Origin of the sequence: Algibacillus agarilyticus, from assembly GCF_003286125.1 — a bacterium.
Taxonomy (GTDB): Bacteria; Pseudomonadota; Gammaproteobacteria; order Enterobacterales; family Alteromonadaceae; genus Algibacillus; species Algibacillus agarilyticus.
In genome coordinates, this window is the sequence record NZ_QMED01000005.1 from 57672 (window position 1) to 173014 (window position 115343).

The 115343-nt window shown below is 37.5% G+C and carries 55 protein-coding genes and 1 pseudogene (2 of these 56 cut by a window edge); 35 read left to right on the forward strand and 21 right to left on the reverse strand.

The features are described from left to right. Nucleotides 1-54, reverse strand: partial view of a discoidin domain-containing protein gene (locus tag DPX34_RS21975; RefSeq protein ID WP_232824674.1) — the beginning only. Its footprint begins 1542 nt before the window's first position; only the first 54 of its 1596 coding nucleotides appear in the window; the start codon lies at nt 52-54; its stop codon lies off the left edge, out of view. A gap of 730 nt (nt 55-784) precedes the next feature. Here DPX34_RS21975 and DPX34_RS06130 point away from each other — a divergent pair. The 7 genes from DPX34_RS06130 (at nt 785) to DPX34_RS06160 (ending at nt 12135) form a co-directional block, all read left to right on the forward strand. Next, nucleotides 785-3748, forward strand: coding sequence for a DUF3857 domain-containing protein (locus DPX34_RS06130; RefSeq protein ID WP_198673643.1), 2964 nt, complete (start codon nt 785-787; stop codon nt 3746-3748). 350 nt (nt 3749-4098) lie between these two features. After that, nucleotides 4099-6075, forward strand: coding sequence for an alpha/beta hydrolase family protein (locus DPX34_RS06135; protein WP_111977533.1), 1977 nt, complete (start codon nt 4099-4101; stop codon nt 6073-6075). A 44-nt stretch (nt 6076-6119) separates the two neighbouring features. Then, nucleotides 6120-6257 carry a helix-turn-helix domain-containing protein gene (locus DPX34_RS06140; RefSeq protein ID WP_232824680.1) on the forward strand — a complete coding sequence of 46 codons (138 nt, stop codon included), beginning with the start codon at nt 6120-6122 and terminating at the stop codon, nt 6255-6257. Nucleotides 6258-6739: 482 nt separating this feature from the next. Continuing rightward, a complete protein-coding gene (locus tag DPX34_RS06145; protein ID WP_111977535.1) occupies nt 6740-8473 on the forward strand; it encodes a polysaccharide lyase family 7 protein in 1734 nt (577 codons plus the stop codon). A 723-nt stretch (nt 8474-9196) separates the two neighbouring features. Beyond that, nucleotides 9197-10117: a helix-turn-helix domain-containing protein gene (locus DPX34_RS06150; protein ID WP_111977536.1), complete on the forward strand. Its 921-nt coding sequence runs from the start codon at nt 9197-9199 to the stop codon at nt 10115-10117. Nucleotides 10118-10714: 597 nt separating this feature from the next. Continuing rightward, nucleotides 10715-11083: a hypothetical protein gene (locus DPX34_RS06155; RefSeq protein WP_111977537.1), complete on the forward strand. Its 369-nt coding sequence runs from the start codon at nt 10715-10717 to the stop codon at nt 11081-11083. 14 nt (nt 11084-11097) lie between these two features. Continuing rightward, nucleotides 11098-12135 (forward strand): hypothetical protein, encoded by a 1038-nt coding sequence (locus DPX34_RS06160; RefSeq protein WP_111977538.1) that lies wholly within the window; start codon nt 11098-11100, stop codon nt 12133-12135. A gap of 554 nt (nt 12136-12689) precedes the next feature. Here DPX34_RS06160 and pckA read toward each other — a convergent pair. From pckA to DPX34_RS21875, 5 genes are all read right to left on the reverse strand, one after another. Further along, a complete protein-coding gene (gene pckA, locus DPX34_RS06165) occupies nt 12690-14294 on the reverse strand; it encodes a phosphoenolpyruvate carboxykinase (ATP) (RefSeq protein ID WP_111977539.1) in 1605 nt (534 codons plus the stop codon). Between the two features lie 525 nt (nt 14295-14819). Beyond that, nucleotides 14820-15002: a hypothetical protein gene (locus DPX34_RS21700; RefSeq protein WP_157964632.1), complete on the reverse strand. Its 183-nt coding sequence runs from the start codon at nt 15000-15002 to the stop codon at nt 14820-14822. A 524-nt stretch (nt 15003-15526) separates the two neighbouring features. Then, nucleotides 15527-16615, reverse strand: coding sequence for a ParB/RepB/Spo0J family partition protein (locus tag DPX34_RS06175; protein ID WP_111977541.1), 1089 nt, complete (start codon nt 16613-16615; stop codon nt 15527-15529). Beyond that, nucleotides 16602-17348 (reverse strand): ParA family protein, encoded by a 747-nt coding sequence (locus DPX34_RS06180; protein ID WP_111977542.1) that lies wholly within the window; start codon nt 17346-17348, stop codon nt 16602-16604. The genes DPX34_RS06175 and DPX34_RS06180 overlap by 14 nt, the downstream gene beginning before the upstream one ends. Nucleotides 17349-19868: 2520 nt before the next feature. Beyond that, on the reverse strand, nt 19869-20006 hold the full coding sequence (locus tag DPX34_RS21875) for a hypothetical protein (RefSeq protein ID WP_198673644.1): 138 nt from the start codon (nt 20004-20006) through the stop codon (nt 19869-19871). Nucleotides 20007-21510: 1504 nt separating this feature from the next. On the opposite strand from DPX34_RS21875, the gene DPX34_RS06185 reads away from it, so the two are divergent. The 4 genes and pseudogenes from DPX34_RS06185 (at nt 21511) to DPX34_RS06200 (ending at nt 26786) form a co-directional block, all read left to right on the forward strand. Beyond that, nucleotides 21511-23001: a replication initiation protein gene (locus DPX34_RS06185; RefSeq protein ID WP_111977543.1), complete on the forward strand. Its 1491-nt coding sequence runs from the start codon at nt 21511-21513 to the stop codon at nt 22999-23001. 1327 nt (nt 23002-24328) lie between these two features. After that, nucleotides 24329-25395: pseudogene (locus tag DPX34_RS06190) on the forward strand (IS3 family transposase). 143 nt (nt 25396-25538) lie between these two features. Further along, on the forward strand, nt 25539-26471 hold the full coding sequence (locus DPX34_RS06195; protein WP_111977544.1) for a DNA replication terminus site-binding protein: 933 nt from the start codon (nt 25539-25541) through the stop codon (nt 26469-26471). Nucleotides 26472-26582: 111 nt separating this feature from the next. Continuing rightward, a complete protein-coding gene (locus DPX34_RS06200; protein ID WP_111977545.1) occupies nt 26583-26786 on the forward strand; it encodes a hypothetical protein in 204 nt (67 codons plus the stop codon). A gap of 269 nt (nt 26787-27055) precedes the next feature. Here the strand turns inward: DPX34_RS06200 and DPX34_RS06210 are convergent, their stop codons facing one another. Together DPX34_RS06210 and DPX34_RS06215 are read right to left on the reverse strand one after the other, a co-directional pair. Next, the gene (locus DPX34_RS06210; RefSeq protein WP_111977547.1) at nt 27056-30208 is read right to left on the reverse strand and encodes an efflux RND transporter permease subunit; all 3153 of its coding nucleotides are present in this window, start codon (nt 30206-30208) and stop codon (nt 27056-27058) included. Nucleotides 30209-30211: 3 nt separating this feature from the next. Further along, entirely contained in the window at nt 30212-31309 is a 1098-nt protein-coding gene (locus DPX34_RS06215; RefSeq protein ID WP_111977548.1) for an efflux RND transporter periplasmic adaptor subunit, read from the reverse strand. A 530-nt stretch (nt 31310-31839) separates the two neighbouring features. Between DPX34_RS06215 and DPX34_RS06220 the strand changes: the two genes are divergently transcribed. The 20 genes from DPX34_RS06220 to DPX34_RS06315 all read left to right on the forward strand — a co-directional run bounded on the left by DPX34_RS06220 (nt 31840) and on the right by DPX34_RS06315 (nt 86952). Further along, on the forward strand, nt 31840-37431 hold the full coding sequence (locus DPX34_RS06220) for a type I polyketide synthase (RefSeq protein ID WP_157964633.1): 5592 nt from the start codon (nt 31840-31842) through the stop codon (nt 37429-37431). Then, a complete protein-coding gene (locus DPX34_RS06225) occupies nt 37431-44183 on the forward strand; it encodes an SDR family NAD(P)-dependent oxidoreductase (RefSeq protein WP_111977550.1) in 6753 nt (2250 codons plus the stop codon). The genes DPX34_RS06220 and DPX34_RS06225 overlap by 1 nt, the downstream gene beginning before the upstream one ends. Continuing rightward, nucleotides 44176-48339, forward strand: coding sequence for a type I polyketide synthase (locus DPX34_RS06230; RefSeq protein ID WP_111977551.1), 4164 nt, complete (start codon nt 44176-44178; stop codon nt 48337-48339). The genes DPX34_RS06225 and DPX34_RS06230 overlap by 8 nt, the downstream gene beginning before the upstream one ends. An 18-nt stretch (nt 48340-48357) precedes the next feature. Continuing rightward, entirely contained in the window at nt 48358-49215 is an 858-nt protein-coding gene (locus DPX34_RS06235) for a 3-hydroxyacyl-CoA dehydrogenase family protein (protein WP_111977552.1), read from the forward strand. Nucleotides 49216-49234: 19 nt separating this feature from the next. After that, nucleotides 49235-49492 (forward strand): acyl carrier protein, encoded by a 258-nt coding sequence (locus DPX34_RS06240; RefSeq protein ID WP_111977553.1) that lies wholly within the window; start codon nt 49235-49237, stop codon nt 49490-49492. An 8-nt stretch (nt 49493-49500) separates the two neighbouring features. Further along, the gene (locus DPX34_RS06245) at nt 49501-50682 is read left to right on the forward strand and encodes an acyl-CoA dehydrogenase family protein (RefSeq protein WP_111977554.1); all 1182 of its coding nucleotides are present in this window, start codon (nt 49501-49503) and stop codon (nt 50680-50682) included. Beyond that, entirely contained in the window at nt 50682-51752 is a 1071-nt protein-coding gene (locus DPX34_RS06250; RefSeq protein WP_111977555.1) for an HAD-IIIC family phosphatase, read from the forward strand. The genes DPX34_RS06245 and DPX34_RS06250 overlap by 1 nt, the downstream gene beginning before the upstream one ends. 1 nt (nt 51753) lies before the next feature. Beyond that, nucleotides 51754-52950 (forward strand): hypothetical protein, encoded by a 1197-nt coding sequence (locus DPX34_RS06255; protein ID WP_111977556.1) that lies wholly within the window; start codon nt 51754-51756, stop codon nt 52948-52950. A gap of 37 nt (nt 52951-52987) precedes the next feature. Then, on the forward strand, nt 52988-58279 hold the full coding sequence (locus DPX34_RS06260; RefSeq protein ID WP_111977557.1) for a non-ribosomal peptide synthetase: 5292 nt from the start codon (nt 52988-52990) through the stop codon (nt 58277-58279). Next, nucleotides 58272-62801 carry a type I polyketide synthase gene (locus DPX34_RS06265; protein ID WP_111977558.1) on the forward strand — a complete coding sequence of 1510 codons (4530 nt, stop codon included), beginning with the start codon at nt 58272-58274 and terminating at the stop codon, nt 62799-62801. Before DPX34_RS06260 ends, DPX34_RS06265 begins: the two co-directional genes overlap by 8 nt. Before the next feature lie 116 nt (nt 62802-62917). Further along, entirely contained in the window at nt 62918-71341 is an 8424-nt protein-coding gene (locus DPX34_RS06270; RefSeq protein WP_111977559.1) for a non-ribosomal peptide synthetase, read from the forward strand. Nucleotides 71342-71409: 68 nt separating this feature from the next. Beyond that, nucleotides 71410-72384 (forward strand): DUF4350 domain-containing protein, encoded by a 975-nt coding sequence (locus DPX34_RS06275; RefSeq protein WP_111977560.1) that lies wholly within the window; start codon nt 71410-71412, stop codon nt 72382-72384. An 86-nt stretch (nt 72385-72470) separates the two neighbouring features. Continuing rightward, on the forward strand, nt 72471-73229 hold the full coding sequence (locus DPX34_RS06280; RefSeq protein ID WP_111977561.1) for a thioesterase II family protein: 759 nt from the start codon (nt 72471-72473) through the stop codon (nt 73227-73229). 268 nt (nt 73230-73497) lie between these two features. Next, nucleotides 73498-80907 carry a type I polyketide synthase gene (locus DPX34_RS06285; RefSeq protein WP_111977562.1) on the forward strand — a complete coding sequence of 2470 codons (7410 nt, stop codon included), beginning with the start codon at nt 73498-73500 and terminating at the stop codon, nt 80905-80907. A 229-nt stretch (nt 80908-81136) separates the two neighbouring features. Further along, the gene (locus tag DPX34_RS06290; protein WP_111977563.1) at nt 81137-81736 is read left to right on the forward strand and encodes a YcjF family protein; all 600 of its coding nucleotides are present in this window, start codon (nt 81137-81139) and stop codon (nt 81734-81736) included. Nucleotides 81737-81858: 122 nt separating this feature from the next. Then, nucleotides 81859-83529, forward strand: a complete 1671-nt coding sequence (locus DPX34_RS06295) for a cyclic peptide export ABC transporter (protein WP_111977564.1) — start codon at nt 81859-81861, stop codon at nt 83527-83529. A gap of 38 nt (nt 83530-83567) precedes the next feature. Then, the gene (locus DPX34_RS06300) at nt 83568-84458 is read left to right on the forward strand and encodes a substrate-binding periplasmic protein (RefSeq protein ID WP_111977565.1); all 891 of its coding nucleotides are present in this window, start codon (nt 83568-83570) and stop codon (nt 84456-84458) included. Nucleotides 84459-84502: 44 nt separating this feature from the next. Further along, a complete protein-coding gene (locus tag DPX34_RS06305; RefSeq protein ID WP_111977566.1) occupies nt 84503-85336 on the forward strand; it encodes a prohibitin family protein in 834 nt (277 codons plus the stop codon). An 89-nt stretch (nt 85337-85425) separates the two neighbouring features. Beyond that, nucleotides 85426-86745 (forward strand): type 1 periplasmic-binding domain-containing protein, encoded by a 1320-nt coding sequence (locus DPX34_RS06310; RefSeq protein WP_157964634.1) that lies wholly within the window; start codon nt 85426-85428, stop codon nt 86743-86745. A gap of 24 nt (nt 86746-86769) precedes the next feature. Continuing rightward, entirely contained in the window at nt 86770-86952 is a 183-nt protein-coding gene (locus DPX34_RS06315; protein WP_111977568.1) for a hypothetical protein, read from the forward strand. 158 nt (nt 86953-87110) lie between these two features. On the opposite strand, the gene DPX34_RS06320 is transcribed toward DPX34_RS06315, so the two are convergent. The 6 genes from DPX34_RS06320 to DPX34_RS06345 all read right to left on the reverse strand — a co-directional run bounded on the left by DPX34_RS06320 (nt 87111) and on the right by DPX34_RS06345 (nt 97932). Beyond that, a complete protein-coding gene (locus DPX34_RS06320) occupies nt 87111-89135 on the reverse strand; it encodes an adenylate/guanylate cyclase domain-containing protein (protein WP_111977569.1) in 2025 nt (674 codons plus the stop codon). 69 nt (nt 89136-89204) lie between these two features. Then, nucleotides 89205-91658 (reverse strand): MFS transporter, encoded by a 2454-nt coding sequence (locus tag DPX34_RS06325; protein ID WP_111977570.1) that lies wholly within the window; start codon nt 91656-91658, stop codon nt 89205-89207. After that, entirely contained in the window at nt 91655-92824 is a 1170-nt protein-coding gene (locus tag DPX34_RS06330; RefSeq protein WP_157964636.1) for an ABC transporter substrate-binding protein, read from the reverse strand. The genes DPX34_RS06325 and DPX34_RS06330 overlap by 4 nt, the downstream gene beginning before the upstream one ends. Nucleotides 92825-93090: 266 nt before the next feature. Next, nucleotides 93091-94014 carry a porin gene (locus DPX34_RS06335; protein ID WP_111977572.1) on the reverse strand — a complete coding sequence of 308 codons (924 nt, stop codon included), beginning with the start codon at nt 94012-94014 and terminating at the stop codon, nt 93091-93093. A gap of 954 nt (nt 94015-94968) precedes the next feature. Next, a complete protein-coding gene (locus tag DPX34_RS06340) occupies nt 94969-96438 on the reverse strand; it encodes a sulfatase family protein (RefSeq protein ID WP_111977573.1) in 1470 nt (489 codons plus the stop codon). 69 nt (nt 96439-96507) lie between these two features. Further along, nucleotides 96508-97932 (reverse strand): sulfatase-like hydrolase/transferase, encoded by a 1425-nt coding sequence (locus DPX34_RS06345; protein ID WP_111977574.1) that lies wholly within the window; start codon nt 97930-97932, stop codon nt 96508-96510. A 389-nt stretch (nt 97933-98321) separates the two neighbouring features. Here DPX34_RS06345 and DPX34_RS06350 point away from each other — a divergent pair, with 389 nt between their 5' ends. Beyond that, nucleotides 98322-99779 (forward strand): helix-turn-helix transcriptional regulator, encoded by a 1458-nt coding sequence (locus tag DPX34_RS06350; RefSeq protein WP_111977575.1) that lies wholly within the window; start codon nt 98322-98324, stop codon nt 99777-99779. Between the two features lie 75 nt (nt 99780-99854). Here the strand turns inward: DPX34_RS06350 and DPX34_RS06355 are convergent, their stop codons facing one another. Both DPX34_RS06355 and DPX34_RS06360 read right to left on the reverse strand, forming a co-directional pair. Beyond that, nucleotides 99855-101243 carry a BNR repeat-containing protein gene (locus tag DPX34_RS06355; protein WP_111977576.1) on the reverse strand — a complete coding sequence of 463 codons (1389 nt, stop codon included), beginning with the start codon at nt 101241-101243 and terminating at the stop codon, nt 99855-99857. An 86-nt stretch (nt 101244-101329) separates the two neighbouring features. After that, nucleotides 101330-104467: a TonB-dependent receptor gene (locus tag DPX34_RS06360; RefSeq protein WP_111977577.1), complete on the reverse strand. Its 3138-nt coding sequence runs from the start codon at nt 104465-104467 to the stop codon at nt 101330-101332. A 981-nt stretch (nt 104468-105448) separates the two neighbouring features. Here DPX34_RS06360 and DPX34_RS06365 point away from each other — a divergent pair. Next, complete coding sequence (locus DPX34_RS06365; protein WP_232824675.1) at nt 105449-106231, forward strand: sugar phosphate isomerase/epimerase family protein; 783 nt, start codon at nt 105449-105451, stop codon at nt 106229-106231. 403 nt (nt 106232-106634) lie between these two features. On the opposite strand, the gene DPX34_RS06370 is transcribed toward DPX34_RS06365, so the two are convergent. The 5 genes from DPX34_RS06370 to DPX34_RS06390 all read right to left on the reverse strand — a co-directional run bounded on the left by DPX34_RS06370 (nt 106635) and on the right by DPX34_RS06390 (nt 114131). Beyond that, on the reverse strand, nt 106635-107885 hold the full coding sequence (locus tag DPX34_RS06370; protein ID WP_111977579.1) for a glycoside hydrolase family 88 protein: 1251 nt from the start codon (nt 107883-107885) through the stop codon (nt 106635-106637). Between the two features lie 84 nt (nt 107886-107969). Then, the gene (locus DPX34_RS06375) at nt 107970-109700 is read right to left on the reverse strand and encodes a GMC oxidoreductase (protein WP_111977580.1); all 1731 of its coding nucleotides are present in this window, start codon (nt 109698-109700) and stop codon (nt 107970-107972) included. Beyond that, entirely contained in the window at nt 109697-110266 is a 570-nt protein-coding gene (locus DPX34_RS06380; protein ID WP_111977619.1) for a gluconate 2-dehydrogenase subunit 3 family protein, read from the reverse strand. Before DPX34_RS06380 ends, DPX34_RS06375 begins: the two co-directional genes overlap by 4 nt. Nucleotides 110267-110706: 440 nt before the next feature. Then, nucleotides 110707-112422, reverse strand: coding sequence for a GMC oxidoreductase (locus DPX34_RS06385; RefSeq protein WP_111977581.1), 1716 nt, complete (start codon nt 112420-112422; stop codon nt 110707-110709). 851 nt (nt 112423-113273) lie between these two features. Then, nucleotides 113274-114131 (reverse strand): heparin lyase I family protein, encoded by an 858-nt coding sequence (locus tag DPX34_RS06390; RefSeq protein WP_157964637.1) that lies wholly within the window; start codon nt 114129-114131, stop codon nt 113274-113276. 426 nt (nt 114132-114557) lie between these two features. On the opposite strand from DPX34_RS06390, the gene DPX34_RS06395 reads away from it, so the two are divergent. After that, nucleotides 114558-115148: a sigma-70 family RNA polymerase sigma factor gene (locus DPX34_RS06395; RefSeq protein ID WP_232824676.1), complete on the forward strand. Its 591-nt coding sequence runs from the start codon at nt 114558-114560 to the stop codon at nt 115146-115148. After that, nucleotides 115135-115343 carry the 5' end (the start) of a LamG-like jellyroll fold domain-containing protein gene (locus DPX34_RS06400; RefSeq protein WP_111977584.1) on the forward strand. 1471 nt of this gene lie beyond the right edge of the window, so only the first 209 of its 1680 coding nucleotides appear in the window; its start codon is at nt 115135-115137; its stop codon lies beyond the right edge, outside the window. The genes DPX34_RS06395 and DPX34_RS06400 overlap by 14 nt, the downstream gene beginning before the upstream one ends.

The following is a 115343-nucleotide window of genomic DNA, read 5'->3' on the forward strand; positions in this document are numbered from 1 at the left end:
ATAATTTGTGGTTAATGCTAATGCAGCGAAACCAAGTGCTTTAGTTATTCTCATTTACAGCTACCAATAATATTGTTTGTGTTATATGTCAGTGCAACTTTTATTAACCACTTTTTAGCATGGTTTTATTTAAACAGAGCTGCGAACTAGCAAAACCCACTTACAAGGTGGTAATACCAAAAAAAAACCAACCTATAAGTCAAAAGTTAACATACCCATAACAACCGTACAATCTGTAATTTGATCTTTTATTAACCTAATTAACAAAACAAACCTTTAAAGTCTCGTAAAAACAAATAGATGCAATTGATAAATCTATATTAAATAATCTGTAAAAATAATTTAAAAATTAACAAACCCAATTTTAGTATTACCAATATATAACAAAAACACGTTGTGCGTTAATTAGTGTTAACATTAAAATATAAACCCACTAAAAAAACCTGGAATTGGTCAACCAGTTATACAAATATGAGAGTGGCTATAAAATTTTAATGCGGAGTTTCAATACCGAGTTTTAATAAAGATAAAGAGCCGACTTGATTTAGTTAATCACGTTGAGGTATGACATAATCAGCCAGAGCTTTAGATTACGGCTTTCTTACTAGGGGCGATTTACCCTTATATGGTCCAAAGAGTTCTGGCTAACCCGTAGCTTTAACGCCAAGTAACCTAAAACCGCAGGTAACGCCTTAATACGAAACTTGATGTTGTCTTGGGTGTCAAAACCGCTCGCTAATCAAAAAATAAATAATAGGAAGAAACAATGAACAGGAGTCAATTTTTGATACTACGTCTATTTTCGATGATCCTTATCAGTATAATGAGTGCAGTCACTGCAGCAGAACCATTCGATAATATCAAACCCAAACCCACTTGGGCGAAAACGATATCGGCCCCTGCTCTCTATTCTATACCACAAGATTACATTAAAGATGGTGCTTATTATTTACTACTCGATAGGCAAGTCAAAGCGAGTGATGAACAAGTTGAATCTTATTATCAATACGTAATTGAGATAGTCAATCAGCAAGGTATAGATGAGTTTTCGCAGATAAATATAAGCTTCGACCCTTATTATCAATCGCTGCAACTACATAAACTAGAAATAGAACGAGAGGGAAAAAAGCAGGATCGAATATCAACGTCTACCCTATCGGTGATCCAACGAGAAAAAGAATTAGAAGAACAAATCTACAATGGCCGCAAAAGTTTAAATATATTAATAGATGACATTCGCGTAGGCGACAAACTGACATACAGCTATACCCGAACGGGACAAAATCCGGTTTATCATGGTTTATTTGCCAGAAATTATAATCTGAATTGGTCAATCCCCGTTGCTTCGTTAAATATTCGTGTTTTATGGCAAAAACAGCAACCATTACACTATCAGGTTTACCAAGACCACGCAGAATTAGTTAAAACCCAATCAACCCCGGCGGGTACCGAATACACGATAAATAAGCAACAAATAAAACCAATCAGCGGCGAAAGTAACCGTCCGGATTGGGCTGATCCGTGGGCACATATTCAGTTTAGTGAAACCAAAAACTGGCAAGCCATAGCAAAATGGGGCCATTCACTTTATCAAGATCGCTATACGCGCAATGATGAGCTTATCTTAATAGCTAACAACATAAAAAAATCAACGCCAAATAAGCATCAACAAATTTCGCAAGCATTGCGTTTTGTACAAGATGAAGTGCGCTATTTAGGGATTGAATTTGGTCAAAATTCACATGCTCCATCACCTGCGACCGAAACGCTCACACGCCGATTTGGTGATTGCAAAGACAAAACCGTTTTATTTATCGCTTTGTTAAAAGAGCTAGGGATAAGTGCACGACCTGCAATGGTTGATACTGACAATGAACATGTTATCAACGATGAGCTACCAGCGATTAATGCGTTTAATCATGTGATAACACAAGTAAAATTAGACGATAAAACCTATTGGCTGGATCCAACTCGAAGCTATCAACATGGCAATATCGATTCAATTTATCAGCCTAACTATGGCTATGCTCTGCTTGTTGATGAAACTCAAAATACATTAACCAAAATGGTTATTAATGATGATTTCAGTGGCATTAATGTTAAAGAAGTTTTAACCATACCTGAAGATGTTAGCGCGCCAGTATCACTAGTAGTTGAATCGCATTACAAAGGTTGGAAAGCCGCTAGTTTACGTGATGATTTTGAAGCCGAAGGGTTAGCGCAGTCGAGTAAAGATTATCTTGACTATTACCAAGACGAATTTGGTGACACCGAACTCCTGACAGCACTGCGCATTGAAAATGATGAAGAAAATAATATTTTCTCAACATTCGAACACTATAACCTTAACGCTTTTTGGGATGAAAGCGATAAAAAATATACCGGTAATATTAATACTAATATAGCGGCAAGCTATTTAGATAAACCCGATACACTCAAACGGACACAAGCTTACCACTTAACCTACCCGATAAAATTAGAACATACCATTGAACTCAATTTTGAACGAAAAGATTGGTCATTCAAGAATAATGAAAAAAGTGAAGAAAACGATTTTTTTACCTACCACTACACCGCTAATTGGGACAAAAAAGCGCAAAAATTGACCCTCAGCTATTTTTATCAATCACATCAAGATCATGTGCCAGCCGATCGATTTGATGAATATTATCAAGCTATTTTACGGGCTCGAGATTATCGATATTACAATATCTATACCTACAAAAATAAAACCGCTCATACCGGAAAAAATGAAAACTTAGCCGATAATGATACATTCTATTATTGGTTAATTTTTGGAGGTTCATTAGGCGGTTTTATATTATTAACATTAATTTGGCGTTTAGAAAAAGCGAACGAATCCATTGCCCCCGAGACTCAATTATACCCGGTAAGTGTCACCAAATTTATTTACATGAGTGTTTTTACAATGGGTATTTATCATGCCTATTGGTTTTATAAAAATTTTGCTTACCTCAAAACACAACAACAAGATAATAGTTACCCTGTTTGGCGGGGTATATTTAACCTAGTTTGGTACTACCCTCTCGCCCAAGGTATTAATAAAACATTACCCGATGTAAATAACAACAACCGATTGTCTCAGCCTATTTTGATATTAATGGCGGTTGGCTTTTTTATCGCGAGCGTAACCGAAAATACAATCGAATCATTTTGGGGTTTGATCGCCGGTTTTATATCATTAGCTTTTGTTATCCCCCTAGTATTAAGCGTATTAAACGGTAATAAACACAACCCCGATGGCATTGCATATAATTCTCGCATGCACGGTAGACACTTTTCACTCCCGCTTTTTTACCTACCTTTTATGGCCTTAATGTATAGTGGTGAATTGTATTTAATGCCTTCAAACCAGGTTATAACGGGTGACAAACTCTGGCAACATGATGTTAAAACGATGACCCGCCAACGTATCATTAAACCCAATGAAGAGCTCAGCCATTTTTATAGTTCGGCTTATTTATTTTGGAGTGCAGACGGCAATGGCATTACGGATAAAAGTGTCTTTTCTTATTGGCGTGAATCGCAAGCATTACAGCTAGAAAAAGCAACATACGATGAAATAAGTAATATAGAAACGAAGTGGGGTGAAGATGATGAAGAAACCCTTATCACGATCACCCGAAAAGATGGCAGTGATTTCTTCTTATATGTGTCGTCAATAGCCGATAAAGATCATGAATTTGATCAACAACTGCGTCAAAACTGGCAAGTACATTTAAACTAAACGTACCTTATATTCAAATACAAACTCAATGTAGTAACCAATTATGCACTGAGTTTGTTTAATATAAAAAATAGATTGATCATACCGAGTTAAGTCATCTTATTACTCAAACCTTTAATGTGAGGGGTAAATATAACAGCAAAGTTCAGAATGAAGTGTTTTAAAACAATGATCAAAAGGATAAGTGAGCACACACATACTAAGTTAATTACTAAACGTATTAAATAATTTGTACCATTCAAAACAATAAAATCACGCGTAATAAAAGCGGTTACCCAGTTTCATTAATATACCAATTGCTATTCTTTTTGACTTTATGCACACTAGCGTAAAATAACAAGGATGTATCAATGAAAATACGTTTACAAATAACACGGTTTATTCTGCTCTTTTTACCACTTATGACTATTAGTCACTTTTCGTCAGCCGCTAAAATACCTATTTCGGCCTATGGTTATTTACCAGAAGTCAGCATGATGACTATTTCACCTACGGGTAAATATATCGCCTTTAGAAAAAACAATGTTGACAAAGACACCTACGCGGTTGTTTCACTAAAAAATGCTAAAACGATTGCTGCCATTGATATTGGCGATGCTAACCCGACCCAAGCCTATTTTGTATCAGACGAAAAAATCATTTTAAAAGCCGGTAAGCATCAATTATTGTTGAGTGATTTTGGTCACTCAAAACGAGAAGTAACGACCGCATTTGGTTTTAATATTCCTGAAAATAAGATACACCCTTTACTGATCCCTGGTGAAGGTATTTATCGTCATCAATTTGGTATTGGTAACGTAAAAGGCGTTTCTGAAGATCATGAATTTGCGTATATCCCCGCTTATATTGGAGGGGTTGCTTACGGAGAATGGCAAGGCACTGAGTTAGCCTTAATGCGAGCTCGCATTAGTCACCAACGTAAACCTAAAATATACGCCAGAGGCACCGAACACACTTTTAACTATGTCATGGGTCAGCAAGGTAATGTATTAGCTCGAGAAGATTATGATCATAATACCAATCAATATAAAATTGCAGTGCCAGTTGAAGATAATTGGCAACCTATTTACGAAGTAGAGTCAATCGGCAGACCAACTGGTGTATTAGGTGTAACGCCGGATTATAAGCAGCTTGTTATTATAAAAACCTCGAGTAAATATGGCCGACAATTATATTCTATTAATGTCAAAACGGGTGAAGTATCAGATCAGCCATTATTTAAAAAGGCAAAACATGAAGTCGAAAACGTAATAACAGACATTAACAATGTTATTTATGGTGTTAGGTACGCAGGTTTTACCCCGAGCTATGCCTTTTTTGATGATAAAATAACTCAGCGCATCCAAGGTATTCAAGACTCGCTCGCTAACACCAGTGTTTACATTAAAGACTGGAGTACTGATTGGCAAAAAATTGTGGTTTATATTGAAGGTCAAGAATCATCAGGCGAATATATGATTTCGACTCCTGATGACCAAGTTGAAATTGTGGCTCATGCCAGACCGCAAATTCCGTATACCGCCGTGCACCCCATGAGCCAATTTAAAACCAAAACGCGAGATGGTTTAAAAATACCCACTTTAATTACCTACCCCAACACTTGGAATGGCAAAACAAAATTACCTACGATTATGTTGCCTCATGGCGGTCCTCATAGCCATGACCGAATTGGTTTTAATTGGATGGCACAATATTTTGCCGAAAGTGGCTATTTGGTGGTGCAACCGCAGTTTAGAGGGTCAACAGGCTTTGGTTATGAATTAAGGCGTGCAGGTCAAGGCGAATGGGGTAAAGCCATGCAAACCGATTTAGATGATGCATTAGCAAAGTTAATAAAACAAGGTATGGCAGACCCAGATAGAACCTGTATTGTAGGCGGTAGTTATGGTGGTTACGCGGCGCTAACAGCGAGTACGATCACACCTAATAAATACCGCTGCGTTGTTTCATATAATGGCGTGAGCGACTTAGCTGAAATGGCTAATAGTGAACGTAAAAAACACGGTGAAACACATTCATCAACTGATTATTGGAATAACGTAGCAGGCATTAAACTTGACACTGAAAACGATAAAAGTAAGTCGTTGGATAAAAAATCGCCTATCAATAACACCGAGAAATTTAACGCCCCTATATTGTTAATTCATGGTGAAAAAGATGAAAGAGTGCCGTTATCACAATCTGAAGCCATGTATTCAGCACTCAAAAAACAAGGTAAGAACGTTAAGCTAATTGCGCTTGAACAAGAAGATCACTACTTACGTCAAAACGAAACCAGAATGAAAACCTTAGAAGCAATCGCAGCCTTTATTAAACAACATATTTAACCCATATTAGAATAAATAAAGCAAAAGGGATTTTGTTATCGAAGTTGGTTGTCGAGTTGTTTACCGAAACCGCTTTCGAGGTTGGCTTTAACAATTCAGCCTATTTTTCAACAGCGTTTAAAAAGAATGTCGGGGTCAGCCCCAAGCAATTTCAACAAATGGCAAAATCGTCTAATAATTAATACATAAGCAAGCGTAAAATGATTTTTGGGGTTTTAGTTTGTGCTAACGCCCCTCCCCCATTAGACCTGAAAAAAGAATACCGATCTTAAATAATTTAATAATCCCCCTCCTACTGAAGCCGATAAAATTTTAGAACACTTATGTGATCAGGTCGTCTTTATACTTAAATTGGTATAACCAATAACATAAAACACTTATTTATTAAAAAACAACCCACCCTAAAAAACGATAAAAATTAACAACAAAACAAGATTAAATAAAATAAATATCGCTATTAGCAATGTTTAAGCGCTTGATTAACAAAGATTTTACAATTGGTATAACCAATATGCAACTACTTACATGTAAAAAACGCTTGATCTGCGTTACAAGATTGTTATATCTTTGCTGGCAATTCGTTACCAGAGATAACGATATAAAGGTGAGTCGCTGAACCCGGATCGTTTCAGCAACACCTACAAACAATTAAACGGGGATTACAATGAGCAAATTAAACAAACCTACTTTGAAATATTGCGCCGCTAGCGTTTTATTCGCTTTAGCCGCACCATTAAGTGCTGCAACGGTTTCAATTGAAAATGCAGGTTTTGAATCTAGTTGGGATGGTTGGAAAGATAACGACCCTTCGGCTATTTCAGGCGACTCTAACTCAGGTAGCAAATCAGCTAAAATTTCAGGTTCAGGCGGTCGTATCGGTCAAACGGTTCAGCTTACACAAGATACGAATTATGAATTAACAGCCTATGTTAAAGGTAGCGGTCAAGTCGGTATAAACCTTGATGGTTCGGTAAAATATAAAAATACGGAATCGTCAGATTGGACTCAAGTTACCGTTTCATTCAATTCAGGCTCATCGACATCAGGTGAAATTCTAGCTAAATATTATAATGATGAAGGTCGTTTTGATGATTTCGCCCTTGTATCTGTCGATGGAGGTACTGATCCAGAAGAACCAGAACAGCCAGAAGAACCTACCGACCCAACAACCGTTAACTGTAGTGGCAGCGCCGAACTAGACATTGTAAATGCATCAGACAATGGCACTAACGATGGTCATGGTCCTTTAAATACAATCGATAATGATTTATCAGATGATTCACGTTGGTCTTCAAAAGGCAGCGGAAAAACGATCACTTACGATTTAGGTGAATTGGCAAAAGTTAAAGATTTAAACGTTGTTTGGTTTAAAGGCAACAGCCGTAGTTCATATTTTGATGTTGATACATCAACAAACAACAGTGATTGGACGTCAGTATTAGTGAGCGGCCAATCAAGCGGTTCATCTTCAAGCTTTGAAACACATGGCTTATCAGATACAGATGCACGTTATGTGCGTATAACCGGTCATGGTAACTCGTCGAACACATGGAACAGTATTATAGAAGCTAAAATCTTAGGTTGTACCGATGGCGTAACAGAGCCAGAGCAACCAGAAGAGCCTGAAGAACCTCAAGAACCAGAGCAACCACCAACAGGTGATGCTGAGTATCCTTCTGATTTAATGAGTAATTTTGATCAGTGGAAAATCACTTACCCAGACGGGGAAGAAGTTAAACAGCTTTATCAAGAAAGTAATGAATACTTTTATGTGAACGATGAAGGTAACGGCATTGTTTTTTATGCGCCTGTACGCTCAAACAATGGCACAACACCAAACTCAAGCTACATTCGTTCAGAGCTTAGAGAGCGAACTGAAGACGGTAGCGCAGATGTCTATTGGACAACAAGCGGTACACATGTTGTTTATGCTAAGCAAGCAATCACACATTTACCCATTGTTAAAAATCACTTAGTTGCAACTCAAATCCACGGTGATAAAGAAGAAGGTATTGATGATTCATTGGTGCTTAGACTTGAAGGCTCGCATTTATTCTTGAGCTTTAACGGTGGCAAATTAAGAGACAATGTAACCATTAAATCTGATTATGAATTAGGCACATTACACGAAGTTATGTTTGAAGTGATTGATGACAAACATTACGTTTACTACAGTGAAGATGGTAAGTTAGCGCAAGCTTACGCAGCTGGTAACGCAAGCCAATACCTAGTTAAAGATGGCTCTAGCGATTACTTAATGGACCTTAGCTATGGTAAATCTTACTTCAAGATTGGTAACTACACGCAAAGTAATTCAGAAAAAGAAGGCGATGAAACAGATAATCCAGAAAATTACGGCGAAGTTGTTGTTTATGACTTCTGGGTAAATCACGAGTAAACCAGCCCTATTATCACGTAACATTAACTTAAAAACGAAGCCGCATACTTTGTAAAATATGCGGCTTTTTTCGTCGTTTGAATTCCAGTCATAAATACGTCAAAAAGCTAAAAATATCGAAATGGCTAACAACATGAACTCATGGGATACCACAAACATATAAATAAGCTGAACAACCTAATATTAGGGAGTTGTCTACCGATATTGAGGTGAATATCAAAAAATTAAAGATTACGTTTATCAGCACGATAACCCTTATACCCAAGTGACTTCAAGATGCGAGTTCAGAGCCCCTGAGCGATTTTAATTCTAGGCGTATTAATGCAGGTACGGCATTCCCTTTCAAGTTAATACAACACCGAAGTAAAAGCGCTCAGGAGCTCCGTTCCGGTGGGTTTTAAATTGATTTATGCTGTGTTAAACAGGTTTAATTTAACCCGTTAAACTTGCATCTGTTTGCCTAGCCTACAGGACGCAGGTGCTTAGCGTGAGCAGGATGCGGAAGCTGTGCCTAAATCAATTTAAATTCCCACTGAATCCAGTATCTTGAAGTGACTTGGGTATATATATACTGCGTTATCTGATGATGGCAATGCTTAAATAGAATATCCAGGTGATATTTATAGCTATTTGATATATTATGCATCAGCAATGCTAATTTTGACAGTTCATCAGAAGTGAGGTCAATTTAACCACATTAAATGACTATGATAAAAAATTCCTATGCGTAAAATATTAATCAACCTAAAACAACGCCCTCTGGCAGATTTTTTACCTTTTATCCTTATTATTGTATTTTTTATAATGACCTCGGTCATTCGAGCTCAAGAATTAGGTATAAATAGCTTTTTTAACGTTGATAATAGCGTTGTGATTGATCAAAGCGATAAACAAAAAAAACCTCATATTGCTAAACTCGTCATATTGCCTGCAACACTCGCTATTTTAAATTTTTACTACATCTTTATCGCATTTCAATATTTCAAAAAAAACCAGAAACGATTTTTAACTTACCTCAGTTTATGTCTCATTCAATGGACTACCATTACTTGGCATATGTCTGCCTTTATGGCAAAAGGCATACATCCACCTATTATTGATAAATGGCCATTAACCTTGGGTTTTCTAATATCGACATCAAGTTTGGCTATCTTTTTATCTTTACATATTACCCGCTTAAAAAAAGAAAACATGGCCGCAAATAAATTAATGGTTGAACAAAAGCAAGCACATCAACTTAAAATTGAAACCCTATCAACAGAATTAAATAAAACAAATGAGCAAGCCGCAGATTCAACCCACAAAAATCAAGATTTGACCGCGAAAATAGAAGAGAATAAACACAACAAATTTGTGAATGAATTAACACAGGCCATTGACGAATTAATCCACAAACCCGAACTTGATTGCAAATTATTAGCATCTCAACTTTGCATGAGCGAAAAAACGTTACAGCGTAAAATTGTTAATTCACTTGAGATGACACCCGGTTTATTTATCAAAAAATCACGCATGCAAAAAGCAGAAAAATTGATGTCTGAACAAGGAATAACCTCTCGCAAACAATTGGCGTTTGAGGTAGGTTTTAAAAACGTCTCTTATTTTTCAAAAGTTTTTGATCAACACCTCGAAAAATCATCATAAATTAGCCTCGACATGAGGTTTAAAGTAACGTCAATTCATTCACTATTAAAGCGCTTACCTTAGTTCTTTTTCACGTATCAACCTATCAGATAAAACCGTTAAAAAACGTTATTCTCAAATCACCTTTCTGTCGTTAACGCACCTAATTATTATCAATGGCGAAGTAATATCTCCTGGATCTATTTTGAACCGACGATTAATCCGGGTTACTTTTTGCGTTGTGCCCAAAACTTAGCCCTACTGATCCCCCCTCACTTACTTTGAATATTTCAAACGAACAATTGAAGATAATTTAATGACTCAATTTTCACATTGCCTAGCCGCATCGCGTTTCATCTACACATAAAAGTCAGAAACCCAGCTTTGCTCGTGTTTCTAACTTAAAATTTTAGTCACTTATCGATACAAAACGGTCAATCCTGCATTCTACCTATGATCTAGCCTTCAGACATATTATTTTTAAGCGAAACATAAAGTGCATTTTAAAGATGAGTTAATTTGCTTTTTCACTCTGTTTTTAGAAAAAGTACAAAATTTTATTCACTAAATTGCTTAATACATTAATCCCAATTTTTATTTATAAAAAGGAACATAAAAATGTTTAAAAAAATATCCACTTTTTTGATTGCGTCTTCAGCATTAATGTCAGTTTCAACGATGGCGGCTGCCGATTATTGTAAAACGACATTTTGTCATGGTAATGATTTAATCCAGTACGTGAAATCAACGACCAGTGGCAATGCGCATATCAGATTAACCAATTCATATCGCAACGTATTAACTTGCGATATTGATCAACAAAATACCTCACTAAAAGGTGTTTTGTATTTACCGGCTGACTCACTCAATTTTGATCAGGTTTACGCCACGATCATGACCTCAATATCAACAGGTAAAGACTTGAGATTTTATGCAAAAACAATCGATGAAAAATGTACTTTAACCTCAGTCTATTTATACAATTAAGCCCATGGTGACGTATGAAAAATAAAATAACAACCGGGCTCATTGCCGCGGCGGTTGGTAGTTTCATGTCACCCGCATTTGCTTATGATCATCTACTTTATAACGTAGCTGAGCAGGGTATTGGCGCTGGCGAAATTTATTTTGTCGGTCAACCCTCGCCTTACACAACAAGTGAATTCCGTGATTTATTGGCGGATAGTGGCTTAGAGCTTGTACAAAACTCGGTGTTAAAACCAGGGCAATGTACAATTATGTACAGTGAAACCGACAGTGCTAATAACACGGCAGGTTTTGGTATGCTCGCTTGTTCTAGGGAGTTAACCGAAGGTGTTACCCTTTCTGTGCAAGCTGTTTATGGTGAATGTGGTGGCGCAAGTAATGGCGCAGGTGGTAGTTGTGCTGTCGGGGTATTCTCGACTGAGCTAGAACTCGACTATGGCCCCGTCTCACAAGCATTTTCAGTTTCGGTTGCTGAAGCTGAAGTCTGTGGCTCTCTTTCACCTGAAAAGCTCTGTATGGGAGCTGAAGCTAACTTAGTTGAAGCCACAACCTCAGTTACCGATCCGTTTGGTAATGAGTTAGGAGTGGGGGTTTCAGTTGGTGTAGGCGCGGGTGCAAATGGCAGTGTTGAAGGTGGTGTTATTTCAGCTGATATTGCACTGGGTATTGGTTTAGGTGCCGAGATGAGTTTCTCGGTTGATTATGCCACAACCGGAAAAGCGATTTTTAGTGCCGGTAAAAATGGTTATTTAGCCGCTACTAACTCTCAAGGCGGCAGAGTCATCATTGGTGCAGGTGCTGACTTTGGTGAAGCGCTAAGATTGAGTGATAGCAGCATGGCGTTATATGACATGGGTAAATATGTTGTTGCCGTCGATGCATTCAGTAGCACGCGAAATACGCTAGTTGATGCCGCTAATATATCGGCGGATGGTATTCAAGAAGTTGACTCATTTTTTAATAATGAAGTAAAAGATGCCGTTGGCAACGCGATTAACACGGTGGGTAATACCGCTAATAACATACGCAAAAAATTAAAGAAGCTTTTTTAAATTCACTTTAAATTTTAGCACTATTAAGTCGCATACGAATAAGTAAAGTATGCGACTTTTTTATGCCTGTCATTCAATTAAATATCGCTAAGGCTACTAGCAAAAAAGTACATCAGTAAATAACTACGCCCAAAGGACGTGGTTTAAATTCTGACAAATAAGCCTTTGATTTTATATCATATTATCGAGAGCACTTATCGTAACTTACCCCAAATAAAAACTCAAAAGTAAAAACGCTAAGAGTGCGGTTCACGAGAGTATATTAAAGATCGCCGTAAAGCCCTAACCAACCATACAAATAAGGATGGCCAGGCCTCCGGCACAGATCCGCACGTGCAGTACTAACCCATACGACTCCACACTGTGTATAACGAGGATCGTTGGCTCAGATAGGGATGACAATTGGGGCATGTGGAATGAAGTAAATAACCCGCCTTTTCATGAGCATTTTTGGCTTCGTCTTTTTAATGGCTTTAACCAGTAACGACAAACCTCCGTTACCCGGCTGCTGAAAAAAAGATGTACAGCTAACAAGCAATACATCTTTTTGATCGTTATATATGAGGTCCGGCTTTGACTAAGTCTGCACCATCTTCAATATGGGTATATTGCACAAAGTTATTAATGAAGCGCTGAGCTAAATCAGTTGCTTTGTTATGCCATTCTTCTGGATCATCATACGTGTCACGTGGATCAAGTATAGAACGATCGGTATTCGGTAACTCGGTTGGTATCGTTAAGTTAAATATAGGCAACGTTGTAGTTGGCGCGTGTTCAATTGAACCATTTAAAATGGCATGGATAATTGCACGCGTATCTTTAATTGATATGCGTTTTCCGCTGCCGTTCCAGCCGGTATTAACTAAATAGGCTTCGGCACCCACTGCGTCCATTTTAGCGACGAGTTCTTCAGCATATTTTACGGGATGTAATGTTAAAAACGCTTTACCGAAACAGGCTGAAAAGGTGGGTACGGGTTCTGATATTCCACGCTCTGTACCGGCCAACTTAGCGGTAAAACCCGATAAAAAATGGTATTTGGTTTGATCATGACTGAGCTTAGACACCGGCGGTAGAACACCAAATGCATCCGCAGTTAAAAAGATGACTTTTTGGGCATGACCTGCACGCGAAGGTAAAATAATATTGTCGATGTGCTCAATGGGGTAAGACACTCGGGTGTTTTCGGTAATGCTATGATCAAAGTAATCAATCACGCCATTTTTATCAACGGTTACATTCTCAAGTAAAGCATTACGGCGAATGGCGTTAAAAATATCCGGCTCGCTGTTTTTGTCTAAATCAATTGTTTTGGCGTAACAGCCACCCTCAAAGTTAAAGATGCCATCATCATCCCAACCGTGTTCATCATCACCAATGAGTTTACGTTCATGATCGGTTGATAATGTGGTCTTTCCGGTACCAGATAAGCCAAAAAAGATCGCAACATCGCCTTGCTCGCCTACATTGGCACTACAATGCATTGATGCCATATGATCAAGGGGTAAGTAGTAATTCATCATGGCGAACATCCCTTTTTTCATTTCGCCGCCGTACCACGTTCCGCCGATCACTTGCATTTTTTCTGTCATGTTAAATACGGTAAATACGTCGGAGTTAAGACCTTGTTTTTGCCAGTTAACATTGCTCGTTTTAGAGCCGTTCATCACAACAAAATCTGGCTCACCAAAATCAACCATTTCTTGTTCTGTAGGGCGTATAAACATATTTTTTACAAAGTGCGCTTGCCAAGCCACTTCAACAATAAAGCGGACTTTCATTCTGACTTTGTCGTTGGCACCGCAAAAGGTGTCGACGACATATAATCGCTTATCGGATAATTGAGCCGCGACTTGTGCTTTGAGATCTTGCCAAACTTCAGGTGAAATAGGTTTGTTGTCGTTTGGTGCTTTGTCGCTATTCCACCAAATATGTTCCTTGCTTACCTCATCCAACACGATGTATTTATCTTTTGGGGAGCGTCCAGTAAATATACCGGTGCTTACGTTTACGGCGCCCGATTCGGTCACGGTACCTTTTTCATATCCCGTTAAATTAGGATCTGTCTCATCAATAAACAGTTGTTCATATGAAGGGTTATGAACAATCTCTTTAACATTATTAATTCCGTATTGCGATAAATCTAGTTGTTGGCTCATTTAGTGCTCCCAGCGAAAAATAAATTACCTTACCTTTTGAGTATTGCACAATATTAGAAATAATGAAGCTTATTAACTTGAGATAAATCAACCGATTAAAGTTCAAAAAACGATTAAGCACGGTTATGTTAAGGGGTGTTATTTTTGTGTTTAATGTGTGTAAAGCTGAGATAAAATTATTGAAATAAACGTTAAATCAGACTGCTGTATTTTAGAGAGAGGAACGCCCGCGGTATTGAGTCGGTGCCTCTCCATCAAGACACTCTGTGCGGTCGTTTTTCGAGTTGTTTAATACGATAAGTAAGTTGCTGGTTGATACCTGAGAACAGCCATACCGGACAGGTATTAATATATCGTTGATATATATAACATTTACAATCAAGGCTTTAATATCCAATTATATTAATCGCGTAAACTGGATAATGCATAACGCAATAACAATTACTGGTTTAACAACATAAAAATGAGATCGACTGACTATCGATCTCATTTTATCGAGGGCGTATTTCACTTAATAAAGAATCTCTAACGCTTCATTAAACCAATCATTTCGATCTCAATGCCATGCCATTTATTGCGTTGGCTACTGCGGTATTGGCTGGCATCAAACGGTATTTGAAAACCTTGTAATTTAGTTAAATCGCCAAAATCAGCGGTGGTATGGGGGTATTCAGCCTGCATAAACACGGGGTTTAACATTAACGGCATGCGATTGGCTTAACTGATTAATGTTGCTGCCTGCGTTTATACCTTGCAGATAGAATTGTGAATACAAGTCGGCTAAGCTTAAGCTCAATTTATTTTCAGCGACAAACAATTGCGCGACGGTGCGTTTTAAGCTGCTGGGTAAGTTCGTTTCTGCGGTTTTAATTACATCGGGACACACTTCAAGTCGCTATTTCCCTGGGTTAACTTGGTCTACAAAGTAAGCAACCCGAGCCTTGGTATTGTAACAGCTTAGAGTTCCCTCCCCTCTGCAATGGCCGTAATATTTTCGGCCGGTTTTAAGATGTAGCTGGCACTATTATTCAATAGACTTGTAAAGATGCTTATAACCAACAATGGAAAGATGATTATAAACGTTACCCTGCACTATAGAGGTTAATTTAGAGGTTTTTATTCAAGCTTGAATAAAAACCTTTTCAATTTTAGCGAAGAACTAGCACTACACGTAGCTATTTTTATCTGTAAACCCTTACCCTGTTTACATTACCTTTTACGTTAAACACAGGCTATAAACCTTCACGAATAATGCGAATAATATCTTCGTCCGATAAATTTTTAATATTCTTTTTCAACAATAGGCTTTTTTTACCCGCTTTTTGTAAAATTTCGTGTGTATTATGAGTTTCTAATACACTAAATGTCGTTTTTTGTTCAGGTTTTGGCTTATCAAGCATCAAATCAATAATTTTTATCAATTCGGCGATCGTGGCGCGCTCAGCTGAATTAAATCGATTAATGAGGTCGGCTTCTAATTCTGCTTCTCTAATTGCTTTAATATCTTTTGCCAGCGCTATCGCTTTTTTCTTAGAAAAGTTCGCTTTATCTTCATCTGAAATGAGATCGAGTATTGGTAAAGGGATTCGGCTAACCAACAACATTTGATTAACCCAAGGCCTAGCTAAACCTAACATTGAAGCAAGTTCAACTTGATCTTTACAAGCCGGATTTTCACCTTTTAATAAAGCGGCATAACTCGCGGCGACCCTAAACGCATCAGGGTCATCTCGATCTTCATTTTCGAGGACAGTGAGTTGTTGCGCGTTATAATCTGACAAATTATGAATATATAACGCAGTAAGCGGTTTAAGGGCTTCAATACAAGCTTGACGACGGCGGCTTCCTGTAATGGCTTCAAAAACACCCTGCTCGTTTTTTCTAACTTTAATCGGTTCTACGTTAGTCCCTGACGATTTTATACTACCTCGCAGGCTATCAACGTTAGCATTAACACCAAAACGGGGATTACCTTTCCAAACAATACACGTAGAGGGATCTTCAATCAGGATAATTTCACAATTTGATTCAATACCTGATGGTAATCGTATCGTGCTGTAACCGACTTTTTCGGTTGTCTGTGACGGTAACGGATTAACCGGAACCTCAGCAGTTGAATTTAAATTGGTTGAGTTTACAAATGTTGAATCAGCGGGTAAAAGATCGGTTGGATCAAGATCGGGTATATCAGCTTGTAAAGCTAGGTGTCGTCGGTTATTCCGAGTCGTATTAGGATTAACTTTCGCTTTTTGGATGCTTTGCTCGCCAGCATCTGCGAGCGCAGCTAAACTTGCTTTTGGTCTGCGTTTAATTGATGCCATCGAGTGCAACTCCCTCTTTAATAGCTCGCGGCTTTCTAACGCCAATAACTTCGTCTAGCAATAATTGAGGTTTACTTCTTAGCTGATCGCCATAATCAGTAACCGTTAAGCCCTGCCCTGTTTTAGTAAATGCTTTTTTGGTTGTAAATTCAACATTGCACAATGATGCATATTTACCGTATTTAGCAATAATAATATCACGTAACTCTTTATTAGCGGCGATGCTTGATGGATGTAATTGATTAAGCAAAATTCTCAAATCAATACGATTATTACCGTCGGGATCTAGCTGCATTAAATTTTCTTCCGCTTTTTCAATGGCATTAAATACACGGGGTAATTGCTCAAACTCTTTAGCACTATCAGAACATGGCGATAAAATGGTATCGGCAATCATAGCAACAACAACAAAGTCGTAATCGTTACCGCCAACTAGATCCACGAATATAAAATCATAATCTTTACTTAATTGCAGTAGCGTTTTGCGCACATCTTTTTCTGCAGGGTTACGATTTAAATTCATAATCGTAGGAACAGGATCATCTGTATTTTCATTGAATTCATTTCTACGAGCAACAAAACGGGAACCAGAACCTTGTGGGTCCATATCAAAGATAGCGACTTTTTTCCCTCGATAGGCAGATTCAACAGCCAGTAACTCAACAATTGTCGTTTTACCCACACCGCCTTTTAATCCACCAACAGCGATGATCCTTTGCTCTAACTCAGTCATGCAACCTATGCTCCAAATTTATTACATCAATTAAAAACGTCTATTTTTCAATTTTAAACGACATATCACCAACTAACAAGCGTTAATTTAATAAATTATTTATTATTTTATATTAATTTATTTATATTTTGCTAAATACGTAAAGTGTAAACTAGGTTAACAGCTAAATAGGTTTTATCTATTAGCTTGAATGTTAACCTGGTTTACAGCTAGTAAGTTATATCTATTAGTTAGAGTGTTAACCTGGGTTACAGCTCAATGGTTATATAAATAAGGTTGAGTATTAACCTGCTTTACAGCTAGTAAGTTATATCTATTAGCTAGAGTGTTAACCTAGTTTACAGCTAGTAGATTATATTTATTAGCTTGAGTGTTAACCTAGTTTACAGCTTAGTAAATTATAAAAATAAGCTTGAGTGTTAACCTAGTTTACAGCTCAGTAGGTTATAAAATAAGGTTGAGTGTTAACCTGGTTTACAGCTCAGTAGGGGGTATCTATTAGCTTGAGTGTTAATCTAGTTTATAGGTCAATAGGGGGTATCTATTAGCTTGAGTGTTAATCTAGTTTATAGGTCAATAGGGGGTATCTATTAGCTTGAGTGTTAATCTAATTTACAGTTCAGTAGGTTATATCTATTCGCTAGGGTGTTAACCTGGTTTACAGCTCAGTAGGGGATATATATAAGGTGGAGAGTTAACCTGGTTTGCAGTAGGTTAGGCTATATATGCGTTTAAATGTCAACAACGTTTATAGCCTTCTTTTTTTGTATATTAAGTTCATTAATAAGCTTTAATAAAAATGATGGCATAAACAAACTTAAGCTAAAAATAGGGCAGGGCTATTACATAAGCTAGAAAGTTAAACAAATTGAGTTCCCTTTCAATGTTAGGTGATTTGCTGATAATTAGTCATATATATGATTTTGGTTTTATCTGTTTCAACTAACTGGAAATATATTTAAGATAGAAGTAAAGAAAGGGTTTAGGTAGATACCTTAAATATATAAGATAAAGTGTTAACTAGGTATACAGTTATAAAACTATATATAAGCCAACCGTATTTTTAGGAACACAACTTTCAAAGTTAATATAATTAACTTTAATAGCAATGTATAAACTTCACTAAGTCACAATTAACACTCCATTACTATAATTAGTTAAGGATCTAAAGAATTACACTAAGATAATACATATGATAACGTTAAAAATAATTAAAAAATTAGTCCAAGTTCAATCTCTAAATCCCCATAGTGAAAGTCAAAATATCATTGTGTTAACCTAGTTAACAAGTCACTCTTTTATAAACCATTAAATATTAAGATTAATAAAAACATTTGCTCAAATAATAGATTAATAATAAAGCACGAATATATATAAATTTGTTAATACAAATAACGATTTGTTTAAAAATGTCTAAACATCAGTGTTAACCTGGTTAACTATTAAATAAACAAATTGGACAAAAGGTTATTTAAATAATTGATTACATTGAGATCATAAATGTTTACCTGGTTAACACCTACAATGTAAATTTCATTAAACAAAAAAAGTTTTATCTGAATTTAATATTTACAAATAAACATAAAAAACAAATACACATAATAAAATAGGGGAGGGGACCAACTGATAAATATAATGAAGAAAATATTAATTGTTTAACTGTATATTAGCAAAATCTAAAACTTTATCTTAAATAAAAGTGTTAACCAAGTTAACTGTACTATTAAAATTATATTAGCGTTTTATATAAAAGAGTAAGAGGCTTAGCTTTAAATGAGATATATAAATAACTTAGCTACCTTGATAAAAAGTAAACTCAACAAAGCAGAATAAAGTGAGGTAACGAATAAAAATACAAAATTATTAAGTAGAAAAAGTTGTAACTATTACTTAATAATTAAAGTAATTAGGCAGAGCGTATTTAGGTAATAGTTCAACATACTACTATATAGTTTAATATGGGCATAAATTTAAGTAGCAAGTCATAATAAGCGATTAATAAATAATAGTACAAAATCATCCAAGAATTAAAATCTTTCAATTTACACACGTAAAAATGACAAAAATAGATATTGATAAATATCAGTTAAGCTTACTTCACAAAAAAATGGCTAATCTAGTAACAAAGTTGTTATGCCTAAGTTTTTATAAATTATATATTTGGGCTTCCTTACTCAGCAAGCTAGACTTCATTACAACAGACACCAACAATGAAAATCAATGTCATACTCCCTATGAATTAATAAATAACATTAAGATTAAGTAAAAAGGATTAATAATAAGGGGGGGAAATTTACTGATGTAAAACATAGTGAAAATCGTTTACTTACCTATACCAATCCCTCAAAAGCGGATCTGCTTATTAGAAATATCATATTTCCTTGTAGAAAAAATAGACTAAAAGGTCGAAAAGCTTACCTATCTTAATAACAATTTAGTGAATTAATTACTGAAAAAAACAGCCTGATCGTGCAGGCCGGTAAACTAGTGTTGGTATCTGGTTTCAGAATGAATCTCGATTTAGCCAACAAATACCGCAATTCGGTTATGAACACCTAAAGCTAAAGGCACACAGACTAAATCAGTAAAGCCATCAAGCTTCGAGACGCCATGAGCATATGCTCTACTATGTGATTGTGGGCGAGTAAGCGCTGACAATGAACCCTAAAACCTGAGTGAGAAGACTATATTAGTGCTGATTGTCCAGCTGGTAACAAACCAGAAGCGCTGAGCTCACCTATTATCAATAGTGCTTGATGTACCAACACTTAAAACAAATGTACGGCAATACAGAATTTAGCCAATCCGCAGTGTGTTAATGGATGGAGGAGGGTGGGAACAAGAAGTTATTGTAAAGTATGTACTTTTTCTTGGAACACTTTGCTTAAAGAAACAAAAATTTGATTCAATATGCATGAGAACCCGGACAAAAGTAAGCAGAGCTTAAAGTGGATGAGTATAAATTGTAAGCATATTCAAATAAACCAATACCTAAGTTATAACAAGAAAACGTTATTTTAAGTAGATCAAAAATAAAATTTTGGGCTTTTTAAAATGAATAATCAGGATGACTTTTATTGACTATTTAAAGAAACCTCTAGGTTAATAAAAAACTTATTATAAGGAGTTTGTAATAAGTCAATTTACGGTGAATTGGTTATTAGAAGATAGCTCTAATTTACTTTGGGGTATACAAGGTGTACTAAAATACTAATTAGATGTAAAAAGCGACAAAAATACTAGAAATTACTAACTAGTAATATGAACTGTAACATTTTTCTTACAAGAAAAACAATTACTTAAACCCGAAATTGAAAAAGGTCAGAAAATTAGTATATATGTACACCATTAGGGCAGTATCGATTAAAAAACAAGCACTATTAATGGAAAATAATTATATCGTGTACCTTTATACGAGAATTAAGAGGTTGTAAGAAAATTATGCGTATAAAAAATGTGCAAAGGTGTATTTTTTTACTAATTTAAAAGCTGTATTAAAAGCAAGGTGTACAGAAATACTAGAAAAATGGTAAAAAAGTCATAAAACTTAGTATATAAGTACACTTTTCAAAAATATCTTAGTAAAAAAGTACACTGTAGTAAGAAATAAGCTAGTTTCTAGTAAATAAGGACACTATTGAAACCTTAAACGGGTATGTAATATATAAAAAACTATTAAAATTTAGTTTTTTAAGATCAGATCTATTAATAGATATAAAAAATATCTGATCAGATCGATCTAAAAGTTGTAATAATAAATCTTTAAAAAACAATGACTTAATATTTAGTAGTGTACTCATTTAAGCAAAGGTGACTCTATTTATAGGCTTAAAGTGTACTGATTTATAATAACAGTGTATTTATTTACGCTTTATGGTGACTGTATTTACTCACTATAGTGTCTTTGTTTACGGTATATAGGTGTACTTATTTACGAATAGATATCGTAAATGAGAACACTTTAATACGTATATAGGGGCATGATGAGTGAAACAGCTACGTAAACCAGTACACTGTAGACAGAGATAATTCAATGAAATGGGCAAACTGAATTATTTACTGATAAATTTATATAAAAATCAATGGTGGACAAAAATACTAGATATTGACAATGTAAAAGATGCGTGTAGGATGCAGATAAACTTGTTAACACTTTTATAAAATGAATTCAAATAACGCTAATTCCATAATCATCCCAGATACTGAACAACTTGCCTTACTACCCGAAGATGAACGGAATTTAAGCCAGTTTTATAAAAGTGATGGTGTTGCTGCATTTAGTACTCGAGGTGGAAAATTAACTGCAACGACACAAAAATGTATGAATGCGGTTATCATTAGCTTACAAACTCACGCATTAGAGCGCTTCGATTCTGTCGAACAATTTAATGAAGCCATAGGTGAAAATGTATATGAACTAAAAGTTCCATTTTCTAGGTTTGTTGATTATATTGGCTATGACCGTTCAAATAAATCTAAAGCTGTTCAAGTAATTGATAAACTGAAAGAGTTGCAAGTTGATTGGAATATTCTTGAAGCTTGGGACGAATCTGGTAAGCAAATTCAAGATGAACGTATAGGTTTTATTAATTTAATTTCAGAAGCTGAAATTAACAAAAGCAAGGATGAAATTTCGATATCAATTGTGCCTAAAGTTCGACGGGAATTGTTGAATCAAGAAACTATTAATGTTTTTGATATGAGAATTTGTAACCATTTATGGTCTGATAAATATACCCCTCGATTTTATGACATTTGTCGTGTGTATATGCGTAAAGGTTATGCAAATTTTGAATGGACCGTTGTTCAATTTAGAGAGCTAATGAATGTTAGTTACACTGAGAAAGCGGGAGTAAAAGTTTGGGGTTACCCACAGTTTAAAGATTTAAAGCGAAAAGTGTTGCAACCCGCTGTTGATAATATTAATGAAAGTAATCTTATTCCATTTAGAATTGAATGTGAGACTCCTGGAAATCCAGTAAAAATAATTAAGTTTAAAATAACGCGTAAAGAAAAGTTATTAACCCAACAAGATGTTGTCGCTGCTGATGTTGAATTAAAGCTTGAAGTTATAAAATTAATAGAACTATATCGTTTCAATTCAGTTGTGATTTCTTATTTTGGTTATCAAACAAATGAACTGATGCATGAATTAGATTTAAAAGCGATCCATTATTTAAAATATGCTTTAGATAAATTTGATCAATATTCTAAAAATACACAAGTAAAAAGTCCTTCAGGTTATTTTAAAGCCATCTTAGAAAATACAAATAATCATAATGAGTTTATTCCTATTTACGCAAAGATTGAAAAGTCGAGAGAAGTTTCACGGCGAGAAAAAGAACTCCAAAGAACAGATGCTTTTGAACGAATATCTACAGAAGAAACTCGAAAATATAGACAAGCGGTAATTAATCAATTTTGGAGTAAATTATCAGAAGATGAGCAGGGGAGTATTATTGCTGCTTGTAAAAAATATCATGGACAAGGTAATTTAATTACAAAAAATACTGAAAGCGAGGCTTTCAAGAGATTACTAAATACTTATATAACAGACGTTCATGATCCAACGCTTATAAATAGGAAAGAGCTTGAGCGTAAGATCAAACAAAAACAAAAAGCGTTTGATGCTACCAACCAAGGTATATTTTAACTAGTATATTTGTACAATATAAAAAGCTGAGAGATAAGAAATTCTTAGCTTTATTTAAAAAAATATTCATAAGAAAATAAATACACAGCTCTGTTTGATAAGAATAAAAGAAATTTATGTATAAAATTTGGTACCCAACATGCATAAAGAGTTTAAATAAAACAGGTTTCTTATTGAGCTTTGGGTTTATTTGATTTTTTAAATACAAAAACATGTTGGCTACTAAGCATGAACCATGTCAGTTAAAATTATGAAGTAGTTACTTTATGATTATAAAAATAAAGGTCTTACTTTTATCTTTCTAAAAGAAAAGGTAGATAAATGCTTTAAAGAATTAATGGAAGGGATCTCTATTATTTATCAATATGTCTATTTATATGTTGGTTTGTTTTTCTTTGAGTGATGTTGGTATTTGTTTAGCTAGGTTTTATTGCCGCTTTTCGTCATGATTTAGAATCTTTTCTGATTATAAAACAACTATATCGACATTATATTCTTCTGGCTAAAATAAAAATTGGTTAAAGTTTTATATGTAGTGCGCATATATTTAGCTCAAGATAATCTGATATCGATTGTTTCTGCAAAAGTTTAACAAATAAATTTATATTACTTGTTTGCATCTACAACTTTTAAAATTTCTCCGGTCATAAATGTTATGAACTATTTTTTATTCGCATAAGATGGAATTAGTAATGCTGAAAACATGAGATGATTTATTAAATGGAGTTATGCTAATTGTTTAAAGTTTCTTGGCTAATGACCTTTTAAGCTTACCCAGAAAAGTAGTGTAAGAATTTAACGCAGTGTATCTAATTATTTTATAAACCAATCACATTTGGCATGTTGGGTACTTTAGTTAATTTGAAAGATGTTTTTTTGCAATTGTTAATAGATGAACTTGTTGATGAATAAACAAAGTTAATATTATTGAATAATAACTAAAATATATGAAATAAGCCAAATATGGTCATCACGTTAAATGTAAATAATGGATAACAAAAGTAATCAGTAGAATGAAAGACAATGACTACATGTAAACCTTTGCATTGCTTATGTCGAATACGAAAATTTACGAAAGGAACACACAACGGCTAAAAAAAATTTACACATATCATAAGCTGCTATTTTGCTACTGGGAACCGGTTAGACTAAACAACAAGTTGTAAAGGCATTACTAATCGAAATCGTAACGTTAATAACGAAGGTGAAACAATCCAACTCTGAGAACCTGAGTGGGTTATTATAAATCATAAATTACATGGACTACTTTGTTGTTGAATTAACGGACACTTTAATAAAGGATTATAATCCCATTATTGAGGTGAATATGATTAAAAAAACAAATAAACACTATACCGTAGAATTTAAACAAGAAGCGGTTGCTTTAGTGATTGAGCAAGACTATTCAATTGCTCAGGCAGCTTCTGCGCTAGGTATTACTGATAAAATACTTTACAACTGGGTTGCCAAGCATAAAAAACAAGCTGAGGGCACGACATTATCAACAGATGAGCGGGCTGAATTAATACAACTCAGGAAGGATAATAAACGCTTACAAATGGAACGTGAAATCTTAAAAAAGGCTTCAGCCTATTACGCTTGGTTAAAGAAGCCAGGTGAACTGATTAGCGCTGAAACGTTAAGATTATACCGATGTGCCAAAAAACTATTCAAGGTCAGTCGAAATAGTCTAGGGAGTCGAGAGCTGGCTAAAGCGTTACACAAAAAAGGCTTTGATATATCACGTTATAAAACAAATAAGTTAATGAGCCAATTAAAACTTGTTGTAACTAAACGGGTTGCCTACAAGGTAACGACAAAACGAAAACACAGTGATGCCGTCGATCATAACTTGTGAACATGAATTTTAATCCCGTAGCCCCAAATCAGGTATGGGCAGGCGATGTGACGTATTTGAAAACAGGCGAAGGTTGGTTGTATCTCGCGATTGTTATGGATTTGTATTCCCGTCGTATTATTGGCTGGCACATATCTAAGCGTATGACACGAGATTTAGTTGAAAAAGCGTTAAATAAAGCGCATAACTTACGTAAACCGCCAAAAGGCGTGGTATTTCACAATGATCTCGGATCACAATATACGAGCACATGGTTTAGGCATGTACTAACAAAATTAGGCTGCCGAGCGAGCATGGAAGATTTTTGAGGCATGCTGGGATAATGCAGTCGTAGAGTGGTTCTTTGGTTGCTTAAACATGATTGGCTATTTAAAATACTCCAAGCAACCCGTTTGCATATGAAAGAAGATGTGCAAGGTACATGAAATATTATTATGTTGAGCAGATAGCATTCTGCTAATGATGATCAGTCGTCAATTGATTATGAACATTCCTTTAGAAAATGTGTTCAGTTACGCTTGACCAGAACAGTATAAACAATTAGTGACCCTAAGCGGCACTCTTTATTTAGCTAAAGATTATTTTTAGATATCTCTGTATTCAATTTATCACCATGGTATCTATTTAAAAAAATTTGTGTTTATATAGATACCTAAGGCATGTTGGGTACTTTAATGTTATGAATTCACACCTAGATTTAAAATTACTAATAAACGAGCTGGATACAGAATTAGATAAGTTAACCAGTTTGATAACGGTCAATAAAGCAAAAATAAACTGTGAGTTATATAAATTAGGACAAATAGATCCCAATTTAAACCGTTCTACATTAATTAACTATGCAGGCGTAGATGGAATAAAAGAAGCTTGCCATGCATTTAAACATTACACATTGAAAACAGGAGAAGATACAAAAACAGTATATCGATACCCTGGCCTGCTTCTTATAAAAGAACAAAGCTTATTCAATCAGATACATGTACAAGTCGATAAAATAAATAAGCAAAAACAAATAATTGTTAGTTACATTGAAAAAAATAATTATCCTATAACACTCAAAACAGCAAACGGCGAACTTTATAAAAAAAATGGATTGTTATACCAAGCGATACCAATGGCAAACCATGCTATGTTAACAAGGAAATTATCAATAGAATGCACACAAATTCAAACAATCAGTTTTAGTTGGAATCACGATATAATAACTAAGAAGTTTGACGATAGAGACGACTATATAAATAGAGTAGAACGTTTATATCATGAGCCACCAATACAAATAGATAAAGATATTTGGCAACAACAACTTCGTAAATTAGTTAATGAAATACATCAAATCTCTGATAATAAAGATGGCCTATTTTTAAAGTGGGTAAGGCGTAAATCACCAGAACCACAAGCTAAATATAGAGTAATTGGACAAACAGGCAGGTTAACGCCACATAAATTAAAATTGCCCCTGATCGCAATATCGTTAGATAATAATAAAAAGATCAAAAAGGCCCTACCACAACCGCCATCAAAGCGAGGGGAGATGACAACTGGCCGAGGTATAACCTACAGAAAACTACACCCTAATTTTGATTTTTATGAATGTACACCGATAAAATCATAGTTATACATACTTACCGTCAATATAATCTTCAGAAGCGATCAACCTGGTTATAAGGGTTAATATAAGCACATTTAGTCTAAGAAATTGTTTAAGTGATTTTTAGTCCTATAAATGTTAGACAGCCTTTTTCTATTAATGGGGTTTATTTTTTTAGTTTTCTCATCTTCAGATACTGAAATAAATTATGAAGTACCACAGAAAATTGGCGGTATATTGGTCGTTGAAGGGGTTGAAACTGATTACTATGAAGCCTGTAATTATAATATTAAAATTTTATACAAAACGAGTAAAGCAGAATTTGAAATAGGTTATTAAACAGACAATACAAGAGATATAAATGTATGTGAAAAATGGGGAATTACATTTCAACCAATCTTTATTCAGATTTACAGGTCATAAAAAAACAGATAACCAATATCAAATGGCATTTTATATGATGGCGAAAACCCGCCTCAAATATTTAAATCAGAAGATTTACAAATATGGATATCAAAAAAAAATTACATATTTTAATAATTAAATTAACGAAATAACATAAATAGCACTGCATTATCATACAGTGCTATTTTATATTAAATTTATTTTTAATCTTTTAGCGATGTCATATCATTATTCTTTTCTTGTGAAGATACCGGCGGGTTAAATTTTTCTTTCATTGTTTGCATGATGACAAACAAAGAAGGAATAAATAATGTGCCAACAAAAGTCGCTAGCAACATACCAACTAAGACAACCCAGCCTATAACCATGCGACTAGAAGCCCCAGCGCCAGAAGCAAAAGCTAAAGGCAATACACCTAATATGAAAGACAGAGCTGTCATCATAACCGCTCTAAAACGTAATTTAGCAGCCGTATGAGCAGCATCTAAAATTGACATACCATTATCACGTTGTTCTTTAGCAAACTCCACAATTAATATCGCACTTTTACTCGCTAAGCCAATCAACATAACAATACCGACTTGGGCATAAAGATCATTACTAACAAAAGGTAATAACATAATCGGAATTAATGCACCAAATATAGCAATAACAACTGAAAGAACGACGGCAACAGGTGCTGTCCAACTTTCATATTGTGCCACTAGAAATAAATAAGCAAAAATAAATGCTAAAGAGAAAATTAAGAGCACATAGCTACCGGCTTCTTGTTCTTGAACCGCAGTGCCAGTCCATTCAATCGCGTAACCATCGGGTAATGCTTTTTTAGCAACCTCTTCAAAAGCGATTAACGCATCACCTGAGCTTAACCCTGCACCTGGGTTACCTTGTACTGTAGCCGATTTTCTCATGTTATAACGGCTTATCATTTGCGGACCTAACACAGGAGACACTTCAACCAAGGCCGTTAATGGCACCATATCATTATTCTTATTACGAACATGAAGCCGACTTAAGTCAGTTATTGATTGACGATATTCGGCTTCAGCTTGGATCATAACCCGGTATACTTTTCCATATAAATTAAAGTCATTAATATAGGAAGAGCCAAAATTAGTTTGTAATGTTGAAAAAATTTCTTTAACACTGATACCTAACGTTTCTGCTTTATCACGATCGATATCAATAAAATATTGAGGCACATTAGCAGAATACGTACTATAAACTCGGCTCAAGCGTGGGTCTTGATTAGCAGCATAAACTAAACTACCAATAGCTTGTGCCAGTTCAGCGGGTGTACCGCCAACTAAATCTAATACTTGGGCTTCAAATCCACCACCAGTACCTAACCCCATGATAGCAGGCATAGGAAATACAAAGCCCTGAGCAGCGGGAATGGTAGCAACTTGCTGATTTAATCGACCCAAAATATTATACCATTGCACAGACGCATCAGTCCGTTCCTCCCAAGGCGTTAAAATGGGAATAACGAGTGCAGCATTAGAGGCCGCACCAGAGATAATCGATATACCTGAGATAGCAATAACATCTGAAACACCTTCAGTAGTCAACATCATTTCCGTGATATCAGCAACGACTTCTTCCGTACGATTAAGTGATGCCCCATCGGGTAATTGAATATGAGACATAAAAAAGCCATTGTCTTCTAAAGGCAGAAAACCCGTAGGTGCCATTTTAAATAACCCAACGGTACCCGCAATAAAAGCAGCCATGATGATAACAGTTACCATAAGGTGTCTATTTAGCTTATCAACAATAACCATGTATTTATTACGAGTGCCATCAACTAAACGGCTAAACAATAACAAAAAACCTTTCGCTTTGCCTGTGTCTTTATTAAGCAACAAACCAGATAAAGCGGGTGCTAAAGTCAATGCATTGATAGACGATATTGCAACGGCCACACTAATTGTTATCGCAAATTGCTTATAGAGCTCACCTGTTATACCGGGCATGAACGCCACAGGGACAAAAACAGCCATTAATACTAAAGTTGTTGCTATTATTGGGCTGATAACTTCTTTCATCGCGAGGGCGGTTGCTTCTTTGGGCGTACAATTTTTCTCAGTTAAATGACGCTGTACATTTTCTACAACAACAATACAATCATCAACAACAATACCGATTGCTAATATTATGGCAAAAAGCGAGATTGTATTAGCGGTAAAGCCCACTGCAAATAATACCGCAAACGTACCAATTAAAGAGACAGGAATTGCAATAGCCGGAATTAAGGTTGAGCGCCAATCACCTAAAAACAAATAAGTAACCAACACAACAAGGAAAAAAGTAATCATCAATGTATTCAGGACTTCTTTGATTGATGAACGTACAAATTTAGTTGTATCGTAAAGGACTTTATATTCCAGTGAATCAGGAAAACGTTCAGATAACTTATCCAATGCTTTATACACATCATCAGCAACAGTTAAGGCATTAGCACCAGGCGCTTGATATACAGCAACAGCCGCAGATGGTTGACCATTTAGCGTGCTGGTTGCAGCATATGATTGAGAGCCAATTTCTAGACGAGCTACATCTTTAAGCCTTAAAAAAGAACCATCTTCGTTAGCTCTGATCGTTATATTTTCAAATTCTTCAAGTGTTGTTAAACGGCCTTTGGCCTGGAGTGTATATTGAAATTGTTGCTCACTTTTAAAAGGAGGGGAGCCAATTTGACCTGCTGATGCTTGGATATTTTGGCTACGTATCGCATTAGCAACATCAGTTGCTGTTAAATTAAGGGCGGTTAATCTCTCAGGTGATAACCAAACTCGCATACCATAATCTTTAGCACCGAATTGACTAACATTACCAACACCATTGATACGAGATAAAGCATCCTGAATATAAATCGATGTATAGTTACTTAAATATACATCATCATGGTTTTTATCCGATGAAATGATATTAATAACCATTAACATGCTTGAAGATTGCTTTTTAGTCACAACACCTTGTTGCGTGACTTCAGCTGGTAATTTGGCAGTGGCCTGCACAACTCTATTTTGCACATTAACGGCTGCAATATCAGGGTCAGTTCCCACTGCAAATGTAATAGTCAGTGAGTAACTACCGTCGTTACCACTACTAGAAGACATGTATAACATGTTTTCAACACCATTAATTTGGGCTTCAATGATCGTTGCAACAGATTGCTCAACAACATCTGCACTGGCACCAGGATAGGCCGTTGTAACGAGTATTTGCGGCGGGGTGATATCAGGAAATTGATTAACCGGTATTGCTTTAATAGCTAACGCACCCGCAATCATAATCACAATGGCAATAACAAAAGCAAATTTAGGTCGATTTATAAAAAATAATGAAAACACCGTTTAGCCCTCCACTGGATTAACAATACCGCCTGAACCCACTTTTTGAAGGCCTTCGATAATCACTTGTTCGCCAACCGTTAACCCTGATAAAACTTGCCACTGCCCATCAATTTGTTTACCAACAGTAATCCGTTTAACATTAACTTTATTTTCTTTATCAACGCCCAATACAAAATAACCTTGCGAATCTTTTTGTACGGCGGATTGTTTAATTACAATACCCATTACCTTTTGTTTATCGGTGATGATAACTTGGACTAATTCGCCAGGTAGAAGCACACCTTTAGGGTTAGGAAACTGTGCACGAATTAATATTGTATCGGTTGATGTATTGACTTCGGTATCAAAATAATCGAAATGCCCAGCTTGATCATATAAAGACCCATCAGATAACTTCATCGTAGGCGCAACAGGTGGATTTTTTAAATCAATACCTTTTCGTCTTGCGCCTAGCATTGATTTTTCACTAATTGATAATGTTACGTTAACAGGGTCAGTGCTTGTTACTGTTGTTAATACTTCAGCATCACTGTTTAAATAATTACCCACGCTATAATTTTCACGCGCGATACGTCCTGTAATAGGTGAATAAATTTTGGTAAAACCTAAGTTTAGTTCTGATTTTTTTAATTCTACTTTAGCTGTAAGTACGTTTGCTTCTGCCACTAATTGCTCAGCTTGGGCTTTATCAAAATCTGATTGAGATACGGCACCTTTGTGGCTTAAATTTTTCAAACGTTTAAACGCTGCCGTCGCTTGCGAAAGATTGGCTTTTGCACTGGCTAACTCTGCTTCATTTTGTTTAACTTGTAATTGGTATATATCAGGTTCTATCTCAAATAATAATTGCCCTGCAGTAACCTTTGCTCCTTCTTCGAATGCTCGGTTAGTTAAAAAACCATTTACACGCGCTCTAATATCGACTTTATGTTGCGCTTCAATTCGTCCAACAAATTGAAAACTTGGTGTAACATCTTTCATTTTAACGGTTTGAACAACAACACTGGGCGCGGGTGCATTTTGTGCGTACAAGGAAGGGCTTATAAAAATTAAAACAAAGATTCCTACTAATGAGAAAAAAGCTATTAACCTACTCATAACGTGCTGTCCTTAAAGTATAAATCATAAATAATTGGCTTAAGCATATACCATGTGGCTGGTTATACACATTTTTTATTAAGTGGTAACAGATTTAAATAATGAAGGTTTCAAATACAATGAATTATTTTGATTAGTCTCAATTACATTTGAATGACAAATAATGCAGCACAACAATATATTTGTGGATTCAATAACGTCAAAAATTTCTGTACGCGTTTTTTAAGTCATTAATATAATGTTAAAGACATGGTGAAATATTGAATAATCAAAAATTAATACACTTCATTTATTCTAGAAATAAAGGCATTAATACCTTAGTGGTCTAATAAGCTGATCTATATATGTTTTTTAATTATATAACTGTTAACTAGGTCTCTAATAAATCCATTGCAATAATGATATAGGCTGTGTACGATATTTTCATTCAAAGTTAGGGGTATTAACTTTAACAATTGACTTACAAATAAAGCGACTCGGTAATTCATATAATTATCCTTATCACCGAGCATTCTTTGGGGAAGAAAGAATTGAAGTCAGCTACACCAGATTATCGCACGTTAATGGCGAAAGCTTTGCAGGAAATAAAAACGCTAAAAAATCAAATAAAGCGTTACGAAGCCGCAGAAAATGAACCTATAGCTATTATAAGCATGGCCTGTCGATTTCCTGGGGGTGCTAATGACCCAGAAAAATATTGGTCATTATTAAGTAATGGTCAAGACGCTATTACGGATGTACCCAAAGCCCGTTGGGACTTAGACCAATTTTATGATTTAGACCGCGACGCTTTTGGCAAAATGTATACACGATCTGGTGGTTTTATTGATGATATCGCCGGTTTCGACGCTAGCTTTTTTGGTATCTCACCAAAAGAAGCCGAAAGCATGGATCCACATCAACGTATCCTGCTTGAAGTCTGTTGGGAATCTTTAGAATACGCTAACTTAGTGCCTTCCTCTCTCTCTGGGACTAATACCGGTGTCTTTATCGGCGTTAGTAGTTTAGATCAAATCACGAATCAAATAGGCGAATCTCAAATAACAGATGTCGGTCCATATCATGGATCAGGTTGTGCAATGGCCCCAATTGCAGGTCGTGTTTCCTATAATTTTGGTTTTAATGGGCCTAGCTTAGTTGTTGATACCGCGTGTTCTTCATCTTTACTTTCATTACATTTAGCCGCTGAAAGTTTAAGACGCAAAGAATGTGATATGGCTCTTGCAGGTGGGGCTCATTTAATCTTTCATCCGGGTTATTCAGTAGCGTTTTGTAAAGCTAATATGTTAGCAGAAGATGGCCACTGTAAAACATTTGATGAACAAGCAAACGGCTACGTTCGAGGAGAAGGCTGTGGTGTTGTCGCCTTAAAACGTTTATCGGATGCAGAGCGCGATGGCGATACAATCTTAGCTCTATTTCGGGGCTCAGCGGTAAATCAAGATGGCGCGAGTGGCGGTTTAACGGTGCCGAATGGCCCAGCACAAGAACAAGTTATAAATAAAGCACTGACTCGAGCAGGTATAGATGCTGCATATGTCGATTATATAGAGGCACATGGAACAGGGACTCCTTTAGGAGATCCTATCGAGATTGGAGCGCTGGGTAATGTATTCAAACAACCTTTAATGGTAGGTTCAGTAAAAACGAATATTGGTCACCTAGAAGCCAGTGCGGGCATAGCGGCGACAATGAAAGTTATTATGGCGTTGCAACACAAGAAGATACCGCCGCACTTACATTTTAATAAACCTAATCCTCTGATCCCTTGGTCTGAAACACAAATTAAAATCCCAACTGAACTTACACCTTGGCAGAAAAACGATGGCGAAGAACGAGTTGCGGGTATTAGTGCCTTTGGCTTTAGTGGCACCAATGTTCATGCTGTTTTATCAGACCATTTGCAACTTGAGACAAAGCTAGAGACAGAGCTAGAAACAATAAACGAATACCAAAATAAAGAACAACTTCTAGTTTTATCTGCCCGTAATATTGAAGCACTAAAAGCTCTCGCTAAAAAATGGATCGATGGACCGTTAGCACAACCCAAAGCCGATTTTGCAACACTTTGTGCGGGTGCTGCGCATTACCGAACAGAATTTAAAACTCGTTTAGCGTTAGTGGCTCACAATACAGAAGAAGCATCTGCCGCCTTAACTGATTTTATTAATAATAAACCAACTGAAAAAATTCAATATTCAGATACTCCCGAAAATATACCTGAAATCGCTTTTTTATTTACAGGTCAAGGCTCGCAATACAAAGGAATGGGTCAAACATTGTATGATAATGAACCCGTGTTTCGACATGCTATTGACGAGTGTGCTTCTTTATTAAAATCCTCTCTAGACCTCGTTGAATTACTTTATCCTGCATCAAATAATGAAAATGCCAACACACTCAACGAAACCGACAATACACAGCCCGCACTATTTGCATTCGAATATGCATTAGCCTGTTTATGGCAATCAAAAGGCATAATGCCATCAGCGTTAATAGGACACAGTGTAGGGGAGTATGTAGCTGCGTGTTTAGCTGGTGTGTTTTCATTAGAAGAAGGTTTAAAATTAATAACCGCACGCGGTAAACTCATGCAAGCACTGCCCGCAGGTGGGGGGATGTTGGCCGTATTAGCGGCAGCAGAACAAGTAGAAACGCTCTTAACAAATTCAAGTGACATAACTAAACTTGTTATTGCCGCTTATAATGGGCCACGCAATACTGTTGTTTCTGGCGATATCAATGCAATCGAAAACTTAAAACGCCAATTAGATCAACATGAGATCCAATATAAACCTTTAGTCGTTTCACATGCATTTCATTCACCGTTAATGCAACCTATGCTAGCTGAATTTCGTAAAGTAGCAGAACAAATTAATTACCAAACCCCCATTTTGCCACTCATCTCTAATGTTAGCGGTTTGTTTGCAGGGAAGGAAGTCGCAAGTGCCGAATATTGGTGCCAACATATACTGGCGCCAGTTCGTTTTACCGATGGTTTAAAACAACTTCTCACAGAAAAATATCACTTTTTGTTAGAAATAGGACCAACTGCTACATTAGTCGGAATGGCTAAACAAAGTGCTTTAGATAATAGTGCTTTGGATAATATAATATTAGCCCCTAGCATCATTAAAAAAGAAGTTCCGCGTTATACAATGCTAAAAGCATTAGGGGCATATTGGTTACAAGGCGGAAAAGTTGATTGGGCAAAACAAAGTATGCAACCTCAACGCAGTTTGCAATTACCTAAATACCCATTCCAACATAAAAATTATACACAGCAAGTTAAAATAGGCGCATCAAAAAGTGAGTTACACGGCGTAACAACACTATCTGAGCCCTTACTACAACGATCTTTTCAATCCCCCTTGTTAGAGCAAACCTTATTTGAGACTACGTTTTCTAAGAAAAACCAACCCTTTATAGAAGACCATCGCGTATTTGATCAGTTAATTATCGCTGGAGCCTCACATTTATCGATGGTGTTATCAGCTATAATGTTAGCCGGTTTATCTAATAAAGACATTTGTACGCTTTCACAAATAATATTTCCAACTGCGCTTATTGTCCCAGAGCAAGGTGAAATAACCACCCAACTTTCGCTTACCCCACGAAATAATGAACCTAGTGAGTTTAGGTTAATCAGTTTAAGTGAAAATGAAGAACCAAAGTTACACGCTAAAGGTCTTATTTTACAAAAAGAACAAACCTTTACCATACCTGAATTAGCCTCTATATATTATCGTTGTACTGAATCGGTTCCGCCTGACAGCGTATATGAAATACAACGAAAACGGCATATTGTTGTAGGCACTAGTTATCACTGGTTATCAGAGTTAAATAGAGGCAAATCAGAGGTCATAGGTCGCTTAACGCTACCGGGTATTTTAACTAAATCAATCGAACGATATAGCTTACACCCCGGACTAATTGATTCATGTTTTGGTGCGATGGTGATGGCACAACCAATCGACATAGAAGATAGCTTTATTCCTTTTTCAATAAACACGTTGCATTTCAATTCAGCAAAACAAGACTTCCTAAATCATACAACGTTTATTGTACATGCCCTTGTTCATCACCATGATGAAACAAAAATGGTAGGTGACATTAACGTATATACAGAATCAGGTGAACTTATTGTCGCGTTTGAAGGGCTTGAAGGACGTAGAGCAACAAGTACGGCGTTGTTGTCAAATAATGAAAATCCTGAACCAGGACAATATCAAATCAATTGGGAAAAACAGCAACAGCTATCGAACACGGCAAACAGTAATACCTTAACAAAACAACATTATGTTGTATTTAACAATAACGATGGCGTTAACGATGACTTTGTTATAGCCCTTCAAAACAAAGGCATTGATGTAACCATTGTTCTACCCAGTGATAAAACTCAACAGCTTCAAGAAACCGAAACAAATAAATATTTAATATCACCTACATCAGCTAAACAATTTAATGAACTAATAAACCAATGTCCTACAGCTGATTGTATTATCTATTTATGGGGATTAAATACATCACCCGATTATTTTGACCCCGACCAAAAAGCCTGTGCAGGTGCTTTACATCTAATACAAGCTTTAGGTAGATATAATAACCAAAAGAACATAACACAGACTAAAAAATTAATTTTAACGACACAAAACGCTCAACCTGTGCTTCAACACGAACAGCTTCAATCGCCACAACAAGCTCTACTCTGGGGGTTAGGCAATGTGGCAAGTTCTGAACATAGCGAGTGGGCAACCATTTGTTTAGACTTAGATAAACAAACACCCCCTGAACAGTTTTTGAATAATGTACTGATTACATGCCAGACTACTCATAACGATAACCGCGTAGCATGGCGCAATAAAACCCCTTATACAGCGCGGTTAGTGAAATCTGCAGAAACACAACATGAAGCCCAACATGAAGCAACTAATCAAATAATATCGACAGATATAGAAACAGATAAAACGTATTTGATTACCGGAGCTCAAGGTGCAATCGGACGCGAACTGATTAATTGGTTACTAAAACAAGGCGTTAAACACTTTGCTTTAATCGGCCGAAGCCCTGTTGATGAACATTTAATTAGCCATTTACAAACACAAAATGCTAAACCGTTCTATTACCAAGTTGATGTAGCTGACGAATCCGCATTAGCAAACGTCATTGCCAAAATAGAACATCAGCAACCCGCATTGACAGGCGTATTACATTTAGCTGGACTACTTGATGATGGCTTATTAATAAACCAAAATTGGTCACGATGGCAAGAGGTGCTTGCTCCCAAAGTTCAAGGCGCTTGGAACCTACATAAATTAACCCAAAATAAAATCTTATCAATGTTTGTTAATTTTTCTTCTTTAACATCGTTGTTAGCACCTGCAGGCCAGAGTAGTTATGCTGCCGCTAACGCATTTTTAGATTCACTGGCAAATTATCGACACTCTCTTGGATTAAAAGGCTTAAGTATTAATTGGGGGCCTTGGGCTCAAATAGGCATGGCAGCCAAACTTGATATTGAGCAACAAGCTAGAATAGAAAAATTAGGGATAACTCAAATCCAGACTCGACATGCTTTAGCTAATTTAAGTGAATTAATTAAAACAAGCAAAACACAGGTAGGTGTATTATCAATTGATTGGCAACGTTTTTGTGAAACAAATCCGCAACCATTTTTACATCATTTAGGAGCCATAAAAAGTGGAGGTTCCATTAGAGATCAATTACAAAATGCGACAAACGACGAACGTCTAGTTCAACTAAGCTTGGTCATCACAAATGTTGTAGCAGAAGTTTTATCTCTATCGCAGAATGAAATTACGTCTCGTGAACGGTTATTTGATTTGGGTATTGATTCGTTAACGGCTCTCGATATGAAAAATCGATTACAAACCTTGCTAGATTGTCAGTTAAGCTCAACTTTATTATTTGACTACCCGACAGTTGAAACATTAACCCAGTATTTTATCAATAAACTATATGCACCTTTAACCTCACAAACCGAAGAAAAAGTGGTTATTAATAGTTCGTTACAACAAAATGAAGATATAGATGCAATGTCTGAAGCAGAAGCAGAAGCATTATTATTAGCTCAGCTTGGACAAATGGAGAATGAATTTTAATGAGTATTGACAATATTTCAGCCGAACAATCGCCCACTAAACGGGCGCTGCAAGCTATACAAAAACTACAAAAAAAATTAGATACGTTAGAGCAAGCTCAGGTTGAACCTATTGCAATAGTCGGCATGTCTTGTCGTTTTCCAGGTGATGTAAACACTCCTGAAGCCTATTGGCAATTACTCTGCGACGGTAAAGATGCAACAACAGAAGTGCCGTCTACTCGATGGGATGTTAATGAATTTTATGATCCAAATCCAGATGCCCCCGGAAAAACCTATGCGTATAAAGGTGGCTTTGTTAATAATATAGACCAATTTGACCCTGTTATGTTTGGTATTTCACCTCGCGAAGCGGCAAGTATAGACCCACAGCATCGGATGCTCCTTGAACTCGCTTGGCAAGCACTCGAGAATGCGAATATTCCAACTGAAGATGTCTATAACCAAGATACAGGTGTGTTTGTCGGGATGACAAGCACTGAATATTGTGCCCACCTTTTATGGTCAGGCGATACCAGCCGAATAAATGCGTATGCAGGTACAGGTGGGTCATTAGGCGTTGCGGCAGGGCGTTTATCTTATACGCTGGGTTTAAAAGGTCCTAGCCTTGTGGTTGATACCGCATGTTCATCTTCATTAGTCACAACCCATTTGGCGTGCCAAAGTTTAAGGGCTGGCGAATGTAATGTCGCGATATCGGCAGGTATTAACCTTATGTTAGGCCCTGAAACATTTGTTAACTTCTCTAAAGCTAAAATGCTAGCCCCTGATGGTCGTTGTAAAACTTTTGATGCATCAGCAGACGGTTATGCTCGTGGTGAAGGTGGCGGGGTCATTGTTTTAAAACGATTAAGTGATGCTGAACAAAATGGTGATAACATTTTAGCCGTTATTCGAGGATCAGCCGTTAATCAAGATGGTCCAAGTGGTGGTTTAACCGTACCCAATGGACCAGCACAAGTTAATGTGATAAAAAAGGCACTCAAATCAAGCAAAATCAATCCTGAACAAGTCGGTTATGTAGAAGCTCATGGTACGGGTACAGCATTAGGTGATCCAATAGAAATGAGCGCTTTAAATAGCGCATATGGAGAACAAAGACCCAATGCATTATGGGTTGGCTCAGTAAAAACTAATTTTGGCCACTTAGAATCTGCTGCGGGAATAGCGGGATTAATAAAATCAGTATTAATGTTAAAACATGGCCAAATACCACCACATCTACATTTTAACGAACCAAGCCCGCACATCCCTTGGCAAGAATTAGCGGTTAAAATTCCGACAAAACTTCAGTCATGGGACCAAAAAACGCGTTATACCGGTGTTAGCTCTTTTAGCTTTAGCGGAACTAATGCGCATATAATACTTGGAACCCGACCTGAAATATCTAAAGCCCCCGTCAGCAACCCCTTGCAAAATTGGAGAATATTACCAATAAGTGCAAAAGATGAAAGATCACTAAATGGGTTAAAAATAGCTTGGCAAAATAAACTCAAAACATCACCTTCATTAAACCAAGAAGAATGGGCAGAATTAGCACGAACATCAGTATCAGGCCGAACTCAGTTACCTTATCGGACAGCACTAATTGGAAACAGTACGGATGCGATTCTACAACGATTAAAATTAGATAATTTGCCAACGGGTCGTGTCTCAAATTCAGGTAAAGAAAAAATAGCCTTCATTTTTACCGGCCAAGGTAGTCAGTTCCGAAGTATGGGTCAAGAGCTCTATCGTGAATCTACTGTTTTTAAAGAGGCACTTGACGCCTGTGATGGTTTGTTAAAACCAATATTGGGACATTCGTTGATCTCCTTGCTCTATGCTGAAGAAGAAAAATTCGAATCATTACTTAATATAACCGCTTTCACCCAACCCATACTTTTTTCAATTGAGTATGCACTCACTCAATTGTGGCAATCATGGGGAATAAAACCAGATGCAGTATTGGGCCACAGTGTAGGTGAATATGCAGCAGCATGCTGTGCAGGTGTATTTTCATTAGAAGATGCGATATCGCTTATTTCAGAACGTGGACGCTTAATGCAAGAGCGATGTGAACCGGGAGCGATGGTTTCTGTGCCTTTAAGCGAACAGGTTGTACTTGAACTCATTAAACCGTGGGGGGGGGAGTTATCCATCGCATCAATAAATGGGCCTAATAATGTTGTCGTATCATGTGAACCCATCGCGGCTGCCGCATTTGCCGATGCCTTAAAGGCTTCAAGTGTGGAGCCTCAACTTTTAAAAGTTTCTCATGCTTTTCATTCAAACATGATGGGGCCAATGTTATCCCCATTTTCAAATATCGCCAACAGTATCCGTTATAATCAACCATCTATCGATGTTTACTCAACCCTAACCGGTGAAAAAATAGATCTGGCCATATCAAAACCGAATTATTGGGTTGAGCATGTTGAATCGCCAGTTCGCTTTTCACAGGGAATACAAGCATTAATAAATGATGGTTATACAACCTTTGTTGAAGTTGGCCCTAAACCCACTTTGTGTTCACTAGGAAAGCAAATTTGTGACACACTTGATGATGATACAGCCAAAAACTGTGTCTGGTTACCCAGTTTAAGAGCATCTCATTCGCCCTGGGCAACAATATTACAAAGCTTAGGGCATTTATGGACCCTAGGTTTAAACATAAAATGGTCTGAATTAAATGGCACCGGCCCGGCTCAAGCTCGCTTACCTAACTACGCTTTTCAACGAAGCCGGTATTGGATAGATTGGGAAATTGGCGAACAAAGCAAGCTAAAGCAAAATAAATCAGCACATATTTTATTAGGTGAGCGTTTAAATTCACCGGCATTCACTAAAAACACAATTGTTTTTAACGCAGAGTTAGATCCTGCAACTATCGATTTACTGGCTCATCATAAAATTTTTAATCAAATAGTTTTACCGGCTGCAGCCCATTTAGAAATTGTTCTAGCGGCCGCTGCTCAATTGTGGTCTAACGGTGAAAAAGATAAATTTGCTATAACCGTTATGGATGTAGCCATTGAACAAGCCTTAATTTTATCTGAAGAAAAGCCCACTTCTGTTCAACTCGTCTTAAACCCGGCTAATCAGTCGAAAGATGATATTTCTTATCTCGATTTTAATATTTATAGCTTGCAAATAGATGGCAACTGGCAAAGCCATACTAGTGGTAAATTGCAAGTAACAAACAAAGAAACAGCCGTTATACAAAAAACAGACGTGATTGATTTACACAATTTACAAACACTCTGTGATGAGCAATTATCAGTTGATGAATATTATAAAAAAACCCATGAAGTAGGCATTGAGCACGGTACAAAATTTCAAGCGCTAAACGAATTATGGCAAGGTAAAGGGATGGTACTGGCTAAATTGGCATTGCCAGAGACCGTCTCTAAGAGTGTTAATGATTTTTTGCTACACCCTGTTATTTTAGACGCTGCTTTTCAAATGGTGGGCGTGCCTTTATTAGCAAAAGATAGCGAAACGCCTTATTTACCTGTCGGAATGGCGGCTTTACATCGATACCAAGCCACAGGTAAGGTCGCTTGGTGTATTGTAAAACCACAAGGTGAAGCGAATTCGACTTATAGTGCTGATATTGAATTAATCGATGAATCAGGCAACATTTTAGTAAAAGTGGATGAATTAAGATATCAACGTGTTAGCAAACACGCATTAGTCGCTAAAAATTCAGACCGCTACACTGATTGGCTCTACCAAACTAATTGGGTACAGCGAGTTGGTTATCAAGCTGATGCCGCCTGGTTGCCGCCAATAGAATCGTTAGCAAATAAGCTTGATAAAACAATGAAGCACGTTGCTGAACAAGTTGATTGGTACGGTGATTTATTTGTAGCTTTAGATGATTTAGTAGCCGTTTATGCGTACGAGGCGTTTCAACAATTAGGACTAAACTGGGTAATAGGTAAGGCATTAACACTAAACAAAATAATCAATGAACTGGCTATTATCCCTGATTATCATAAATTATTAGGTCGTTTATTAACGATTATGACGGAACAAGGTCAGTTAGAGAAATCAATGGATAACTGGCTGATATTAACTTGCCCGCCAAGAAACAGTGAAGAGTTAGTCGATGATATCGTTGATCAATTCCCTCATGCACAACATGAAATAGCGCTGGTTAGACAGTGTGGTAAATCATTAGCACAAGCATTAACTGGCCAAATAGAAGGGTTGCAATTGCTATTTCCAAATGGCAATGCTGATCTTGTTACTCGCTTTTATACCGAATCGCCAGGCCCACAAGAAATAAATAAATTACTGCAACAAACATTGCACCACGCAATTAAACAATTACCAGAAGGGCAAGGCGTCCGTATTCTTGAAATTGGTGGAGGCACAGGTAGTAGCACACAACATTTATTATCACTTTTACCTAAAGATCGATGCCAATATGTATTTACCGATGTATCAGCGGTATTTATCACTAAAGCTCAAGAAAAATTTAGTCATTTCGATTTTATTGAATACAAAGTATTAGATATTGAACAAAGTCCAATTAATCAAGGTATCGACATCGCTAGCTTTGATATTATCATTGCAGCCAATGTATTACATGCAACTAAAGATCTAAATCAGACATTAACACATGTGAACCAGCTTTTAGTACCCGGAGGTCAATTACTATTATTAGAAGGTACGTCTCCTCAACCTTGGTTAGATATCACGTTTGGATTAACTGAGGGATGGTGGCGCTTTAGTGATGAAAAACGTCGAAATCATTATCCTTTAATTAATATAGAAAATTGGCAAAAAGTATTAGCTGAATGCTCATTTGAAAAAATGATCGAGATCAGTCCAGATAAAGTCGCAAACAAGGATTTATGCCGTCAAGCCGTTATTGTCGCCAATAAAGCAATCATTAATACGAATGAAAATTGGTTAATTATTGCAGATAAAACCGGATTAGGATCTTCACTAGCCAATAGAATAACCGCAAGTGGTGGCAATAGTTATTTATTAGCGGATGATAAAACTGTCAATAACGACAATTTACGCCATTGTTTAAATGGGTGCGATAAACTCGATTTCATTGTGCATACTCGAAGTTTAGGTGCTAAAAACACAGACGAACTTGATGCTGAAACCTTAATAGAAGCGCAAGAGTTAGGCTGCAAATCTGTACTCGACTTGCTCAATACTCTTGAGGCTTTGCAACTATCAAAGCCGCCTCGTTTAGTCTTACTGAGTAATATGGCGGTTAATGTTGATATTGAACATAATCAGACTCTATTAAACCTGAGCCAATCATCTTTATGGGCAATGGGGCAAGTGATTAAAAAAGAGTATCCAGAATTAAAATGCCGCCAGATTGATCTTGGATGTAAATCAAATGAATTTAATAATTGTATTAATACTATATGGCAAGAAATCGCTGCCCAAACAACAGAGAATGTAGCTCTTCGAAAGGTTAATGATCAATTTTATCGTTATGTGCCTAGATTAGCGTCATTATCAATTGAAAAACCAACACAAGCAGAAATCATTATACGTGATAACGCTACATACTTAATCACCGGTGGTTTGGGTGATTTAGGTTTATTAACAGCACATTGGTTAGTTAAAAACAAAGGTGTTAAACATATTGTTTTAGCCGGCCGTAAAGCGGCAACACTAGCCGTTGAAAAGCAAGTTGCAACGTTAGAATCATTGGGTGCTAACGTGCAAATGATTTCTGCGGATATCACAGATAGTCATCAAGTAAATGCAATGATTGAATCAATTACCCAAAAAAGAAAATTAGCGGGTGTTATTCATGCGGCAGGCACGATGGATGATGGGGTATTGGCCTCAATGACATGGCCACGATTTAAAAGTGTATTGGCGCCAAAAACGGTAGGTGCATGGAATTTACATCAAGCTTGTATTAACCAACCTCTTGATTTCTTTATTATGTATTCATCCGCGGCATCACTGCTAGGGCCGACAGCACAGGCAAATTACGCCGCCGCAAATGGCTTTTTAGATCAATTAGCTTCATTCCGTCAAAATCAAAACTTACCCGCAATGACAATTAACTGGGGGGCTTGGTCATCAATAGGTTTAGCCGCGCAAGTCGTTGAAGAAAGCGAATTAGATGCAAGAGGAATGGCCAGTATTAAACCAGAAGAAGGTTTGTCTATACTAGAGATTTTAATCAACAAACCTCAAACTCAAGTGTTGGTCGCCGATATTGATTGGCCTAAAATGCTAATGAAAAACCCACAGATTGATTTTTTTGAACATTTTGAAAATTTTGAAAATTTTCATGATACGGTTGATATCGCTATTGAAACGAGCTTATTTCAACAATTACAAAATATGCCAGCGAGTGAGCAAAATGCATTGGTAACCGATCTTGTTAAACAGCAACTTGTGAGAGTATTAGCATTAGAATCGATTGATTTAATTGACGAAGAGCTTGGCTTTTTTGAAATGGGGATGGATTCGTTAACGGCAGTTGAATTACGTAATGCATTACAAAACATAGTAAAACAAAATTTACCAACCACTTTATTATTTAAATACCCAACGGTTAGCGTTTTAGTCCTCTTTTTAATTCAAGATGTGCTTGAGTTAACAGATACAGAAACTAAGAGTGACGAATTCCCCCTAACTACCGTAGAATCAGATGAACCAACGATGGAAGCGACGAATACAGCCGCAAAAGAAATTAGTGATATGTCTGACGACGAGTTAGCCGCTATGATTGATGCAGAGCTGGGCGATCTAGGAGAGTTCGACCATGAGTGAAACAAAATCCGCAGAAACCTTAAATGAATTATCGCCATTACAAAAAGCCGCGTTAGCAATAAAAAAGCTAAAGGGTCAAATAGCCGAGGCTGAATACGCAAAACGTGAACCTATTGCGATAATGGGGATGGGCTGTCGATTTCCTGCTGCAGATGGTTTAACAGAATATTGGGATTTGTTATCACAAGGCAAAGATGCCATTAGAGAAGTACCAAAAGATCGTTGGGATCTCTCACATTTTTACGATCCGAACCCTAATGCACCCGGTAAAATAAATACACGCTATGGCGGCTTTGTTGAAAACGTTGACGCTTTTGATGCCGAGTTTTTTGGTATTTCTCCCTATGAAGCAGAGCGAATCGATCCGCAACAACGAATATTACTTGAAGTCGCATGGCATGCCCTAGAAGATGCCGGTATACCACCTAATGAATTACGCAGCTCTCGCACAGGTGTTTTTGTGGGTATAACACAAATGGATTATGGTGTGATGCAGCTCGGTGGTCAACTCAACGATATTGATGGTTACACTGGCACAGGCAACGGATTTTGTTTTGCTGCCGGCCGACTTTCCTATTTATTAGGTTTACATGGCCCCGCATTTTCAGTTGACACCGCATGTTCATCTTCTATGGTTGCACTGCATCAAGCCAGCCAAGCACTACGCAATGGAGAATGTGACGTTGCATTAGTGGCTGGAGCACAATTGAATTTAACGCCATCTATGCAAGTCTTTTTATCTAAAACACAATCATTTGCCCCTGATGGCAGATGTAGAACATTTGATGAAGCGGCAAATGGCTTTGTTTTAGGTGAAGGTGTGGGTGTACTAGTATTACGACGTCTGTCTGATGCTCAAAAAGATAATGCCAATATACGAACAGTAATTCGTGGCAGTGGGGTTAATCATGATGGGCCCGCTAGTGGTTTAACGGTACCGAATGAAATAGCGCAAATAAATTTAATTAGAGAAGTATACCAACGAGCAGGCTTGGTACCTGATGATATCGATTATGTTGAAGCTCACGGTACAGCAACAGAGTTAGGCGATCCGATTGAAGTAGGGGCTCTACGCTCTGTTTTTGGTCAACGTACAGCAAAAAATGATTTATGGCTAGGGTCAGTCAAAACCAATTTTGGTCATTTAAATGCAGCAGCCGGTATTGCAGGGCTAATTAAAGTAGCGCTCATGCTAGAGCATGAAAAAATTGCACCTAATTTACATTTTAAACAGGGTAGTTCAAAAATACCTTGGGATAAGTTTTCAGTAAAAGTACCAACCGAACTTGAACCTTGGCCAACACAACCAAATGAATATAGAAAAGCCGCAATCAGTTCGTTTGGCTTATCTGGAACCAATACACATGTGGTTTTAGAAGAAAAACCTCATGTAGAGTTAAAAACGCAAAATAATGCAGAGGTAATTGAAAGACCATCTCATATTTTGTGTTTATCAGCACGCAATCAAACTAGCTTAAAGCAAACAGCACAAAATTTACTTTCATGTAAAGCCATGTCAGATGAAACACCCATCGCCGATATTTGCTATAGCGCGAACACAGGTCGAGATCATTTTAATGAACGTTTAGCATTTATCGCAACGGATAAAGAAACGCTACGCCAACAATTACTCGATTTTACAGAAGCAAAACATGCAAATAATGTAGCTACAAGTCAAATCAAGAAGGGGTTGAATAGTCGTCTAGCCATTGTTATTACTGACGATATACCCGTTAATGCGATTTACCATTTAGCCAAAACACAACCCAATTTAAATAGCAGTTTAAAACGTTGCCAACACATTGCAGATCAAATAAAACCTGGATTACTTGTTGAAGGTGAGTACAGTCAAAGCTCATTATTCAGTGCGCAATTTGCGTTAGCCGAATTTTGGTTGGGGCTAGGCTTAAAGCCAACAGCCATTTCTGGGGCTGGAGTTGGTGAGCTTACCGCTCTTTATATTGCGGGAGTTATTGATTTAGAGCAAGCATTTAAAATGCTTGCTGGGCAAGCCGTTAACACACGCGCAGCATCAATACCTGTATTTTCAGCAGTCGATGGACAGAAGCAACCTTATAGTGCTTTAGATAATTATGAGTTTACTCTTAGTGATAAATCGAGTAATAACACTGCTGTTGAAGCACTTGAAAAGGCGAGGTTTAATAATTTATTAGCCATTGGCTCTAATAAGAATAATGTAACAACCCCGTGTATTGGGCTATTCCCTCAAGATGAAGATTTATGGTTTGCATTATCAAGTTCAATAACAGAATTACATCTGAAGGGTATAAAAATCGATTGGCGCGCTTATGACGAACCTTATAATCGTAATCGAGTACGTTTACCCGGTTATGCATTTCAACGTCAACGTTATTGGAGAGGCCCAACAAGCCAAGAAGACGCTAATACAAAATCAAATAACCAAGAAGCGTCAATTACCAAAATACAGAAACAAGTCGCTGAACCTAATAACCTCAATAAGACTCATGAGACTAATATCAAAGCGTTTGAAAACGCTGAAACCGCCAAAAACGATTTAAATATTAAATTGGATGTTGAAACAAAAACAACACCACTTGATACTCAACCTATACCGTCATTTGAAAGCGCATCTAACACCAAGATAGTGACCAACAACACAAATAACATTCAACAATTACTAGAAGCTCAATTATTATTGGCGTCGGATGCAATTAATGACGTTGTTGAACAACAACTCGCTTTTATTAAACAGCGCGTTAAAACAAGTCCAATTAGTACTTCACTTGACCCAAATATCGATAAGAATCCAGCAATAGAAACAGAAGTAACACCCACTAAAAATAAACCACCTCGTTATCAAATAGGGGATTGGTTTTTATTATTAATGGCAGCAGAAAATGAACAAGGCCTAACAGAATTAACCAATCAAATAGTACAAAGCCTGTCAGATGAGACTAAATCCATTATTGGATGTGAAAGTTCAATCGGAGAAGGTAAGGTTCGCCGTTTACTCGTTCATCAAGGTAACGAAGATATATTAAGCACATTAGATTCAAACGGCATCCCCGATCTTAAACGAATTATTTCTGCAAAAGCGCAAAATAATCGTGATGTCATCTTTATGTTTCCAGGTGTAGGTGATCATTATTTAAATATGGCTCAAGGCTTGTATAAAAATGAGACAGTATTCCGTGACACTGTTGATGAATGTTGCCAATATTTAAAAACACATTTGAATGTTGACTTACTATCGGTTATTTACCCTGCCAAGCAAGAAAAAACCAATGAAACTAATGGAACTAATGAAGCCAAAATGGATTTTAGAGCCATGCTTGGCAGAGGTAATGTCGCAGTTGATCCTGCTATAGAAAAATTAAATAAAACACTTCATAGTCAACCCATCGTTTTTATTATTGAATATGCGTTAGGGCAGTTATGGTTATCAAGGGGCGTGAAACCAAGCGCAATGATTGGCTATAGCATTGGTGAATATGCAGCCGCATGTTTATCAGGTGTGATCAATTTGCAGGATGTGCTTAAATTAGTGACTGAAAGGGCAAGAATGATTGACTCTGTCCCCGCAGGTGTTATGTTAGCAGTCCCTTTATCAGAAGCACAGTTAACCCCGTTGCTAAATGACCAACTATCGTTGTCAATAATAAGCACACCTAAGTTATGTGTAATTGGTGGAACAGAAGAGGCAATAACAAACCTGGAGAGTAGCCTTAAGCAAGATGAGGTCGTTTCTAGACGATTACCTGGAACACATGCTTTTCACTCTCATATGTTGGCTCCCTTACACGATTCATTAGTTGATTTAGTTAAAGGGTTTAATTTAAAAGCGCCAACAATTCCGTATATTTCGAATTTAACCGGAAATTGGATCACAAGTGAACAAGCCACTGATCCAAACTACTGGGCACGCCATACTTGGCAAACCGTTCGTTTTGCTGATGGCTTAGAAAAATTATTAACCGCAGAAGGTCGAATATTTTTAGAAGTTGGCCCAGGTCAAAGTTTAGGGAGTTTTGTATTACAGCACCCTGCTGCGCAAAAAATAAAAGATAAAGTGGTGTTGCCTTCAATTAAAAATCGTTATGAAAAACAATCTGATGAAGCATTTTTACTGAGTAGTTTAGGTAAATTGTGGTTATCCGGTTTTACTTTTGAATAAAATAGATTGGGATAAAATATGACACAGCAAGTAGTGGGCGTAATAGGGGCAGGAGTCATGGGGATCGGTGTTGCGCAAAATTTAGCGCAAAGCGGTTTTCATGTTGTTTTAATTGATATATCAGTAAGTGCGCTTGAAAAAGCGCGTAACGAAATTAGAAATAACATTCGTTTTCAAGCGTTTGGTAAAAAAGATAAGAGTCAGTTAGATGACCCTGAAGCTATTTTAGATCGTATAAACTTTACCACTGAATATGCACCGTTATCAGACGCATTTTATGTCATCGAAAATGTATCGGAAAAATGGGAAGCTAAGAGTCGTGTTTACCCACAACTTGATGCTGTTTGTCCTGAACATACTGTCTATGCGGTGGATACATCTTGTTATTCAATCACCCGTGTTGCAGCAATCACCAATCGCCCAGATAAAGTAATTGGTATTCACTTTATGAATCCAGTACCAATGAAACCAACTGTAGAAGCAATTAAAGGCTGGCATACGTCTGAAGAAACCATTGCGATCACAAATGATATGTTAGCTAAAATGGGTAAAAACAGCGTATTAGTTAATGACTCACCTGGTTTTGTTTCTAATCGCATCTTAATGTTAACAGTCAATGAAGCCGTTTTTACTGTTCAAGACCAAGTTGCCAGTGCGCAAGAAGTTGATCAAATATTTAAACAATGTTTTGGTCATAAGATGGGGCCATTAGAAACAGCAGATTTAATTGGGTTAGATACCATTTTATATTCAATTGAAGTACTGCACGAAAGTTTTGCAGATAGTAAATATCGCCCATGTCCACTATTGAAAAAAATGGTAGATGCGGGATTACACGGCCGTAAAAGTGGCGAAGGCTTTTACAAATATAACTAATAATAGACAAGGAACTCACATGAACTTTGAAGAATTAATCTCAAAATCACATGCATTTGTAACGCAATACTTAAATGGTGCAGATGTAGACCTCGATATTGATTTATTTGCAACAGGAATGGTTAACTCATTATTTGCTATGCAATTAGTTTTGTTTGTTGAAAAAGAATTTGGTTTTGCCGTTGCTAACGAAGATTTAGATTATGATAATTTCAGATCTATCAATGCAATCGCCGATTTTGCGGCAAGAAAGCTTGGATTAACGGTTAACGCTTAGGTATAAAAATGGATATTCAACTGAGTGAAAAACAACAAAGCGCCCAAGATGAATTTAGGGACTTTGTTGACCGAAAAATAATGCCGTTTGCCAATGATCACGACAAACAAGAAACAATGCCTGCAACCTTAATTCAAGAAGTGGCAGATAAAGGCTACCTTGGTGGTTTAGTACCCGAGCAATATGGTGGTAATGGCATGGATAGTGTTACCTGGGGGCTTTTATGTGAAGAAATTGGTCGTGGTAGCGCATCACTAATGTCATTGTTTACTGTGCATAGCATGGTTATACAAGCTATTTTGAAGTGGGGCGATGAAAGTTCACGTGAACGTTGGCTACCTCGTTTGGCAACGGGTGAAATAATAGGTGGATTTGCTTTAACCGAGCCAAATGTAGGCAGTGATGCAACTGCGATTGAAACTAATGCAACATTAGATGAAGGTCAATGGTGCGTTAATGGGCAAAAATGTTGGATATCATTTGGTCAGGTTGCGTCTTTATTTTTAGTTTTTGCTCAAACTGAAGGCAAGTCAATTGCGTTATTAGTTGAACGAGAATGTGACGGTTTTTCAAGTGAGCCTATTAGTGGAATGCTCGGTTTTAGATCAGCAATGCTAGCTAATATAAAATTTGATCACTGTAAAATACCTGAATCAAATTTACTTGGCCGTCCAGGATTTGGTTTCTCACATGTAGGCGGTACAGCATTAGATCAAGGTCGATATTCTATTGCATGGGGCTGCCTAGGTTTAGCACAAGGTGGTTTAAACGCGAGTTTAGCTTATGCCGGTAAAAGAAAACAATTTGGTGTATACCTAAATGAGCATCAGTTAATTCAAGCATTATTAACCGATATGATTACTCAGGCGCAAGCAACGCGAATGCTTTGCTATCGAGCCGCCGCACTAAAAGAGCAAGCCGATCCAAGTGTGATTATGGAAACCGCCATGGCTAAATATTTTGCATCACAAGCCGCAGTAAAAATTTCTACCGATGCAATACAAATTCATGGTGCTAACGGTTGTTCTGATAAATACCCCGTTCAGCGTTACTTACGTGATTCAAAAATTATGGAAATTATCGAAGGTAGCAATCAAATGCAGCAAATTATGATTGCAAAACACGGTTATCAAAGTCATGTAATGAATGAACGTCGGCAAGCAGAACGAGCAAAAAGAGAAACCAAATAATGAGTGTGGATCAGACTGAAGTTTTAAAACAAGAACAAAAGCAACGTATTGTGAAATGTGTTGTTTGGGATTTAGATAACACATTATGGGACGGTACTTTACTTGAAGGTGGTATTAAAGGATTACGTCCAAATGTATTCACGGTCATTAAAACACTCGATGAACGTGGAATTTTGCAATCCATAGCCTCTAAAAATGACCATCAGTCTGCTTTATCTCAACTTGAACAATTAGGGTTAACTGATTATTTCCTGAGCCCTCAAATTAATTGGGGAGCAAAGTCTGGTTCAATCGAAAGGATCGCAAAAGACCTCAATATCGGGTTAGATACCTTTGCTTTTATAGATGACCAAGCTTTTGAACGAGAAGAAGTTAGTTTCGCTATACCCGAAGTTTTATGTATTGATGCCGCTGATACCGATAAAATACCTGAATTACCCGAATTTAAACCACGTTTTATAACTGAGGATTCAGCTCGACGTCGCCAAATGTATCAAGCCGATTTACAACGTCAAACCGTTGAAGAACATTTTGATGGACCCCAAGAAAAATTTCTAACAAGCTTAGAAATGAAGTTAAGTATAAACCCGGCAGGTGAGTCAGATTTAAAAAGAGCGGAAGAATTAACGCTACGAACTAACCAACTGAATACAACCGGTTATACCTACTCATATGATGAACTAAATTTGTTTCGTCAATCCTATAATCATCAACTTTTAGTCGCCAGTTTAGAGGATAAATACGGTGACTATGGAAAAATTGGATTGGTATTAATTGAACGCTTCGAAGGTAATTGGGTCATTAAATTATTATTAATGTCATGTCGTGTGATGGCTCGCGGCGTAGGAACGGTATTAATTAATCATTTACGAAATCAAGCTCGAAATAATCATGTTAGATTATTAGCTGAAATGTTACCTAATGACCGAAACAGAATGATGTATATGACTTATAAATTTAATCATTTTAGTGAAATAGACAAACAAGGTGAGCTCGTCATATTTGAAAATGATCTAAAAGTTGTGCATGAATTCCCTAATTATTTTCAATTGAATATTGGTGATTTATAGTATGGATATGGATGGCGTAACACTATTTGATATGACCGAAATACACCCCTCCATAAAAGGGTATTCGGGCGTAGTCTCTGATGGGCATTATTTATATTTCATACCGCTAAATAATGGTGATTTTTTTGGTACGGTAGCTCGCTATTCGCTGAATGAAACCTTCAGTGATGCAAAATCTTGGCATACATTTGATACAACCCGAGTAGACAAATCGAGTCAAGGCTTTGTTGATGGCATTTTTGATGGTCGTTATTTGTATTTAATTCCATTTTGTAACGATAAACACCATGGCCAAGTAACACGATACGATACTTCAAAAGCATTTGATGATATAGCAAGTTGGCAAGTATTTGATTCATCCCAACTGCATCCTAATAGCAAAGGCTTTGTTAGTGGCTGTTATGATGGGCGTTATCTGTATTTATCGCCCTATCAGCTAGACCATGCAACACATCATGGACAAGTTACACGATACGATACACACGCCGAATTTTGTGAACTTACCGCCTGGCAAGTCTACGATACCGCACAAACACATATCGATAGTCGGGGTTTTCATTCTGCGGTATCCGATGAACAGTATGTCTATTTTGTCCCTTATCTCCGTGATGCGGGTGTGCATAATGGTATTTTATTATGTTATGAAAAAAGTAAAGCATTTGATGACACCAACGCTTGGCAATATTTCGATATGACCCAATTAGGTGAAGAATGCCAAGGTTATATCGGTGCGGTTTATCATAAAGGTATGATTTACTTTGCCCCTTACCGTAATAATGAACAACGGCATGGTAACGTTTTACGATTTAATACGAATAAAAATTTACATGATTTGTCGGCCTGGACTGTATTCAATTGTGAAAAAGTCGACATAGGCAGCCGAGGCTTTTTTGGTGCCATCTGTGACGATGAGTATTTATATTTATTGCCACATTGTCGTGGCCTCAATAATTATCATGGCCAACTAACTCGTTATAAATTGACACAAAATTTTGAGGCACCTGAGAGTTGGTCTATTTGTGAACTCGAAAATGCATCTTCTAATTGTAAGGGCTTCATTGGCGGTTTAATACAAAAGAAAAAATTGTATTTAGCCCCGTTCGAAATTGATGCAGGTTGCCATAGTGGCGTAGTTGCATGCATTCAACTTGATAAAGATGATATTTGGCAACAACCGGCTACTGAAGTAATTGACTAAAAAAACAATAATATGTTTTCTATGGAGTGAGATAATAATGAATGCCCCGAAAAATGTAAGCTTAACGGTAAGTCGTAACGATGTTGAAGAGATGTTACGTGGATTTATGGCTAAGGTACTTCCATCAGCGCCTACCGATGCCGATATGCAAATTCCGTTTTTAGAAATGGGGGCAAATTCATTAGCATTAATGGAAGTTCAACGAGCAGTTGAAACAGAATATGGCCTAACAATATCCATTCCACAATTTTTCCAAGAACTCACAAACATAAATGCGCTAGTCGATTATATTGTTGAAAAGCAGCCATCGGTATCAGTAAAAATAGAAGTTGAAGATAAACAAGCGCAGTCGATTGCTGAACCCACTATCAAAACACCTACGCCATTAAAAAATAACAATCAATTAAATACGTTAGCGACTGACGTAGATGATTTGCAGACCATTTTATCTCGTCAACTTGAAACAGCATCTAAAGCGATTAATCAAGTAGTCGCCAAACAACTCCAATTTTTACAAGAACTTGAGGCAACAGAAGATTCAACTCCTCTGACTAAAACGCCAGAAGCTACATTAAAAACCAAACCGCAAAATGGTCAACCTAAAAGCAAAAATAACGACGAAAGTGCTTCGACACAAAAAGCCATAAAATCAAGCTCCACAACCGTGATGCATCGAATGCTGTCGCCACTAGAAACACGGGCAAGGGGCTTAACCGCAAAACAAAGTGAACATCTTGAAACGTTAATACAAACCTATACTGAAAAAACAAAAGTATCTAAAGCGTTAGCATCAAAACATAGAGCATCATTAGCTGATAGCAGAGCCGCCGTTGGATTTCGATTTACCACTAAAGAAATGTTATATCCGATTGTGGGTAGACAAGGAAAAGGTTCACGTGTTTGGGATGTTGATGGTAATGAATATATTGATATTACCATGGGCCAAGGGGTGACGTTATTTGGTCATCATCCAAAATTTATAGATGAAGCTTTAGCCGATCCCGAAAACGATACCATGATGTTAGGCCCGCGGTCACCTCATGTAGGTGAAGCAGCTCAATTGGCCTGTGAAATGACCGGGATGGATCGGGTTACGTTCACAAATAGTGGAACAGAAGCTGTCATGGTTGCACTACGTTTGGCACGTGCTGCAACGGGTCGTAATAAAATAGTGATGTTTGAGAATGCATATCATGGTCATGCTGATAATGTAATGGGTCGTCCCGTTAAGAATGAAGATCAGTTAAGCTCGGTTCCGGTTGCGCCAGGTATTACCCAAGGGTCTGTTGATGATATATGGTTACTCGATTATGGTAGCGATAGCGCATTAGAATATATTAAAGCACACGGCCATGAAATAGCAGCGGTTATGGTTGAGCCCGTGCAAAGTCGTCGACCCGATCTGCAACCTCGAACCTTTTTACACGAGTTAAGACATATTACAGAGCAATCTGGCAGCTTGCTTATGTTTGATGAAATGATTACGGGGTTTCGGGTGCATCAAGGTGGCGCTCAAGCATGGTTTGGCGTTAAAGCCGATATTGCCACTTACGGTAAGGTATTAGCGGGAGGCATGCCAATTGGCATGGTCGCCGGTGACGCCAAATATATGGATGCAATTGATGGAGGGGCTTGGCAATACGGCGATAACTCTTATCCAGAAGCCGATAGAACCATCTTTGGCGGCACGTTCTGCCAACACCCTACTGCAATGATCACAACATTAGCTACTTTACGTTATTTAAAACAAGAAGGACCCCAGCTTCAAGAAAGATTAAATGAAAAAACAAAAATGTTAGCCGCTGAACTTAACGAATATTTTGATGCACAACAAATACCGATGCGGGTCATTCATTTTGGTTCATTATTTAGGTTTTCTTTCGAGGGCAACTTTGAGCTCTTATTTTATCACATGATGCAAAAAGGCATATTCATTTGGGAATGGCGAAACTATTTCTTATCGACTGCGCATACCGATGAAGATATAAACGATATTATCAGTGCCGTTAAAGAAAGTGTAACCGCGCTACAAGAAGGCGGGTTTATTACTCAACGTAAAAATGAATCTGAATTACCTGAACCAACCGAACTTAACGAAGCGCAAAAGCAATTACTCACACTCGCAGAAATAATACCCGAAGGGTCTAAGGCTTATCATATTAGTCCTTTGCTCGCATTGAAGGGTAAACTGCAAGTCAAAACACTTAAATTAGCCGTTCGTGAAGTGATGCGCCGTCATGATGCTTTACGAACAGTGATCGTTAACCAACAGCAGCAAATTTTACCACTTAATTCATTTAAAAATGTTGATTTAACTTACACTGATTTAAGCCAAGAGTTATCGCCAGAAAAGGCCTTAACAGAATCATTGAGTGCCCATGCAGAACGAGCTTTTGATTTATCATCAGACCCGTTGTTCGAAGTACATTTATATTGTATGGCAGAAAATGAGCATCGATTATTAATTAAAGCTCATCATATTGTAACCGATGGTTTATCGGTTAATCTTATTGTCCATGACTTAACGGCTCTCTATAACGCCAACTTGCAAGGCGTTGCGAATACACTCGCTACGCCAATGCAATTTAGTGAGTATCTTAATTGGCAAAAAAATGCTTCATTTGATAAACAAAAAGCATATTGGTTGACACAATTATCGGGCGAGTTACCCGTTTTAGATTTACCGGTAGATAGACCAGAACCCCTACATAAAACCTATCGAGGTGGTCGATATTGCCAAGAAATTTCTGCGCCTTTGTTAGCAAAAATACAACTATTAAGTCGTAACCAAAGCTGTACTGATTTTATGACCTTGTTTTCTATTTATGCTTTATGGTTACATCGTCTATGTCAGCAAGATGATTTGTTAATCGGTATTCCGGTCGCTGGAAGAAATTTGAAAGGGGCAGATGAATTAGTGGGTTACGCTACACACCTGATACCCGTAAGAAGTCGTGCAACATGGAACCAGCCTTTTAATGAATATTTACGATCAATGCGTGACACATTATTAGCGAGTTACGAAAATCAGGATCTCCCTTTCTCAGAATTACTTAATGAAGAAAATTTTAAAAGCAGAAGAAGTAATTTAATTTCCGCGATATTCAATTTAGATCGTCCAGGCGCGGCACCTAATATGGATGATGTCGAAGTAAAATGGCTTTCACAGCCCGTTCATTATACTGCGTTTCCTATTACGCTAAATTTAACAGAAGTTGATAATGGCATGGTGCTCGAGTGCGATTTTAGTCGTGATTTATTCGATACAAGTTCCATAGAGCGCTATGTAGATAGCTTTTTTACAATACTTGAAAATGTGATAGAAAAACCGGAGCAAACTTTAGATTGTGTCCCTTTATTAAATGCTCATAATCAGAAACGATTATTCACAGATTGGAATAACACGACTAAAGAGTACAATGCCGAAAACACGATAATAGAGCGTTTTGAAACACAAACCACGTTAACACCAACCGCCATTGCGCTCTATCAAGGCGAGACGGCGATAACTTATGAGGCCTTAAACAGTCAAGCGAATCAACTGGCTGTTTGGTTACAAAATCAAGGCGTACAGGCAGAAACGGTGGTTGGAGTTTGTTTAGAAAGATCAGCAAACTTAATTGTTAGTCTTTTAGCTATTCTAAAAGCGGGTGGCGCCTATTTACCCTTAGATCCGGCCTATCCAACACAACGTTTACAATTTATGGTTGAAGATGCCGATGTAACAACGTTGTTGACACAAAGCTCGATCAGTAAACACTTTGATGGTTTGAACCATATCCACTCATTATGTTTAGATACACAACAAAAAAACTATATTAATAACCCTCAAAACAATCTTGAACATCAAATAAAACCAACAGACCTAGCGTATTTAATTTATACATCAGGTTCGACCGGTAAACCAAAAGGGACATTAATAGAACATCGTAATTTATCTAATTATATTTATTGGGCTTCTGAATATTATCAAGTTTCACAAGGTGACGGGGCGCCTTTGCATTCATCGATTAGTTTTGATGCAACCATTACCAGTTTATTTTTACCTTTACTGAATGGCCGAGCACTAACATTATTGCCAGAAGACGAAAAACAAGAAATTGAACATATTTGCTCTGCATTACAATCTGATAAAGAATGGAGTTTTATAAAATTAACACCTGCGCACCTAGAATTAGTAAATGTTATGGTGCCAAATGAAAAATTAGGCCAACAAACTCAATGTGTTGTGCTAGGCGGAGACGCTTTACTTAATAGTCAAATAAAACCTTGGCAAGCGTTTGCAACCGATACACGCATAATTAATGAATACGGCCCCACAGAAACCGTTGTTGGCTGTTGTGTATATCAAGCTGATCCTAATTTGCCGACAAACAATACCGTTAATAGTGTGCCCATTGGTAAACCTATTGCTAATACCCAATTGTATGTATTAGATCAAAATAAACAACCTGTTCCCATTGGTGTAAAAGGAGAGTTATATATAGCAGGTAATGGAGTTGCTCGTGGATATTACAAACAAGAAAATTTAACGGCGGCGCGTTTTATTCAAATAAGCGAAACGGGCATAAGCGCTTTAGAACCAGAAGAAAATAATACACGTTTATATCGTACCGGCGACATCGTCAAATATATGCCTGATGGTAATTTAGTATATTTAGGCCGCAGTGATAACCAAATAAAATTACGGGGTTATCGTATTGAGTTAGGTGAAATTGAAAACGCAATAACACAAGAAAACCAAATTCGCGAAGCCGTTGTAACAATCAACAAAAAAACCGAAAAAGATATACGCTTAAATGCATATGTAGTTATTAATAGCGGCTTTGTTTTTGATGAACAGCAATTACGTTCTTCATTAATTAATCTTCTACCTGCACATATGTTACCCAGTACATTCACTGAGCTTGAATCGTTACCCCTAACAGCCAATGGAAAAGTAGATCGTACCGCGTTACCTGAGCCTAATGCAATACGCTCCAAAATCGCATCAGCTTTAGTTAATCCGAGTAATGAAGCCGAAAAGAAAATAGCCAGTATGTGGCGAGAATTATTAGGTATTGAACAATTAAGTGTAAACGATAATTTTTTCGAATTAGGTGGTCATTCATTATTAGTTATCCCCCTTCGTGATCAATTACAAACAATGTTTGAGAAACCATTATTACCCGTCGATATTTTCCGTTTGCCTACAATAGCGGCTCAGGCACGGTTTATGACTAAAACACTAGAGACGCAACAACCCACTAAATCAGAAAATATAAAACAACGCGCCAGTCGACAGCGTCAGGCTTTTAAAAAGAAAAAACAAAGGAATCAAAGTGCCTAATTCAGCTTATTCAGATCAAATAGATGCCGTTGGCGATGAAGAATACACAGACGAAATGGAAGGCGTAGCCATTGTCGGCATGGCTTTACGCGTTCCTGGAGCCAATGATTTAGAGAGATTTTGGCACAACTTACATAACGGCGTTGAATCAACAACATTTTTTAGTGATGCACAACTACGAGCCGCCGGTGTATCTGAGTCAACATTAGCCAACCCGGACTTTGTTAAAGCATTTGGCTTACTTGAGGGTGCTGAACTCTTTGATAATGATTTTTTTGACATATTACCCAGTGAAGCCGAAATACTTGACCCTCAGCACCGTCAACTTTTAGAGTGCAGCTGGGAAGCGTTAGAGCATGCAGGCTATGCCCCTGCAAGCCAAAACTTCGACAATGCAGGACGAGTAGGCATGATGTCAGGCGTTGGCTTAAATAATTATTTATTACACAATTTAGTGGGACGAACCGATTTAATTGAATCACTCGGGGGCTGGCAACTTACATTAGCCAATGATAAAGATTTCGCAGCAACTCGTGTCGCTTACAAATTAAACTTACGCGGGGCGGCAATGAATGTCAGCACCGCGTGTTCAACCTCATTAGTGTCGGTGGCAATGGCTTGTCAAAGTTTACTGTCTTATCAAAGTGATATGATTTTGGCCGGTGGATGTTCAATACACCTGCCACAAGATCAAGGTTATGAATATCACCCAGGCGGTACATTATCATCCGATGGGCATTGCAGAGCGTTTGATGAAAAAGCACAAGGTACCTTTGATGGCAATGGTGTTTCGGTTGTAGTGCTCAAACGTTTAGAGGATGCCATAAATGACAATGATACGATATATGGTGTTATTCGAGGTTTTGCGGTTAATAATGATGGCGCTCAAAAAGTAGGTTACACAGCACCAAGTGTTGAAGGTCAATCAAGTGTTATTCGCGAAGCTCAAGAAATGGCAGAGATTAATGCAGATACCATTGCTTACATAGAAACGCATGGTACAGGTACCGATTTAGGTGATCAAGTAGAAATAACCGCATTAACCGAAGCCTTTCGAGACGCCGGCATCACCAGTAATCAACAATGTGGTTTAGGCTCAGTTAAAACCAATGTCGGTCATTTAGATACGGCAGCAGGCACTACGAGTTTAATTAAAACGGTATTAGGTTTGAAAAATGGTCAAATACCACCCTCACTGCATTTTACCAAGGCAAACCCTAAACTAAACCTTGAAACTAGCCCGTTTTATGTAAATGCTAACCTACGGGACTGGCCAAGACTCAATGGCGCGCCTCGACGCGGAGGCGTTAGTTCTTTTGGCATTGGCGGAACCAATGCGCATGTAGTAGTAGAAGAACCGCCTGAAAGCCAAATATCAAATGAAGGCCGAACTTGGCAAATGTTAGCTTTATCAGCAAAAACGGAATCATCATTACAACAAAATAGCCAGAACTTAGCAACGTGGTTGACGAATAATACCGATTCATCATTAACCGATATTGCCCATACGTTACAAATGGGTAGAAATGCATTTGAACACAGACAAGTAATCGTATCAAACGCTCATGAAGATGCAGCCCATATAATTAATACCACGGCCGTAAAACAAATTTTTAGTGGTACTCAACCGGCTACCGCCCCATCCATTGTTTTTATGTTTCCAGGCCAAGATGCACAATATTTAGGGATGGTAACAACACTTTATAAAGATGAACCCTTATTTGCAAAGCATGTGGATTTATGTGCTGAAATAGTCAAACGTGAACACGGCATCGATCTCATGTCGCGCATGTTTTCAGATCAAAGAACCATAAACGAGCCTTGTTATTCACTGGATTCACTCCCTATTTTTGTGACTGAATATGCATTAGCCCAATACTGGTTAGCATTAGGCGTAAAACCACACGCCATGATGGGCTGTAGCTTAGGGGAGTATGTATGTGCTTGTCTTGCGGGTGTGTTTAGTTTAGAAGATGCCTTGATGCTCGCGATTAGCAGTGGGCGTATATTGACCACATTACCGTCAGGCTCTTTGATATCAGTGTCGATGGCAGAAAATGAATTGCGTCCCTTGCTGACAGATGGTCTTGGTTTATCAATGATCAGTGCCCCGAAACAATGTGTCGTAGGGGGTACGGCAGAAGCCACAGAACAATTGAAACTGAAATTAACAGAATTGGGGGCATCATATGTTGATGTATCAATGGGTTTGCCTTTTCATACAGAATTTATGCAGCCTTTCATTGAACCATATCGCCAAAAATTACAACAAGTGAAGTTTAATCCGCCGACAACGCCATTTGTGTCTTGTGTTACGGGAGACTGGATCACATCAGAACAAGCCATGGATCCAGAACATTATTTGCGTTTAGCCAACCAAACGATCCAGCTTGAAAAAGGGTTTGATAAATTATTTTCGATTGATAATTGTTTATATCTTGAAATAGGCCCGAGTCAAAATATGAGCAGTTTTGCTATGTTGCAAACAAGCCGTCCAGTTAATGCTCAAATTTTATCGAGCTTAGCGGATCCCCGCTACACGTCAGTAAGTAACGCTCATTTGAACGACTCCTATCATTTACAAACAACAGTTGCAAAATTATGGGTTTCAGGTGTTGAGATTAATTGGTCAGCTTTATATGAAGGTATAAAACAAAAGCAAATTGCATTACCAAGTTACGCTTTTGAACATAAACGTTACTGGGTTGAACCCGCCGTCACAAAAAGTGAAACTAACAAATCCGAAAATACGGGTAAACAACCTGACTTAGCAAAATGGTTTTATCGTACAAGCTGGCAAGAACAATCATCTCTCACCGTCAAACCTCTTAATGGTCATTGGCTTGTTGTTGGCGAGCAAAGCTCTTTTACCCATGAACTAATTGAGAAATTAAACACGTCTGGTGTAAAAGTCAGTTTTCATTCTTCAGTTGGGCTAAATACAGCGGCAGATTGGGATAACGTTTTTACAACAACAGAAATGGTTGAAACGTCTTTTGATCACATCGTTTACCTCGGTTTAATCAAAAACAAAATAGATAATGATTTCAACCCTTTAGCGTTAGGGTATTACGCATTACTGGCATTAGGGCAATCTCTTGGGCGGCGTGTATTTTCTGATACGATTAAGCTCACACTATTAAGTACACACAGTTTGTCAGTCACGGGTGAAAAGATAGATCCACTTAACTCTGCCGTATTAGGCCCTTTACTTGTTTTACCGCAAGAGTATCCAAACTTACAATGCCGGTTAATAGATTTTGTCGAACCTGAATTCTCTTGGCAGCGAACACGCTTATTTGAAAATATATTAAGTGAATTTAGCGCCCAAGAAAGATTTGTAGCGTTACGAGCTGAACAACGTTGGGTTGAAGAATTTGAACAATATAAACCAAACGCAGTGTGTGAAAAATCAGCCAAAGACAATTCGATATTTAAAGATAAAGGTACATATTTAATTACAGGTGGTTTAGGTAATATTGGGTTAGTTTTAGCTGAATTCATTGCAAAACAAGCATCTGAGGTTAATTTAATTCTTACGACTCGACAAACGTCATGGATGTTAGATGATGCTCGGGCAAATAAAATTGCCTTGCTTAAAACACTGGGTGCCAATGTTCAAGTTGCCGTTGCCGATACCGGTGATTTTAATGCCATGAACGCTTTGATTACCCGTACAGAAAATAATTTTGGGCTAATTAACGGCGTTATTCATTCTGCAGGTTTAGTCGGTGAAGAATCATTTGCTACCGTTAGTGAAAGTACACGCGCGTTCTGTGATAAGCAATTTAAACCCAAAATAGAGGGTGTACAAATACTTGAGCAAGTACTTGGTGAGCGTCCTCTCGATTTCTGCATACTGTGTTCATCACTGGCATCTATATTAGGCGGCCTCGGTTTTGCTGCGTATGCCGCTGCAAATGCCTATTTAGATAGCTTTGTGATCCAACATAATCAAGCGCATCCAACACGCTGGATCAGTGTAAATTGGGAAGGTTGGCATTTTGAAGATGAAGTAGACACTAATCAAGCAGGCGCATCAGTAGCTGAGTTAGGGATGTCTCCCTGTGAAGGGCTAGACATCTTTAAACGGATATTAACATCTGCACATCGCGATCGTATCGTAATCTCTAGTGGTGACCTAACAGAACGAATGGCCCAGTGGGTTGCACCAAAAGATGAATCGCTCATACAAACGACACCAGAAGCACAACATGAACGGCCGAGTATGTTAGGCGCCTATGTTGAACCTGTAGGTGAAATAGAACAACAAATTGCACAATTATGGCAAGGCTTATTGGGTATTGGTGGAATTGGATCAGATGATAGCTTTTTTGAACTCGGCGGTAATTCATTATTATTAACGCAATTACTTGCTCAAATAAGAAAAATATACCGTTTAGAGCTTTCTTTAACCTCATTATTTGATAGACCGACAATAGCCGATATTGCGGAGATGATTAAACAAATACAGCAAAATGCGTTAGAAAGTGAATCAGAACGCGAAGAAGGTGTGTTGTAAGCATGGCATAAAGTGCATTAAATAAAAGTATACCGTAGTAATCACGTGAATTATTTGTTCAAAGTTAAATTGCAGAGTTGTAAGTTTATGTTATTGATAGAAAAGGGATTAATTGTATGAGCGCGGCAATATTGTTGTCTGAATTGGAACAACTTGATGTAAGATTAAGTGTAGATGAAGGTCAATTACGCTTTAGTGCACCAAAAGGTGCACTTGATAACGTGTTAATGCAACGTTTACGCGATAATAAAGCCGATATCATTACTATCTTAGAACAACGCAATTTAGAAAAAAGTTGGGATGAACAACCTATCCCTATTTTAGATCGCAATCAAGGCGCACCTTTATCATTTTCACAACAACGTTTTTGGTTTTTAGATCAACTTGATCAAGGTAATTCAGCTACTTTTGTTATGCCACCTATCGTATTACGATTTGAAGGCAACCTTAATATTGATGCATTAGAAAATTCGTTAAACGACGTTGTACAGCGTCATGAGGTATTAAGAAGTGCATTTCGGATTGAAGACGATCAGCCCGTTCAAATCGTATTACCAGACGCACAATTATCCTTAAAAATAAATGATATCAACGGTTTAAACAACGCTGAAAAAGAAGAAGAGATAAACCAACATATCAAAGAACAAGCGCTTATGCCATTTGACCTGCAACAAGGTGAAATATTAATGCGCGCATTGCTATTAAAACTAGCGAATGATGAGCATGTATTTATGCTCACGATGCACCATATTATTGGTGATGGTTGGTCTATGGGCATATTAATTGAAGAGCTGTCTACACTTTATCGAACTTATACTCATGCCTATCAAACTAATACAAAAATTGAGCATCAATTAACTCCCTTGCCGATCCAATATGCTGATTTTTCGGCTTGGGAACGCAAACGAATGACGGATTCACGACTTGAGAACCATCGTAATTATTGGTTAAAACAATTAAGTGACGCGCCAAGTTTTTTGCCATTGCAAACCGATCGTCCAAGACCCAAAATAAGAAGCAATCAAGGTAGTGCAGTTTATTTTGAACTTGGAAACCAATGTGCAAATCAACTTTCGAAAATTTGTACTATGGCAGGCGTTACCCCTTTTATGGCTTTACTATCTGCTTTTAGCGTTTTATTAAGTCGTTACACAGGGGAAAAAGATATTGTTATCGGCTCACCAATTGCCGTTCGACCGCACAGCCAAACGGAGTCATTAATAGGGTTATTTCTAAATACCCTGGCGTTACGTATAGACTTATCAGCAGAGCCAAGCTTTAACGAACTGTTAACCCGAGTGCGTAAAGTTTCATTAGAAAGTTACGAACATAAAGAAATACCTTTTGATCACGTTTTACAAGCTTTAGATTTAGATCGTAATCCGAGCTACACCCCTTTATTTCAAGTGTTATTTGCCCTGCAAAATGCCCCGATGAGTGATGTAGGTTTAGATGGATTAAACATTAGTAGTCAACCAACTCAATCATTACATTCTCCATTTGATTTAGTTTTATCTTTAGAAGAAAGCACAGATAACATTCAAGGTTTTTTCCGTTACAACACCGACTTATTTGAACATGCAACCATAGAGCGCATGGTTGAACATTTCAAAATACTCTTAAACGGACTATTAACACAGCCTACTGAAAATATTCAGCATTTACCTATTATATCGAATGAAGAACGTATTCAACTTAATGATTGGCGTGGAGGCAAAGATCAACCCACCAATAAACTGACATTAGCACAGACGTTCAATATACAAGCCGACCAATATGCTAATTCGATTGCGGCTCGATTTAATGATCAAACATTAACTTATCGTCAACTAAACGAAAAAGCTAACCAACTCGCACATCGTTTACATAAAATAGGCGTGAGCCGAGGTGATTATGTCGGACTATATACCGAACGCTCACTTGAATTAGTCATTGGCGTACTAGGTATATTAAAAGCAGGTGCAGCTTATATACCACTTGACCCGGCCTATCCTGATGACCGCCTTAATTACATGGCGCAAGACAGTAAACTGCAAGTCATCGTGACTTATCATGAGTCAAAACCAAACTTAGCAGTTAATACTGTTAACTTAGATGATCCAACATTAAAAGCAGAAAGCATTGAAACACCCAATATAACAACCAGTCTCGATGATATTGCTTATGTCATTTATACTTCAGGGTCTACAGGCAAGCCCAAAGGGGTAGAAGTTTCAAACGCGAATGTCACCCGTTTATTTACGACAACTGAACCACTTTTTGGTTTTAATTCAAAGGAAGTATGGTGTTTATTTCATTCCTATGCTTTTGATTTTTCAGTATGGGAACTCTGGGGAGCATTGTTACATGGTGGTAAAATCGTCGTTGTACCATTACATATTTCACGTACCCCCGATCAATTTCATCAATTTTTACAACAAAATGGCGTAACGGTTTTAAATCAAACCCCTTCAGCATTTAAACAATTAATTGAAGCAGATCAGCGATTAGTCACCACAAATCAAAATCCACTTGATTTAAAATGGGTCATATTTGGTGGCGAAGCACTTGATCCACGGCATTTAGCCAATTGGGTTGAGCGTTATGGCTTAAATACGCCTCAATTAATTAACATGTATGGTATTACCGAAACCACGGTTCACGTTAGTTTTCATTGCTTAACACAACAAGATATTGAAAAAGGCATTAGTACTATTGGTAAACCCTTGCCTGATCTGAACATACAAATCGTTGATCAGCATAACCAAATAGTACCAATAGGCATTGCAGGTGAAATGTTAATTGGCGGGGGAGGCGTAGCAAAAGGCTATTTAAATTTACCCAAATTAACCGCTGAACGATTTGTGCCAGATCAAAACCATATGGGATCTTCACAACGTTTATATCGCAGCGGAGATTTAGCACGTTGGCGCAGTAACGGCAACTTAGAATATTTAGGCCGGATTGATCATCAAGTAAAAATTCGCGGGTTTAGAATAGAACTTGGTGAAATAGAACGCTGCTTAAGTCTTCATGATGTGGTTAGTGAAGCGGTGGTTTTAACAACTGATGAAATAAATGGTGCTCGCTTAATTGCTTATGCAGTTACTCATGACAACCAAAATAGCGCATTAACAACAACATTGCGTTTGCATCTTCAATCACTGCTACCCGATTATATGATCCCAGCTACTATTTTGTTATTAGACCAATTACCGTTAACGAATAATGGCAAATTAGATCGAAAACAATTAGAACGATTACTAGATAAAACCCGAAATGAGCAAGCGAATCATAATAAATTGTTGTTAACGCCTCCCGAAACGGATTTAGAAAAAACCTTAGCTGCTTTATGGTGTGACGTTTTGTCCATTCCGCAGATTAACCTCGATGATAATTTTTTTGAGCTCGGCGGGGATTCAATTCGAGGTGCAATCTTAGCCAATAAAATACAACAAAAAATAGAAAGCGTTGTTTACGTGGTTGCCTTATTTGAGGCACCCACAATCCGATTACTCATTACATATTTGCATCAACATTACCCTGAAGCGATGAAAAAAATGGGTGAAATCAGTGTAGCTGAGCAATCAAGTCCGTTAATTGACGAGCAAAGCGTTGCTGCATTTAAAGCGTTAATCCCGCCTACCCCCAAAAGTCCGTCTTTACAAAATATAACCGCAAAACGTAAAAAAAATCCACGTGCTATTTTTGTTTTATCTCCCCCGCGCTCAGGCTCAACATTATTAAGGGTATTATTAGGTGGCCATGATAATTTATTTTCACCACCAGAACTTGAACTCCTGGGTTTTGAAACCCTAGGAGAACGCAAACAAATTTGCTCGGGCCGAGACGCTTTTTGGTTAGAAGGTACACTACGAGCCGTTATGGAAGCCTGCAACGTAGACGCAGACCAAGCTAAAGAAATCATGGCATCTCGTGAAAATGTCGATATGCCTACCCAGGCTTTTTATGCTGAATTACAAGAATGGGTTGGAGATAAGGTTTTAGTTGATAAGTCGCCATCTTATGCATTACAGAAAGGGGTTATGGAGCGTGCCGAAGCTTACTTTGATGAACCGCTGTATATACATTTACACCGTCACCCCTATGGCATGATTAACTCCTTTGAAGATGCTAAGTTGGATCAAATCTTTTTTAGATACCCGCATCAACTAACTGAACAACGCTTAGGCGAACTGATTTGGCTTCAAAGTCACCGTAACATTTTTGATTTTTTATCGACTATTCCTGCTGAAAGACAAATCAATGTTAGCTTTGAGGACATGACTAAACAACCAGAAACCGTTGTTAAACAGCTCTGCAAGTTTATTGACCTCGATTTCTCTAGTGACATGCTCGATTTATATAACAATCAACAAAAAGCGCGTATGACCGATGGCATACATCAAGAATCCACTATGTTGGGTGATGTTAAATTCCATACTCATAAACAGATAGACGCAGCAATCAGTGAAAGGTGGCGAAAAAAATATAACAAAGCATTTTTAGGCCAACCCACTTTAGATATGGCAAAAATATTTGGTTATAACACGGATTTAGAAACCGATAACTTGCCAATTAAGCCGTTAGATAGGCAAGATAACACCTTACCACTTTCGTTTGCACAACAAAGACTCTGGTTTTTAGACCAACTTGAAGGTGCTGGTTCTGCTTATAACATGCCCGTTGCTTTAAACATTGAGGGTTTATTAAATACAGAAGCGATGACAGCCAGTTTACGCGCGATCGTTGCACGACATGAAACTTTACGCAGTCAATTTGAAACAATAGAAGGTCAACCTGTAGTCAGAGTGAATAATGAATTACCCGATACAGAAATTATCGATTTAAGCCATTTAGCCGTTGTGGATCAACAAAAACTGGCATCTAACTATATAAAATCAGATGCTCAGACTGTTTTTAAACTATCTTCAGGGCCATTATTTACAAGTAAATTACTCAAACTTAGCCCGACTAAACACATCGTACTCGTCAATATGCATCATATAGTTTCTGACGGTTGGTCAATGGGGGTTATTGTTAGCGAATGGGGACAATTATATAACGCATATATCACTAAAAATGCCTCGCCCTTACCCCCACTTAGCGTGCAGTATGGTGACTATGCAAATTGGCAACAAACAAATTTAGCCAATGGCAATTTAACAAACCAATTAGCTTATTGGGGTAAACAGTTAAACAATTTACCTGCATTATTAGAATTACCGACCGATAAACCACGGCCTGCAATACAGCAGTTCCGCGGTGGCACATTCAATTTAAAATTAGACAGTCAGCTTTCAATACAACTTAAACGTTATGCTGAACAATCGGGTGTTTCACTGTATATGTTATTGCTGGCCGGTTTTGGCATTTTATTGATGCGTTATTCTGGTCAAAATGATATTGCCATTGGTTCCCCGTCGGCTAACCGAAGCCGGACTGAACTCGAACCCTTAGTCGGTTTTTTTGTTAATACCATGGTAATGCGATTAGATTTGGCACCCCATCAAACCTTTGAAACATTTTTAAAACAGGTTCGTCAAATATCATTAGAAGCTTATGCCAATCAAGATGTGTCATTTGAACAATTAGTTGAAGAGCTAAAACCGCAACGCAATTTAAGCTATTCACCGTTATTTCAAGTTATGTTCTCTATGCAAAATACCCCTTCAATTGCCCCTAATTTAACGGGTCTTAATGTAAGTGAAATAACAAACGATCAAATTGTATCCAAATACGATTTAACATTAGCCATTTCTGAAATTGATAATCAATTAGAAGCCAATATTGAATACAATTCAGATTTATTTGAGTGCGCGACTATCAGCCGTTTTGCCAAAAATTATACACAGTTGTTGGGATCTCTATTACAAACGCCTAACAGCACAATAGATAAGTTAAACATCTTAAATAGTGATGATGTTTATGACTTAATAACCGCTAAAAACAAAACGGATAAAGACATAGATTCGGCTCTCACTATTCACCAATTATTTGAAAATCAGGCTATAAAAACACCTAATGCGATCGCCGTTACATTTCAAAAATTAAGTTTAACCTATGAGCAATTGAACCAAGAAGCTCAAAATTTAAGCCAAGAGTTACAACAGTTGGGCTTAAGCTCAGGTTGTTTAGTGGGTATTTGTGTTCCTCGCTCTTTAGATATGTTAATTGGTTTGCTGGCTGTACTAAAAGCTGGGGCCTCTTATGTCCCTCTTGATCCCAACTATCCGGCTGATCGTATCGAAGATGTGCTAATCGATGCGGATGTGAGTTTATTAATAACAACCCAAGGCTTATATGAAAAGTTTGCCCATTTAACATGTCCTTTGTTTCTAACGGATAATCAAAATACAAACAATATAATAATCAAAGCAAAACAAAACAATTCAAATTTGGCCTATGTAATATACACCTCAGGTTCTACCGGAAAACCTAAAGGCGTCATGATAAATCACGCGGCAGCTGTCAATTTTTTAACCAGCATGGTAGTAACACCAGGAATTAAAGCGTCCGATACATTATTAGCCGTCACCACCATTGCATTTGATATTGCAGTTTTAGAATTATATATGCCGTTAATCGTAGGTGCTAAGGTCATTATTGCTGATGAAGAAATGACACGTGATGGTCAGTTGTTAATGAAAACAATAAACACTGAGCAAGTGAGTATTATGCAAGCGACTCCCGCAACTTGGCGTTTATTATTGGCTTCTGATTGGCAAGGCAGTCCGCATTTAAACGTATTATGCGGAGGCGAAGCTTTACCTTCATCATTAGCCAAAAAGTTATTACCTCGTGTTAATAGTTTATGGAATTTATATGGCCCAACAGAAGCGACCGTATGGTCTACCATACACAGTGTAAGTGAAAAGGATTTAAACAGTGCGACCATACCCATTGGCAAACCGATAAATAATACCAAGATTTATATATTAGATGACAATTTAGCGTTAGTCCCTGTAGGCGTCAGGGGGGAAATGTATATAGGTGGCTTAGGGCTCGCTTGTGCTTATTTAAACCGCCCTGAATTAACACAACTCAGTTTCATCAATGACCCTTTTGTGCCTGGTCAACGCATGTATAAAACAGGCGACTTAGCCCGAAATTTATCAAACGATAGTATTGAATATATGGGTCGAAATGATCAACAAATTAAAATCCGAGGGTTTAGAGTGGAGCCTGGTGAAGTTGAACATGTACTCACTAACCAAACAGGTGTTGATATATGTACCGTCATTGTCGATCGTGCCAATACAGAGCATGCTCGTTTAGTTGCTTATTACCTTGGAAATGAAAGCGATAAAAATAAATTAAAGCAAGCTCTACAACGTGTATTACCTGACTACATGGTGCCAAGCTTAATACTACAATTGTCAGAAATGCCTCTGACCAATAATGGTAAAGTAGACAGACGGGCATTGTCACAACTTAAAATAGAACAATCAACCAGTACAAGCTATATAGGAGCTCGCGACAGTATTGAAGTCAGCTTAGTCCGTATATGGGAAGAAGTACTTGGCATAAAATCCATTGGTATACGAGATGATTTCTTTGATCTTGGCGGGCATTCTATTATTGCCGTCCGTTTGATGGCACAGGTCAGTCAACAGTTCGATCGAAAACTTCCACTTGCCAGCTTATTTCAAGGTTCAACAATAGAATCACTTGCACAATTATTACGCACTGATAATGACGAAAATGTGTGGTCATCAGTGGTGCCAATACAAACAAAAAGTAAAGGAACCCCCTTCTTTTGTGCAGCGGGGGCAGGCGGTAATATCGTTTACTTTAATGAACTTGCTCGAGCAATGTCCGATACCCATCCTTTTATTGGTCTACAACCATTAGGATTAGATGGTGTAACAGCCCCCTTTATTACAGTTGATGATTTAGCCAAACATTATTTAAACGAAATAAAAGAACAGCAGAAAGAGACACCAAAAGTTATTTCTGGCCATTCTTTTGGTGGGTTAGTCGCATATGAGATGGCACTGCAGTTAGAAAAACAAGGTAATCCCCCTCCAGCACTGATATTAATTGATACTCCAGCCCCGCACTTTTTCAAACCAACAGGCGATAATTGGTCTCAATCTCAATGGTTAACACAAGTTTCAGAAATAATTAGTCATTTATATAATGTCAATGCGGTTATTCCAACTAAAGATTTCGAATTACACGACCAAGATGGGCAACTTAATTTATTACATACTAAACTCATTGCGACCGGTGTTTTACCTGAACAGAATGACGTTAGTTTTTTACGTGGCTTCATTGAAGTATATAAAGCAAACCTTTGTGTTGAATACGACCCTGCTAAATTAACCAACAATACAGAAATACTGTTATTGCGGTCTCAAGAACAGCAACCGGAATATTTAACGACAGAGCAATTTTCAACAACAAGGTCGTCTCACTGCTTAGGTTGGGAGCGTTATTTTGATAATCCGATAACCGTTAAAGACGTGCCAGGTGATCACTTAACCATGATGCGATCACCTAACGCAAATGTGTTATCAAAAGAAATAATAGACTTTATAAAGAATTGCAAAAAATAATTTTTATGCGATAGCGAGTTTCAATCAATTAATAATCGATTTTAAATTTAAAATGGAGATGCTTCACAATGAATAATAAAAAATTAGCAAGCGTATTATTGGCAGCAATGGTCACTGTGCCCGCCTGTGCGACAACAACATCAATCGTAGGTACTGGCGATTATGTGGTAAAAGTTGAAAACCCGACCTATAAAAAAGGCACTGGCCCTCGAATTTCGATTGATGAAGGGCATAATAATTACCAAACAATGGAACACCGGTTTAAAGGTTTTGCCGATCTAGTCCAAGGTGATGGTTACCAAGCAAAACCATTAAAAGCAACGTTCACCGCCAGCTCACTCGCAAACACCGATATATTAGTTATTTGTAATGCACTTAATGCAAAGAATGCCCCAAGTAATAAAGATTGGGTATTACCTGCACCCTCAGCTTTTACAACTGAAGAAATTACAGCGGTTAAAGAATGGGTTAATGCGGGTGGCTCTTTATTATTAATATCCGATCACATGCCATTTCCTTCGGCAGCTGCAAAGTTAGGTGAGGCCTTTAATGTTGAAATACAAAGTAATTTTGCTTTCAACCCTTACTTTACATTTCGACCGGGTGATATGAATTTAATGAGGTTTTATCAGTATCCGGGAGACAAGCAAGGCGGCACATTATTAAACACCCCGATTGTAAAAGGCAACAACCCAAGTGAAGCCGTACCTTATGTTATTACGTTTACCGGCAGCGCGTTTAGAATGAAGCCAGGAGTTCCATTTACTCCCGTTATGCAGCTAGGCAAAGGAACAACCATACTTTGGCCAACAGATTACGCCGTTATGGGGCCAACAACACCATCGGCAGGGGGTGATGGCTTATATCAAGGCGTTATCATGTCTTCTGGTAAAGGCCGAGTCGCTGTTTTTGGTGAAGCGTCGATGTTCTCTGTAGGTTATGCTGACTGGGAAAATAATTATCCAATGGGATTCAATAACCCAGAAGCCAACCACAACCAGCAATTTGTTTTAAACTTAATGCATTGGTTAAGTAATAAGTAGTAACAACCAATGTAAGTATTTAGTCAATGGTCGACTCTCAATGTGTTCGGCCAATATAGACAAGTTAAACATGTAGATAAAATTTAATGAATAAATTGATAAAAAATAAAGCGTGGTTCCCTTTTGGCCTGGGTGAAGATTCAACCGAATTAAGAGTTTTTTGTTTACCTTTTGCAGGGGGAGGCGCTTCATTTTTTAGACCTTGGCGTAATCAAGCCCCAACGACTACATCTATCGTACCAGTACAATATCCAGGCCGAGAAACAAGGTTAAATGAGCCCTGTATTCTTGATATAAATGAATTGGCGACAGAACTCGCGCAAGCTTTATTACCCAATTTAGATAAGCCGTACATAATTGCAGGCTATAGTTTAGGCGCAAAATTAGGGTTTGCTGTCGTTCACAAGTTAATAGAATTAGGTGCAAAAGAGCCAGAGTTATTTATTGCAATGGCACATAGCGCACCTGATCACAAATCAGAGCATATTGGCGCGAGCAAGTTACCGATTGAAGAGTTTAGAACCTTTTTACAACGCTACGGTTCAATGTCAGAACAGATATTTGATGATCCAGAGTTAGCAGAAATGTTTATACCCATATTAAGAGCGGATATTGGTTTAGTTGAATGTATCGTCACACAAAAAGCATTAACTTGCCCTATTATTGCTTATGCTGGTAAGCAAGATGAAATTGTACCACCGACCAGAATGCAAACTTGGCAGCAATTTACAGTAAATGATTTTGAGTTGCGGTGCATTGAAGGCGGGCATTTTTTCGCTAAAACCAATAGTGAATTTTTGCCTATGTTTGCTAATGATATAACGCTCACAGAAATTATAAATTAGACAGAGTGACTGTTGACATTAACGTTGATTTAACTTATTAATTTAGGGGTATTTATAAGTTGAATTAAAGCATGATTTGAGAATACGTTATTATTGCATTAAAAGAATAAAAGCCAGAACAATAATAAATTATAAAATTTGAATAAAAATAAAACATGCGGCATTCAGCAGGTTGACTTAAATCATCTGATAAATTTTCTAAGTGCGCATAAATAATAAAAAATAAGTTAGCACCGCTAACTATTAATAATAATTCAGGACACTATTGATGGAATATTCTAGCAAGCCAATGGATAACTCGTTACCAGTAACTCATAATGGAATTGCTTTAGGTAGTGAACGAACACGCTATTCAGTCTCAGATACTCGACTCGTTAGTTTATTGCAACGCGCAGCAAGTGATCATAAAAACAAAGGTTTTGTCTCAATTCATACAGATGGCAGTTTAAAACACCAGCATTATGGAGAATTACTTGCAGCGGCATCTTGTATTTGTGGCGGTTTACAAACCGCAGGCGTCAAACCTCGCCAAGAAATATTATTGCAAATAGAAGATGCCGGTGATTTGTTCAATGCCATGTGGGGCTGTATTTTAGCCGGCGCGATTCCTATTCCTCTCAATGTGGCTTTAACTTACAATAACCTAAATCAAACCCAGAAACTGGTAAACGTATGGCATAATTTTGCTAAACCGACCATCTTAACATCTGAGAATTTAACCGGCGATATCGCTAATGTTAAACAGCTTCATGACACGTTTGAACCCAATATAGTCAGCTTAGAGTCATTAAAAAAACATTCTGCTAGTACCCAATTTTATCAATCCAAACCAAACGATGTTGCCGTCTTATTTTTAACATCAGGCAGCACCGGCATCCCTAAAGGCGTTCCACAAACGCACGAAAATATATTAGCGATGGTCGACGGTACCATACAAATGAATGGCTTTACGGCAGAAGATGTAACATTAAATTGGATGTCGATGGATCATGCTGGTTCGCTGGTTTTTTTAGGTGTTATGGGAGTCGCACTCAAATGCAACCAATTCCATGTCCCTATCGCTTATGTATTACAAAAACCGCTTCGTTGGTTAGATTTAATCAATGAACATCGAGTCTCTATATCATGGGCTCCGAACTTTGTGTTTTCATTATTTTTAGAAAATAAAAAAGAAATAACCGAAGGCCAGTGGGATTTATCATGCATGCGCTTTATGGTTAATGCAGGTGAAGCGATTGTTACACGCACAGCGCGCGACTTTATCAGACTATTACAACAACACAAATTACCAGAAAACGCGCTAAGGCCAGCTTTTGGTATGGTTGAAACGTGTTCAGGAATTACCTGGTCGACCGGATTCACTTTAGCGAACAGTCATGATGATGACAGTTTTGTCGATCTAGGGCCTTGTATTCCGGGGGCAGCAATAAGAATTGTTGATGAAAATGAAAACCCGATTAAAGATGAACAAAGCGGACGTTTACAATTAAAAGGACCTTCAGTTTTTTCAGGTTATCATAATCAACCAGAACTAAATAAAAAAATAATTTCAGATGGTTGGTTAACAACAGGTGATTTAGCATATCTTCGTAATGGCCATTTATTTATTACGGGTCGTGAGAAAGATATCATAATCATTAATGGCAATAATTTTTATTGCCACGAAATCGAAGGAGCTGTAGAGCAATTAGACATGATAACACGTGGCAATGTTGCCGCTTGTGGTGTAACGCCAATAGGAAAAAACACTGAACAACTTGCCATTCTATATCACTGTGTTGAAACAGATAAAGAAACGTTAAAAACATTAAATAAATCGATTAGAAGCCAACTAATGCATGTTGTAGGTGTATCACCTTCAATTATGATTCGCTTAGAAGTTGACGAGTTTCCCCGTACTGCCATTGGTAAAATACAAAGACCTAAACTTAAAACGCAATTAGAAGAAGGTCTTTTTAAAGAACGCAGTTTAGCGCCCGAAAAAACCACCACAAGAAACCGTAAAAACAAGGTTAGCTCAGCATTAACCGAAAAAATAGCCGACATTTGGCGTGACGTTTTAGAATTAGATGAACTCAACTACGATGAAACTTTTTTTGAATTAGGTGGCCATTCATTATTAGCATTTCAAGTTCAAGCTGAATTAGAAAAACTGATTGGCAGACAAATTGCCATTGTTGAGCTATTTAACACCCCAACAATACAGTTAATGGCCGAATATTTTGATTCTGAACTAAATGAAACAATTAATACGCAAGATAACAATACTTATCAAGATGAAGCAGCCGATCAAGATATCGCAATAGCGGTTATCGGGGTATCCTGCCGTTTACCAGGCGCAGAAGGACCACAGCAATTCTGGAATAACCTGAAAAACGGCAATGAATCAATTACATTTTATACCGCTGATGAAGCCATTAATGCGGGCTTATCGCCTGAAGAAGCTCACAACCCCAACCATGTACATGCAGCACCCATTTTAAATAATATAGAAGGGTTTGACGCTGATTTTTGGAAATACTCGGCACGTGAAGCCCGTATTATTGATCCCCAACAACGTATATTTTTAGAAACGGCTTGGGAAGCATTTGAAGATGCAGGTTATAAACCTGACAGCATGAAAAAAGTCGGCGTATTTGCCTCAGCAGGGACTAACACTTATTTACTAAATAATATATTTGCAAATAGTGATTGGGTTAAACACGACAATCAAGGTGAATTATTAACAGTTGATTCAACAAATGGTTTTAATGTCATGATCACAAATGACAAAGATTATTTGCCTATGCGTGTTTCTTATAAACTTAATTTAACCGGCCCGAGTGTAAATGTTCAAACTGCGTGCTCTAGCACGCTCGTTGCAATACATGAAGCTTGTAAAAGTTTAAGGGCAGGGGAATCCGAGACTGCATTAGCCGGAGGGTGTGCCGCAATGTTACCGCAATTTGCAGGTCATCTTTATTCCGAAGGTATGCTCGTGACACCGGATGGGCATTGTCGCGCATATGACGCTAATGCGAATGGCACCATTTTTGGCAGTGGCTCAGCCGCCGTTTTACTTAAAAGATTAGATAAAGCGCTTGAAGACCGAGACAATATTTATGCGGTTATCCGCGGCTCTGCAGTGACCAACGATGGTGGCCAGAAAATGGGCTTCACTGCACCGAGTATGATGGGTGAATATACTGCAGCTCGCAAAGCATTAGAAAGATCAGGCATATCAGCTGATACGTTAGGTTTAATTGAAGGGCACGGAACAGGCACACCATTAGGCGATCCAATTGAAGTACAAGCATTATCAAAAGCAATACGGCATGACTCTAAACGTGATCAATTTTGTGCATTAGGCTCTGTTAAAACAAATATCGGTCACATGGGTATCGCATCAGGGATTGCCGGTGCATTAAAAGCTATATTAGCTATTAAACACAAACAAATACCTGCAACATTACATTATGATAAACCCAACCCACAAATTGATTTTGAAACCAGCCCTTTCTTTGTCAATAATGAATTACTAGATTGGGAAGACACTGGCGTTCCTCGCCGTGCAGGCGTTAACTCATTAGGTATTGGTGGAACCAATGCTCATGTTATTTTTGAAGAGTCGCCCGAACTAACGGCTGAACAAATAGAGACTAATATAGCCCCGTCAGTCGAAATACTGCCGCTTGCGGCCAAAACACCAGCAGCATTAACGGCATTAACAAAAAAATACATAGATTGGCTAGAAACAAATACCGACAAATCACTGCGTGATATCTGTTTTACCGCTCAAAAAGGCCGAGAACATTTTCCTTGTAGACTTGCTGTCGTAGCTTCATCTCAAGCTGAATTGAAAAATGAACTTCAGCGTTCACTAAGCAATGAATCATTTAATAAACAATTAACGAGTCAAGAAACAAATAAAGGTGTCGTCTTTTTATTCACAGGCCAAGGCGCTCAATATAAAGGAATGGCGCAACAACTTTACAACACGGAAATAGTCTTTAAAAACGCGGTTGATGAATGCTGCGCATTATTTACACCGTTATTAGAACAAGACTTAATTGATGTCATGTTCGTAAATGAGACAGACGAAAACGCATTAATAAATCAAACAAATTATACTCAACCTGCACTATTTGTGATCCAAATAGCACTTATTAGTTTATTGGAAGAGTCTGGAGTTAATCCAACGGCTTTAGTCGGACACAGCATTGGAGAATACGCTGCGGCGTGGTGTGCAGGTGTGTTAAATCTTGAAGATGCAGTGAAATTAGTTGCCGCTCGGGGCCGATTAATGCAATCGTTACCTGCGGGTGGTGAGATGGCCAGTGTCTTTACAAATATAAACGATTTGCGCGCAATACTAAGCAATGGAAATATTAACGTTTCAGTAGCCGCTAATAACGCCCCTAATAACCAAGTCATATCGGGTCAAAGCACGCAAATAAATGCGGCAATTAATGCGTTGGAAAATGCGGGGGTTACCGTTAAAAGACTCGTGGTATCTCATGCATTTCATTCAGATTTAATGACGCCAATTTTACAAGAATTTAAGCAAATTGTTGAATCCGTCTCTTTATCAAGACCGACAATAGAGTTTATCTCAACACTAACAGGTGAAACAGTTGATCATGAGTTAACAACCGCTGATTATTGGGTAAGACACATTAGTGAAACCGTTAATTGCCAACAAGCCATTGAACAAGCATTATCACTCGGTTACCGGTCTTTTGTCGAACTTGGTCCCCACTCAGTCATGAGCAGTTTCGGCTTACAAATAGCAGGGTCTACCAAAATACATAATTGGTTACCTTGTTTAAAACGTAACGCAGACGATAATTTAAACTTACAGCAAGCGTTAGCTAAGTTATATCAGGCCGGTCATGATTTAGATTGGGACAATATTAATAAAAGTAAATCTGGCTCTCGTGTATCTTTACCGACCTATCCATGGCAAAGAGTAAAACACTGGATTGAACCCGATAAAAAATTAACTCAGTCAAAAACCGAACAAGTTGATCCATTATTAGGCCAATATATTGCGTTACCGCATATACAACAGCATTTATATCAATGCGTATTTGAGCCTAAAACGATGCCCGTATTAGCTGACCACGTAGTTTTTGATCACATCATTCCACCTGGCGCTATGTATGCAAGCAAAATGATGCGTGTAGCACGCGATCAATTTCCAAACACGCAAGTGAAAGTTGAAAACTTAATGTTTATGAAGCCGATGGTTATGAATATTGAGAGTAAACGTGATGTACAAGTCATTTTGAGTGAGGGTACCAATAACGCATTTCAGTGTGAATTAAGCAGCTATACAAAGGATAGAAAGCAGGAAGAAAATGGATTCTTAAAGCATGCTAGCGCACAGATATCGCAATCAAACACATCGCCGAAGTTTGTTGATTTAGACGCTTTAAAATCCAGTTGTACAAAACAAATTTCTATTGCTTCACATCAATCTAAAATGCAAAGCATGAATATCGAGTTAGGCACTACTTTTGATTGGTTATCTACTATTCAAGTCGGTACAAGCCAAGCATTAGCGGCTATCAATCCGCCAGACGGGTTAGACGTTAAAGATGCAATGGCTTTACACCCAGGTATGATTGACGCCCACTGGCAAGTCTTGATTGAGGCCATGTCTTCACAGATAAAAGGGACGGTCATTCCATTTTGTGTTGATTCATTTACCTGTTACGCATTACCTGAAAATACAGACCTCTGGTGTCATGCTGAATGGGATATTAATGCCAACCAAGATGGCCGCTTTCGGGGAGACATAAAATTAATTGATGTAAACGGCCAAGTTTTGATTGAAACCAAGGGATTAGAATTACGCCATGCCGATGAAAGTGCGATCCGGTCGGCGCTTGAGCCAGGAATAGATAATTGGTTTTATAACACTCAGTGGCAACGTGTTGATTTAGATACAACTAAAACAAGAAAAGGAGACTGCCTTTTTATTGGAGAACATCCATTAATCAATACACTCAGCCAACACGTTAACACAAAAGATAAAAACGTTTATACACTTGATAACTTAAACACGGCAGACCAAATAACAACCGATGTAACAAAAATATTAGCCGATTCAACGTCGATCAAAAATGTTGTATTTATCCCCACTGAATGCGAATTAGAAAACATAAGCCTAGGTTGTCAGCAGTTTTTAGCGGTTATAAAAGCGTTAATCAAACATGATGATTCAGATATGCGCTTAGCGTTAATTACTCAAAATAGTCAAAATGTACTTGCGAATAACATCAATATTTCACATGCGCCTTTTTGGGGAATAGCTGCAGCATTGAAACACGAACAACCGCAATTATCTGTCCGTTGTTTAGACTTAGATGGCGAAATCGAATTGCAAGGTACTGCTGATTATCTTCTCACTGAAGATGAAAATGAGACCCAAGTAACTAAGCGCCAAGGTTCATTTTATGCACCTACTTTAGCTAGCGTGCCTTTTATAACGCCACAAAACCCAATTGCATTAAAAAGTCATGATGTTCAAGTTATTTTAGGTGGTCATGGTGGCTTAGGGTTAATAATAACTCAATGGCTAATCGATTGTGGTGCTAAAAATATCATCATTGCGGGAAGGAATAAACCAACAGATAAATCAAAAGCCTTTTATAACAATCTAATACAACAAGGCATTAATATAGAAACCCAAGTGTGTGATGCAACGGAAATTGAAGACGTAAAACAATTAATCAATAATGCAAGGCAACGGGGAAATATACAATCCGTTTTCCATCTTGCAGGGACACGCGATGATGGTTTTATACAAAACTTGAATAATACCGATTTTAATCGAGTTTTATTACCTAAGTTATTAGGTGCTTGGAATTTACATGAAGCATTAACCGCATGTTCACCTGAACATGTCGTCTTCTTTTCTTCTGTTGCGTCCGTTTTTGGTTCAGCTGGACAAGCGGCTTATGCTGCTGGAAATGCAGCTTTAGATGCTTTAGCACATTACCGTCATCAACAAGGCCTACCTGCGTTAAGTATCAACTGGGGACCATGGAGTGATGTCGGTATGGCCGCCAATATGGAAAATCATCACAAACAACGCCTAAATTCACAAGGTTACGACACTATAGCGCCAACAGATGGCTTGAGTGCTTTAGCTTTTTCTATGGACAATGCGGCTCAATATGCCCAATTAGTCGTCGCCCCGATTCAAACAAAACGAATAAGTGAGTTAGCCGGACAACAAGGCTTTTTACGTAATTTCACAAATACTTTTAAACAACAAACATTAGAAACCACTCAAACTAAACAGCCATTATTCGTAAAAGAACTGACGAATATGACTATAGAAAAACGAAAAAAGTGGGTAGAGAATTACCTACTTAAATTAGTGAAAGATATGCTGCAGGTTGATTTAGCACAACAATTAGATGTCGATAAAGGGTTATTTGATCTTGGTATGGACTCTTTAACTGCAGTTGAAGTAAAAGATCGATTGGAACGAGATACAGGCTGTAAATTAAGATCAACGCTAGCTTTTGACCATCCAACGATCAGACGAATGGCAGCTTATTTAGTAGAAACCTTATTTGTTGATACAACTGAGCAACAAGCGCCAGAAGTTGCTGATGAAGGAGCGATATTTGATGACCTCTCCGAGTCAGAACTGGCAGAAATGTTAATGCAAGAAATGGGTTAATACGTGACATGCGGTCATTTAAGAAATTGGGAATGTTATTTTGATATATTGGCACATTATCGTTTTATTTAAATAAAAAACGTATACAGTATGCTAACTAGATTGAAATACAAACTCGATGTGCGGTAACGGTAAGTTTGTTTTACACAGTGTTGTTTTCTGTCATAGAGAAAATAGCGATATAGCAAGTTGATTCTTCAGCTTGCGCTAAACATAGGAAGGAATAAAGATGAATGCTGTAGTCGAAGAAATAAAAGACGATGAATCAGAACATGAAACATCGGAAAGCCAAATTGAACAAGCCAATAAAGTCGTGCGTAACTATGCAATCGGCTCTGTGATCCCTAGTTTGATCCCTGTACCAGCAGTCGATTTAGTTGCAGTTACGGGTATCCAATTAAAAATGCTACATAGTTTAGCGGCTATATACGACGTACCTTTTAAAGAAGAATTAGTTCGTTCTTCTATCTCATCAGTCATTGGCGGAACGGTTGCTTTATCAGTTTCTCGAGTAGCCTCGAGTGCGATCAAAGCAATTCCGGGAGTAGGAACAATGATAGGTTCACTCGCCATGCCAACTGTTAGTGGTGCAACTACTTATGGTTTAGGCCGAGTGTTTATCCAACATTTTGAATCTGGCGGAACGTTCTTAACATTTGATGCTGATAAAGTGCGTGATTACTTTGAACAAGAATTCAAAAAAGGTAAAGCCGTCGTTGCTGAAGCCAATGAATCTGGTGAAATAGATCAAGCTGTAGCTGATGCAAAAGCAACACATCAAAGTACCGATGGCAAAAGCAAAAGTACAGGTACAACGACAACTAAGTAATAATCAAACATACCAGTTAGCGCATTCAAACTGGTATGTTTTTCAGCGATTTAACATTGTTTATGGTATAAATTTAATCAGAGTTTATGCCATAATTTTTAGTTCCGAATAACAGGTATCAAATGCTTTTAAAGTATCTTCCGGCCAAGCGCCTTCTTGAACTTATTGACCAAGAAGCCGAATATCCACGCAAAAAACTCATCATATTTTCAGTTATATCGGGCGTAACGAATGGCTTATTATTAGGCGTGATCAATCATGGTGCTGGCATGGTAGGTGAATTCGCCGAATCAGCTTATCTGCAATTTTATTATTTAGCATTATTTGTTATTTTACTAACGCTATTGGTATATACCAAAAAGTACACACTTGAAAAAGCAGCCGTTTTAGTGGAGGAAGTTTTATATAAAGTCAGGATGCGGATATCAGATAAAATTCGTCATACCGAATTAAGTTTTATTGAAAAAACCGGCCAAAGCGAAATATATAATCGCCTTGCACAAGATACGGTTCAAATATCACAAAGCGCAACCGTTGTTTTTGCCTCTATTCAAGCCGCAATCATGTTGATATTTACAATGGTATATGTTGCTTGGCTAACGCCTACTGGTTTTTTATTAACTATCGTCGCGATTGGTTTAGGTGGTTGGGTATTCATGCTCAAACGACAACATATAATGAACGATTTACAATCCGCGACACAACATGAAATTTTATTTTTTGATGCGTTAAACAACACTTTATCTGGCTTTAAAGAAATAAAACTAAATCGTGTTAAAAGTCATGATCTGTATGAACACCAAGATTCTATTGCTACCGATGTAAAAACATTAAAAAGTCGAGCGGGCATTAATTCCGTATTCGTAATGATGTTTTCAGAAATCTTCTTCTATGTATTAATTGCCACTATTTTATTCATTTGGCCTTATTTTAACGGGGCTGATTCATCAATCATCATTAAGTTAACCGCGTCAATACTCTTTATTATGGGTCCATTAAACTTATTATTTGGCTCATTACCCTTATTTATCAAGGCTGATGTGGCAGTTAACAACTTGCGTAATTTAGAAAAAAAGGTAGATGACGCATCACAAGGTTTTCAAACTGGCGAACCACCTGAGCATAAACCATTAACATTTAAGCACATAAGCTTTAAAGATGTTCGCTTTAGTTATATCGATAAAGAAGGCAGCGCTCAATTTAAAGTGGGGCCGATAAATCTAGATTTAAACTTTGGTGAAATTGTGTTCATCATCGGAGGAAACGGCAGTGGTAAATCAACATTATTAAAATTATTAACGGGTTTATATTACCCTAAAGAAGGTGAAATTACCGTTAACGAAGAAGTTTTAGATCAAGATATTTATGCTGATTACAGAGAGTTATTTGCCATTATTTTTACAGATTTCCACTTATTTGACCGCCTATATGGCATTCAAGATATCGACAAAAATAAAGTTAAATTGTTAATAAAAGATATGGGCCTTGAAAATAAAACCCAATTTAAAAACGGTGCTTTCACGAATACCGATTTATCAACAGGACAGCGCAAACGTTTAGCTTACATCAACACCATTCTAGAAGATAAGCAAATCTATATATTTGATGAGCTAGCCGCGGATCAGGATCCTGGATTCCGTAAACATTTTTATGAAGAATTATTACCCGATCTAAAAGCACAAGGTAAAACGATTATCGCAGTAACACATGATGATAAATATTTCTCACAAGCGGATCGCGTTTTAAAAATGGATGAAGGTGAATTATCTGAGTATATTGAAAATGGCCATTAAAAAAATTAAGTTGCTGTCCATTTGGGAGACAAGATAAGGTGTTTAATATTAAAAGTGGCTTAACTAATTTTAGTAACTCACGTTACTTTGGATTATTTATTATTACGCTCATTTTATTAATCGTGGTCGGCGGATACTTTGTGCACGAACACCGTTACAAGTTAAGCGTTTTGATTGATGATTATATTACAGAAAATAACAACGCACTTATAAATAACCCTTCAAATAAACCCAAACTCGTTGCAACATACAGAGATAAACCACCATCAATGTATCTTTATTCCGAAAACCACTTTTCTGGCCCTCTACGTTTCGTATTAGAAGAAGCCGCGAGTAAAATTGGTTATGAAGTAGAATGGAAACAAGCGGCTTTATCAGCCAGCCTAGCCGGATTATTAGATACCACTATCGATATTGTGCCGCATATACGCTCTAAAACAGCTGAAAGACAGAGATTATATCGTTATAGTGTGAGCTTGATGACCAAGAAGCGCTCTATCTACTTGGCTTTACATAATGAAGAAACAAAATCGATCACTAAGCTGGATGACCTCAAAGATCTAAAGGTTGGCTATCAAAAAGGCAACCACTTTAGCAACGATTTTCAACAATCAAAGACATTTATAAAAAAACCATACTTAAGTGTCGAATTAATGGTTATGGCATTTAACAGAAATGAAATTGATGTCATGGTTGTAAGTAGTAAACGTTTGATGGAGCAACAATTAAAGTCTATTGGTGCGAGTCCTGTAAAATATGCTGAATTTACGATTGATGACACCCCTGGGTTACATTTTTTATATTCTCAAAACCCACAAAAACAATCGGTATATGACCAACTAGATAACGCATTGTTAGAAATGAAAGCTCAAGGGGTAATTAATGATATTTTCCGCAGTTTTACCTTTACGCCCTCACTTAAGGAGTAAATAAGTGTCGTTTAATAAAAAGAAGAAAAGTCGTAGGAAATTAGATGAATAAGATTAAACGTTGGTTTAAAGACCATATACCTTACTTTATTGTATTATTTTTAGTTGTTATTCTCATTTTTGTCGCGTTATGGCCACGTATTTTAGTGTTTATAAAACCAGGAGAGGCGGGTGTAATTTATCGATTACTATCCAGTGGTACCGTTACAGATTATGTGTACCCTGAAGGTTTACACATGATTTTACCTCTTAATACAATGTATGTTTACGATACCCGTATGCAGGTAATATTACATGATTTTGAGGTACTCACTAGCTCAGGTTTACCCATCAAACTCGCGTTAGCCATTCGGTATCAACCCATATATGAATTACTAGGTGTGCTCCATCAAAGAGTCGGGCCTGACTACCCGAATAAAATAATCTTACCGCAAATTGAATCTGTTTTAAGACAGAACATTGGCGGGTTAACACCAGAAGATGTTTATACCAATAAAAAAGGCGTATTAAGCGAAATTATTACACTGGCGTTAGAAGAAGTAGGCCGTAAATATATACATGTCGACGATATTATTATTCGTTCAGTTATTTTACCTGATAGCGTGAAAGCCTCAATTGAAGCTAAATTGGTTAACGAGCAAGAGCTATTAGCCTATGCCTTTAAACTTCAAACAGAAGAAGAAGAAAAGAAACGCAAAATTATTGAAGCAAGTGGGATTAAGCTTTATCAAGAAGCTATCTCGCCAACCCTGAATGAACCATTATTGAAATGGTTAGGTATTAAAGCAACATTAGAATTATCTGAATCACCTAATAGTAAAGTCGTGGTTATCGGCTCAGGTGATGGTGGACTGCCAATTATACTGGGTGATAAATGATAAATTTCAGCCTGAAACATAATTATTTATTATGTAAATCATTATGTTTATCCAGCTTGTTGATGGGTTTAATAGGTTGCGAAAAATTAATGCCCGGCATCAGTGCAGAACATCGTACAGTAGCAATTAACAACAACTATGAAGCCGGTAAGCCAATTGATGTGGGCGTTATATGGCATAAAGATAAACAACAATTTCGTGATGGCGCAATACTAGCAGCTGAAGAGATTAACATGGCAGGGGGCATTGACGCTCATCAACTTAATTTGCACTTTACCGAGGCATCTACATTTTTAGAAAAACATAATGTTGATAAATCGATGCTAGAAGGTCGTTATAGGAATGCTAAACAATTAGCCGGCTCTGATATCGCTCATAAAGTGGTCGCTAGAACAAACATATCTGCGGTTATTAGCGCAGATATCCCAGTTGAATCAACGTTGTCATCGGTTGTTGTTTATCAAGATCACGGTGTACTGGTGATGAATGCAAGTTCAAGCAATTCAAGTATTGATTGGCTAGCCAATGATTTATATTTTCAACTGTTACCACCTAGCCGAATCTTAGCCAAGAAAATTGTTGCCGAAATAAGACGTCAAAAATGGGAAACAATTTTTATAACCTATATGGATACGGCGCATAAGAGTGAAATAATTGAATTAATTACTAATGAATTAGTGTGTTTAGAGGCTGATTCAAATACAGGTAAAAAAACTAACACTAAAATAATTTGCGAAGATCCAAAAACAAAAGAGAAATCGATAAAAATTGAATTAGCAGGCTCTTATGCAATGCAACTGATGGGCGGGAATTTTAATTTAGGTCATAAAGGACGTTTAAGAGCCTCTTTAGCTGAATTACGGACAAACGATACTGATGCGATTATTTTATTGATGCCACCCACACTTGCGGCTCGAGTTATTCATTTTGCGCGCGAAATTGGGGTTCTTCAGCCGTTTTTAGGCGAAGGCGAGTTTAATTCATCTCCTGAATTTATCAAAATAGTCGGTGAGCACGGTATTGGCACACGAACTACAACACTTGATCGCAGTAATGACTATCAGGTAAAACGCTTTAAAGATAAATTTAATAAACGCTTTAACAGCCAAGCAGATGTGTCAGCTATGATGGGGTATGACAGTGTTCGTCTGTATGCACAAGGCGTTGCGAGTGCAAAAACGGCCGTTCCGATAAGGGTCAGTGAAGCGCTCAATTATCGTTTGCCATTATGGTTTAGCTTATTAGGTAGCTATAGTTTCTTTGATGGTGAGAGTACAAATATAGATTACTCTATCCAGAAACTAATTAGAGATAAAGATGGTAAATTAATTTTTGTTAGCGATGACGATACTAATACGATCAAAAACACATCAAGTGAACCGGATCTGGCTCATGATGATGATACGTAAACCTGTTTATAATTAGGAGGCTCCATGTTATTAATTTTTGTTGCAACGTTTTTTTGTAGTTTAGTCATTGGTTATTTAGGCCGTAAACGTAGCCTAGGGTTTTGGGGCTTAACTTTTGGTTCATTACTGTTAACACCATTAATAGGGCTACTATTATTAATAGTGACAAATGATGTACCACAACCACAAGATACATCAAACCAATAATTTATACCCGAGTCAGAAATAACCTATTGATCCTGATAGGTTATTTCTAGATAAATATTACAGGATTAAATCTAAAGTTTGACGCACCAACAACTAAACCACTATAAACTTAATATGCATATCAGTCGGACAATCATCAACTATAAATGATGGGCAAATCACTTTTCGTGTAATGTTGTGATCCCATCCCAATGTTCAGGAATTGTGTCACCTTTTTCGATGAATTGTTTACACGATGCCAATAGCTTCAAAACAGACTTGTCATGTTGAGCTATTTCTTGGCAGATATAAAGTTTATCCATTGCACTCGATATATTTTTATTCAAATAATCCTTTAAAGCTAATTCATAAGTCTCATAAAATTCAATAGGGTATTTAAGTTCAGGTTCTTGTTCATCAATTTCATGCAGTAACTCATAAATCTGCACACCAATTTGCTTACCTTTAACTGCAACGATATCCAGCATACGACATTTATAACTATCTTTAACTAAATGATATGTATTTTCACTAATAATAATTTCAGTATCATAAAGCTTATTAATCCCTTCTAAACGGGCAGCTAAATTAACTGAATCTCCAAGCACACTGTAGTTAATTCTGACACTAGACCCAACATTACCGACAATCGTGCGACCAGTATGCAAACCTATACGCGTTTTCAAAACGGGTTTACGATCTTTAATCCATTGTTCGTTTAATAATTTATTTCGTTTTTGACATAACAAAGCAGATTTACAAGCATCATACGGTGTTCTTTCATGATGAATTGGTGCACCCCAAAATGCCATAATCGCATCACCAATATACTTATCTATCGTGCCGTTATTTTTAACAATAATCATACTTAGTTCTTCAAAATACTCAGATAAATGCAGCATTAAATCTTGTGGGTGTATACGTTCTGCAATCGATGTAAAATTAGCAATGTCAGAGAAGAAAATAGTCACCTCTGTTTCTTGACCGCCAATTTTGGCTTGTTCCCCTAAATCGATTAATTGTTTAACTAACACTTCTGGAACATACTTTCTAAATGATTGCAGACCTGTTTTAGCCGATATAATAGCATTACTCATTGAGTGAATTTCTGAAATATTCGTTCTAACTCGCTGAATATCATCTAAATTAAAGTTACGAATTTTTTCAGTCTCAATCGTTAATGCTTTGATAGGTTTAGTAATACGTTGAGAGAAAAATAGAATGACAAGTAGAGACAAAGCAAAAATAGATAAAAAGATAAGTAGCGTTTGTAATAAAACTTGATTAACGGATCCTAAGACTTCTTTTTCTGGCATAACAACAAAAACTTGCCACTTAGTAGGGAAAGATTTAGGAAAGGGGGCTACATTAATAATATAAGTTTTATCATCGGTTTCAGAAAAAAACTTAGTTTCACCGGTTTCTCTATAATGATCATATGCATTTCGTAACCATTTTTGCGGTAATTCATAAACTAAGGCAACACGCCTTAAACCGCTATCAGGCAACAAAGTCGTTATTAGATTAGTGTCAGGAAAGGCAATAATTTCATGATTCGCATTAGTGATAAAAACATGACCCTTTTTATCTAGATTTAGCTCAGATAAGAAAACCGACAAACTTTCAAGCGGAATATTAATACCGATAACACCTCGTTTATTATCATCACTATCAAGTAATGGAAACGTAGCGGATATACCGGGTGTTTGTGCTGTAGTAAATAGGTAAACATCGGTCCAATATGTCTTTTGCTCAATAAGCGTATTCATATACCAAGGCCGATTTCTTGGGTCAAAAGTAGGCTTTTTTTCTTCCGAATTAAGACGGTTATATTCAGCATCACGATAAACCCATAACTCATTAAGTTTGGTCGTACTTCTATCAATATAGCGAGTGGCTAATTGAGGATCTCGGCGCACTTGCACATAACTACCTTCTTCATCCGCTACATGAATTGACTGTACTTGAGGTAACACTTGCATTTGTTGCCACATATAACGCCATATATTTTCATGAGCATCAATGATAGGAGCTTCAGTAATTAATTGACTGATTACTTTACCTTGTTCTGCCGGAGTATTTAAATAATGCGTTGTCTGATTTATAACCTTGTCGGTGATATGTTTAGAATTATTGTCAGAATATTCTAATACTATTTGTGCACTACCATAATAAAAGCTAGCCCCTGCAGCGCCCCCTGTCACGATAACTAGAAATGAAAAGTACCTAAGAATCGTTAAATAGAGGGAACGTTTTTTTTTGATAATCACAAATTATTTCGCTAACTTTGAGGGTAAAAAGAAAAAGAGTAAACCACAAACAGCCATTATTATCCCAAAATAGGCAATGGCGATTTGATTTTGATTAGTCATCGCTAACAATGAACCAATAACTAAGGGACCAATAGTATGTCCACCACGCTCAAGAAAAGTATACGTAGCAGTGGTAGATTTTATGCCGTTTTTATGGGCGATTGGCGTTTTATTAATATAGGTAATAACCGGTGAGGTTAGAAATCCATTAGAGATACCGGCCACAGTAATACTCAGAATGATTAAGCCATCTAATAACCAAGGTATATCAGTCATCGATATAAAAGACTGTAAATAATGTGCTATTAAATAAAGATCAAAATGATTACTCACATCCACTGCTTTTAATGATTCCGTTCCTAATAGGCCTAATAAAATGATACTTAAACCACCAATAATAGCGCTAGAAAAAATGATCGCATAAGAAATATCTTTTTTATCGACCCATTTAGATGCGTAATGAGTCGCAATGATTGATGCAATGTAATACAACATTAATGCTTGACCAATTTCGCCTGGCGTAAATTGATTATTAATAAGCATCAAAGGCGTTGCAAACATAATAACGCCAGTAATTGCCATTTTGCCAGGAATGGCAATTAGGCATAAAGATTTTACAAACTCACTGTCTTTAAGTGAATTAAGTACATTGTGAAACATACGTGAAAAAGTGATTTTTTTAGTATTTTCATCAGATGTTTCTTTAACATCAATGATCAAAAACCACATATACAACATCGCAAATAAGCTAATTGATGAACCAATAACAAATACGGTTTCAAAATCAGTAAACGAGAAAATCAACGCACCAATCGCAGTCCCTGATATAAGCCCAGTGTTTCGGCCGATGACTTTAACTGCAGAACCCTGTGTTCGTTTATCTTTCGGTGTCACAACCAATAAATAAGACTGCAAACCAATTAAAAAGAAACCTTGGCCCGCTCCAGAAATTGCGCGAGCAATAACTATCGCCCAATAGCTGTCTAAAAATATAATGAAAATTAAACCTATCAACTCCAATAAAGCGCCAATAAGCATTAACATCTTTAATGAACCTTTTTCGGCGTATTGCCCAGCTGGAATTAAAACTAAAGCGAACATGGCATAGTAAGCAGTGAAAGGTAAAGAGCTACTCGCAAAAAGGCTAGCTTCTACACTCGCTAACTCTTTAACAAGATGAGGCAAGAAAGAAACTGAAAGTGCATGCACAAAAACAATTAAAAAATAGGCTGATTTAATTATTTGCAAATTATCGAATAATTTACTGTGCGGGTCAGTTTGAGATGGTTTTAATAATGAAGAAATACTGGTGCTTGCATTTATAAAAATAAATGAAATTAAACCACAAGCGACAATCAACGTAATAAACTCATTAACACTGGTTAAGATGGCTTGATTAACCACATCAACAGGAATCGAAACAGAAATGTACAATTCATCATGAACCGGTTTTTCTGTGCCATTGAGCTGAATTGAATATTCAAAAACATCATTATCTAAATAGTTAGTCTCGCCAATTTTTGCAATATCCGTGTGATATTTCCAAACACCATTCTGTATTAAAGCTATTTCTCTAATATCGGGGTTATTATTCTTATACGCAATAAACGTTTGCTCGATCCCCGATATATCATCAATATTAATATCAAGTGCCAGTACAGAATTTAAACGAGCGACCATTGAATCCGTTAAGGCTTGAGCTTTAGCTTGCGCACCGTCTTCATATATTTTCAAAACAGTCGTTACAATAACCGTAGAAATGAAGATAAAACAAATCGCATAACCAAATTTTAAAATTCTTGCTTTGTTATTTAAGTTAAGTGTTTCAAGTAAAATAACAAAAAAAGAAAATACAATAATAGTCATTAAAAATAGATTGAAAACCTTATCATATAATTTATTAGATGGACCTAAGAGCTTTGATTTATCAGCTGCTATTTCAAGTACGCCCGCACTTTCAAACGAGCTTTCAAGTGGCGTAGTTAACTTAATGGTTTGGTCGTTTTCATAAACGGTATAACTACTGTTATTAAGTGTTAGATCACTAAGAGGGTATTGTTCATTAGAAATTATTTGATCGTCATTTAGGGTCGAAAAAATCACTTTTTGAACTGTGTTTCTAATCACTATGTGCTCAATACTGGGATCAGAATCGAGCAGGGTTGCCGATAATTGCTTAAATGCACTGTATTGCGTTAATGGTTGCCCCGCATTTAAGAATGATTCGACCGAGTTTTTAATAACCTCGCCCTGTGTTGAAAGTTTAGACGCTTGGAATTGCTTACTTTGTTTATTTGACTCCCAAAAACCCACATAACTGAGTAATAACAAAGTCAAAGCTGAAACAAAAATGGTGGGTAAACTAATTTTTAAGTTATTAAGAAACTGTAAAACCTGCATTTTAAAAGCATTCATTGTATGTTTTCACCAAAGGCTCTTGCGGTCTTGCCTTCATAATTATAAATAAAATCAGAACTTTCAAAAAAATCGAAAGGAATTTTTAAGCCGATTTTCTTAGCAACTCTAAAGTTAATAGCAATGTCAGGTGGCGATACTACGCCCACTGGCAAATCTTCAACGTTTAACTCTTTTCTTAAGATTTTTATCGCATAAATACTGGCTAACAAGGCATTATTTCGGCGATCAATACCAATACCTAAAACAGCACTGTTATCACCCGGTTTGACAATGTTTGGAATAGACCCAATCACAGGTATATTTTGAGCAAATTGGTTAATAGTGGCAATTTCAGAAAAAGCGGCGGTACTACTCGTTAACCAGAAAAGTGTATCATTAAGGTCAGTATCAATATTTTGTAGTTGTTTTATTGCACTAGGAAATTGTTGTTGTAATTCGGTTTTCGCTGTTTCTCTTGAGCTAACTTCAATATCTATAATTTCGATCCCCATTTTTTTAAAGGTTTTTTTCATAGGGAGAACTTCGGTTTGCAAAACAGCATTATGTGTATTGTTATAAATTAAACCAATCGCTTTTAAATTAGGTTTTAACGTTTTTAAATAGTTTAATTGCACAGAAAGAGGGATATTTAACGTCGTGTATGCAATATTGTGATTACTCGGTGAAGTATAGTCATCTACAAAACCTAATAAAACAGGGTCTTTATTTATAGCGGTCACAACCGGTATGGCTTCACCTTTAAAATGTTTATTAACTAGCAAAGCGGTTTCGGACCCAATAGAGAATATTAAATCAATTTTTTGCTCTTTAGCTAAGGCAAGAATATTTAACCCAAGCTGATTTTTTTTGTCAAAATTAAATACAGATATGTGCGCTGATATTTCACTTTGGCCTAACTTTTCTAAAAATTTATTAATAGCAAGTATGTAACTATTTGATTTTTTTGGTAAAATAACAAAAATTCTTTTTTCGTTATCAATCGCTTGTTTCGATTTTAACTCCATCGATAACTGTTCATTATTTGAAAAATTCACAGACCAATTTTTATTATTCGATTCAGATATTTTAAGCCAAGCTAATTCTACGGCATTTACACTGTGCGAGAAAAAAATTAACGCAACCACTGTGTATTTAAATAGCCACAGAACTTTAAAATAAGACATACAAGGTTTTCCAACAATAATGGATGGCGACAAGGCACATGGTTTAAATTTTATATTGCTAAGTGACATTGTAATCATGGAACACGATCCACAATTAATTTTAATAAATACACAAATTAGAGTAGGGGGCGCACGTCACTACTTAACTAACAAACATCGACATCAATTTAAAAACGAGAAACAATCAACGCTTATTATTAATGTAAATTAATTAGAGAGTTAATCATTAAAATTACTCTCTGATTAATAAACAATTAGCTTAAGGTTTAAAATTTATATTCTATACCTAATGCGAGATATTTTTGGTCAACATCATTATCCATATCAAACGACGTATAAAAAGCATATAATTTAGTACTACTCGCCAGTTTATAATCCGCGCCAAGCGAAAATCCTTTTTTGCTGGTATCGTCTTCATAATCAGCCGTTTGCACTTGAGCTTTTAAATCGACTTTATCCAAGGTGTATTTTGCTGAAAGCATAATACCATCCATCTTGGCACCGCTCATGTCTTTTTGAGTTTGGAACATACCGCCAAGTTTGATATCAGCAAGCTTAGTGGCAAGTGTCACACGAGTTGTATCATATTCTTTGACATCATTATCAACCGCAATCGCGGCATATACGTTTGATTTTTTTAGCGATTTATCGCCATAAAAAACAGCTAAAGATAAACCATTTTCAGCATCTACTTCATCTTCAGTAATGTATGTCATCCCAAATTGAAAAGCGTTAAATACAGGTGATTTATAAGTTATTGAATCTTTAACTCTATTTTCACCTTTAAACAACGATTTAATATCACCATTATAACCATTAAAGATGTCGACTTTACCTTGTGATTGCTTTAATACTGAATCATTATTGCCAAGCAATACTTCACCAAAAGCCCCCTTTAAGCCAATATATTGATTACGATCAGTGACACTACTCCCTTTATCACTGTCTCCATCCATATCAACACCAAACTCGGCTTTATAAACAACAAACAAACCATTATCTATTTCATTAGAGCCTTTAAAGCCGATGCGCGAAGCATTACTTTTAATTTCTTGGTAAGAGCCATCACCATCATCAGATGATTGTAGTGATAAATTAGCTTTGCCATATATATCGACCGATGAAGCAAATGACAACATCGGGAATGCAGTTAAAATAGAAAGTGTAAGTAGGGATTTGACTGTTTTCATTATGTTTTCCAATCACGACATGTGTTAAGTAGATAAATATCAAACGAATTTTAAACTTTACGTTTAAATCATTTTTATAATAAACCATCTTAGTCGTTGCATTATTTTTTGCTAGTTATTAATGAAGGAATTATTCATCAAAGTGTAATAAAGCGCATAATTTAACCAATGCGAGTTAAATTATTTAGGATCACATAAAGACATAAAAGTGGAAAACACATAAATTTAAAAAACAGCATTTTTAATCATATATTTACGTTACACATTGTTCAGCAAACCGATAGTAGAGAATAACATTTTAGGTATATACATTATTACCGATAAGTAACAATTATCGGTAATAATACAAATTAACGTTAATCGATAAACTTATTTACTGTCATCACAAGAATGAAATAACAAACACAATACTATTTAACATAATCATCATTATGGGCTACTTAATCAATGCGAGATAAAATACCTCCCGCAGAAACTTTAATCACAAAGCTTATTATCAGAATTAGATTGCAATTCGTTAGCGTGAAATAAGCTTAGGTAAAGCGGTTAATATTATAAAACCGTCTTACCTCGCAGGTTATCAATCAGAGCCTGTTGGCATTAGAAATATAAAACATACGCCCACACTTTTTGATTTGTTAATGGCAGAAGAAAACCAAAAAATGCCCTTTTGTGTTATCAACAATGCAAAATTTTAGCTTCGTTATTATCGCTAATGCGTTTTGAAAACGGAACGTTATAAAAACCACGGCCCGGTTCAATCCAAAACGTTTTGCTCTTTGTTATTGGCTTTTGACGTAGAAGTACTATGCCATCAAGCCAATGCCGTGATCAAAATGCTTTGGAATTGAATAAATCGATACGACAAAGATAAACACGCCCTAGCAATTGACTCAAAACTTACAAATAAGAGTTTAGTTTAATGCTTGGCTTCTATCATGGCTTGAGTTCAGGTTAATTAACATGGTACTTTTTACGCGCGTTCGCTTGTTGGTTGTCTTCTTTATTTAGCTGCTCATAAAATGCTTTAACAGCGCTTTTATATTCATTGGATTGCCGCAAGATATTTTCTTTGTTGTTTTTATTCCACTCGTTCCAAAGTTTGGCCAATTCAGCTTGTTTTTGTGGATATTTATCCACTGCGTTTATTTGTTCAGTTGGGTCGTTCACCATATCAAAATAAGCTCGGTCAACTCCTGGCAAACCTTGCTGCATATATTTGCCTGTCATGGTACGCACAGCCCAAATATTATCTGCTTCTTCTAAACGCCAAAATAAGGCTTTATGTGGTGTGCCCGTTTTGCGTTTTGTTATATAAGGCTCTAAGTTAACACCTTCAAGTAAACCGTCTGATGCATCTGCTTTAGCAAGCGCCACTGAGGTGGCTGCGATATCCAGTGCAGATACTAGGCCGTCAAATTTAAAACCTTGTTTAATTTTATTTGGCCAATGCGCAATAAATGGCACATGTACGCCCCCTTCCATTAAAGCCACTTTACCATGACGAAACGGTGCATTGTCTGCCCAGTCGTATTGAGGCCACCAAGAATCTGGATATAAACCGCCGTTGTCAGATAAGAAGAAAATAAGCGTATTTTTATATTTACCTTTTTCTTTTAGCGCATCAACAACCATGCCTATACCTTGGTCCATCTCATCAACCATAGCCGCATAAATTTGGCGATTTTTGTTTTTGATATGGCTGTATTTTTTAATTGTTTCTGCTGGTGCTTGTAAAGGCGCGTGTGGTGCATTATATGATAGGTACATCATAAAGGGCTCGTTACCACTGCGTTTAATGTATTGGGCTGCGTCTCGGCTTAAGGCTGTGGTTAAATATTCATTAAATTCTGCTGGTTGACTGTTGCGTACAATAGGCAACCAATAACCGTCAGGGCTACCAACGTGCACTTGCCCTGGCATGTACATGTGTCCGCCATCTAAAAAACCATAAAAATAATCAAAGCCTTGGTTATTAGGTTGAAACTTTGGTGCACCCCCTAAATGCCATTTACCAAAAATCGAGGTTTTATAACCCACTTTTTGCAAACGTTCGGCAAAGGTTAATTCTTCTGTTGGTAGCCCCATGTACGGGTCGTATGGTGTGTAGGTAACATTGTTTTCCATGCCAAAACGGGCTTGATAACGTCCAGTTAATAAACCAGCGCGTGAAGGGCCACAATAAGGGTGAGTAACATAACCGTTTTCAAATGTAACCCCATTTTCAGCTAGCTCATTTAACCTAGGGGTTTTAATTTCTGTTGAGCTATTGGTAAAACCAACATCGTTATAGCCAAGGTCGTCAGCTAAAATAACAATGATGTTGGGTCTTTCGTCGGCATTTGCGCTAACGCTATAACAAAACGTGCTACAAAAAAATGCCACGGCGTAGCTCAAGTGTTTAATTATGTTTGATAATTTCATGGTAAAACTTCTCATGGGTTTTAAATTTAATGTTAAGTCTGATTTAAGTTATCTGGATCACGGGTTAAATTAGTCGGCTTTGTGATTTCGGTACTTATCCATTCTGCGCATGGCTGCACCTTCATATTGGCGTTTCAATTGCCACAAAGGGCGTTCTAAGGTGAGTTCCCATGCAAATAATTTTTGGTAGAGGTCTTTAACAATTTGCGGCTGTTGCTTGGCAAGGTTTATTTGCTCTGCTTGATCTTGAGCTAGGTTGTATAGCTCTACTGGGCGGTCTGGGAAACGCAATAGTTTCCAATCCATATCACGGATAGCCGCACGGTTTTCTTTTTTCCAATACAAGGTTTTATGAGGGCGTGTTTGAGTTGTATTGGACTTTTTGTTTAGATATGGCAACAAATTAACCCCATCTAAGTGCGCAAACTCAGCTAAATTAGCACCAGCTAGGGTTAAAAAAGTAGGCATTAAATCAAGTGTACTGACAGGATATTCAAATTGCATATTTGCAGTTAATTTATCAGGCAAGCGCATCAGCATTGGTACACGTATCCCCCCTTCAAGATGATTCGCTTTTGTACCACTTAGCGGATAATTATTTGCGTGGTTTTGATCGGTTGGCCCACCATTGTCATTAACAAAAACCACTAAGGTATTGTTGGCGATTTTTAATCGCTCAAGCTGGTTGAATAATAAACCCAACTGCTGATCCATGTTTAAATTCATAGCCGCAAGAATTTTGCGAGTACCTGTTAAATTAGGAAATTGTGCTAAGTCTTCGGGTTTGGCCTGCATAGGGGCATGAACTGCAGTTAACGATAGCACAGCAAAAAAAGGTTGTTTGTTTTGCACTGTAGTCGTTATAAATTGGCTGGTTTCGGCAACAAGTGCATCGGTTAAATAGCCTTGATGTTCTTTATAAACTTTAAAGCCACGCTCCATACGCTCGTTATTGCGCTGCTTCAATTCGCTTTCATCGTAGGCGTAATAACTGCGCGAACCGGTTCTAAAACCATAAAAGTGATCAAATCCTCGACGTATTGGATGATATTTATCGTGATCACCTAAATGCCATTTACCGATTAAACCTGTGGTATAACCGAGTTGTCGTAAGTGATCCGCAATGGTTAGTTCAGACAATGGCAAGCCCATTTCATCACCCATCAAACCCGACTCACTCATAAAACCTGGTACATTATTTTCTTCAAAACCAAATTTTTGTTGGTACTTGCCAGTAAATAATCCGGCTCTTGAAGGGCCACATACAGCCGCGGTGACATAAGCTTGTTTAAATAAAATACTGTGTTTAGCAAACTTATCTAAGTTGGGCGTTTTCATAGTTTTGCTGCCGTGAAAGCCAAAATCGTGATAACCCGCGTCATCCGAAATTATCAATAATATATTGGGTTTTGACGCAGCATAAACTAAAGATAAGGATGTTAATTGTAAACATGTTGCGATAAGGTAAAGTACGACTTTATGCAGTAAATTCATTGTTTGTTTTCTCGCGCTCGTTTGCCTGTTTAGTCAAAATTAATAAAGCTCAGGTATTTAAGTTTAAATTTTAATTAAACACTTGCTTTTAAAATTGGCTAAAAGGTTTAATTAATTTTTTAATCTACAGTCAAAGCGATCGGGTTTTAGGGGAAGCCGTCAAGCTTCGAGACCCCATGAGCATATGCTCTATTATGTGATTGGGGCGAGTAAGCGCTGACAATGAACCATAAAACCTGAGCGAGAAGACTATATCTATAACAATGATTTACTGGCTATTTGGTTTGGGGTTCTAGTGAGAGTTTCTATTTTAAAAATCGGCTTTTGGCCTATATTTAAAGTTCTTTAGGGTGGATTTATCTTTGATTAAAAGTAACGAGCAAAAATAAATGGTCTATACAGAGTTAGATTGGCATACATTTCTGAGGGCTATCATCCCTTTTATTGCCGCTAATGTTTATTTAATGGTGCTAATCTATTTTACTTTGGTCCGAGCGCGCATTGGCAGTGCCTACGCATATTTTGCGACTTTTATGGCTTGCATTATTTTGTTTTTATCCGGCCCACTTATTAACATTATGCCCATTGAAAACGGCAAGCGCTGGTTTGATTTAGTTCGAAATGTATTGCTGTTTAGCTTAGGTATGCCAGCTTTGGTATACGGTTTATTTATTCAAGCGCAAATAACTGTGCGCCGAGAAATCTTCATAATTCCTATTTTATTAGGTATGGCTTGGTCCTTATTGTTTGTGATAGCTCCGCCTTTTTATTACCATCATCTTGATCAACAGCCGTGGCCAAAAGTGTTCGAAAGTATCACTAACCAAGATATTTATAATGCTCAAATTCTGTTGGTAACCATACAATTGTTACTGCCTAGTTTGTTTATACTTTATCGGCCCATAAAACGTTACGTAGCTATCTTGGTTTATGCTGTTTTGCTTCTTTATACCTGTATATGCATAGGTAACATTTTTCAGAAGTGGGTGGTTTATTATGCAGGCAGTGCGTTAACCGCAATTATTTGGGCATCGGCAATTTATCGCGATATTCAAATGACCAACGAGAAAGTTAAACAACATTATTTACATCAAAGTTCTTTGGCGATAGCGCAATATGCGGCACCATCCAACACCCACTTTACTGAATATTATCCCAAAAAAATTAACGAATCTTATCCTTTCAAAGAACGCGCAGCGCTTATTGAAACGGTAGCTTTTGCCCGAGGAGCTTTAGTCGCTGATCGAGTACAAAATTTATTACACGCCCTAAAAAGCTTCAGTCAGCATAATCTAGCTACTTACCGCGTTCGTGCCAAAGAAGTGTTATTTATGTTATTTGATTCGTTAATTTTTAATAGCGGTAATGCGGCTACTTTAATTAAACAACTCGAAGAAAAAGGTCAAGCATTAGAAGCCTGCACTTCATTTACACAAATTGATGACATTATTCAGCACGAAGCCAAATTTTTAGCGAGCTTAAGCGGCAAAACTGAAGATTCTCCTGCTGACTCTGCATTAGTAGACAGAATTAAAACGTTTATACTCAGCCATTATCACAAAGATATCTCCCTTAATGATATTGCCGACGAAATAGGCGCAAGCCGTTCACATATTACAAAAAACTTTAAAAACCTAACGGCACAAACGATAAATCAATATTTAATTGATGTACGCATTAATAAATCAAAAGAGTTATTATTAACTCAGTCAATAACCAACACGGCATTTGATGTGGGTTTTAACAACTCGGCTTATTTTTCGACGGTGTTTAAAAAACAAACTGGCTGTACACCTAAAGAATATCAACGGGTTCATACAACAACGACCAATAAAACAATGATTTAACTATTAAATTCCCATGTTGTTAGATTACGGTTAAAACGAGTGTTGTTAGCGAAACAACACTCATAAAAATCGAGTTTAAAAAACTTCGTGTAATAACATGACACTCGCGGGGCTAATCTTAGCATGTGCATTATCACGGTTACCCGGTTGACTAAACCACGATAGATAATACGAATGTCCTTCAGGGCTTAAATCGCCAACCCCTTTAAAAACTTGGTTCTCTAAAGTGAATCGCTTATCTTCAAACATATGTAAATTTGCATGCTTTGCAGAGTTATCGATAATCGCTGGATATAAACTTGAAGGAACAACCTTTAAAGTTGATAACGTATTTTCATCAACAATAAATTGCATAATGTCATCATGTTTTCGAACCGTTACGCCTATTTTATTATTACCTAAGGCTACCGGTGAATAAGGTCTCACCGCAAAACGGCCTAATGAGCCATGGCCACTAAAATCCCATCTGAAGTTTTTCCAATCACTGATTTGGCTTGAAACCCAGTTACGGCCTGATTTTCTAGCAAGAAACATTTGCGTTTGACCGGCTGCATCATATTTGTGATAAGTAATAATAGGTTGGTTATTACTATCAAAACCGAGTTTAACATTACCGTTAATCATGCCACCAAAAGCAGGAACCGGATCAACAATTTCAGTTTTGGCTAACGTTAATGGCAATTCAATTTTGTTACCATTTGAATCTTGCCAATTTAATAAATCAACACTGCGGGCATACGAAAGTGAATGGTTTGTTGCGGCATTAGGCGTATTACGCCACACCCAAATCAAATGAAAATACCCATCTTTGCCTAACGTGGGGCCTTCAAAATAGCCACTCATTTCACCTTGGCCATCTAAAAATTGTTGGTTATGTAATTTAGACCAAGATTGACTCTTAGTGTCATAAATATTGTACATTTCGTTACCATTGCCACTGCCGCCATTTCTATACTTAACAATGAGATCATTGTTTTTATTTAATAAAAATATTGGATACGTCATTCGTTGTTCTACATCGCGGTTAACCAATGTTGGTATACGTTTTAATGAGCGCACGTTATAAGGTTCTGACGTTCTAAAATATTCAAGCGGATCAGCATGCATATTACCCATTACGTGTAAATGCCCTGCTTTATCGAGCTCCATCGTGACATAATTATGACTATCCCAGCCTAACCAACTATCCACTTTATAGTAACGCCACTTATCATTAATCGTTCGATAAGCCACGGTCATTTGGCGATTAGCATCAAAATAAGCAACAAATTGATGTTTACCTCGGGTTAATAAAAAAGGCTTAATGCGATGACCCGACCAAACATGGTCGATCGCTTCCGTTTTTAAAAGTTGTTTATCATTTGTTTGATTATCTGCTGATACCGCAAATACAGCGGTAAATAAAAGAGTTAAAAATAGATAAATTTTTTGAGAGCTTAATAAAGGCGATTTAAATAAAGACATACTAAAACCAATACATATTTAATAGAAAAGGCGGCCAATAAATTGGCCGCCCATAATGTATAACAATCGTTTTTTACACAATTAACTTAGAATGAATAGTTAACACCAAGCTCAAAAATACGACCGGTATAATCGATACGTGCTACTGCTCTTTCATCTTCACCGAAGTATTCATATACTTGCTCATCAGTTAAGTTGTAAGCTTTTAAGTGAACTTTTAACCCTTGGGCAATTTTATATGACGAAGAAAGATCTAAACGACCACTCGCTTTCGTTCTACGATCTTCAATACCGTAATATTGACTGCTCTTTCTGATGTCAAACGAATCACGCCAGTTATAAGCTAAACGAACACTAAAGTTATCATCTTCCCAATAACCGATTAAGTTATAAGAGCGAGGTGATACTTTATAAAGTTTATTATCCCCTTCATCACCTGTTTGCTTAATGTAGGTATAGTTAAATACACCACCAAAGCCATTCCAAGGATACGGTAAGAAATCTAGTTTTTGTTGTGCTGCAAATTCAACACCTTGTAACTTAATTTCATTATCGGCGTTGAAACTACGGTTAACCGTAACATTACGGTTTGTCACTTCACCGGTATCAGGGTTAGTAAATGTTTCTGTTTGAATACAGTTTCCGCTAGATTCTGAATCTTCACCTTCAAATGCGCCAAATTGCTCATCAATGAAAGTATATTCACCTAGGCTAGGACATGGCTTTTCTTGTAAGAATAAACCGGTAATTTCTTTTTGGAATAAACCAACAGAAATCGCACTGCCTTCTCGGTTATACCATTCAAAAGATAGATCAAAATTATCAGCCGTATAAGGTTCTAACTCACCTTTAGGTAAATCGATAGTTAAAGAGTTATTACTTTCTTTAATCGTTAATGAAGGATTTTGAGCTCTTAAGTTAGGTCTAACTAAGGCTTTATAATACGCAGTACGCACAATTATATCGTCGGTAAGTTCAACCGATAAATTCATTGAAGGCAAAGTATTGCTATAATCACTTTCAAACGGGAAATCATCAGGAACATAAACTTTAGATGGAAGCTGTTTAGCAACCTTACCTAAAAATTTATTTTCTGTTTTTTCATGGCGAACACCAAAGTTACCACTATAGTAAACCGAACCTATTTCACCTGAGAAATCAGACATTAAATAAGCGGCAGTAATCGTTTGTTCAGCACTAAAATTATTAGCAAAGAAATTAGGTAATTTTGTACCGTTATTTAAGCGATCATAAAAAACACTTGGCGAAGCAATGGTTAATGCATAAGGGTTGTCATCAGTAACCGCCGTTAAATCGGCTAAGCCTTTTGATAACTCGTTAGAAATAAAGTCGTTATCAAACGTTCTCCAACCACTCCCAGCACCAAATGTACCCGGTATAGCCCCATCAAAAAATGCAGTTTGTTGCTCGCTGATAATATTATCGTGAATAAAACCTTCATTTATTGCGTCAGTATCAATACCCACAATACCAATTTTTTGGTCACGATTATCCAATTCTTCAGTACTTGTGCGTACACCAAATTTAATTGAACCAATACTGAATTCATCAGCTAAATCGAGTTGCAAAATTCGTTCAGCGTTAAACTCAGCAGCCGACATTTCACGAGTCGGGTTGTCTACACGACCATCAACCGTAAATTGTAAACGACGACCACCATTTGATGGATCATTTGAAGAAACAGTACCGCCCGTATAGCCAGGCTTTTGCCAATTCAAATTATTGTAATTGTAGTTATCCCAACCTGTTGCAGTAACAATCGTATCGGCAGTATTGCCTTGGCCAGTACTAATCGTACCGTCGATACCGGTTGGAACAGATGGGTAAGATGCTCTAACTCCACCATCTGGTGTAAAATTAGTTGCTGGGTTGTGATGTTGTGTATGACGAAAATCAATACCAATATTCATAAATTGATTTTCGGCTTCTGAGTAACTAACAATACCGTCTAATACCCAGTCATCTTTAGCATAGTCAGCATATAACATAATGCCTTTCGCCGTCTCTAAAAATGTCGTTTTACGATTAGTAAACTGTAAACCACCGTCAGTAAAGTTTACCTTGCTTGCAATATATTCAGGGTTACCAGCAGCATCATGTTTATAAATGAAAGGCGCGGTTGCCATATCCGGTTCAACATTTGCACTATAATAATGACGTTTACTAGAGGCTTTTGCTGGGGTGTTGTGATGAAGACCAGCAAAAAATGCGGTATCTTCTTTTGTGCCATCGCCTAAATCACGTTCTGTATATAATACATGAGAACCTAATTTTAAATTTTCACTGGGTTTCCATTCAATGTTACCCGTAAATGAAACACGATCACCTTCACTATATTCAGTAACGTTACGTCCATTTGCTACACCTTTAACAACCGCATCAGCCGGTAAACCCCAAGCCGCTTTATAATCACCAATCGTATTAGAGATCATGTCGCCTTGAGTATTCGTTTCATCAAGAGATGTATAAACCGTTGTTTGCATTAAGTCACGACGGAACGTTTGCTCTGAACCAGAAAATTTAACAGCAACGGCTAATTCATCTTTAATTAAATGCTTTGCAGCAGAAAATTTGATTGTTTTATCCCAGTTACCCGTTAATTCTTCTAAACGACCACCTAAACTAACGCTATATTTACCATCTTTTTTAGCTAAAGCTTGTTGTAATTTTTTATCAACAACGCCCGCCATACCACCCGCTTGTATATCTGCGGTAGGTGATTTAATAAGTGTTACACCGTCAAACACACCCGCTTCGAATGAAGCAAAAGGGTTTGTACCACCCGTTGGACCAGAACTACGACTCGGCGTCGCGAATGATTGACCAAATGCCGTAGTTTTAACAAAACCACCCGATAAACCACGTAAACTGATTTCAGAAGTACGACCTTCATTTGAACGATCTAACTGTACACCAGGAAGAGCCTGTAAAGCTTCACCAAAATCTAATGCAGGTAACGCATCAATATCAGCAGAAGAAATTGCATCAACAATCGATACCGCTTCACGTTTAGTATTTAGTGCATTTTCTAAAGCACCACGAACACCGGTTACTTCAATGACTTCAGTTTCTTCTTCACCTAAAGCACTATTAACTTCTTGTGCTAATAAAGTGGGTGAACTTACTGCCATGGCCATACCGGCAATACCGCTGAAAAATACTGAATGATAACTTTTTTTGGTTTGTCTGTTTACTACGGACATTTTGTCTACCTCGTTGAATAAGGAGTTATTATTGTGATTAGAATAAATTTACATATGTGTTGTTTGTGTATTTATTATTACAATTTTTTAACACATGATTTATATTAGACGAACCAACCCACACTTTCAAGCATAAATGGTCATTATCAATCTACTTGTCACACAACCCGATAAGAATATTAGGTAAATAAAATAAAATACCATTTAAAAACAGTTAGTTAATCTAGAATAATAAAAATAAATATAATTTTAAAAATTATAAAAATTATAAAAATTATAAAAATTATAAAAATTATAAAAAAACATAAAGTATTTAAACTATTAAATAAACCCCTGATATTAAGACTTTTAAAATAGATTATTAATGCTAAATTAATCGTTTTTAATATAGTCAAAGCGATCGGGTTTTAGGGGCAGGTTTCTAGTTCCAGACGAAACCTAAGTACTTACATCCATGTAAGCAAAGCCGTCAAAGCTACCGCGTCCTGCTCTCGCCCCTTACCTGCATCCATGCAGGCAAAGCTACCGCGTCCTGCTCTCGCCCCTTACCTGCATCCATGCAGGCAAGCTTCGAGACCCCATGAGCATATGCTCTACTATGTGATTGGGGCCGCCTAAATGGATTTAGGTGTTAGAACGACGCAGGAGCCAAAGTCGAGAGTAAGCGCTGACAATGAACCATAAAACCTGAGCGAGAAGACTATAAGTAACTAAAAATCACTACAGAGCTGATTTACCCTAGCTTTAAGTATTTTTATTAACGATTAACCCGGATCACTCTCTTGAGTTAACCTTATAAATACTTACAAATTTATAAAGACTTTTATACAACAAACATAGATAATCAAATAAAATCACAAGCAACCAAATAATATTAAAATGAATAAATGTCTATGCAAAATGTTTATAATCGTGATCTCATTCCTCTTTTTTCAAAGTAACGTTCATAGTAAAAATAAATTGGTAATACCGGCAATCAGTGTGCAATTACACTCGGTAAAAGAAGCCTTAAAGGAAGATTTTGAAGGTACGCTCGAAGCACTCGCCGCAATGGGGTTCAAAGGGGTAGAATTTGCAGGGCATTATGGCAAGTATAAACGAGACCCAGTGGGGCTTAAAAATTTCTTAGATTCGTTAGGGTTAACCGCAAGCGGCGCGCACATTGGATTAGCACAGCTGCAAGGTGATAACGCATTAAATCAATTTACATTTTTTAAAGCACTTGGGGTTAAATTAATCCTTATTCCGCATGACAAACGCATCGATAATGCAGAAAAAATAGATGAACTAATAGCAGACATAACCAAACTCTCTATACTCGCTAATAGCCTGGACATGAAGCTGGGTTACCATAATCATGCTAAAGAGTTTAAACCTTATAAAAACAGTACCTTTTGGGATTATTTAGCCCTAAATACCCCACCAGAATTTGTGCTACAACTCGATGCAGGTTGGGCAAATTTTGCTGCAATCGATCCGATTACATACGTTAAACGTTATCCAAATCGAACGCTCACCACGCACTTCAAAGTTAGAACCTATCAGGGTAAACCCGGCCCCGTAAGCAAAGATAAAAAAGTGATTATCGGCCAAAACAATTACGACTGGGCGGCATTAATAAAAGCCACTATTCAATATGGTAACACCCAATGGATTGTTGTAGAGCAAGAAGAATATCCAAATGGTTTAACACCATTGCAAGCAGTTCAACAATCGCTTAACGGACTTAACACTATTATCAGTAACATCAAAATGGCTCACTAGGATTTAAAATGCTTAAGAAAAATTAGCATCCATCGGACTATTTATAGTCAAAGCGATCGGGTTTTAGGGGAAGCCGTCAAGCTTCGAGACGCCATGAGCATATACTCTACTATGTGATTGGGGCGAGTAAGCGCTGACAATGAACCATAAAACCTGAGCGAAAAGACTATATATTAATCCCCCTAGTTGGGGGCTGCGGGCAAACAAAGCCCGACACTCAACAAGCGGTTAACACACAAATAAAAGAACGACCCACGCCTAATATCCTGTTTATTAAAAATTAAACCACGTCCTTTGGGCGTGGTTTAAATTTTTAATAAAACAAACAAAAAAGGCCGAGTTTATTTTTATCAAATAAGCTCGGCCTTTTAATCGCTAACGTTTGCTAACGCATAAAAATAGTTTATAAGTTTTTACAACGCGTTAACGCTTCTAAATAATAATAATCACCATAGTTAAGCGAAGCATTTAAATCTAAATCACGTGGATAATTTCCTGTCGCTTGTTTCAGCAAGAAATGACCATTTTCGCCTTTACTCGCTAAATAAGCAGGTGAAGCTAAATTACGTAACATGGTCATTGCTGCATCGCGGTAGCGCTTCGCTTCTTCTGCATCAACATAGGTTGCTAACTCTAATAGCCCACTAGCTAATAAAGAAGCAGCTGATGAATCTCGATAATTCACTACGTCAGGGTATTCAGGTGCATCATAATCAAAATAAGGGATTAAATCGTCTGGCATGTTTTTATGCGTTAATAGGTAATTAACAATATTACGAGCATGATTTAAAAACTTCTCGTCTTGAGTATATCGGTACACCATTGTATAACCATAAGCGCCCCACGCTTGGCCACGAGACCAAGAAGAATCATCGGCTATCCCTTGAAAAGTCTGTTTAAAATTAGGCAAGCCCGTTGTACGGTTATAATTAACTAAATGAAATGAACTGTGATCGTCTCTAAAATGATGTTTCATCGTTACCGTTGCATGGCTAACCGCCGCATCATGATACGTTTGATCACCCGTTGCAATTGAAGCATCAAACAATAATTCTAAATTCATCATATTGTCGATAATTACCGGGAATTCCCACGTGCCCCAACTCCAAGAATACGTTGTGCCAATATGCGGGTTATAACGCTCCATTAAGGTTTTAGCAGCGTTAACCAACAACGGCGAATAAGATTCATTGCCCGTTAAGCGTTTACCGTTACCAAAACTGCTGTTCATGATAAAACCGATGTCATGCGTTTTACGATTAAACTGTTGTTCTTTTAACGCTAAAGTCCAATCTGTTGCTGTTTTTAACCAACTTTTATCTTTATTGTGTTCATATATATACCAAAAATTACCGGCAACAAACCCACTGGTCCAGCCCATTGTATTGGTATATTTAACTTCGTTTTCACTGTAAGACGTCGGGATCTGGCGCGGATCGGTATAAGCCTGTCTAAAATCATTTAATTGCTCGCCGGCCTTATCAAGTGCGGCATGACAAAATGCAACATTATCAGCCGGCCAATTTACAGGCGTTGACGGGGTTTGATTTGCCGATTGATCTGCGCGAGTCGTCTCTGATGCCGTCATCGAACAAGCAGAAAGGGCAATGGTTACCCCTGCTGCAATGAGTGTTTTGGTTAATGTGTTATGCATATTCATACCTTTTAAATTTATGTTTTGGCTTATCTTGTGGCTTAACTTTTGTCATCATTAAGCATCAGCCAACGCGTAAAATTGTTATAAAATACCTTGGTTCATTAATTTAGTAGCATAATCAGCAGCGCGAGCCGTGATCGCCATATACGTAAGTGACGGATTTTGTGTCGCACAAGAAGACATACACGCTCCATCTGTAACAAATAAATTATCGACATCATGCGCTTGTGCCCACTTATTTAAAACCGATGTTTTAGGATCTGCCCCCATACACGCACCGCCCATTTCATGTGTCCGGTTACCCACGGTGATATGCTGATCTTTGGGGGTTTCAATAATTTTAATTTTTGTACAGCCACCCACTTCTAATATTTCTTTAATGTCTTTAGCGGCTTGGCTGATCATGTGGCGTTCGTTATCTCGTACTTGTGCGTCGATATGTAACAGCGGGATCCCCCATTTATCTTTTTTAGTTGGGTGCAAGCTGGCTTGATTATCATAATAGGGTAGCATTTCACCATACATAAACGCTTTAAAATGCCAAGGTTTAGGCTGATTAGCTTCCGCTTTTACCTTAGCACCAATACCTTCACGTTTTGCTGTATTACCACTGCTCGGCCTAGCTCCTGCCGTTGTTTGATAACCGTATCCGCGTGTGAAATTGACGTTGCCTGTTTTTTCGTGGCGAAAATTAGGAATATAAGTGGCGATGGGGCGGCGACCATAGCTGTATTGATCGTCAAACCCCGGCACTTCACCCATGCCAACAGCGCCCGTGAAGTGGTCCATAATATAACGCCCCACAACACCACTTGAATTGGCGATGCCATTAGGAAAGGTTTTTGATTTTGAATTCAGTAAAATTTGTACCGTACCTAAGGCCGAAGCACATAAAAAAACAACGCGAGCGCGGTAACTGCGTTGCTCAAGCGTGTTAGCATCAACTACCATTATACCACTCGCTTTACCGGTTTTTTCATCATAATTAACATGTGAGGCAATTGCATCGGTTACTATCGTTAATTTACCGGTGGCTTTTGCAGCCGGTAGGGTCGCCGATAACGAACTAAAATAGGCACCTAATGTACAACCACGTGCACAATATGATCGAGCCTGACAAGCAATTCGCCCCAGAGTTCGCTGCTCAGCACTTGGCTCAGTTAAATTAGCCGATCGGCCAATAATAAGATGTCGGTCGGTGTATTTTTCAGCCATTTTTTTTGCAATCGATTGCTCGGCGCAACTCATTTGCCATGGTTTTTGAAACACACCGTCAGGTAACACATCGAGTCCATCTTTGTTGCCGGCAACCCCAATAAACGTTTCAACGTGATCATACCAAGGTTTAAGATCGTCATAACTAATCGGCCACGGCACTCCATGCCCATCTTTGGCATTGGCTTCAAAATCTTTAGCACCCCAGCGGAGCACTTGCCGTCCCCAAGTCAGCGAACGCCCACCAAGCTGATGTCCGCGTGTCCACATAAAAGGACGATCATCAGGGTAAGAATAAGGGGCTTCTTTATCATCAACAAAAAATTGAATCGAATCAGTTTTTAACGTTTTTTTCTTCGCTTTGAGCATACGATAACGGCCTTCTTCATCATATAACTCCGTCGCTAGCCCTCGGTTTTCGAGTTGCCAAGGCGTTTTCATGTCATTGTATTCAGGGCTAGGATGGTCAAGATGCCGACCGCGCTCAATCACTAACGTATTAAACCCTTTCTCACAAAATTCTTTTGCAGCCCAACCGCCTGTAATACCCGAGCCGACAACAATGACATCATATTGTGTTGCTTGCTGCGTACTCATAAATAGCCTCGAGCTTGGATCGTGTCTAGCTCCTGTTTAGATAAACTGCCGCGATATCCGCCCGGAATTAAAATAAAATCGGGATTAGCTTCTTCAGAGGTATAATAAATATGAAAAACCATTTCTTTTAGTCGACGATAATGAGTCGACAACACGCTTTTTTTATTAGCAAAAGCCGTTTTGTCTAATTGCTCAATTAATAAAAAACGATCGTCAAAAGCTAACTTATTATAGACTGATCCATAGGTCGATTTAGCTAGGTCATTTATTTGGGCAACAATAAAACGAAACTGTCGTTTACTCTTAACGCCAGCCCACGTTAACATTAAGCCGTCTAAAACGGGGATCACATGGGCATCAGTAGCGCCTGGCGTATCGGTTTTAGGTATCATAATTTCTGCAACATCGGTCAGCAACGTCAGCTCAGCCGCATTAAAAAACTGACCATCCATCAGCACTTTTTGTAAATTATTCTGTTCATTCAATAACGTAGCAAACAAAGGCGCAGTCACAACACATAACGTTGTGCCTAAAAATACTCTGCGCGTAATTTTATTATCAAGCATGTAAATTATCTCCCATCTATTATGGCGCTTACAAAAAACGTTAAACTTGCCACTGTAATATTTTATATAACGTCGACGTATTGATATTAAGCCTGCGCCTAACAACATTATAAAACTGACATTACCAACCGAACCACTCGCTGTATTTTTTTCACTTTCAGAATGGCCTGGGTTATTCGGTGTTTCAGGCAAAACATAAAGCTTCTATCTCTCTTTTATCCAAATTTGAAAAGAAGCTTTATAGTCTTCTCGCTCAGGTTTTATGGTTCATTGTCAGCGCTTACTCTCGACTTTGGCTCCTGCGTCGTTCTAACACCTAAATCCATTTAGGCGGCCCCAATCACATAGTAGAGCATATGCTCATAGCGTCTCGAAGCTTGCCTGCATGGATGCAGGTAAGGGCGAGAGCAGGACGCGGTAGCTTTGACTATATTAGAAAACTAAATTATATTTTTACGCAGCAATTTAGCAGCATAATCAACCGAACGAACGGTAATGGCCATATACGTTAAAGATGGGTTTTGAGTTGCGCAAGACGACATACAAGCACCATCAGTCACAAATAGGTTTGGCACATCATGCGCTTGCGCCCATTTATTAAGCACTGAAACTTTAGGGTCTTCACCCATACAAGCGCCCCCCATTTCGTGGATCCTATCGCCTATTTTTATATGTTCATTTTCTGGCGTTTCATTTAATTTAATATCAGTACAACCACCCGCTTTTAAAATAGCCTGAATATCGATACTGGCTTGTTTAATCATCTTGCGTTCGTTATCACGAATTTGAGCATCGATATGTAACAGCGGAATACCCCATTTATCTTTTTTTGTAGGGTGTAAGCTGGCGTAATTATCAAAATAAGGCAGCATTTCGCCATACATTAAGGTTCTAAAACGCCAAGGTCCGGGTTGTTTGCTTAAGTCTTTTACGGCGGCGCCTATGCCTTCTCTTTTAGCCGCAGTGCCAGTGTCGGTTCTATGTTGAGCCGTGGCTTGATAACCAAAACCCCGAACAAAATCAGCATCATCGGTTTTATCATGGCGGTAATTAGGTATATACGTAGCAATAGGCCGTCGACCATAAGCAAATTTATCATCTAAGCCTGGCACTTCGGCATTCGCGAGCACCCCAGTAAAATGGTCCATAATGTAATGACCCACTGCACCACTCGAATTCGCAATACCATTAGGAAACGATTTAGATTTAGAATTAAGTAATATTTGCACTGAACCCAACGCCGACGCACACAAAAAAACAACACGCGCTTGATATTCACGTTTCTCTTTTGTTTTAGCATCAATAATAGTAACGCCTTTAGCTTTACCGGTTGCCTCATCATAATCAACGCGAGTCACAATTGAATCGGTCACAATGGTTAAATTGCCGGTGCGCTTTGCCGCCGGTAATGTCGCCGATAACGAGCTAAAATAAGCACCAAAAGTACAACCGCGTTTGCAGTATGAACGTGCCTGACACTGTCCACGACCTAATGCTTGTTGCTCTTCAGTGGGCTCGGTTATATTAGCCGCGCGTCCAACAACTAAATGTCGATCGGTAAATACTTTTTTCAAATTGTCAGATATCACCTGCTCAGCCGCGCTCAGCTCCCAAGGTTTTTGAAATACACCGTCAGGCAAAACAGCTAAACCATCTTTATTGGCCGAAACCCCAACAAACGATTCAACATAATCATACCAAGGCGCTAAATCGTCATAACCGATTGGCCAAGGCACACCATGACCATCTTTTGCATTTGCTTCAAAATCTTTTTTGCCCCAACGCAAAGATTGCCGCCCCCACGTAATCGAACGACCACCAAGTTGGTAACCACGCACCCATTTAAAAGGGCGCTCTTTGGGGTATGAATAAGGGAACTCTTTATCGTCAGCAAAAAATTGCTTGGTCGCATTTTTAAAATAACCATAACCGCTCACCGCCGCATAACGGCCTTCTTCATCATAGACTTCTGAAACTTTGTTGCGGTTTTCAATATTCCATGGTGCCTGCATATCGGTATATTCAGAGCTTGGATGTTCTAAATTACGACCACGCTCAACCACTAAGGTTTTAAACCCTTTTTCACAAAATTCTTTTGCAGCCCAGCCGCCGGTTATACCAGAGCCGACAACAATAACATCGAATTTATTATTCATAGGTGATCCTTATTTAGCTATACGTGATCGTTTCAATACGATTTATCATTATTAAGTTAAACGTGATCAACAACGCCTCACGTTTGTTATTGGGTTAAATAAAGGTGAGTGAGTACTGTTAGTACTTAAGTTAGCAATACTTAACTCAACATTTTACGCCAATACAGATATGACCAATAATGATTACTTGTAATTGATTTGTCAATATTAAGATTTAATATGGTTAATTGAATGTTTACTTATTTTCATAAGGGTTGCTAAATAAAATAATACCGAGATAAAAAAAAGAAATAAAAGGCCATAAAATCAATAACAAATACGATGGGTCCACCTTAATCTTGACCTGAAGTGTTTTGATTGTATAAGTATTAATTTGTAAAGCGGTTTTAAAATTTAAATTAAAACCGAACAGCAAATGCAGAGCTAGAAAGTAAAATGAATTAGCTGGTTAAGATCGTGTAATTTTATCAATAGATCGATCAGGGAGATCACTCATAACCTTTTAATCACTCGTGCAGCGATTGAATAGAATTTAACACCAAGCTTATTTTACACCGTCGATTGCCATGAGTGTACGAATCACTACATGCATAGGTAACGTTTAATTAGACTCATCAATTTTCGACCTAATAAATTCATAAAGAAAGCATTATATAAACTCACAATTTATGCTCTAACCCACTGCATGACTCCAAAAACGGTATTGAACTGTTTTTCGCCAAATCCATAACCGAATTAAGATAATTCGGGCGAGTAAATATTATCTAGAGCTACTGGCGTTTTGGCTGCTAAGTTAAAGCTTGCTGCGGCCAGCATAGTGAGGTTTTCATAATATGTCCGAATTGGCTAATCTATTTTGCTTTGGCGGTTAACTGAGTGGGCAGCACAGAAGCTAAGGTGGTGCCAATTTTCATATCATGGTAATAAGTATTAATATGATATTTACACGATTTCTTGTTGTAGGCGCCCCACTTAGGGTAAACAAAGCGGCCATCATTGGTGCGATGAAAAACGGTTTTTTGATCGTCAGATAATTTCACTTGATACAACTTGCTCTTTAAATTATCTAGTTCTTGCTGAACACCGTTAAACCAAAACTGGACAATACCGCCGAAATCGTCTTTATTGACTTTGATGCGAATAACGAGTGAAACCCATTTATTTTGTGGTACAATTTTGCGCCACAATACCGTTCGACGTTTGTGATACCCCTTATTTTCAACATAATTAGGGCCCCAAGCATTTAGCGTTAAATCGCCATCATACTCCATGTTAACTGGATAATTTTGGTTATGCGGGCTGGCTGATTTCCATTGAAAAACCGTGGTTTCTTTATTTATTTTAGCGCCGTCAGCAGTATCTATTTTCCACTGCCAGCCAATGTAAATATCATCGCCTTCTTTTGGCGAATATGAATGTAGTTGGCCTTCTGTACGAGCAAATTCACCACGTTTTCTATTTTTAGGTTTGCTAATATTCCAAACCTTGCCTAACTTTTCATCCATTAAAACATTAACTCTGGATGGTGAAACGCCTTTCTCATCCCCTTTACTAACGCAATAATCTTTAGGGTAGTTACCGCTATCAAGTCTTTTAAAAAAGTCTGTTACCTGAGTGCTTTTATCTGGTTCTGCTGACCAGATAACTTGCGCTGAAAGCGGTGATATATTGGCGGTTACTATTAATAATAGTAAGAATTTTTTTTTCATTTTTGCTCTTCTCATTGTTATAGGGCGCTATTGACATAAGCAACGCTGAAAGGCTTAAAACATACAACGTCACTTACTAAGTCTTATTGTTATAACTATCGTTTGAGTTTATATAATCGAGTTGTCTTTATAAGAGTTAGCCTACTGATTACGTTATTGATACCCCTAAACGTATATTTTGTGGCTATGTTTACGTAAATTGTTACCACAATAGCAACCATAGCCTTACGTAGAAGTAGGAAGATCATCAGATCGACAACGTCGGCACCCAAGCCAATAGCTCAATAAAACAAAAATGGACTTACATTGATTGAACTTGTTTAACGGCTAATTAATAAGATAGTATCCCTAATCATATTTAAACAATACACGCGGTCTCCACTCAGTCGAGCCATCGTAAAAATGACGTGTTTGCAAGGACTTAGTTTGTCTCTACATCCCACAAATATAAACAATCAACTAGCTGAAGAGACACCTTCTGATCTTATTAACCCCGAGGGGTTTGAGCAATTATTTGAGGCCAATAAAAATAGACTTTACCGCTATATTTACGCCTCAGTTTGGGATTCCGCGGCAGCTGACGATATTTTTCAAGAAACCTGCCTAACCTTATGGAATGAGTTTTCAAAATATGAACCGGGCAGTGATTTTTCAAAGTGGGCAACTTGCATTGCTTTTAATCGTATTCGGGTATTTCGACGCACCCAAAATAAATATCAATTAGGGCTAGACGATGACTTATTACAAGAGTTTAGTAACAACCTCCCTGTAATTGAAGACAGCACCATTGCACAAGAGGTCAAATGGCGCCACTTAGATCATTGTTACACGTTGCTCCCCTCTTCGATGCAGGAAATATATCAACATTTTTACAATCAGAACCTAATGGCACAAGACATTGCCGATAAGACGGGCCGTTCTATTTATGCTATTCGTAAGGTTATCCACAAATTAAGAAAAAAATTATTTGATTGTGTAGAAAATAAATTAGCGGAGATGAAAAATGATCAGAAGTGAAAAGTACGCCGCTATACGAGAGATTGCTGACGCAATAGGAACAAAAACAGCAACACAAGAGCAAGAAAAGCAACTTGCTGAGTTACTAAGAGGTAACCTGGAGGCACAGCGTTTTTTTTACGATTACATGGGCATGCATATCGATTTACTCGCTCCTGCCGCTAGTAACTTCGAGTTTTCCTACAAACGAAAAAT

What these genes read in the sequence shown, in the direction of transcription:
- DPX34_RS06235 (WP_111977552.1), top strand. Translation starts at nt 48,358, where the DNA reads ATGACACAGCAAGTAGTGGGCGTAATAGGGGCAGGAGTCATGGGGATC.
- DPX34_RS06385 (WP_111977581.1), bottom strand. Translation starts at nt 112,422, where the DNA reads ATGAATAATAAATTCGATGTTATTGTTGTCGGCTCTGGTATAACCGGC.
- DPX34_RS06375 (WP_111977580.1), bottom strand. Translation starts at nt 109,700, where the DNA reads ATGAGTACGCAGCAAGCAACACAATATGATGTCATTGTTGTCGGCTCG.
- DPX34_RS06240 (WP_111977553.1), top strand. Translation starts at nt 49,235, where the DNA reads ATGAACTTTGAAGAATTAATCTCAAAATCACATGCATTTGTAACGCAA.
- DPX34_RS06175 (WP_111977541.1), bottom strand. Translation starts at nt 16,615, where the DNA reads ATGGCATCAATTAAACGCAGACCAAAAGCAAGTTTAGCTGCGCTCGCA.
- DPX34_RS06270 (WP_111977559.1), top strand. Translation starts at nt 62,918, where the DNA reads ATGAGCGCGGCAATATTGTTGTCTGAATTGGAACAACTTGATGTAAGA.
- DPX34_RS06285 (WP_111977562.1), top strand. Translation starts at nt 73,498, where the DNA reads ATGGAATATTCTAGCAAGCCAATGGATAACTCGTTACCAGTAACTCAT.
- DPX34_RS06245 (WP_111977554.1), top strand. Translation starts at nt 49,501, where the DNA reads ATGGATATTCAACTGAGTGAAAAACAACAAAGCGCCCAAGATGAATTT.
- DPX34_RS06295 (WP_111977564.1), top strand. Translation starts at nt 81,859, where the DNA reads ATGCTTTTAAAGTATCTTCCGGCCAAGCGCCTTCTTGAACTTATTGAC.
- DPX34_RS06390 (WP_157964637.1), bottom strand. Translation starts at nt 114,131, where the DNA reads ATGAAAAAAAAATTCTTACTATTATTAATAGTAACCGCCAATATATCA.
- DPX34_RS06135 (WP_111977533.1), top strand. Translation starts at nt 4,099, where the DNA reads ATGAAAATACGTTTACAAATAACACGGTTTATTCTGCTCTTTTTACCA.
- DPX34_RS06350 (WP_111977575.1), top strand. Translation starts at nt 98,322, where the DNA reads ATGGTCTATACAGAGTTAGATTGGCATACATTTCTGAGGGCTATCATC.
- DPX34_RS06185 (WP_111977543.1), top strand. Translation starts at nt 21,511, where the DNA reads ATGAATTCAAATAACGCTAATTCCATAATCATCCCAGATACTGAACAA.
- DPX34_RS06145 (WP_111977535.1), top strand. Translation starts at nt 6,740, where the DNA reads ATGAGCAAATTAAACAAACCTACTTTGAAATATTGCGCCGCTAGCGTT.
- DPX34_RS06215 (WP_111977548.1), bottom strand. Translation starts at nt 31,309, where the DNA reads ATGAGTAGGTTAATAGCTTTTTTCTCATTAGTAGGAATCTTTGTTTTA.
- DPX34_RS06340 (WP_111977573.1), bottom strand. Translation starts at nt 96,438, where the DNA reads ATGAAATTATCAAACATAATTAAACACTTGAGCTACGCCGTGGCATTT.
- DPX34_RS06280 (WP_111977561.1), top strand. Translation starts at nt 72,471, where the DNA reads ATGAATAAATTGATAAAAAATAAAGCGTGGTTCCCTTTTGGCCTGGGT.
- DPX34_RS06275 (WP_111977560.1), top strand. Translation starts at nt 71,410, where the DNA reads ATGAATAATAAAAAATTAGCAAGCGTATTATTGGCAGCAATGGTCACT.
- DPX34_RS06310 (WP_157964634.1), top strand. Translation starts at nt 85,426, where the DNA reads ATGCCCGGCATCAGTGCAGAACATCGTACAGTAGCAATTAACAACAAC.
- DPX34_RS06305 (WP_111977566.1), top strand. Translation starts at nt 84,503, where the DNA reads ATGAATAAGATTAAACGTTGGTTTAAAGACCATATACCTTACTTTATT.
- DPX34_RS21700 (WP_157964632.1), bottom strand. Translation starts at nt 15,002, where the DNA reads ATGCCGTTAATGTTAAACCCCGTGTTTATGCAGGCTGAATACCCCCAT.
- DPX34_RS06315 (WP_111977568.1), top strand. Translation starts at nt 86,770, where the DNA reads ATGTTATTAATTTTTGTTGCAACGTTTTTTTGTAGTTTAGTCATTGGT.
- DPX34_RS06325 (WP_111977570.1), bottom strand. Translation starts at nt 91,658, where the DNA reads ATGAATGCTTTTAAAATGCAGGTTTTACAGTTTCTTAATAACTTAAAA.
- DPX34_RS06360 (WP_111977577.1), bottom strand. Translation starts at nt 104,467, where the DNA reads ATGTCCGTAGTAAACAGACAAACCAAAAAAAGTTATCATTCAGTATTT.
- DPX34_RS06355 (WP_111977576.1), bottom strand. Translation starts at nt 101,243, where the DNA reads ATGTCTTTATTTAAATCGCCTTTATTAAGCTCTCAAAAAATTTATCTA.
- DPX34_RS06150 (WP_111977536.1), top strand. Translation starts at nt 9,197, where the DNA reads ATGCGTAAAATATTAATCAACCTAAAACAACGCCCTCTGGCAGATTTT.
- DPX34_RS06345 (WP_111977574.1), bottom strand. Translation starts at nt 97,932, where the DNA reads ATGAATTTACTGCATAAAGTCGTACTTTACCTTATCGCAACATGTTTA.
- DPX34_RS06230 (WP_111977551.1), top strand. Translation starts at nt 44,176, where the DNA reads ATGAGTGAAACAAAATCCGCAGAAACCTTAAATGAATTATCGCCATTA.
- DPX34_RS06335 (WP_111977572.1), bottom strand. Translation starts at nt 94,014, where the DNA reads ATGAAAACAGTCAAATCCCTACTTACACTTTCTATTTTAACTGCATTC.
- DPX34_RS06250 (WP_111977555.1), top strand. Translation starts at nt 50,682, where the DNA reads ATGAGTGTGGATCAGACTGAAGTTTTAAAACAAGAACAAAAGCAACGT.
- DPX34_RS06370 (WP_111977579.1), bottom strand. Translation starts at nt 107,885, where the DNA reads ATGCATAACACATTAACCAAAACACTCATTGCAGCAGGGGTAACCATT.
- DPX34_RS06180 (WP_111977542.1), bottom strand. Translation starts at nt 17,348, where the DNA reads ATGACTGAGTTAGAGCAAAGGATCATCGCTGTTGGTGGATTAAAAGGC.
- DPX34_RS06255 (WP_111977556.1), top strand. Translation starts at nt 51,754, where the DNA reads ATGGATATGGATGGCGTAACACTATTTGATATGACCGAAATACACCCC.
- DPX34_RS06290 (WP_111977563.1), top strand. Translation starts at nt 81,137, where the DNA reads ATGAATGCTGTAGTCGAAGAAATAAAAGACGATGAATCAGAACATGAA.
- DPX34_RS06380 (WP_111977619.1), bottom strand. Translation starts at nt 110,266, where the DNA reads ATGCTTGATAATAAAATTACGCGCAGAGTATTTTTAGGCACAACGTTA.
- DPX34_RS06260 (WP_111977557.1), top strand. Translation starts at nt 52,988, where the DNA reads ATGAATGCCCCGAAAAATGTAAGCTTAACGGTAAGTCGTAACGATGTT.
- DPX34_RS06330 (WP_157964636.1), bottom strand. Translation starts at nt 92,824, where the DNA reads ATGTCTTATTTTAAAGTTCTGTGGCTATTTAAATACACAGTGGTTGCG.
- DPX34_RS06155 (WP_111977537.1), top strand. Translation starts at nt 10,715, where the DNA reads ATGTTTAAAAAAATATCCACTTTTTTGATTGCGTCTTCAGCATTAATG.
- DPX34_RS06225 (WP_111977550.1), top strand. Translation starts at nt 37,431, where the DNA reads ATGAGTATTGACAATATTTCAGCCGAACAATCGCCCACTAAACGGGCG.
- DPX34_RS06160 (WP_111977538.1), top strand. Translation starts at nt 11,098, where the DNA reads ATGAAAAATAAAATAACAACCGGGCTCATTGCCGCGGCGGTTGGTAGT.
- pckA (WP_111977539.1), bottom strand. Translation starts at nt 14,294, where the DNA reads ATGAGCCAACAACTAGATTTATCGCAATACGGAATTAATAATGTTAAA.
- DPX34_RS06195 (WP_111977544.1), top strand. Translation starts at nt 25,539, where the DNA reads ATGAATTCACACCTAGATTTAAAATTACTAATAAACGAGCTGGATACA.
- DPX34_RS06200 (WP_111977545.1), top strand. Translation starts at nt 26,583, where the DNA reads ATGTTAGACAGCCTTTTTCTATTAATGGGGTTTATTTTTTTAGTTTTC.